The organism is Sorangium sp. So ce887 (genome assembly GCF_051521455.1).
Taxonomy (GTDB): domain Bacteria; phylum Myxococcota_A; class Polyangia; order Polyangiales; family Polyangiaceae; genus Sorangium.
In genome coordinates, this window is record NZ_CP150354.1 from 4610749 (window position 1) to 4726091 (window position 115343).

Annotated in this window: 80 protein-coding genes and 1 pseudogene (2 of these 81 only partly in view); 36 read left to right on the forward strand and 45 right to left on the reverse strand. The window is 71.5% G+C overall.

The features are described from left to right. The 3 genes from WMF36_RS17140 to WMF36_RS17150 form a co-directional block, all read left to right on the forward strand. Window positions 1-300: the 3' portion of a (2Fe-2S)-binding protein gene (locus WMF36_RS17140; RefSeq protein ID WP_437580677.1), read on the forward strand. Its footprint begins 162 nt before the window's first position; 300 of the gene's 462 nt are visible here — the last part of the coding sequence; the start codon falls outside the window, past its left edge; it ends in the stop codon at window positions 298-300. Next, window positions 297-2429, forward strand: coding sequence for a molybdopterin cofactor-binding domain-containing protein (locus tag WMF36_RS17145; RefSeq protein ID WP_437580678.1), 2133 nt, complete (start codon window positions 297-299; stop codon window positions 2427-2429). Before WMF36_RS17140 ends, WMF36_RS17145 begins: the two co-directional genes overlap by 4 nt. A gap of 210 nt (window positions 2430-2639) precedes the next feature. Next, window positions 2640-3020: a hypothetical protein gene (locus tag WMF36_RS17150; protein WP_437580679.1), complete on the forward strand. Its 381-nt coding sequence runs from the start codon at window positions 2640-2642 to the stop codon at window positions 3018-3020. A 23-nt stretch (window positions 3021-3043) separates the two neighbouring features. On the opposite strand, the gene WMF36_RS17155 is transcribed toward WMF36_RS17150, so the two are convergent. Beyond that, window positions 3044-4030: a GlxA family transcriptional regulator gene (locus WMF36_RS17155; protein WP_437580680.1), complete on the reverse strand. Its 987-nt coding sequence runs from the start codon at window positions 4028-4030 to the stop codon at window positions 3044-3046. A gap of 189 nt (window positions 4031-4219) precedes the next feature. Here WMF36_RS17155 and WMF36_RS17160 point away from each other — a divergent pair, with 189 nt between their 5' ends. The 5 genes from WMF36_RS17160 to WMF36_RS17180 all read left to right on the forward strand — a co-directional run bounded on the left by WMF36_RS17160 (window position 4220) and on the right by WMF36_RS17180 (window position 13377). After that, entirely contained in the window at window positions 4220-4855 is a 636-nt protein-coding gene (locus WMF36_RS17160; protein WP_437580681.1) for an HD domain-containing protein, read from the forward strand. Between the two features lie 246 nt (window positions 4856-5101). Then, a complete protein-coding gene (locus WMF36_RS17165) occupies window positions 5102-6757 on the forward strand; it encodes a TIGR02677 family protein (protein WP_437580682.1) in 1656 nt (551 codons plus the stop codon). After that, window positions 6754-7965 carry a TIGR02678 family protein gene (locus WMF36_RS17170; RefSeq protein WP_437580683.1) on the forward strand — a complete coding sequence of 404 codons (1212 nt, stop codon included), beginning with the start codon at window positions 6754-6756 and terminating at the stop codon, window positions 7963-7965. Before WMF36_RS17165 ends, WMF36_RS17170 begins: the two co-directional genes overlap by 4 nt. Further along, on the forward strand, window positions 7962-12119 hold the full coding sequence (locus WMF36_RS17175) for a TIGR02680 family protein (protein ID WP_437580684.1): 4158 nt from the start codon (window positions 7962-7964) through the stop codon (window positions 12117-12119). Before WMF36_RS17170 ends, WMF36_RS17175 begins: the two co-directional genes overlap by 4 nt. Before the next feature lie 16 nt (window positions 12120-12135). Then, window positions 12136-13377, forward strand: a complete 1242-nt coding sequence (locus tag WMF36_RS17180; protein WP_437580685.1) for a TIGR02679 family protein — start codon at window positions 12136-12138, stop codon at window positions 13375-13377. A gap of 72 nt (window positions 13378-13449) precedes the next feature. Here WMF36_RS17180 and WMF36_RS17185 read toward each other — a convergent pair whose 3' ends face one another. Beyond that, on the reverse strand, window positions 13450-14796 hold the full coding sequence (locus tag WMF36_RS17185; RefSeq protein ID WP_437580686.1) for a hypothetical protein: 1347 nt from the start codon (window positions 14794-14796) through the stop codon (window positions 13450-13452). A gap of 48 nt (window positions 14797-14844) precedes the next feature. Next, window positions 14845-15882, reverse strand: coding sequence for a hypothetical protein (locus WMF36_RS17190; RefSeq protein WP_437580687.1), 1038 nt, complete (start codon window positions 15880-15882; stop codon window positions 14845-14847). A 618-nt stretch (window positions 15883-16500) separates the two neighbouring features. Here WMF36_RS17190 and WMF36_RS17195 point away from each other — a divergent pair. Then, complete coding sequence (locus WMF36_RS17195; protein WP_437580688.1) at window positions 16501-16737, forward strand: DUF2399 domain-containing protein; 237 nt, start codon at window positions 16501-16503, stop codon at window positions 16735-16737. A 61-nt stretch (window positions 16738-16798) separates the two neighbouring features. Here WMF36_RS17195 and WMF36_RS17200 read toward each other — a convergent pair whose 3' ends face one another. Next, on the reverse strand, window positions 16799-17332 hold the full coding sequence (locus tag WMF36_RS17200; RefSeq protein ID WP_437580689.1) for a hypothetical protein: 534 nt from the start codon (window positions 17330-17332) through the stop codon (window positions 16799-16801). Between the two features lie 589 nt (window positions 17333-17921). Here WMF36_RS17200 and WMF36_RS17205 point away from each other — a divergent pair. Continuing rightward, window positions 17922-18191 (forward strand): hypothetical protein, encoded by a 270-nt coding sequence (locus WMF36_RS17205; RefSeq protein ID WP_437580690.1) that lies wholly within the window; start codon window positions 17922-17924, stop codon window positions 18189-18191. Window positions 18192-18560: 369 nt separating this feature from the next. Here the strand turns inward: WMF36_RS17205 and WMF36_RS17210 are convergent, their stop codons facing one another. The 10 genes from WMF36_RS17210 to WMF36_RS17255 form a co-directional block, all read right to left on the reverse strand. After that, window positions 18561-18695: a hypothetical protein gene (locus tag WMF36_RS17210; protein ID WP_437580691.1), complete on the reverse strand. Its 135-nt coding sequence runs from the start codon at window positions 18693-18695 to the stop codon at window positions 18561-18563. A 139-nt stretch (window positions 18696-18834) separates the two neighbouring features. Further along, window positions 18835-20448 carry a GMC family oxidoreductase gene (locus WMF36_RS17215; protein ID WP_437580692.1) on the reverse strand — a complete coding sequence of 538 codons (1614 nt, stop codon included), beginning with the start codon at window positions 20446-20448 and terminating at the stop codon, window positions 18835-18837. A 40-nt stretch (window positions 20449-20488) separates the two neighbouring features. After that, window positions 20489-21022, reverse strand: coding sequence for a sugar dehydrogenase complex small subunit (locus WMF36_RS17220; protein WP_437580693.1), 534 nt, complete (start codon window positions 21020-21022; stop codon window positions 20489-20491). Window positions 21023-21345: 323 nt separating this feature from the next. After that, entirely contained in the window at window positions 21346-23124 is a 1779-nt protein-coding gene (locus WMF36_RS17225) for a right-handed parallel beta-helix repeat-containing protein (RefSeq protein WP_437580694.1), read from the reverse strand. A gap of 821 nt (window positions 23125-23945) precedes the next feature. After that, a complete protein-coding gene (locus WMF36_RS17230) occupies window positions 23946-24668 on the reverse strand; it encodes a hypothetical protein (protein WP_437580695.1) in 723 nt (240 codons plus the stop codon). A gap of 7 nt (window positions 24669-24675) precedes the next feature. Then, the gene (locus WMF36_RS17235) at window positions 24676-25758 is read right to left on the reverse strand and encodes a hypothetical protein (protein ID WP_437580696.1); all 1083 of its coding nucleotides are present in this window, start codon (window positions 25756-25758) and stop codon (window positions 24676-24678) included. 108 nt (window positions 25759-25866) lie between these two features. Further along, window positions 25867-27195, reverse strand: a complete 1329-nt coding sequence (locus WMF36_RS17240; RefSeq protein ID WP_437580697.1) for a hypothetical protein — start codon at window positions 27193-27195, stop codon at window positions 25867-25869. After that, window positions 27195-29978, reverse strand: a complete 2784-nt coding sequence (locus WMF36_RS17245) for a TonB-dependent receptor domain-containing protein (RefSeq protein WP_437580698.1) — start codon at window positions 29976-29978, stop codon at window positions 27195-27197. The genes WMF36_RS17240 and WMF36_RS17245 overlap by 1 nt, the downstream gene beginning before the upstream one ends. 137 nt (window positions 29979-30115) lie before the next feature. Further along, window positions 30116-30799, reverse strand: a complete 684-nt coding sequence (locus WMF36_RS17250; RefSeq protein ID WP_437580699.1) for a potassium channel family protein — start codon at window positions 30797-30799, stop codon at window positions 30116-30118. Between the two features lie 124 nt (window positions 30800-30923). Next, window positions 30924-32504, reverse strand: a complete 1581-nt coding sequence (locus tag WMF36_RS17255) for a CotH kinase family protein (protein ID WP_437580700.1) — start codon at window positions 32502-32504, stop codon at window positions 30924-30926. Between the two features lie 260 nt (window positions 32505-32764). Between WMF36_RS17255 and WMF36_RS17260 the strand changes: the two genes are divergently transcribed. Continuing rightward, the gene (locus tag WMF36_RS17260) at window positions 32765-34048 is read left to right on the forward strand and encodes a hypothetical protein (protein ID WP_437580701.1); all 1284 of its coding nucleotides are present in this window, start codon (window positions 32765-32767) and stop codon (window positions 34046-34048) included. An 87-nt stretch (window positions 34049-34135) separates the two neighbouring features. Here WMF36_RS17260 and WMF36_RS17265 read toward each other — a convergent pair whose 3' ends face one another. Further along, window positions 34136-34660, reverse strand: a complete 525-nt coding sequence (locus WMF36_RS17265) for a GNAT family N-acetyltransferase (RefSeq protein WP_437580702.1) — start codon at window positions 34658-34660, stop codon at window positions 34136-34138. A 452-nt stretch (window positions 34661-35112) separates the two neighbouring features. After that, a complete protein-coding gene (locus WMF36_RS17270; RefSeq protein ID WP_437580703.1) occupies window positions 35113-35889 on the reverse strand; it encodes a hypothetical protein in 777 nt (258 codons plus the stop codon). A gap of 276 nt (window positions 35890-36165) precedes the next feature. On the opposite strand from WMF36_RS17270, the gene WMF36_RS17275 reads away from it, so the two are divergent. The 3 genes from WMF36_RS17275 (at window position 36166) to WMF36_RS17285 (ending at window position 38198) form a co-directional block, all read left to right on the forward strand. Beyond that, window positions 36166-36549: a hypothetical protein gene (locus WMF36_RS17275; protein WP_437580704.1), complete on the forward strand. Its 384-nt coding sequence runs from the start codon at window positions 36166-36168 to the stop codon at window positions 36547-36549. 71 nt (window positions 36550-36620) lie between these two features. Next, window positions 36621-36947, forward strand: a complete 327-nt coding sequence (locus WMF36_RS17280; RefSeq protein WP_437580705.1) for a DUF6968 family protein — start codon at window positions 36621-36623, stop codon at window positions 36945-36947. A 354-nt stretch (window positions 36948-37301) separates the two neighbouring features. After that, window positions 37302-38198, forward strand: coding sequence for a hypothetical protein (locus WMF36_RS17285; protein WP_437580706.1), 897 nt, complete (start codon window positions 37302-37304; stop codon window positions 38196-38198). A gap of 37 nt (window positions 38199-38235) precedes the next feature. Here the strand turns inward: WMF36_RS17285 and WMF36_RS17290 are convergent, their stop codons facing one another. The 3 genes from WMF36_RS17290 to WMF36_RS17300 form a co-directional block, all read right to left on the reverse strand. Further along, complete coding sequence (locus tag WMF36_RS17290) at window positions 38236-40071, reverse strand: TrkH family potassium uptake protein (RefSeq protein WP_437580707.1); 1836 nt, start codon at window positions 40069-40071, stop codon at window positions 38236-38238. Between the two features lie 214 nt (window positions 40072-40285). Beyond that, window positions 40286-42121 carry a TrkH family potassium uptake protein gene (locus tag WMF36_RS17295; RefSeq protein ID WP_437580708.1) on the reverse strand — a complete coding sequence of 612 codons (1836 nt, stop codon included), beginning with the start codon at window positions 42119-42121 and terminating at the stop codon, window positions 40286-40288. A gap of 193 nt (window positions 42122-42314) precedes the next feature. Next, window positions 42315-43790, reverse strand: a complete 1476-nt coding sequence (locus WMF36_RS17300; RefSeq protein WP_437580709.1) for an ATP-binding protein — start codon at window positions 43788-43790, stop codon at window positions 42315-42317. Between the two features lie 199 nt (window positions 43791-43989). Between WMF36_RS17300 and WMF36_RS17305 the strand changes: the two genes are divergently transcribed. Genes WMF36_RS17305 through WMF36_RS17315 form a run of 3 tightly spaced genes read left to right on the forward strand, consistent with a single transcriptional unit; the run spans window position 43990 to window position 46674 of the window. Continuing rightward, complete coding sequence (locus WMF36_RS17305) at window positions 43990-45321, forward strand: NfeD family protein (RefSeq protein ID WP_437580710.1); 1332 nt, start codon at window positions 43990-43992, stop codon at window positions 45319-45321. 7 nt (window positions 45322-45328) lie between these two features. Then, on the forward strand, window positions 45329-46321 hold the full coding sequence (gene floA, locus WMF36_RS17310; protein WP_437581927.1) for a flotillin-like protein FloA: 993 nt from the start codon (window positions 45329-45331) through the stop codon (window positions 46319-46321). Further along, window positions 46318-46674 (forward strand): hypothetical protein, encoded by a 357-nt coding sequence (locus tag WMF36_RS17315; protein ID WP_437580711.1) that lies wholly within the window; start codon window positions 46318-46320, stop codon window positions 46672-46674. The genes floA and WMF36_RS17315 overlap by 4 nt, the downstream gene beginning before the upstream one ends. 348 nt (window positions 46675-47022) lie before the next feature. Here WMF36_RS17315 and WMF36_RS17320 read toward each other — a convergent pair whose 3' ends face one another. From WMF36_RS17320 to WMF36_RS17335, 4 genes are all read right to left on the reverse strand, one after another. Continuing rightward, window positions 47023-47895: an HPF/RaiA family ribosome-associated protein gene (locus WMF36_RS17320; RefSeq protein ID WP_437580712.1), complete on the reverse strand. Its 873-nt coding sequence runs from the start codon at window positions 47893-47895 to the stop codon at window positions 47023-47025. Window positions 47896-48173: 278 nt separating this feature from the next. Further along, entirely contained in the window at window positions 48174-49547 is a 1374-nt protein-coding gene (locus tag WMF36_RS17325) for a sigma-54-dependent transcriptional regulator (RefSeq protein WP_437580713.1), read from the reverse strand. Next, entirely contained in the window at window positions 49544-51106 is a 1563-nt protein-coding gene (locus WMF36_RS17330; RefSeq protein ID WP_437580714.1) for an ATP-binding protein, read from the reverse strand. Before WMF36_RS17330 ends, WMF36_RS17325 begins: the two co-directional genes overlap by 4 nt. A gap of 37 nt (window positions 51107-51143) precedes the next feature. Further along, window positions 51144-51488, reverse strand: a complete 345-nt coding sequence (locus WMF36_RS17335) for a hypothetical protein (protein ID WP_437580715.1) — start codon at window positions 51486-51488, stop codon at window positions 51144-51146. A 193-nt stretch (window positions 51489-51681) separates the two neighbouring features. Here WMF36_RS17335 and gspC point away from each other — a divergent pair, with 193 nt between their 5' ends. Next, the gene (gene gspC, locus WMF36_RS17340; protein ID WP_437580716.1) at window positions 51682-52632 is read left to right on the forward strand and encodes a type II secretion system protein GspC; all 951 of its coding nucleotides are present in this window, start codon (window positions 51682-51684) and stop codon (window positions 52630-52632) included. A gap of 299 nt (window positions 52633-52931) precedes the next feature. Next, the gene (locus tag WMF36_RS17345) at window positions 52932-55145 is read left to right on the forward strand and encodes a bifunctional alpha,alpha-trehalose-phosphate synthase (UDP-forming)/trehalose-phosphatase (RefSeq protein ID WP_437580717.1); all 2214 of its coding nucleotides are present in this window, start codon (window positions 52932-52934) and stop codon (window positions 55143-55145) included. Window positions 55146-55163: 18 nt separating this feature from the next. Here WMF36_RS17345 and nhaA read toward each other — a convergent pair whose 3' ends face one another. Next, window positions 55164-56504 carry a Na+/H+ antiporter NhaA gene (gene nhaA, locus WMF36_RS17350; RefSeq protein WP_437580718.1) on the reverse strand — a complete coding sequence of 447 codons (1341 nt, stop codon included), beginning with the start codon at window positions 56502-56504 and terminating at the stop codon, window positions 55164-55166. Window positions 56505-56839: 335 nt separating this feature from the next. On the opposite strand from nhaA, the gene WMF36_RS17355 reads away from it, so the two are divergent. Continuing rightward, a complete protein-coding gene (locus tag WMF36_RS17355; RefSeq protein WP_437580719.1) occupies window positions 56840-57862 on the forward strand; it encodes a phosphotransferase family protein in 1023 nt (340 codons plus the stop codon). On the opposite strand, the gene WMF36_RS17360 is transcribed toward WMF36_RS17355, so the two are convergent. Beyond that, window positions 57831-58478, reverse strand: coding sequence for a histidine phosphatase family protein (locus WMF36_RS17360; protein ID WP_437580720.1), 648 nt, complete (start codon window positions 58476-58478; stop codon window positions 57831-57833). The two genes, WMF36_RS17355 and WMF36_RS17360, sit on opposite strands and share 32 nt — an antisense overlap. 235 nt (window positions 58479-58713) lie before the next feature. Continuing rightward, on the reverse strand, window positions 58714-59616 hold the full coding sequence (locus WMF36_RS17365) for a LysR family transcriptional regulator (protein ID WP_437580721.1): 903 nt from the start codon (window positions 59614-59616) through the stop codon (window positions 58714-58716). A 180-nt stretch (window positions 59617-59796) separates the two neighbouring features. Between WMF36_RS17365 and WMF36_RS17370 the strand changes: the two genes are divergently transcribed. From WMF36_RS17370 to WMF36_RS17390, 5 genes are all read left to right on the forward strand, one after another. Continuing rightward, window positions 59797-60342 (forward strand): hypothetical protein, encoded by a 546-nt coding sequence (locus WMF36_RS17370; protein WP_437580722.1) that lies wholly within the window; start codon window positions 59797-59799, stop codon window positions 60340-60342. Further along, complete coding sequence (locus tag WMF36_RS17375; protein WP_437580723.1) at window positions 60339-61793, forward strand: MFS transporter; 1455 nt, start codon at window positions 60339-60341, stop codon at window positions 61791-61793. The genes WMF36_RS17370 and WMF36_RS17375 overlap by 4 nt, the downstream gene beginning before the upstream one ends. A gap of 483 nt (window positions 61794-62276) precedes the next feature. Then, window positions 62277-63971, forward strand: coding sequence for a serine/threonine-protein kinase (locus tag WMF36_RS17380; protein WP_437580724.1), 1695 nt, complete (start codon window positions 62277-62279; stop codon window positions 63969-63971). A 2-nt stretch (window positions 63972-63973) separates the two neighbouring features. Next, window positions 63974-66721 (forward strand): FG-GAP repeat domain-containing protein, encoded by a 2748-nt coding sequence (locus tag WMF36_RS17385; RefSeq protein WP_437580725.1) that lies wholly within the window; start codon window positions 63974-63976, stop codon window positions 66719-66721. Further along, entirely contained in the window at window positions 66718-68013 is a 1296-nt protein-coding gene (locus WMF36_RS17390) for a PEGA domain-containing protein (protein WP_437580726.1), read from the forward strand. The genes WMF36_RS17385 and WMF36_RS17390 overlap by 4 nt, the downstream gene beginning before the upstream one ends. Window positions 68014-68063: 50 nt before the next feature. Here WMF36_RS17390 and WMF36_RS17395 read toward each other — a convergent pair whose 3' ends face one another. Beyond that, window positions 68064-69917 carry a twin-arginine translocation pathway signal protein gene (locus WMF36_RS17395; protein WP_437580727.1) on the reverse strand — a complete coding sequence of 618 codons (1854 nt, stop codon included), beginning with the start codon at window positions 69915-69917 and terminating at the stop codon, window positions 68064-68066. Between the two features lie 321 nt (window positions 69918-70238). Here WMF36_RS17395 and WMF36_RS17400 point away from each other — a divergent pair, with 321 nt between their 5' ends. Beyond that, entirely contained in the window at window positions 70239-70748 is a 510-nt protein-coding gene (locus WMF36_RS17400; protein WP_437580728.1) for a GNAT family N-acetyltransferase, read from the forward strand. A 70-nt stretch (window positions 70749-70818) separates the two neighbouring features. Here the strand turns inward: WMF36_RS17400 and WMF36_RS17405 are convergent, their stop codons facing one another. Both WMF36_RS17405 and norR read right to left on the reverse strand, forming a co-directional pair. Further along, window positions 70819-72132, reverse strand: a complete 1314-nt coding sequence (locus WMF36_RS17405; RefSeq protein WP_437580729.1) for a PQQ-dependent sugar dehydrogenase — start codon at window positions 72130-72132, stop codon at window positions 70819-70821. Window positions 72133-72338: 206 nt separating this feature from the next. Beyond that, window positions 72339-73895, reverse strand: coding sequence for a nitric oxide reductase transcriptional regulator NorR (norR, locus tag WMF36_RS17410; RefSeq protein ID WP_437580730.1), 1557 nt, complete (start codon window positions 73893-73895; stop codon window positions 72339-72341). 206 nt (window positions 73896-74101) lie between these two features. Between norR and WMF36_RS17415 the strand changes: the two genes are divergently transcribed. Further along, on the forward strand, window positions 74102-76420 hold the full coding sequence (locus tag WMF36_RS17415) for a nitric-oxide reductase large subunit (protein WP_437580731.1): 2319 nt from the start codon (window positions 74102-74104) through the stop codon (window positions 76418-76420). A gap of 109 nt (window positions 76421-76529) precedes the next feature. Here the strand turns inward: WMF36_RS17415 and WMF36_RS17420 are convergent, their stop codons facing one another. Beyond that, the gene (locus WMF36_RS17420) at window positions 76530-77726 is read right to left on the reverse strand and encodes a hypothetical protein (RefSeq protein ID WP_437580732.1); all 1197 of its coding nucleotides are present in this window, start codon (window positions 77724-77726) and stop codon (window positions 76530-76532) included. An 885-nt stretch (window positions 77727-78611) separates the two neighbouring features. Further along, window positions 78612-79439 (reverse strand): glycoside hydrolase family 11 protein, encoded by an 828-nt coding sequence (locus WMF36_RS17425; protein ID WP_437580733.1) that lies wholly within the window; start codon window positions 79437-79439, stop codon window positions 78612-78614. Between the two features lie 612 nt (window positions 79440-80051). Here WMF36_RS17425 and WMF36_RS17430 point away from each other — a divergent pair. Next, a pseudogene (locus WMF36_RS17430) lies at window positions 80052-80204 on the forward strand (glucuronyl esterase domain-containing protein); the annotation flags it as partial. Between the two features lie 12 nt (window positions 80205-80216). Here WMF36_RS17430 and WMF36_RS17435 read toward each other — a convergent pair. Further along, window positions 80217-82745 carry a catalase gene (locus tag WMF36_RS17435; protein WP_437580734.1) on the reverse strand — a complete coding sequence of 843 codons (2529 nt, stop codon included), beginning with the start codon at window positions 82743-82745 and terminating at the stop codon, window positions 80217-80219. 196 nt (window positions 82746-82941) lie between these two features. Beyond that, complete coding sequence (locus WMF36_RS17440; protein WP_437580735.1) at window positions 82942-83880, reverse strand: hypothetical protein; 939 nt, start codon at window positions 83878-83880, stop codon at window positions 82942-82944. A 561-nt stretch (window positions 83881-84441) separates the two neighbouring features. On the opposite strand from WMF36_RS17440, the gene WMF36_RS17445 reads away from it, so the two are divergent. Beyond that, window positions 84442-85680 carry a YncE family protein gene (locus WMF36_RS17445; protein WP_437580736.1) on the forward strand — a complete coding sequence of 413 codons (1239 nt, stop codon included), beginning with the start codon at window positions 84442-84444 and terminating at the stop codon, window positions 85678-85680. A 20-nt stretch (window positions 85681-85700) separates the two neighbouring features. On the opposite strand, the gene WMF36_RS17450 is transcribed toward WMF36_RS17445, so the two are convergent. The 5 genes from WMF36_RS17450 to WMF36_RS17470 form a co-directional block, all read right to left on the reverse strand. Further along, complete coding sequence (locus WMF36_RS17450) at window positions 85701-88613, reverse strand: biotin/lipoyl-containing protein (protein WP_437580737.1); 2913 nt, start codon at window positions 88611-88613, stop codon at window positions 85701-85703. Between the two features lie 2 nt (window positions 88614-88615). Next, window positions 88616-90349: an acyl-CoA carboxylase subunit beta gene (locus tag WMF36_RS17455; protein WP_437580738.1), complete on the reverse strand. Its 1734-nt coding sequence runs from the start codon at window positions 90347-90349 to the stop codon at window positions 88616-88618. Window positions 90350-90473: 124 nt separating this feature from the next. Continuing rightward, window positions 90474-92384 (reverse strand): GNAT family N-acetyltransferase, encoded by a 1911-nt coding sequence (locus tag WMF36_RS17460; RefSeq protein ID WP_437580739.1) that lies wholly within the window; start codon window positions 92382-92384, stop codon window positions 90474-90476. Window positions 92385-92485: 101 nt separating this feature from the next. Then, on the reverse strand, window positions 92486-92896 hold the full coding sequence (locus tag WMF36_RS17465; RefSeq protein WP_437580740.1) for a CBS domain-containing protein: 411 nt from the start codon (window positions 92894-92896) through the stop codon (window positions 92486-92488). Between the two features lie 370 nt (window positions 92897-93266). Then, entirely contained in the window at window positions 93267-94277 is a 1011-nt protein-coding gene (locus tag WMF36_RS17470) for a LysR family transcriptional regulator (RefSeq protein WP_437580741.1), read from the reverse strand. A gap of 89 nt (window positions 94278-94366) precedes the next feature. Here WMF36_RS17470 and WMF36_RS17475 point away from each other — a divergent pair, with 89 nt between their 5' ends. Next, entirely contained in the window at window positions 94367-95599 is a 1233-nt protein-coding gene (locus WMF36_RS17475; protein WP_437580742.1) for an FAD-dependent oxidoreductase, read from the forward strand. 145 nt (window positions 95600-95744) lie between these two features. On the opposite strand, the gene WMF36_RS17480 is transcribed toward WMF36_RS17475, so the two are convergent. After that, complete coding sequence (locus WMF36_RS17480) at window positions 95745-96164, reverse strand: outer membrane protein assembly factor BamB family protein (RefSeq protein WP_437580743.1); 420 nt, start codon at window positions 96162-96164, stop codon at window positions 95745-95747. A 299-nt stretch (window positions 96165-96463) separates the two neighbouring features. Here WMF36_RS17480 and WMF36_RS17485 point away from each other — a divergent pair, with 299 nt between their 5' ends. Genes WMF36_RS17485 through WMF36_RS17500 form a run of 4 tightly spaced genes read left to right on the forward strand, consistent with a single transcriptional unit; the run spans window position 96464 to window position 100345 of the window. Beyond that, window positions 96464-96679, forward strand: a complete 216-nt coding sequence (locus WMF36_RS17485; RefSeq protein WP_437580744.1) for a hypothetical protein — start codon at window positions 96464-96466, stop codon at window positions 96677-96679. Beyond that, window positions 96676-98115, forward strand: coding sequence for a LysM peptidoglycan-binding domain-containing protein (locus tag WMF36_RS17490; protein WP_437580745.1), 1440 nt, complete (start codon window positions 96676-96678; stop codon window positions 98113-98115). Before WMF36_RS17485 ends, WMF36_RS17490 begins: the two co-directional genes overlap by 4 nt. Continuing rightward, window positions 98115-99485, forward strand: coding sequence for a hypothetical protein (locus WMF36_RS17495; protein WP_437580746.1), 1371 nt, complete (start codon window positions 98115-98117; stop codon window positions 99483-99485). Before WMF36_RS17490 ends, WMF36_RS17495 begins: the two co-directional genes overlap by 1 nt. After that, window positions 99482-100345, forward strand: a complete 864-nt coding sequence (locus tag WMF36_RS17500; RefSeq protein WP_437580747.1) for a hypothetical protein — start codon at window positions 99482-99484, stop codon at window positions 100343-100345. Before WMF36_RS17495 ends, WMF36_RS17500 begins: the two co-directional genes overlap by 4 nt. A 197-nt stretch (window positions 100346-100542) precedes the next feature. On the opposite strand, the gene WMF36_RS17505 is transcribed toward WMF36_RS17500, so the two are convergent. Continuing rightward, entirely contained in the window at window positions 100543-101334 is a 792-nt protein-coding gene (locus tag WMF36_RS17505; protein WP_437580748.1) for a CBS domain-containing protein, read from the reverse strand. A 387-nt stretch (window positions 101335-101721) separates the two neighbouring features. On the opposite strand from WMF36_RS17505, the gene WMF36_RS17510 reads away from it, so the two are divergent. Both WMF36_RS17510 and WMF36_RS17515 read left to right on the forward strand, forming a co-directional pair. Beyond that, the gene (locus WMF36_RS17510; RefSeq protein WP_437580749.1) at window positions 101722-102396 is read left to right on the forward strand and encodes a universal stress protein; all 675 of its coding nucleotides are present in this window, start codon (window positions 101722-101724) and stop codon (window positions 102394-102396) included. 204 nt (window positions 102397-102600) lie between these two features. Beyond that, a complete protein-coding gene (locus WMF36_RS17515; RefSeq protein WP_437580750.1) occupies window positions 102601-103998 on the forward strand; it encodes a sialate O-acetylesterase in 1398 nt (465 codons plus the stop codon). Window positions 103999-104085: 87 nt separating this feature from the next. Here WMF36_RS17515 and WMF36_RS17520 read toward each other — a convergent pair whose 3' ends face one another. From WMF36_RS17520 to WMF36_RS17540, 5 genes are all read right to left on the reverse strand, one after another. Further along, the gene (locus tag WMF36_RS17520; RefSeq protein ID WP_437580751.1) at window positions 104086-104385 is read right to left on the reverse strand and encodes a hypothetical protein; all 300 of its coding nucleotides are present in this window, start codon (window positions 104383-104385) and stop codon (window positions 104086-104088) included. Beyond that, complete coding sequence (locus WMF36_RS17525; RefSeq protein ID WP_437580752.1) at window positions 104382-104855, reverse strand: hypothetical protein; 474 nt, start codon at window positions 104853-104855, stop codon at window positions 104382-104384. The genes WMF36_RS17520 and WMF36_RS17525 overlap by 4 nt, the downstream gene beginning before the upstream one ends. Window positions 104856-105187: 332 nt before the next feature. Further along, window positions 105188-105622, reverse strand: a complete 435-nt coding sequence (locus tag WMF36_RS17530; RefSeq protein ID WP_437580753.1) for a hypothetical protein — start codon at window positions 105620-105622, stop codon at window positions 105188-105190. Between the two features lie 6 nt (window positions 105623-105628). After that, the gene (locus WMF36_RS17535) at window positions 105629-112852 is read right to left on the reverse strand and encodes a SpvB/TcaC N-terminal domain-containing protein (protein ID WP_437580754.1); all 7224 of its coding nucleotides are present in this window, start codon (window positions 112850-112852) and stop codon (window positions 105629-105631) included. Between the two features lie 2 nt (window positions 112853-112854). Further along, on the reverse strand, window positions 112855-115343 hold the 3' portion of the coding sequence (locus WMF36_RS17540; protein ID WP_437580755.1) for a neuraminidase-like domain-containing protein. The gene runs 6499 nt beyond the window's last position; only the last 2489 of its 8988 coding nucleotides appear in the window; its start codon lies beyond the right edge, outside the window; the stop codon is at window positions 112855-112857.

Genomic DNA, 115343 nt, shown 5'->3' on the forward strand with positions numbered 1-115343 from the left:
CGCTCCTGCGTCCTGCCGGCCTCGAGCGTCGGAGCGCGCAAGGTGACGACGATTGAGGGCCTCTCGGCCGATGGATCGCACCCGGTGCAACGCGCCTGGGCCGAGGTCGATGTCGTCCAGTGCGGGTACTGCCAGTCCGGTCAGATCATGACCGCGGCGAGCTTGCTCGAGAACAAGCCTGATCCGAGCGACTCCGACATCGACGCTGCCCTGTCAGGGAACGTGTGCCGGTGCGGGACATACATGCGCGTACGCGAGGCGATTCACCTCGCGTCGCGGCTCAAGCGAGGTGGCAAGTGACTGTCTCTCGACGCGGCTTCCTGCAGGTGGCCGCGGGCTCGGCGGCGGGGCTCGTCCTCAGCTTCTACGTTCCCGCGGGGGCCCGAGCCGCGATGGCGGCGCCGCCGCCCAGCTCGCCGCCGAACGCGTTCGTGCGCATCGGGACGGACGAGTCGGTGACCGTGATGCTGGCGCACTCCGAGATGGGCCAGGGTATCTGGACCGGGCTCGCGATGTTGATCGCCGAGGAGCTCGAGTGCGACTGGTCGAAGGTGCGGTCGGAGCACGCGCCCGTCGCGCCGGTCTACGCCCATCCGGTGACGCAAATCCAGATGACCGGGGGATCGATGACCACCCTCGGCGAGTTCGAGCGGTACCGCACCGTCGGAGCGATGGCGAGAGACATGCTGGTGCGCGCAGCCGCCGCCCGATGGAAGGTCTCGCCGGCGGCGTGCAAGACCGCCAAGGGTGTGGTCACCCAAGGGAAAGACCAGCTGACGTACGGTCAGCTCGCCGCGGACGCGATGAAGCTGGCGCCGGCGGCCACGGTGAAGCTGAAGGAGCCCAGGGACTGGAAGCTGATCGGCACCCCGGTGCGCCGCCTCGATACACCCGAGAAGATCACCGGCAAGGCGCAGTTCGGGATCGACGTGAGCTTCCCCGGGCTGCGCACGGCCGTCGTGCTCCGCCCGCCGGCCTTCGGCTCCAAGCTCGTGAAATTCGACGCTACGGCGGCCCTCAAGGTGCCCGGCGTCGAGCAGGTCGTCCCCGCCGCGAACGGTGTCGCCGTCATCGCCGCGCACTTCTGGGCCGCCAAGCTCGGACGCGATGCTCTCCACGCCGAGTGGACGCAGCCCGACGGCGGTGGCGTGGACAGCGCCAAGCTGCTCGCCGAGTATCGCGCGAAGGCAAAGACGCGTGGCGCCATCGCGACCGATGTCGGCGATGTCGACGCCGCGCTGGCCGCCGCGAAGTCACGGCTCGAAATGGAGTACGACGTGCCGTTCCTCGCGCACGCGCCGATGGAGCCGCTCAACTGCGCGGTCAAGATCGACGGCGATCGCTGCGAGATCTGGACGGGCACGCAGCTCCCGGCCATCGACCAGCAGGTCGCGGCGAAGATCCTCGGCACGGCGGCCGACAAGATCGCCATCCACACGCCGTTCCTCGGCGGTGCCTTCGGGCGGCGCGGCAGCGCCACGTCGGACTTCGTTTCGGAGGCCGTGATCGTCGCGAAGGCCGCCGGTGTGCCGGTGAAGGTCGTGTGGACGCGCGAGGACGACGTGCGCGGCGGCTATTACCGCCCCGCCTATGTCCATCGGGTCCAGGTCGGCGTCGGCGCGCGCGGAACGCCGGTCGCGTGGGATCACGTGATCGTGGGCCAGTCGGTCGTCGCCGGCACCCTGTTCGAGCCGTTCGTCGTCAGGAACGGCATCGATACCACCTCGGTCGAAGGGGTCGCCGAATCGCCGTACCTCGAGGAGATCCCCGGGCGCCGCGTGTCGTTGCACTCGCCGACGACGCCGATCCCCGTGCTGTCGTGGCGCTCGGTCGGCCACACGCACACCGCCTTCGTGATGGAGAGCGTGATCGACGAGCTCGCTCATGCGGCCGGACAGGATCCGCTCGCGTACCGCCTCGCGCTGCTCAAGGGCAAGCCGCGACACGCCAAGGCGCTGAAGGTCGCCGCCGAGAGGGCCGGCTGGGGCACCGCTCTCGCGGAGGGACACGCGCGCGGGGTCGCCGTGCACGAGTCGTTCGGCAGCATCATCGCCGAGGTCGCCGAGGTCTCGATCGAGCGGGGGCGCATCCGGGTCCACGCGGTCACCTGCAGCGTCGACTGCGGCATGGCGGTGAACCCGCTCGCTGTCGAGGCGCAGATCCAGGGGAGCATCGCTTTCGGCCTCGGCGCTGCGCTGCACGGCAAGCTCACCATCACAGGCGGGATCGTCCAGGAGAGCAACTTCCACGACTACCAGGTGCTCCGGATGTTCGAGATGCCGCGCATCGCCGTCCATATCATCCCGAGCGACGCCAGGATGGGCGGCATCGGGGAGCCGGCCACCGCGGTGATCGCGCCCGCCGTGGCGAACGCGGTGTTCGCATTGACCAAGCAGCGGCTGCGCTCGCTCCCGTTCCGCCTCGCCTGAGGACCGACCATGATCCGATCCTGCCTACCTCTCGCATTTCTCCTCGCCGGTTGCGGTGGACAGACCGCCGCGGTCTCGTCTCCCCCGGCCAGCCGTGAAACCGGCCTTGCGGCGTTCGAGGTCGTGCGCAGCGTCTTTCAGCATCCTCGCTGTCAAAACTGCCACCCAGCAGGCGACGCGCCGCTGCAGGGCGACCAGGGTCTTCCTCACATGCAGCTCGTGCTGCGCGGTCCCACGGGGCACGGCATGCCCGGCGCCGGGTGCACGACGTGCCACGGGCCGGCGAACCCGCCCGGCAGCTACGGCGCGCGCGTGCCGCCCGGCGTGTCGAACGGCTGGCACATGCCGCCGCCCGACATGCCGATGGTGTTCGTCGGCGTCGCGCCGGGCGCGCTGTGCGAGCAGATCAAGGATCCGGCGCGCAACGGCGGCAAGGACATGGCGGCGCTGCGCGTCCACCTCGACGATCCCCTCGTGCTCTGGGGCTGGACCCCTGGCTTTGGCCGCGCGCCCATCTCGACGCCACGCGCCGAATTCATCACCGCATGGGAGACCTGGGCCAGCACCGGGGCGCCCTGCCCTGAGGGTTGATCCGCACATCGAAGGGGCCGCGTTCACTCCACAGTCTGCGGGGCCTTCTCGGCGAAGCGCTCTCGGTACTCGGCGGGCGTCACCCCGAGCCGCCGAGAGAACGCCCGCCACAGCGTGCTCGCATCGCCAAGCCCCGTTCGGGCGGCGACCTCCTTGAGAGAGAGGGCGGTGCCCTCGAGCAGCCTCCGCGCCTCTTCGACGCGGTGGCGGCGCACGAGCTCGGCGGGCGACTCGCCGAGCTCGGCCCGACACCACCTTGCCAGCGACCGAGGGCTCATGCCGGCAGCCCGCGCGACGCGCTCGACCGGCAGGGGCTCGTCGATGTGCTCGAGCACGAAGCTCGAGAGATCGCGCAGCCGCGCCGGCTCGCTCTCCTGCCGGCGGAGCATCGGGCTGAACTGCGCCTGGTGGCCTGAGCGACGCAAGAACAACACAAGGTTCTTCGCGACCGCCATCGCGACGCGGTGGCCGTGGTCCTCCTCGACGAGCGCCAGGGTCAGGTCGATGCCGGTGGTGATACCCGCCGACGTCCACAGGCGCCCATCGCGCACGAAGATGCCCTCGTCGACGACCCGCGCGCCCGGAAAGCGCGCGCGCAGATCATCGAGAAAGCGCCAGTGCGTCGTGACCCGCCGCCCCTCCAAGAGCCCGGCCTCGCCGAGCACGAACGCCCCCGTGCAGATCGAGACGATCGTCGGCACCCGGCCGTGATGGCGGCGCAGCCACCGCACGAGCCGCGCCTCCGAGGGCGGCAGGGGCAAGAAGGGCGAGCCGCCGGCGACGAAGGTCACCTCGGGGTACCCGCCCGCGCGCAGCGAGCGGGCGCCGCCCACGACGAGCCCGTGCCGCGTCCGAACCTCGCCGCCGAGGGACGTCACGAGATCGAGCGCGTAGGCCCGCCACCCGAGCACCTCGTTCGCGTGCCCGAGCACCTCCCAGGGGCCGGTCAGATCGAGCAGCTCGGAGTCGGGGAAGACGAAGAACCAGACCGACCGGGACGCGCGCGCCATGGATCGAGTGTATCCGCCGTGGCCGAAATCGCAATTATATTGTCCTTTCGGACAGACGCCACGTTGGGTAACAACTGGCGAGGCGCCGGCGGTGCGGCCGCGGGCCGTCCGTGCGGCGGGCGCCGCGCCGCACTTCACAGTGCCTTCATGACGTCCCGATCCAGGCCCAAGCAACCCCGGGAGGACCCAATGAATGCGATCAAACTACCCGAGATACCGGACAGCGCCCTTTGCGTCGAGGCGACCGAGCACGCCAGGGCCGTCAGCGCCCCGTTCCTCTTCAACCATGTAGCGCGCACGTACGTCTTCGGCGAGGCGCTGGGGCAGCACAGGGGCCTGTCGTACGACCGCGAGCTGCTCTATCTGGCGTGCGTGTTTCATGACCTGGGCCTCATCGACTCGGCCCCCGTCGAGACGCGCTTCGAGGTCGAGGGGGCCGACGCGGCCAGGACCTTCCTGGCCGCGCGCGGGGTCGGCGCGCACGAGCAGGAGGTCGTCTGGGACGCGATCGCCCTGCACACCACCGTGGTGATACCCCAGCGCAAGCGCCCCGAGATCGCCCTTTGCCAGATGGGCGCGGCCATCGACGTCGGCTACGCGCCCCGGGCGCTCCTGCCGGAACGGCTCGTCGAGGAGGCGCTGGAGCGCTACCCGCGGCTCGGCTTCAAGGAGGCGATGACCTCGGCGTTCTGCGGGCTGCTCCGCCGAAACGAGGCGGCCGCGGCCGCCTCGCCGATCGTGGCCGACGTCGGCGAGCGCAGGCTCGACGGGTTTCGACGCGTCCACTTCTGCGACGTCATCGCGAGCGCGGCGTTCGACGAGTAGCGCCATGGGGCCGCCCTCACTCCACCAGAGCTCGCTCCAGGCGGGGAACCACGACAACGACGCAGGTTGATCGACAGGATGAGAGATGAGAGAGAATTTTCCCGAGCTCACCGCAATGCACGGCCCGCGCGATTTTGTGGAGCTCGCGCCGCGACCCTCGGTTGACGTTGATGTCTCGGCGGTATTAGGTAGCGCTGGCGCCATGGCTGGAGAGCGACAGCCCCGTGGCGTCAGCGTGCAGGAGTCATGGAAGCGTTTCCGTCGAGACTTCCAGTTTTTACCTACCTGACGGTCGAGAACGCGGCGCTCTATCGCGCCATCATGCGTTCGTTCGTCGAGGCGCGAGAGCGCTTCGTGCTGCACCTCAGGCCGGCCGATGTCCTCCGCGCGGTGCGCGAGAACGGCCTCGACGCGACCGCCGTCGACGCGGCGCTCCAGCAGCTCTGCGCGTGGGGAGACCTGCAGTCCCACCTGGACACCGCGGATGTCGCGACCGTCGAGGAGTTCTACCGACCGCGCTTTCTTTACCAGCTCACGCCGCAGGGAGAGGCCGTGGAGCGCGCGGTGAGCGTCTATGTCGAGGCGCTCGCCCAGCGCGGCGAGCTCCAGGCCGCGGCGCTCGGCGACATCCGCACGCTGCTGGAGAGCGTCGCGCAGATGCTCTCCCGGCCGGAGCTCGACGACAGCGCGGTCCACCTCGCGCTCTCGGCGCTCCGCGCGCGCTTCGACGAGCTCACCTCGCAGGCGCAGGCGTTCATGGGCAGCCTCCAGCGCAGCATCGACCTGCACGGGGCCGGCGTGGCGAGCTTCCTCGCCTACAAACAGCGCCTCATCGACTACCTCGAGCGCTTCGTCGGCCAGCTCGTCATCGCGACCGCGGACATCGCGGAGCTGCTCGGCCACGTCGACGCGGCCGCGGCGCGGCGGCTCGCGGAGAGCGCCGGCCGCCGCGAGATCGCCGACGCGCTCGATGGCGAGGAGGCCGACCTCCGGGCCGCGGCCGCGCGGTGGGAGGCGCGGATCGAGGGGCTGCGCGGGTGGTTCATCGGCCGCCCGGGGGTGCCGTCGCAGGCGGAAGAGCTCAGGGCCCGCGCCCGCGCCGCGATCCCGGCCCTGCTCGCCGCGATCGCGAGCCTGCACGACCGCCGCTTCACCCGCAGCGACCGGGCAGCGGATCTCCGTACCCTCGCCCGCTGGTTCGCCGAGGCCCCGACCGACGAGGACGCCCACCGGCTCTGGCGCGCCGCGTTCGGCCTCGCCTCGGCCCGGCACCTCTTCGTCGACCCGGAGGCGCTCGCCGAGCGCGAAGCGGCGCCGGTCCCTGCCAGCCGCTCCTGGCTCGACGCGCCGCCGCTCCGCATCTCACCGCGCCTCCGCGCCACCGGCCGGCACGCGCGGCCCGGGCGGCCGAACGACGTCATCGACCGCTCCCGCGAGAAGGCGCTCCTCCTCGCGCACGAGGACGAGGAGGAGCGCGCCCTCGCCGAGGCGCGCGCCCGGCTCGCCACGGGCCGGCCGGCGCGCCTGTCGGAGCTCGGCGAGCTCACGCCGCTGGCCTTCGACATGCTCCTCGACTGGCTGGGCGAGGCGCTCGCCGCGGGCGGCGGCGAGACCACCTCGAGCGACGGATCGATCGCCATCTCGCTCGTCCCCACGAACGACGGCCGGGTCGCGACCGTCGAGACGCCGGCGGGCACCTTCCGCGGGCCGGATCACCTGCTCACGCTGCGCGCGCTCGCGCCGGAAGAGACGGCCCCCGGCCGGCATCGCACGCGCGCCCCCGAAGAGGTGGCCCCGGCCCGGCATCGCGCCACCGCCCCCGACGAGGCGCTCCCGGCCCGGCATCGCGCGACGGCACCCCCGGGGCCGGCGCCCGCTCGGGCGGCGGCGGAGCGCTCATGACACACGCCCTCGAGGCGCAGCAGCAGCACGAGCAGCAGAAGGCGCTGCGGGCCCTCCTGCGCCACCCCCTCTTGCCGGCGGCCGGCGCGCACGCCGCGTCGTTCCTGCTCGTGCGACGCCACGCCACGGCGCTCCGCGCCTGGCTCGCCCGCTACCCTCGCTGGTCGCTGCTCGTCGAGCCCGAGCAGGCGCGCCTGCGCAAGACCCCGGCCGACCTCGCCGACGGCACGCGCCCGGCGCTCGATCCGCACCACGGCACCCCGTTCACCCGGCGCCGGTACGTGCTGCTTTGCCTCGCCCTGCTCGCGCTGGAGGGCGAAGATCGCCAGACCACGCTCGGGCGGCTCGCCGGGCGCATGGAGGACTACTTCGCCGGCGACCCGGCGCTCGCCCGCGCCGGCGCCTTCGAGCTCGCGGCGCAGGACCAGCGGCGCGATCTCGTCCACGTCGTCCGCTTCCTCCTCTCGCTGCGCGTGCTCACGCGCGTCGCCGGCGAGGAGCAGGGCTTCATCGCCGATCAGCAGCGGGACGTGCTCTACAACGTGAGCCGGCCGGCCGTCGCCGCCATGCTGAACGTGCGCCGCGGCCCGTCGACGCTGGAGACGACCGGCGCGGCGGACCTTGCCGCGCGCCTCGCGGGCGTTGTCGAGGAGCTCGCCCCGGAGACGGACGACGCCCGCAACCAGGCGCTGCGCGCCCGGCTCTTCCGGAGGCTGCTCGACGATCCGGTCGTCTACTACGAGGATCTCGGCCCCGAGGAGCGCGCGTACCTCACGACCCAGCGGCCGTTCATCGTCGCCGAGATCGAGCGGGCGACGGGGCTCGTCGCCGAGGCGCGGCGCGAGGGGCTGGCGATGGTCGATCCGGACGAGGAGCTCAGCGATCTCGCGATGCCGGAGGAGGGCACCGAGGGGCACCTGACGCTGCTCGTCGCCGAGTGGCTCGCCGGCCGCGCGCGCGACGGGCAGCTCGTCGGCCGGGCCGCGGTCGAGCAGCGCGTGGCGGAGCTCATCGCCGAGCACCGCGGGCGCTGGAGGAAGGCCGTGGTCGGCGCGGGCGCCGAGGTCGAGCTCACCGACAGGACGCTCGCGCGGCTCGCCGCGCTCCGCCTCCTGCGCTGGACGCCCTCGGGGATCACGCCGCAGCCGGCGATCGCCCGGTACGCGGTCGCCGCGCCGCGCACAACCACGCCGAGGAGGATGCCGTGACCCTGCCTTCCCCCGTGACCCGACGCTGGCAGCCGCTCCGCAGCGGGCTGCTCAACCTCTACCGCTACGACAGCGAGGAGTTCCTCTTCGAAGGCGGCCGGCTGCTCCTCCGCGGCAACAACGGCAGCGGCAAGTCGCGCGTGCTCGCGCTGCAGCTCCCGTTCCTGCTCGACGGCGAGGTGAGCCCGCACCGCCTGGAGCCGGACGCCGACCCGGCCAAGCGGGTCGAGTGGAACCTGCTCCTCGGCCGCCACGAGGAGCGGCGCGGCTACACCTGGATCGAGCTCGGCCGGCGCGACGACGACGGGGCCGAGCACTACCTGACGCTCGGCTGCGGGCTGCACGCGATCGAGGGCCGGGGGCTCGCCGGCAAGTGGCTGTTCGTCACCTCGAAGCGCGTCGGGCGCGACCTGTTCCTGCAGAGCGCCGGGGCCGCGATCGGGAGGGAGCGGCTCGAGGCGGAGCTCGGCGAGAGCGGCGAGGTGTTCACGAGCGCCGCGGCCTACCGCGCCGCGGTCGATCGCCGGCTCTTCCAGCTGGGCGACCGGTACGGCGCGCTGCTCGACCTCCTGATCCAGCTGCGGCAGCCGCAGCTGTCGCGCAAGCTCGACGAGGCGCAGCTCTCCAGGGCGCTCTCGAGCGCGCTGCCGCCGGTCCCGCCCGCGGTCGTGGCCGACCTGGCCGAGTCGTTCAGGAGCCTCGAGGCGGATCGCGCGGCGCTCGAGGGCTTCGCCGCGGCGAGCGCGGCGGCGTCGGCGTTCCTCGACGAGTACCGCCGCTACGTGAAGGTCGCGGCGCGGCGGCGCGCGGCGGGGGTGCGGAGCGCGCACGCCGCGTACGAGGCCGCGATGCGGGAGCTGCGGGCCGCGGAGGCGGGGCTCGACGAGGCGAGGGCAGCCGGGGAGCAGGCGGCCGCGGCCGAGCAGGAGGCCGAGCTCGCGGCGCGCGGCGCGGCGCGCGAGGTCGAGACCCTGAGCCGGCGGCCCGAGATGGACCAGGCGCGCGCGCTCGATGAGGCGCGCCGGGCCGCGGAGGCCGCCGCGGCCGACGCGGCGGAGGCGGAGCGCGAGCGTCGCCGCGCCGTCGAGCAGGCGGAGCGGCGCGCGCGTGAGCGCGAGGAGGCCGATGCGAGCGCGCACGCCGAGCGCGACGCGCTCGCGGCGACAGTCGCCGCCGCGGGCGGCGCCGCCTCGGAGGTCGGCCTGCCCCCGCCGGCGCTGCCCGGGGGCTGGGACGCCGACCTGGAGCGCGCGCTCCCGGGCGCGCGGGCGCGCTTCGACGCGGCCGTGGCCGAGCGCCGCCGGGGCGTCGCGCACGTGCGCAGGCTCGAGGGCGACGTCGCGGCGGCGCGCGCCGCGCGGGAGCGCGCGGAGGCGGCGCTGGAGGGCGCGGCCGCGCGGCTCGAGCGCGCGCGGGAGCGGGCGGCCGCGGCGCTCTCGCAGCGGGAAGCGGAGGCCGACGCGCTCGTCGATGCGTGGCGCGCGTGGGCGCGCGGGCTCTCGGAGCTGCCGATCGGGGGCGCGGACGTCGAGGCGGTGGCCGGCGCGCTCGCGGCGTGGACGGAGCACGGCGACGGCGAGAGCCCCGCGGCGCAGGCGGCGCAACGCGCGCTCGCCGACGCCCAGGGGCGGCTCGCCGCGGCGCGGGCCGAGGTAGGCCGCGCCCTCGCGGCGGCGGAGGAGGCGCGGCGCGCGCTGGAGGACGAGCGGGACGCGCTCCTCCGCGGCGCGCACCGCGCCCCGCAGCCGCCGCCCTCTCGCGCGCCGGGCGCCCGCGAGGGGCGCCCGGGGGCGCCGCTGTTCCAGCTCTGCGACTTCGATCCCGGGCTCGACGCGGCCGGCCGGGCAGGCCTGGAGGCGGCGCTCGAGGCGGCGGGGCTGCTCGACGCCTGGGTGACGCCGGACGGTCAGCTCCTGGCCGAGGGGGTGCTCGACACGGCGCTCTCGGCCGCCGGGTCGCCGGCGCTCCCGCCGGAGCAGCAGCTCGGCCGCTGGCTGCGCGTGTCGCCGGGCGAGGGCGCGGGCGCGGACGGCGCGGGCGCGGAGGGCGCGCTCGCCGCGCCCCCGGTGCCGGAGGAGGTGGTGCGGGCCGTGCTCGCGCGCATCGGCGCGGGCCGCGGGGCGGGCCGGGTCTGGGTCGACGTCTCGGGCCGCTTCGCGCTCGGCCCGCTGCACGGCGCCTGGGCCAAGGCCGAGGCGGAGCACATCGGCCACGCGTCGCGCGCGGCGGCGCGGCGGCGGCGGCTCGCGGCGATCGAGGCGGCGCTCCGCGACGCGGCGCAGGCGATCGAGGCGGCGCTGGCCGCGCGGGCCGAGCTCGATCGCCGCGGGCGCGTCGCCCGCGAGGAGGCGGCCGGCGCGCCGCCTTCCGCGCCGGTGCGGCGCGCGCTGGCCGCGGAGCAGGCCGCGGAGGCGGCCGTGATCGACGCGCGCGCCGCGCTCGCGGCGGAGGAGGAGCGCGCTCTCTCGCGGCGGCAGCGCGAGGCGTACGCGCTCGCGGAGCGGGACCAGGCCGCGGCGGACCTGCGGCTCTCGGCGTGGGTCGGGGCGCTCGACCGGCACGATGCGGCGCTCGAGGCGCTGGTCCACGCCGCGGCGGCGCTGTGGCCGACGGCGCGCGCCGCCGCGGCGGCGCTCCGCCGGGCGCGAGAGGCCGAGGCGGAGGCGCAGCTCGCCGCGGAGCGCGCCGTCGAGCGCGCCGAGGCGCGGCGGCGGGCGGCGTCCCGCCTCCATGAAGCCGAGGTGCACCGGGACACGCTGCAGCGGACGACGGGGGCGCTCGTCGACGAGATCCTGCGCCAGCTCGCCGGGGCGCGAGAGCGGCGCGAGGCGCGCGAGGCGGAGCACCGCGCGGCGCAGCGGGCGCACGGCGATGCGCGGGTGGCGGAGGCCCGCGCGCAGGCGAGGATCGAGCCGCTCCGCGAGGGGCTCGATCGCGCGACGCACGAGCGGGCGGGGCAGATCGATGCGCTCGCGGTGATGGCGCGGGCGCGGCTCCTGTCGGTGCTGGGTCTCCCCGACGTCGATCCCGGGGCGGAGGGGGCCGCCGGGTGGTCGCCGACGCGGGCGGTGGAGGTGGCGCGGCGGATCGAGGCGTCGAGCGGCGACGTCGAGCACGACGACAGGGCGTGGGAGCGGCTGCAGCGGGGCATCTTCCGGCACGTCGATGCGCTGCGGGACGCGCTCTTGCCGCACGGCTACGGGCCGCAGACGACGAGCGAGGACGGGCTCATCGCGGTGACGGTGCCGTTCCAGGACCGGACGTGGGCCGTGCACGATCTCCAGGCGATGCTGGCCGACGAGGTGGCGCATCGCCGGACGGTGCTCGACGCCCGCGAGCGGGAGGTGCTGGAGAACCACCTCATCGGGGAGGTGGCGAGCCACCTGCACGATCTCTTGCACCGGTGCGAGCAGATGGTGCGCGACATGAACCAGGAGCTCGCCGCGCGGCCGACGAGCACGGGGATGCGGCTACGCTTCTCGTGGACGCCGCTCGCGGACGGCCCGCCCGCGCTCCTCGAGGCCCGGCAGCGGCTGATGCGGGCGGGCGGCACCTGGTCGCCCGGCGATCGCGAGCTGCTCGCGCGGTTCCTGAAGGAGCGCATCGAGGAGGTGCGCGCGCGCGGCGAGGCGGCGAGCTGGCAGGAGCAGCTGGCGACGGCGCTCGACTACCGCGGGTGGCATGCGTTCGCGGTGGAGCGCCACCAGGACGGCGTGTGGAAGCGCCTCAACAGGCGCACGTACGGGACCGGCTCGGGCGGCGAGAAGGCGCTGGCGCTGACGATCCCGCAGTTCGCGGCGGCGGCCGCGCACTACCGCAGCGCGCACCCGCACGCCCCGCGGCTCATCCTGCTGGACGAGGCGTTCGTGGGCATCGATCCCGACATGCGGGCGAAGTGCATGGGGCTGCTCGCGGCGTTCGACCTGGATTTCGTGATGACGAGCGAGCGCGAGTGGGGGTGCTACGCGACGCTGCCAGGGCTGGCGATCCATCAGCTCACGGTGAGGCCTGGCATCGACGCGGTCGGGGTGACGCGGTGGGTGTGGAACGGGCGGGAGCGGGTGCGCGCGGACGGGGCGGCGGCGCCGGCGGAGCGGGCGGAGCCGTTGCCCGCGGGCGCGGTGGGGCCGCTGTTCGGCGACGGGGCGGCGTGAGCGGCGGCGAGCTCTCGTGAGCGGCGACCGGCTGCGGGCGGTGCTCGGCGCGCGGGAGCTCGGGTGGATCGTGGAGAAGGCGCGGCGGCGGCTTTCGCGCGGGGAGCCGGTGCAGGGCGCGGTCGTGCAGCGCCGCGACCCGACGGCGGCGGAGCGCGCCGCTGTCGAGCGCCTGTTCGGCCGGGGGATCCAGGGTGCGGCGCTGCGGGTCTCGCTGGACGAGCTGGGGCAGCTCCTGCGCGGGGCCGAGCTCTGCGACGGCGTGGAGGCGGCGGTGGTGGCGCTGACGGGTCCCGTGCGGGATCTCCGCGCCGAGGCGGCCCGGGCCGAGGCGGGCTGGCAGGCCGTCTTCGAGCAGGCGGCGGCGTCGGGCGATGGCCGGCCTGAGGTCGGCGCGTGGCTCGACGAGCTGCGCGCGACCGGCCTCGTGCGGCGGCTCTCGGGCGGGGATGTCGAGGGGGCGCGGCGTCTGCTCGGGCAGGCGGTGGAGGTCGTACGCCGCCTTCCGGCGGAGGGCGTCCCGTTGGCAGAGCTCGCGGCGGCGGTGACGGGGGACAGCCATGCGCTCGACGCGGGCGCGCCGCTGGGGGCGCTCGTGGTCCGGTTCGCGGCGACGGTCTCCGGGGTGGCGGGCTGGGAGCGCGCGGCGGAGCGGCGGGAGGCGTGGGACGGGGCGGGCGTGCTGCTGGACGAGCTCAGCGCCCCGGTGCTGGTGCTCAACCTGGGTGCGGCGCCGGACAGCCTGGCCGGGCGGGTGCTTTCGCTGCATGCGGCGGCCGGGGAGCCGTGCCGGCTGTCGGTCCGGCAGCTCCGGCGGGCGCCGCCGCGGTTCGAGGTGTCGGGGCGCGAGGTGTTCGTCTGCGAGAACCCTGCGGTCCTGGCGGCGGCGGCCGACCGCCTCGGGCCGCGCGGGGCGCCGCTCGTCTGCGTGGAGGGGCAGGTCCGGACCGCGGGGCGGCTCCTTCTGGAGCGGCTCCGCGGCGCCGGGGCGACGCTGCGGTACCACGGCGATTTCGACTGGGGCGGGCTTCGTATCGGGAACGTGGTGCTCGGGAGGCACGGCGCCCTGCCGTGGCGGTACGGCGCGGCGGACTACCGCGCGGCGCCGAAGGGGGCGGAGCTGGCCGGGGCGCCGGTGGCTGCGGTCTGGGACGACGAGCTCAGCGCGGCGATGCGCGAGGAGCGGCGCGCGGTGCACGAGGAGGGCGTGGTGGAGGCGCTGCTCGAGGATCTGCGGCGGGGCGAGGGGGTGAGCTGAGAAGGGATCGCGTCGCCTCGGCTGCCCGCGCTGTCACCGTGTTCTTCGCGAGATCTTCGCGTATTCACCCGGCTACGGCGCCGGCGTGCGCGGCGGCGAGCCGTCGAGATCCGCCATCTTCCCCTCTCGTTCCAGGCGCCAGATGTCCTCGTCGGTGACGAACTCCTGCGCGAGGAGCTCCCGCGCCCGCTTGATCTTGGCGAGGAGGACCGGCTCCGTGACCGGGGTGCTCGACCCCTTGGTCGGCACGGGCGGCGGCTTCATCAGCGAGAACGTCCCGCGCGCCGCGTGCCCCTCCGCCGTCTCCCCCTCGAGAAAGTACGTGATCGTGAAGACGTCCGGTTCGTCGACCGCGTCGAGCCTTACCTCCACATCGACTCCCTGCCCCGGTGGGATCTCGACCAGCCCGAGCGAGACCTCCTCGGGCGGTGAGCTGTCCGAAGCCTTCGCGTAGTGCCGCACCGCCGTGACCGTATCGATCCGCACCGGCGCGTCGCGGTGATGCCAGAGGCGGAAGGCCTGCCGGACCACGCCGTCGCCGTCTTGCTCGGGAAAGCGGCGCGTCGGCGTCGCCACGAGGGTCACGATCCCCCGCTCGGCGAGGTTCTGAAAGACCATGTTCGGGATCTGGAGCAGAGCGCGGCCGGTGAGCTTCTCCCCCGCTTCGCCCCGGACCTCCACCCGGAGCAGAAACTCGGAGACGAGCGCGGTTTGCCGGCGGCGCTCGTAGCTGTGGGTCACGAACGGAGCCCTTGTCTCCTCCGAATCGCCGTCGTCGAACACCCAGGCATAGCTCGCGGGCTTGAACGGCCTTGCGTGGGGGTCGTCCTTGACCCCGACGTCCACGATCCGCGCCGTGAGCTCGACCTCATCGGCGGTGTTGGGCAGGAGCTTGTGGGTGATGGCGACGATCCGCTCCGGCTTGCAGTCGTTGACCTTGTATCTCGGAACCTCGATCTGACTCATTACGTTGTTTCGCCCGAACACCGAGATCGTGGGCATCGCGTACGATCCGTCCAGATCGGGCCAGATGCGGAGCGGCACCCGCGATCCCGTGTGCCTGCCAATGACGGTGTGGAGGTATTCATCTGTCCCGTTCGTGGTATGGGAGCGCACGGCGATGAGGTTCTCCTCGCCGGCGCACACTTCCGGCTTCTCGACCTCGACCTCGTCGATGAGGGGGGCCGGATCCTCCGCGGACGCCTTCGTGCTCGCCGCGGTGGCGCTCGCCGCGGTGACGCTCGCCGCGCGTTTTGCGCTCGGCGGGGCCTCGGGCGCGCTCGCCCTCGGCGCCGCCTGAAGGGGCTCGGGGGCCGTGGGAGCGCGGAGGCACCAGATCAAGAGCCCCAGCGCGGCGGCGAGCGCCGCCACACCGGCCCATCGCGTCTTTGACCGATGCGCGCCGATCTTGGTCGTCATGGCCTGAGCTCCTCGCGTCCTTGTGCTCGAACGCTCGTCAAACGCTCGTCAGTACCAGCACCCGTAGACGTTGCCGCCGGAGTTCCACTGGACGTTGTGGTTCATATCGGCGGACCAGACGGTCGCGCCGGGTTGCGTCCCCCAGGCGTGCCCGCTCCAGCCGCCGATGAGGTCGGGGCTGATGGACACGGCGACGGTCTTCGGGTCGTCGCGGACGCCTCTCCACAAGCTGCTGCTGCTGGTGTCGCACGCGTGCGAGGCCATGCAGTTTGCGACCTGATCGGCGGCCTTTCCGCAGACGTCCGCGAAGCAGGCGATCGAGGTGCCGAGCGAGCCCCAGAACCCCAGGCTGTCCTCGCAGTCGCCCCTCACCCCGGCGTGAAGGGCGTTGGCCGCGTTGGCGAGCTTGGTGTGGCTGTACGTGTACGGGGGGATGGCGCCCCGGCCGTCGGCATGGTGCGCGTAGGCCAGGAACGAGGAGCAGACCATGCCGTTGTTCCACGCCGGGCCGCCGGTCGGGGTGCCCTCGGTGGTGCGGTACTGGTAGAACGAGTACCGCACCCGGCCGCCGCGAATGCTCAGTCGAGTGAACTCGGCTGCTTCGTCGATGATCGAGGGAGCGGCGTAGTAAGGCACATCCCACCAGATGGTGTTGCCGATCGACGCGGCCTTCACGGGATCGCCGACCTGATAGGTCAGCGCGGTCGAGCCGCTCGCGCCGCTCCCGTAGAGGAAGCGGTAGATCCCGCCCTGGTTGACCTGCTCGAGCCCAGGATAGCCCTCGAGCAGGTCGCTGGGCCTGACGGGCGCGCTGCACACCGCAGGCCAGGCGTTCTCTCTCGGCTGCTTCATCGTGGCGTGCGTCACCCACTTTCCGGGGCCATGCGACAGCATCGAGTGCGTCCGGACCTCGCCGACGGCGTGAAGGACGTCCCCGATGGGCCCGGAGCCGGCGCTGAACACGGCCGCGCCGTTCGGCGCATTCCAGCCGGCGCTGGAGTACCCGCACGCCTGCTCGGCGGCGGCAGCGGCGGAGGCGAGGCACGACGATACGACGATGAGCGGCAGGACGATCGCTGGGTTCACGGGCGCACCTCCGAGCGACAGCATGGCTGTCGGGATACGAGGCAGTGACGCGGGCGCGTGGAGCGTCCCGGGCTCTGACGGACGAACGTCGCGAGCGGCCCGATGCGGCGGGCGTGCTCGCTCGAGATACGGAAGGATTCCTCGCCCGCTCTCCCCAAGCTCGGGCCGCTCGCGACGTTCGTCCGTCAGAGCCTGGGGTTCGCGGGGTCGAACCGACGGACGCCCCGAGGGGGCGGCGCACGCGCGGCCCCCTCATCGCAGGATAATAGTGTGGTCTCAAGAAACAATGGGCAAGCGGAAAATGGAGGTGAGATTGCCTCTTGCGACCGTGATCAAACGTGCTGCATGGTCAGGTCCCGCTGACGCGCAGGACGGATTGGCGAGACCCTGGAGCACCTCGGCCAGGCGCAGCTCGAGCTTCAAACGCGAGAGCTCCCTTGCGCGGGTCGTCCGCGAGCTTGTCCGAAGGTTCCTTTCGACGGAGGGAGAGCGCCATCCTGCCATCCCATGAGATTGGGCGCCCGACAGCACCTCACGGCAGCCGACCTCGTGATACCCACCCTCCTGCCGCGAGCTCGAGCCCCCAGGCGGGGATCTTGAGGGTGCGCGCCGCTGGGGGTGGGCTTTCGTATCGGGAACGTGGTGCTCGGGAGGCACGGCGCCCTGCCGTGGCGGTACGGCGCGGCGGACTACCGCGCGGCGCCGAAGGGGGCGGAGCTGGCCGGGGCGCCGGTGGCCGCGGTCTGGGACGACGAGCTCAGCGCGGCGATGCGCGAGGAGCGGCGCGCGGTGCACGAGGAGGGCGTGGTGGAGGCGCTGCTCGAGGATCTGCGGCGGGGCGAGGGGGTGGGCTGAGAAGGGCGCGTGCGTTCCTTGCGTTCCGCGCCCTGTCGGCCCGCGTCACGGGCAGGACAGCTCAGCCGCCGAGGGCATCGCTCCCGGCCGCGTCGACCTCGCTGAGCGCCGCAGGCGCCGCCGGGGCCGCCGGCTCCTCGACGGCGGTCTCGCTTGGCCCGGCGCCGGCGTACCGCTTGCCGGCGCGCTCCGACGCCTTCAGCACGGGGCCGCGGATCGTCTCGATGGCCTCGGCCGGCGCATCGGAGAGGTCCAGGTTGGAGAGCACCGCGGCGACGACCCGCAACCATTTGTTGCGCGCCGAGAGGAGGGTCGCGTTCGGCACGGACGCGGTCTTCTCCTTGGTGGGGCGCACTGCGAGCACGGTCTCATGCGCCTCGACCACCCTGGGGTGCAGACCGGCGATCTCCGGGACCGAGAGGAACAGCCGCTTCCGTTGCGCGTTCTCGACCCAGGGAGCCAGCAGCGCGACCATCTCTTCGATCATCAGGTGCTTCTTCGCCGGGCCCTTGGGCGTATCCACCAGCGTCCATGTGGACTGGGCTGGCGGCAGTAGTCGCGTTCTTCCGGGAAGTCTGGTCGTGATGGTGACCACTGGACCCATTTGGAGATTTGAGGCAAAGTCGAGATGAACAGGCTATTTTTGTTCTGTGCTTCGGTCTCACGGCGTGCAATTACGATGTGGGTGAGTGCTATGTCCGGGGTGAGGGAAACGAAGGCGTCGGCGGCAGCATCATCATCTCACCGACAGGAGGGGTTGGAGGCTTCGGGTGGTATGTGCCACTGGAGCCGCAAGATCACACGGGTTTCGATGCGGATCCGTGCTCGCAAACCGTAGAATGCACGGTCACGTGGAAGGCGGGGTCGGCTGTTTGCAGTAACCAGGGCGCGTCGGATAGCTGCACAACGCGGTACCAGGGCGAGCACGCGAGTTTGGACGAAGCCAGGGATCGATGTGAGGAAGCCTCTGGGGTTCGCAACGGCTCCGGTGCGCAGTCGTGCGACTCATGTCGGTGGGCGGCAGGCTCAAGCTCGTCCGACTGCAAAGAGGCATGCAAGGAAAAGTGCGATCAACTCTGGGAGCGGTGCTACGACGACTGCCCAAAGGGGGACAGGAACTGTCGGAGCCAATGCACCGAAGAACTTGGGCGATGCCTCAAAGACTGCGACAGGAGGTGCAAGTGATGATCGAACTAGTCTTCAAGGTGACCGGAGAGGACGGCGAGCCGCGCGACATCGTGGTTCGCATCCACGAGCCGACCAGAAACCCACCGGAGAAGAAATGGCCTTGGGTTATCCCTGTGGAAGTCGACGGGCGCAATTACAATGTATCTGGGGAAGATCCTCTCGACGCGATCGAGAGCGGAGCTCGGCACGCGGCGATTCTGTTGCGCGAGATCCATGGCGATGCGCTCGAGCCGCCCCTTGAGCCGCGAATGAAGGAGGGCCAATGAGCGACTTGCGGACGCGCCGAGTCTACCCATCGCCGGAACCGAGGCGTACTCGGCTTCAGCTCCCGGGGTGTTGCTCGAAGACGGACGGCTCGCTCGGCTGTGAGGGGTAGCGTTACACCGGGCCGGCCAGCGCGTCTGACCGAGGGCACAGGGGCCGCTGGTTCTTGGGGCGGCATCGACGGACGCTCCGCCGGCTGCTCGTCCTCCCGCCCGCCTCGGCCGTCACGTCGGCAGCGAGCAAGCGAGCGCTCCAGGCCCTTGGCCGTCGCAGTGTCTCGGGCCCTTCGCCGGGTGAGCGTGGGTCGCTGGGGATAGCGGGGAACTGGCGGCCTACCTACTCGCCGTCGGCCATCTGCGCCATGACGGCGATCAGGCGTAGGCGATGTCCCGGGGCCAGCGGCTCTCGATCGACGAGGCCGGCCGGTAGCCGCGCGCCTTGAGATAGCGCTCGATGTCGTCGGGCGAGATGCGATCCAGGGGCTGTCGCAGGCGATGATGTTGCAAGGCTCGGAAGGCGCCGCCCCGCAGACTGCCGCACCTGCCGCACCTGCTGCACCTGCCGCAAGAGGAGGCATCACCGAGTCCGGTGTAGCCAGCATGCGCGTCGCGAGCCGGACGGGGCCCGGATCGCGACGCCCCGAAGTCAGCGCCCGAGCGCGGTCGCGATGGAATGCGCGGCGCGCAGCGCGAGGGCGGCGATGGTGAGCGTGGGGTTCACGGCGCCGCCGGTGGGGAAGACGCCGCTGCCAAGCAGGTAGAGGTTGTCGTGGTCGTGCGCGCGCAGGTTCGGGTCGACCACCGAGGCGCTCGGGTCGGCGCCCATCCGGTAGGTGCCCATGACGTGCCCGGCGCCCTCGTGCTCGAGCCGGTGCTCGCGGAACGTGGCCCCGAGCGCGTCGAAGATCCGGTCGTGGACCGCGCGCGCGGCCGTCATGCCGTCGCGGGTATAGGGGTCGACCCGGTAATGAAGGCGCGGCCGCGGCAACCCGAGCGCGTCGCGCTGATCGAAGGCAGGCGTGACGCGGTTGTCGGGATCGGGGAGCTGCTCCATCAAGCTGGACACGCAGAGCTGCCGGGTGCAATGCCACGCGAGCTCGGCAGCGAGCTGCTTGCCCCGTAGACCCTTGCGCACGAGATCGGCCGCGGCGACCCCCGGCCCGCCGATCGGCCACTGCCACCCGCTGTTGCCGAGCTCCACCCGGAACGCGGCGCGCACCCCCCGAGAGGCGCTGTTCCGCGTGGCGTCGATCCCCGCCGTCGAGAGCGGTCCGCGGGGCTGCCCGAGCGCTTCCCCGGCGAGCGCCCAGCTCAGCTGGATGGGGTGATCCATGAGGTTGCGCCCCACCTGGCCGCTCCGGTTCGCGACCCCGTCCGGCAGCGCGTCGGTCCGGGACATCAGGAGCAGCTTGGGCGTCTCGATCCCGTGCGCCGCCACGATATAGACCTTGCCCGAGGCCTCGTGCTCGGTGCCGTCCGGGCGCTTGAACAGGACACGGGACACGCGTCCGTCAGGGCCGACGCCGACGGCGGTGGCGATGGCCTCTTCCACGATCCGCACGCCGGCCAGCTCGGCCTTCTTCACGTGCACCGAGGCGTCATAGCGGGCCACGATCGGGCAGATCGGGATGCAGGAGTTGTTGCCGCAGCACGCGGGCCGGCCGTCGTACGCGGCGCTGTTGCGCGCCTGCGCCGTGGCGGTCACCCGATAGCCGAGGGCCGAGATCCTGTCGGCGATGCGCAGATCCGAGTAGCTGTGGGGGATGGGCGACATCGGGTAAGGCGTGCTGCGCGGCGAGCCGAGGCTGTCGTCGCCGGCCACGCCCATCTCGATCTCGCTCTCGACGTACCAGGGTTCGAGCGCGTCGTACGCGATGGGCCAGTCGACGCCGACTCCATGAAGGGTCTTCATCCGGAGATCGTCGGGCAGGAAGCGGAGGGCGGTCCCGAGCCAGTGCCAGGTCGTCCCGCCGACGACGCGGAGGTACGTGCTCTTGAAGAGATCCGGGCCCTCCTGCACGTAGTACCCGCCGGGAGCGCTCTCGTTCGGCGCAGGCGCGGCCACGGAGCGCGGAAAGGGGACCTCCAGCGTCTTGACCACGGCGCTCCGGAACGCGCTGACGGCCTTGTCGCGGTCGACCCGCGGCCCCGACTCCAGCACAAGCACCCTGGCGCCCGCCTTCGCGAGCCGGTAGCCGGCCAGCGTCCCCGCGATGCCCGCGCCCACGATGACCACATCCGCTTGCAGCCTGTCCCCCATACCGAGCTCCTTCCGGGCGGCGGCCGCGCGCCCCGCCGCCTCATCCCGCGGGCGGCTCTCCCCAGAACCCCATCGCCCCGCCGCAGGTGCCCGGCGCGCTGGCGTAAGGGAGCGATCTCCACGCGAGCGAGCCCTCGTAGGTCGCCAGCGCGCGCCCGTCGGCCGCGTCGTACTCGCCCGTGTACCAGAACAGGAGGATCTCGTCCGCGAGCGCCCGCAGGCGCCCGTCGGCGAAGACGCCCCGCGCGGTCAGGTCATCGAGGGTGCACGCCGGAGCGTCGCCGACGAGCCCCGCCCTGGCATAGAGGTCCTCGAGCGCCGCAGCCTGCTCCGGACGTGCGAGGAGGCAGTCGAGGTAGATCTGCGCGTGGTCCCGGACGAGGTCATCCACCCCGGTGAGCAGCGTGGACAGGGCGAGGAACCGGTCGAGCGGCGTGGCGGCCCGGCCGCGGATCACGTGCCCCGCGAGACCGGCGGCGGCGGCGAGCAGCGCGGAGGTGAAGAGGGCGAAACGGCGCCGGCCCATGCGGACGATGGCGCGTGAGAGGGCGGTCGAGGTGCCGGGCCTTGCCATCTTTCTCTGGAGGATCCGCCCCGGATTGAACTGCTGGATGCCGCTGTTGCCACGGGGGAGGCTCGTGGCTCAGGCCATGATGACATGAGGGACGAGGTGCCCAACGTCAATCACGATCTCCCATGGTCCACAAGGTCGCTCCCCATCCATCCGCTACCTGACCCTCTCTGCGTGACCGTCTCTGCCTGACCACTCCACGTCCGTCGCGGTCGCTCACTCGGGTCGCTCATCACCATCAAGCTCGCCATCGGCCGCACGGAGACGTGGATCTCCGATCAAACCGGATACAGCTCAAGCGGTCAAGCGCGCAATCCGACCGCTCCTCAATAAGGGCAACTCAGCACTTCCGGCGCGCTCGTGCCATAGGTGCTCACGCCCGAGATGACGTTGTCTTCCGGATGAAAGAGCACCTGGGCGCCAGCCGGTCCCGACAACCAGCATTGCTGCTGGATCGAACGCGATTGCCTCCCGCGCGAGAGCTCGCACCGAGCCACCGTACCGCCGCGGATCGTGACGTCGCTGGCCTCGATCCTGATACCGGGATAGGAACCTGATGTGTGGCGTAGAATATTGTTGAAGACGAGCGGAGCCTCCAGGGTCACATCGCCTATCCGGACCGAGCTCGCGGGCAGCGTCGTCCGCGAGGTCAGGAGCACGCCGTAGTACCCGTTTCCCCAGGACCAGATGTCCCGGAGCGTGACGCCGGTGCCCGCCTCTACGTGCACGCCGTGGGTCCCGTTGTAAGCGGACATGACCCTCTTGATCCGGATCCCCGTCGGACGGTCCTCCTCGATGCCGCTCGCCAGCATGACGCCGGCGCCGCCGTTGTGGTGAAAGTAGCTGTCCTGGACCAGCACGTTCTCCGCCACCGCGCTCGGGATCTCGGCGCTTCGGCGGGGCAGGGTGGAGATCCACAGGCCGTGTCCGCCATTGTCCGTCCTGGAGCCGTTGCCGGGATGGATCATGTTGTGATGAACCTCGCAGTTGCGCACGGTCACGTTCGCGGTGACAATTTTGATCGCGGTGGCGCCGAGCGGGCCGTCGATGTTCTTGATCTCGCAGTTCTCCACGAGGATGGGCGGCGTGTCGTGGTACCCGGCGATGGAGGACAGATAGATGCCGCCCTTCGGTACGCCGTCCACGATCACGTTCCGGATGACACCCCCGGTGCCCCAGGTGAAGCCGATGCCGTCCAGGTTGCGTGGCTTGCAGGAAGGCAGCTGGGGCGCGAGGGGCGAGTACCGCATGATGACGTTCTCCACCCTGCACTCCGAGCAGGTGTTCAGCTGGATGCCGCTGTTGGCTATCTTGCGTGGTCCCTCCGTGAGCGCGATCTGCAGGTTGCGGATCCGGAGCCCCCGGACCGCCTCGACAACGGTCCCGTCCCGCCTGATGACCCTGGTGACCTGGATCGCCCCGGGGTACTGCTCCGGATTGCAGGGAATCGCCACAAGGGTCGCGGTCCCGGGATCGCCTGGGTCGGCGTCGGGAGACAGCTCCGGCCCCTCCAGGGTCAGCGCGTCGTAGTGAGGCCGCAGGGGAGTGCGCAGCACGTAACGCCCCGCAGGAAAAGCCACGGTGCGCCTGCGGGCACTCAGCGACGCCGCGCATTCGATGGCCCTCGCGATGCCCGGACTGTCGTCGACGCTCGTGCTGTGGTCGACGGAGGCGTCGGCGGAGAACGGCCATTCCGCCGGCCTCGCCAGGTAGGGAAGGACGTCGACCACGCCGTCCGGGTCAACGGATCCTGGCAGGCAGCAGCGCGCCCCCAGGCAAGTATTCAAGTCCTCGTGCAGCGTCCTGGTCCCCAAGCAGACGCCGCTGGCGGGGCAGAAAGGCCCCGTGCAGAGCGGAGATTCCGTGGCGTAATCAGGGCAGGCGAGCCCCGTCGCCTCGTCTGTCACGAAAGGCGGTTCGGCGTCGGGCGCATCAAGACTGCAGAAACTCGCGGACCCGGCGCTCTCTACCGCAGAAGAGTGATGTCCCCATTCAGCAGCAGCGTGGCCGGAGCCGTCCGAGACCGGGGTGGCTCCGGCCCGAGCGGAGACGAGCGCGAACAAGGCTCCGATCAAGGTCTTCACAAACCGCTGGTCCAACAACACAAATGCCTCCGTTCTCGAACGAGGGTCGAGTCGTCACTGGTCAGGTGCAATGATCGAGCGCAGAAGTCGAGCAGGGCACTGCTTTGCTAGTGAAAGAGTCACCCCCTCCGGGCGGCCGCGACGCGAGCACACAGACGTTCCGCTCGCCGCGTCCGGTCTGAGCGATTTTCCTGAGCGGCGCGCCGCGCGCGGCGCGGCGGCCCGTCCTGGCGAGAGCGGAGCGGGCAAGCCAAAGACAGTAATACTGGGAGCTACTGTGAGATGTCTTACTGTCGCCGGAGAGCGAGGCTGTCCGTGGCAGTTACGTTCGAGAGCGATATGCCCATTGCGTGGGACGCGCCGGATGCGCCGTCGCGCATGCCCGCGTGCATCTGGCCGCGTTGCGTCCTCTTGCTGTGGCGCAGAACGTCACGCCGCGTCTGCGATATGCCACGTGGCTTGTCACGCTCAACGCCTCCGCGCAAGCGCCGAGACGCCGCGACCGAGCGCGCCACGGCGGCCCGCCCTGCGAAGGCGATGGGGTGACGAGCCGACGGCGGCCGAGCGAATTTCGTGAAGGACGGGCGCGCGCGGCGGCCTCCGGCCGAGAGGACAGGACACCGCGTGAGCCGTTGTCGTCGATCACCGCGCCACGTCGCGAAATGCCGAGTTGTAGCGATCCTCTCCGTCCGCGTCGGGGATCGCTGTTGACGAGCGGCTCAGCGACGGTGCCGAGAGGCAGGTAAACGGGCGTGGCGTCGGCACGGTTCGCGGTCCTTTCGTGGCTCACTGCGGGGGCCCCGAGCTTGACCCACGTTTGCGGGCTCGTGGACCAGACCTCCTCAGCTCGCCCCGCAAGCGATCATCAGCTGACAGAAGGCGACGAACATCATCGCGCCGATCGTGAAGCAGCCGAATCGCCAGCCCTTGCCGCTAGCGCCTGCTCCCGCTACCAGGGGGCCCGCCGCGCCCGGAAGCTCCGGGGACTTTTTTTTTACGGTCGGCACCCTCTTCCACCGCGCGGGCAGGGCCTCGCCGTCGAGCAGCGCCACCGGAGGCGTGCGCTTGACGATCGCCAGCGCGCTCGCCGCGCGGCTCTCCTGATGGCTCCGCTTCCAGGCGCGGATCGCCGCCTCGGGGAGCCCGAACACCTCGCCGGAGCCGTACGTCCCCGCGAGCCCGGCGAGCACGCGAAGGTGCCAGTCGGCGGGCACCGCCCCGGGCAACGACTCGACCGCTTCGGGGGGGACCGGGGGGAACCAGACCGCGAAGTGCTGGACCTGCCGTCCGGTCCAGTCCTTCCGCGCCGGATCGAGGAACCGCGCCGCCACGTACGGATAGGCGCGCGGCTCCTCCGGCCCGCGCCCGTCGATCTCGAGCAGGCCATAGCGGAGCTCTCCGGCGCCCGCGTCGGCGTCGCCGATCATGGCCTCGAGCGTCGTGAGCCAGGCGGGGAGCGCCGGGATCTCGGGAACGCAGATGAGCTCGTAATCCCAGTGCTCGCCGCGCGTCCTCCAGAGGAGGCGCGATGTCTCGACGAGGGGCAGCGGCGCGCGCACGAGCATGACGACCCTACTGGTTCTGGTGGTAGGCGCGGGCTCCCTCGTCGTCGCGCAGGGCCGCGACCATGGCGGTCAGGACCGCCGTGAAGGTGTCGCCCTTCCGGATCGCGTCCTCGCGCACCTTCTTGAGCCGGTCGAGCCGGGTGGTCGCGAAGTCCTTGATCGAGATGAACCGCAGGATCTTGCTCACGATCTGGTATCGCTTCGGCAGGAAGTCGTCGAGGGAGTCGACGAACTGCACGAGATCGCGCAGGCCCTGGAAGAACGTCTCTCCCGTCGACTTCTCCTTTCTCGCGGCCTGCGCCTCCCGGACCGCGCCCTCGACGGTGCTCACAAGGATCGCGGGGGCGAGGGTGCGCACGCCGAGCGAGGTCCCCGGGTCGACCTGCGCGCCGGCCGGGGCGGCGACCGACGAGAGCAGCATGAAGCGGTGTCCGAACGCGTGCTCGGCGCGGAGCACCGAGCAGAGCTTCGCGAGCTGATCGTCGGCGTCCCGGCAGACCTCGCGCTCGAAGTCCCTCGCGGCGTAGTCCGGCGGGAAGAGATCGGCCTTGCTGAGGGCGAGGATCCACTCCCGCGGGAAGCTCACCTCCTTGCCCGTGGCGGCGCTCGCCCGGCGCAGCCGGTCGCACTCGTCGGCGAAGTGCTCGAAGAGCCACCGGATGTACCCGGTGCCCTCGCTCCGGTACTTCGCGCCGTCCGCGAGGAGGATGCCCACCTGGCTCATGCCGAGCCGGAGCAGGCCCTGGCGCATCGCCTCGCGCTCGTCGGCGTCGACCGGCTCGTCCTCCCACCAGCGCCCGGGGTAGTCGTACCAGTGAATGCGGAGCGCCGGATCGGGCAGGTCCCTCGGGAAGAAATCGAACTCGTACTCGTCGAAGCGCGTGCTGCCGTCCGGGAACCTGCCGTCTTCGAGGCGGTAAAAGCGCCCGAGGAGCTGGTTGCCCTGCGCCTTGTTGACCGCCTGGATCTTGTACGCGTGCTCCTGCTGGAACGAGGGCTGGGTCTGCGCCCGGTAGAAGGCCGCCAGGAGGACCGTCTTGCCGGCGCCGGAGGCGCCGAACAGGGCGACGTGCAGATCGAGGGGCGGCATACCGGGATGCGATACGGGAGCGCGCGCCTCGGCACAAGCGCCGGCGCGCGCGGCCTCGCCCCGGAGCCAGGGCAGCGCTCGCCCGAGCGCCGCCGCGGCCCCGGCGCGCTACTCCACCCGCACCTCCCGCCGCGTCACGCTCGCGCCGCCCCGCGTGTCGTGGATCACCGCCCACAGCGACACGCGTCCCGGCTCCGAGGGCGGCGTCCACGTGGTCCCATGGCCCGTGCGGGGGCCCGTCACCGTGTCGCTCACGAGGCGCCGCGCCCCGTCGAACCCGCCCCCGTCCGTGTAGTAGTCGACCCAGATCGCCTCGCGCGCCGGCGGTCCGCCGAGCGCCGCGGCCTCCACGTCCTCCTCGGCGGCGTCGGACGGCACGATCGCGTCGATCTCGTAGGTCGTGCAGTCGTCGGCTTCCGGCGTTGCCGGGCCGCAGCCCTGGACCTGCGCTTCCGGTTGAACGCACCGTTTCACGACGGGCAGGCCGCCCTCGACAGGCTCGACCTCCTGGTCGTCCAGCTTCAGCGTGAAGCCGTCGATTCGCGGGTTCGTGTTCGGTCGCTCGTCCTCGAAGACATACACTTGCGTGTAGCCCACGACGAAGCTGTCCGGACCGAGCACCTTCCCGTCCTCATCGACGCACTCCAGTGGAATCCCCGCGTCTGCCAGCGCCGCGGACGGGTCAGCGCCTGCCAGCGCCGCGGACAGGGCCGGGGACAGCCGCGTCTTGCCGGCGCACACGGCGAACAGCACATAGGCCGACGAATACGTCGTCCCGTTCTCGGTGTGCGCTACGTCCTTGCGCTCGAGGATCTCCTTGGGCAGCGTCCAGGTAAAGGAGACCGCATCGGGCTCGCCGCTCCTCTCCGGGTCGATCTCCTGTCGATCGAAGGGAGCGGTCTGCTCCTCCTCCCCATCGTCGCTGCCGTTGCCGGCACCGCCGCTGCCGCCGCCGCCGTCGTTGCTGCGGCCGCCGCTGCCGCCGCCGCCGTCGTTGCTGCGGCCGCCGCTGCCGCCGCCGCCGTCGTTGCTGCGGCCGCCGCCGCCGTCGTTGCTGCCGCCGCTGCCGCCGCTACCGCCTCCTCCGTGCCCCGGTGGCGCGATCCCCGCCATGATATACGTGCTCGCCCACTGCGGGAGGCATCCGAGGTGCGCATCCAGCCCGACAGGTGGGTTCACGCAGCCCCCGATCCACGTGACCTCGACCTTCCGCGGCGCGCCCTCGGTCGCGCTCGGCGGGTCGGCGTACGTCATCTGGAACGTCACGGGCTCGCCCGGCGCCGTGTACGGCTTGTCCGCCGTCACGGCCAGGATGCGGAGCCCCTCCACCTCCGACGACGGCGCCAGGTTGCTCCCTGCGCAGCAGGGGATGCCAAGGGCCAGCGTCGAGAGCGCGGCGAGCAGCGTGCGACGAGCGGGCAGTAAGGTCCGTTTCATCAGAAGTCTCCTCGCAGCCCGAGCGTCGGCAGGAAGGGGAGCCCCGTCACGTACTCCCGCTTCGTGAAGTTGAAGTTGTAGCTGATGCCCTCGGCGGCCTGGAAGTTGTAGACGTTCTGCACGTCGAGGTAGAGCCCGAGCTGCCACGTCTTGAATTTCCACGTCTTGTCGGCGCGGATGTCCAGCTGATGGAACACCGGCATCCTCTCGCTGTAATCGCCCCCGAGCGGGATGGGCGAGTACTTGGCCGAGGACGCGTGGTAGATCGCGTTCACCCGGTTCGGATCGCACCCCTTCTGCTCCGGATCGCAGACGTAGGGTGTCTGCAGGTTGCCCGACACGACCCGGAAGCGCGCGCCGACCTCCCAGCCGCGGCCGAGCCGCAGGCTCCCGAGCACGGTCAGCACGTGCGTCTGGTCCCACGGCGCGAGGTACTCCTCTTTGCCTGGGCCGTCCGTGCGCACCGACCGTGAGAGGGTGTAGGCCGCCCAGCCAAAGAAGCGCTCGTCCGGCTTGTACTTCAAGAGCACCTCGCCGCCCACGGCGTATCCGGTGCCGTCGTTGGCATATCCCTCCTTCTCCGGCGACATGACGACCAGCCGATCGAGCTGCTTGTAGAACCCGTCCACCGTCACGTCGATCTGCGGCGTGATCTCCTGCTCCACGCCGAGGCCGTAGTGGATGGCGCGGTTCGACTTGAGCTCCGGGTTGCCGAACGGCTCGATGCTCTCGTTGAACTGGGGCGCCTGGTAGTAGAGGCCCACGCCCCCCTTGGCCGTCGTCCGCGGGAAGCCGCTCCGGATGTCGTAGCGCGCGTTGACCCTCGGGCTCACGTCGAGCGTTTGCGTGTCGAGCGCATAGTCGACCCGCACCCCGGGGACGATCCGCCCGCGCGGCGAGGGGACGATCTCGAACTCGGCGTAGGCGGCCGGCCGGGAGTACGCGCCGTCGAACGACTGGTCCTGCACAGGGAGGGTCGAGAACGGCTGGTTCGACGGGTGACCGGCAGGCTGCCCCCCCGTAGGCGCGTGGAGGTTGACCGTGGCGATGCCGCCCGAGAGGTCGGTCCCGACGTTCATCGTGAGGTACCTGGCGAACCGGTGCGAGAGCTCCAGCCGCAGATCGAGCGAGGTCGTGGTGACGTTGAAGGAGAGGGGAGCGACCTCGAAGTCGGCGACGTCCCTGCCGAGGGCCAACGACCAGAGGATCCGATCCCGGGTCCCCAGGCGGTTCTCGTAGCTGAGCTGGAAGCGCTGGAAGGCGGTGTGCAGCCCGAAGTCGCCCGTCAGCGCCGGCTCGTCCTCCGGCGGCTTGTCCAGGGTGATCTTGAAGGCGTCGTCCGATCCGTAGACGCTCGCGCGCACGCGCTCGCTCGCGGAGGGGCGCCCCTCGACGACGAGCTGGTAGTCGTAGTAGACCGGCGCCTGGGTCACGCTGGAGCCCGCCTCCTTGAGCACGGGCCCGAGCCACGCGTCGACCCAGCTCCGCCGGCCTGCCGCGATGAACGTCCAGTCCTTGAGGTACGGGACGGGCCCCTCGAGGAGCACGCGCCCGTCGATGAGATCGAGCTGGACCACGCCGTGGTACTTGCCGTCCTGCTTCGGCGAGCGGAGCCCGACGTCGACGATACCGCCCATGGCGCGGCCGTACACGGCGCTGAAATTGCCCGGGTAGAAGTCGATCTTCTCGAGCATCTCGGTCGGGACGACCGAGGAGAGGCCGCCGAAGTGGTAGATGATCGGCACCGGGGTGCGGTCGATGAACGTGAGCGTGTCCTGGGGCGCGGACCCGCGCACGATGAGCAGCCCGAACCCGCTGCGCGCGACGCCGGGCAGGCTCTGCAGCGAGCGCAGCGCGTCGCCGCCGGTCCCCGGGATGCGGTCGATCTCGCGGCGCTCGATCGTCCTCCGGGTCACCTCGCGCGGCGGGCGCTCCCCCTGCACGGTCACCTCGATGCCCGGCGCCTTGCCATCCTTGGGCGCCGCGAGCGAGATGCGGTAGCGCACCTCGATCGCCTCGCCCGCCGCGATGTCCTCGTCGGCCGTGAACGGCTCGAACCCCGCGGCGGCGACCTCGACGCGGTACTTGCCGGGAGGGAGGTTCTTGAAGAGGAACTTGCCGCGCTGGTCGGTCTTCACGTCCTCGCGGCCGCCGTCGGGCCGGAGGAGGCTGACCGCGATGTCCGGGAGCGCCTCGCCGGTGCTCGCGGACAGGACGGTCCCGACCACCGTCTCGACGTCGGCGGGCGGCGCCGGCGCCGCCGCGTCGGCGGGCTTGGGGGTGAGCGTGAAGCCGTACCGGTAGAGGATGCGGGAGGGCGCCGGCGTGCCGTCCGGGCGCCGCGCCGGCTCGAACACGAGGCCGGGCGCCGCGGCGAGCGCGGCCTCGTCGAAGCCGTGTCCCCCCGGCGTCGTGACCTCGGCCTTGGTGACGCGCCCGGTCCGGTCGATGTCGAGCTTGAGGATGACGCTCCCCTCGACGCCGGCTTGCTGGGCCTCCACGGGATACGCCGGCGGGGCGTACGTGATCAGCTTCGGCGCGCTGATGGCGATGGGCGGCGCCGGCTGGGCCGTGCCGGGCTGCGGGACGACGACCGCGCCGGCTCCGCCGCGAGGAACGGACGCGGCGCCCGGGTCCCCCTCGGAGGGCGGAGGCTCGGGCGGAGGCTCGGGCGGAGGCGCGCCGGCGGGCTGCGCGAGCGCTGTGCTGCCGGTCATCACGACCGCGAGCAGCAGCGCTTCGGAGACGAGGAGGTGCATCGCAGAGGACGCTGTGGAAGCCATGCGGCTCGCCCTCTCGCATGGCGACGCCCAGGCGAGAAGACGCATAAGGCAGCCGGGACCGTGCTTCCGGGATCGGGCGCCGCGCGCGTCCGCGGATGGCGCGCTCTCCGGCTGCGCGCCGGCTGCACGCGGCCTGCTCAGCCGCCGACCTCGGCCACGAACCGGCTCACGTCGTCGCTGTCGCCCACGAGCAGCAGCGTGTCGCCGTCCTGGATCACGTAGTCCGGTGTGGGTGCCTCGAGCCGCGGCTTGTCGCCGGGCCGCTTGTTGCTGTGCGGCCGCACGCCGAGCACGTTGATCCGGTACCGCTGGCGGATCTTCGCGTCGGCGAGCGTCTGTCCGACGAGCGGCCCGTGGGCATTCCAGGGGACCACGCGGTAGTGGCTCGCGAGATCGAGGAGGTCCTGGGCGAGCGGCATGGTGATGTCCGCGCCGACGCGGCGACCCATCTCGGTCTCGATCTGGATGACGCGGGTCGCGCCGACGGCGCGCAGGATGTCGGCCTGGCGATCGGTGGCGGCGCGCGCGATGATCTCGCGCACGCCCATCCGGACGAGCGAGGCCACGCAGAGCACGGACGGCTCGAAGTGCTCGCCGAAGGTCACGATCGCGGTCTCCGCGTACTGCGCGCCGATCCCCTCGAGCACCTTGTGGACCGTGGCGTCGCCGACGAACGCGGCCGAGGTCTTGTCCTTCACGGCGTCGACGGCCTCGGGGTTGTTGTCGACCGCGATCACCTCGGCCCGGTTCTTCCACAGGGTCTCGACGACCGACGTGCCGAACCGGCCGAGCCCGATGACAAGGACGCTCTTCGATTTCATGGTCTCCGGTCGCGCGCCGCTCCCTCGCGGCGGCGCCGCGAAGGTCGCACGGATGCGCGGCCAGCGCCACGGGTCGGCGCCGCGGCGCGGGCGCCGCGGGCCGCGCCGCGCGGGGGGCCGTCGCTCAGTAGAGCCCGTCCTGGTGCTGCCACCGCTCCGAGATCCACGCCCTCAGGTACGCGATCTCCTCCTCGTACGTCGTGAAGTCGCTGCGCCCGCTCCAGCCCTCGTAGCTGCGGTACGCCTCGCCCCACCGCGCCTCGTCCCGTCGCGCGCTCGCGTCGATGCGCTCCACGTAGCCGTCCACGATCGCCTGGATCGCGGCGTCGTCGAGCGCGCCGTGCAGGACCTGCCCGTAGCGGGCGCGCAGCGGGTCGCCGATCGAGGGCTCCTCCAGGAGGCGCTGGAAGAGGAGGTTCACGCTCGTGTACTCGACGCGCTCGGAGGCCGACTCGCGCACGGTCTCCCACGACTGGCCGAAGCTCGCGTTGAAGTCCCACGGCGCGTAGCGGAAGACGCCGCCTGCGACCGGATCGCGGTAGTGGTAGCTGTTCTTTCCGGCCGAGTCGTTGGCCACGATGAAGGTGGCGAAGATCCACCAATTCTCGTAGTCGCGCAGATCGATCCGCGACCCGATCTCGGAGGCGAACGTGGCCTCGTCGGACTCGGCCACGAAGCTCACGAGATCTTCCAGGTCCGCGAACGCCTCCGGCTCGCCCTCGGCCGGCGCCCCTTCTTTCTTCTCGAAGCCGTCGTGCAGCGTCTCCTTCGGCTCGCCTGCCGCGTTCTCCAGCGCGAAGTTCGCGGCGTGGCTGACCGCTTTGTAGAGGTTGCCGTCCTGCGAGTATCCGTGATCCTCCATCAGATAGCCGTCGACGTGATCCGAGACGGTGTAGAGCCCCGCGTACTCCCCGTCGAGGTAGAGGACTGCGCTGTAGGTCTTGATCTGGATGTGCTCCGGATCGAGCCGGTTCCAGAGGTCGTAGGCGAGGCGCTGCCGGACATAGGAGTTGTCGTCGAACGTGCTGATGAGCACGACCTTGCGACGATCGGTGAAGCCGCCCGCCTCGCCCGGCTCGCTGAACTTGTCGTTCTTGGGGAATTTGAGGGTGTAGCTCCGCTTCGGGTACGAGAGCGAGCTCTCGCCGCGGAGCTCTGCTTCGGCGGCGTACGTACGGCCGCGGTAGATCACCGTGGCCGGGGCGTACTCCTTCGCCTCGGGGACCGGCGAGAGGAAGAGCACCGGCAGGCCGTGCTCCTCGGGGTAGCGGGCCGGATCGACGACGGGCACGTTCGACGGATCGGCCCAGTTGTCGGCGACGCCGATCTTGACGCGCCCGACCTCGGACGTCTGCGCGACGCGGATCTCGATGTCGTAGACCGCGGCCTGATCGAGCCCGGGTGAGAACGTCACCTCGCGCGCGACAGGGTCGTAGGCGGCGCCCTCGGGGAGCGGGTCGAGCGCGAACGCCTCGCCGGGGAGGGTAAGGCCGCTCGCGCACGCCACGGGAAACGTGACGGTCTCTCCCTCGAGGAGCCAGTGCGGCCCGCCGCCCGACGGCTCGCAGCGCGGATCCCCGGTGCTGGACGCCCCACCCGTCGTGGCGCCCGCCGGAGCGGACGACTCGCCGGAGCAGCCGGATGCGTGCAGCGATCCGAGGATCAGGGCCGCCGTCAGCGGCAGGAACTGGTGAAAATTTCGCATGACAGCATCTTACGCGATCGCGTGCGGCGGCGTGTGGGTAGCCGCTGCGGGGCGCGGCTCCCCGGGGGCTGTTGCGGCTTCCCCGGGGCTGTTGCGGCAGCACGGGACGGCCGAGGCCGCCGGTGCCGGGGTGAAGGATGGCCCTGCCCTTGACGCGCCGTCGCCCGCCTGTTAAACGTTTGTTTGAAACGGCTGATTGATAGAGGGCTGCCGGAGAGATGCGGCTCCTGAACTAGCCGAGAGGACAGAGGAGGTGTGCGATGACGTGGTGCAGAGCCGTGCGCAGAGCACGGAGCGCGGCGGTGTTCGTCTTTGGGGTGGTGGGGGCGGCCGGGTGTGGCGATGACGGGGTGACTCCCTCTTCGCCGGCTCCGGAGGTGACGTGGTATCGGGACATTCAGCCCCTCGTGGAGCGCTCGTGTGCTTCCTGCCACGATGGCGCGGGCGTCGGCGGGGTGGCGCTGACGGACGTGGAGACGGCGCAGCGGCTGGCCGCGCTCATGGCCCTTCGGGTGGGCGCTGGGGACATGCCGCCGCCGGTGCTGGACCCGAGCTGCCGCAGCTATGAAGGCGCGGAGCGGATGAGCCTCACCGCCGAGGAGCGCCTTCGTTTCGACGCATGGGCGCGCGACGGCGCTCCGCTCGGCGATCCTTCCGATGCGCCGCCGCCGCAGCGCGCGACGGACGCCATCGCGTCTCCCGACGCCACGCTCGAGATGCCCGAGGCGCACGAGGTGACGCTCGACGACGACGGCAACGAGTATTTCTGCGTGGTCCTCGACAACCCCTTCACGGCGCCGGCCTGGATCACGGCGTTCGAGGCGGCGGTCGGCGATCCCGCGGTGGTGCACCACATGGCCGTGTACCGGGATCTCGGGGGCGACGCGGGCATCGGATACGGTGTTGCGCCGGGGACGCGTGCGTTTCCGTGTCGCGATCCGGTCATCGAGCTCGACTGGCAGCTCCTCCACAGCTGGGCGCCCGGCGTCGGGGTGACGCGGCTGCCGGAGGGCGCCGGCGTCCGCGTCGAGCCCGGCGAGCAGCTCGTCCTGCAGATGCATTATTTCGGTCGCAGGGGCACGAGCAGCCTCGACAAGTCGGGATATCGCTTGCAGCTCTCGAGCGAGCCGCCCCGCGCCGAGGTCTACATGGATGTGTTCGGCCCGGTGCCTTTCACGATCCCCGCCGGCGCCGGGGCGCACACCGAGCGGAGCAGCACGCCGAACGAGGGTCCGCCGCAGCTCGTGTACGGCCTCTTGCCGCACATGCACCTGCTCGGCCGCTCTTACCGCGCCTGGGTCGAGCGCGACGGCGGCGCGGACGAGTGCGCGGCGCGCGGCGAGTTCGAGTTCCACCACCAGGCGCTCTACATGTTCGACGAGCCGCTCCGCTGGGGGACGGGAGATCGCTTCGTCGCCGAGTGCACCTGGGACAACACGGCGGAGAGCGACGGGCAGTTCCAGCTCCCGCCGCAGGACGTGCCCTGGGGGGAGGGGACGAATCAGGAGATGTGCTTCATGGTCGCGTATCTGTCGAAGGAGTGATCTCCTGGAGTCCTGGTGACGCTCCCCACGCGTCCGGCGGCCATCGCGCGCTGCGAGGCGCACGGCGTCGGCGCGTGTCGCCTGCCGTCATGTCGCGCCGAGGTCGAGCCGCATGGCGCAGCGCTGCGCCGGGTCGAGGCCTTGATGCGCCTCTTTCTTCAAGATCTCCACGAGCCGTGAGGACATCTCGGCCGGCGACAGCTCGCGAAAGCCCATGGCGGCATAGAACGGCCCGTTCCAGGGGACGGTCCGGAACGTGGTCAGGGTGAGCGCCTGGAGCTCCGCGGTGCGCGCCCACGCGATCACATGGCCGAGCAAGCGCCGACCGAGCCCCTGGCCCTGGCGGTCGAGGGCGACGTCGAACTCGCGAATGTGGAGCTCGCCGCCGATCGCCTCGGCGCCCAGGAACGCGATGGCGTTGCCGGCGCCGTCGTCGACCACCCAGAGTGTCCCTGCCCGGAGCGCATCTCGCCAGCCCTCCGCCGGCGTCACGCTCGACAGGGTGTCGAAGTCGAGGTCCGTCCCCCGGAACGCCTCGCTGGCCGAGCGTTCGATCTCGGGGAGGCGAGGCAGATCGGACTCGATGGCTTGTCGCACGAACGTGGATGTCATGGGATGTCGGTGGCTGAACAGTCTGGGGAATCCCCTCATTTTGTGCCCGTTTACAGCGGGAAATTGAACAGGGAGGCGGGGAGGCGGGGAGTTTTTCTGAGATTTTACTCCCCGTCTCCCCGCCTCCCTGTGAATTTTCCGAAAAAATTTGAGGGGATTCCTCAGCTGAACAGTAGCCTGATTGGCCTGCCTGGGATACCTCCCGAAAGCCAGCTGGCCAACATCGCATGCGGTCTTCCGCACATCCGCCGAGCATGACCTGCACCTGCACATCCGCCGGGACACCTCGGTTGTTTCTGACCGACGTACCCGACGACCGCGTGCTCCTGCACGTTTGAGCCGTACGCGATGCGGTATAGCGGTCGTTCAGCGGCGACCTTCCGCGCTCAAGCTGACAGGCGGGCAGCAGGCCGCGCCCGTACCCCGTGCGGCTCTTCGGCGATCGCCCCGCGTCAGACCCCCGTCGCCAGCACGGTGACGGGGGTGGCCGGGAAGACGCGCTTGCGAGCGCCATCGAAGCGCACGCGGATGACGTTGCCCGGCGAGAGCTTCCGGAGAGACTCCTCGCCCACGAAGAGGGTCTCCTGGTCGACGAAGGCCGGACGGCCGTCGTCGGGGACGACCTCGAAGAGGACCACGACGAGGAAGCCATTTTGCTTCACGAACTCCCGCACCACCGAGCAACGGAGGACGCGCCCGCGGCCGAGGGAGCCGAACGATGCGACAAGGGTGGAGGCGAGGTGACGCAGGAACCGCGCGAGCTGTAGAATCGCGAACAGGCCCCCCGCCGCGACGGGCGCCAGGTACGCCGGCGACTCGACTGCCTGTGTCGCGGCCCAGGCGGCGAGCCCGGCGCCCCCGAAGACGAAGACCGCGTGGAGGAAGACGCCGAAGCCGTTGATCGGCAAGTGACGGACGAGCGTCCAGTAGGCCGAGAGGAACACGCTCTCCACGGCCTGTTCGGCTTCGTCTCTGGGCACGGACGCTGCCCGCGCATAGTGGGCAATGGCCTCGTCGCGCTTGCCGTCGACGAGCAGCTGCTTGACGCGCTCGATGTCGTCTTTCGAGACGCTCTGGGCCCTCATTTGCGCGACGGCGGCGCCGGTGGCGGGCCGCTCGACGAAGAGACTCGTGTTGCAGAAGATGCAGATGACGTTGCGCCGCCCCGGCTCGACGGAGAGCGGCGCCCCGCAGTTGGGGCAAGAGGTCATCGAGAGCAGAAGGCTCATGAGCGGGCAAGCCTACCTCAGACCTCGCCCGGGCTCGAGCGTGGCGCGCGCGGCGGGACGGCGCCGCCCTGCGTCCAGCATCGCCGACCCCGGCGAGCGCCGGCGTGACACGTGCGCCTCGTCGAAGGACTCGTGGACGTCGCCTGCAGGCGCACATCCGCCGAGCACGACCTGCACCTGTACCGCACGTGCGATGGTGGCATGGACATAATTGTAGCATAGATTCCCGTTGACGCCGTCCTCCGGTAGGAGAACGCTCCGGAACCGGGGCAGGACATGGGGCACGGGCTGAGGACGAAAGCGCGCGCGCTCGTGTTGTGCGGCTGCGCCTGTGCGCTCGTCATGGTTCCGGCGTCGGCAAAGGCCTTCGAGGTCAGCGGTGGCGTCAGCGTGGGTGGGATCCAGATCGGGACCGTCCCCAGGCTGGCCGTGAGTCCTCTCGTCGGCTTGCTCTGGCGCCACGAGAGAGAGCTCCTGCTCGAGGTCCACAACATGTTCAGTGTCGTTCCAGGGGCACGCGTGGGCGCCTGTGAACGAACGGCCGATTGGGTGTACGCAATTCAGGATGCCACGAGATTCATCGCTGGGATGGTGGCGGACAAGATCGAGCTTGCGGGCGGAGGAACGCTCGAGCCGCCCATTCATCCCCCGGAAGGGTGAACCTCGACCACGTGGCGCCTCGTCGCGATCAAAGGGCTGCTGCAGGCCTCAAGAGGTGCAAGGACTGACCCATGGACACGTACACGGATCCCAGAATGCTGATGCGCACGCTCCAGATGACCCTGGCCGGATCGGGCGACGTTCACGACATCATCGTTCGTATCGGGTTCCCAGAGCGCGATCCCGTTTCGGGCGGGGACTTCCGGGTGCTGATTGAAATCGAAGGGTTCGATGAACCGTACTCTCGACATTTTCATGGTGTCGACGAGCTCCAGGCGTTCCTTGCGGGATGCTGGATCGTGCCGCAAGTCCTGACTGCTCTTGTCCCAGCCGGCGCCAGGTTGACATGGCTCGGGGAGGACGACCTCGGGTTCGGGACTTCTTCGGCGACCCCATAAAGCCCGCCTGCCTCGCGCCGGTGTCCACCGCGGCTTGGCGTGCTCGCTGCCGGTGTGCGGTGATCTCGGCGGACAAGCCGGTCTGGCGCCGCTCCCGTACCCTCCCATTGGCCGCACCCGCTATCCGGTGGCCCAGCCTACGTCGACCCTGCCCCAAATCCCCCGCCAAGTGCCCTCTTGTGAAGGCCTGTGCCTGATGTCGGGGCGCACGGCGGTCACTTGGCGTGACGAGCCCGGGGAGCCGCCCGGAATTTAGGAATGAGAGGCGGCTGCACCGGCCCCTGCGGGACCCACCGCACGCGCCGGCAACGCCGCAGAAACCAGCATGCCTGTACCTACCCGAGAGACGGCCCCATGCCCTCAGTCACCCATGAAGCCCTGGTTGAGCTGTTCAAGAACCGGCCGACGCTGGCCGCCGAGATGCTGCAGGACGCGCTCGGCCAGCCGGTCCCGGCCTTCACCGAGGCGCGCGTCGAGTCCTCCGATCTCACCGAGATCGTGCCTTCGGATCGTCGGGCGGATGTCATCGTCGTGCTGCTGGTCGGCGACCAGCGGCGGCCCGCGATGGCGATCGTCGTCGAGGTCCAGCTCGGCGTGGACCCGGACAAGTCGTACGTCTGGCCGGTGTACGTCGTCCAGACGAGGGCGCGGCACCGCTGCCCGACCCGGCTGCTCGTCGTGACGATCGAAGCGGCGATGGCGCGATGGTGCTCGCAGCCGATCGACACGGGCCACCCCGGCTTGACGCTGACGCCGCTGGTGCTCGGGCCCGAGGGCGTCCCGGTCGTCACCGACGCCGAGCAGGCGAAGGCGGCGCCCGAGGTGGCCGTGCTCTCGGCGATGGCGCACGGGCAGAGCGCGGCGGCGGAGGCGATCGGCGTGGCCTTCCTGGCGGCGGCAGCCGGGCTCGATGAGGAGCGCCGCGCCCTGTACGGAGACCTGGTGCTATCCTCGCTGAACGCAGCGGCGAGGCGGATATTGGAGGCGATGATGAAAAGTGGATACGAGTTTCAGAGTGAATTCGCGCGCAGCTATGTAGCCAAGGGCGTGGAGAAGGGGCGGCAGCAAGGGATCCTCGAAGCCAAGGCGCACGACGTGCTCGCCTTCCTCGAGGCCCGCGGCCTCGAGGTCCCCGCCGACGTCCGGGAGCGCGTCCTCGCGAGCACCGACATCGCCGAGCTGGACCGCTGGATCCGCCGCGCCGCCGTCGTCAGCGACGCCAGGGGGCTCCTCGCCACGACCGGCTCCTGAGCACTCGCCCCCGGCTCCCGCTCGCCTCGTCCCCCGCTCACCCGATCCCCACGCGCTCCTCCGGCAGCCGGTAGCTCCGCGCCCTCGCCTGGTTCGCCAGCGCCAGCGCCAGGGTCAGCGGCCCGATGCGGCCGATGAACATCGCCAGCGTGATGACCAGCTTCCCCGGCGCGCTCAGCGACGGCGTGATGTTCGCCGACAGCCCGACGGTGGCGAACGCGCTGACCGTCTCCAGGGCGAGGCCCATCGGGCTGTGCGGCTCCAGGGCGAGCATCACGAGCAAGAACCCCGAGACGAGCACCACCATCAGGAACGCGACCCCCAGGGCGCGGCGCACCGTGGCCGCCGGCAGCGTCCGCCCGAGGAGGTGCGGCGCCTCATCGCCGCGCAGCTCGGCGCGCAGCGTCGCGAACAGCGTGGCGACCGTCGTGACCTTGACCCCGCCCGCGGTCGACCCCGGCGCCCCGCCGATGAACATCAGCATGCAGACGAGCATCAACGTCGCCGGGCCCATGAGCCCGTAATCCACCGTGTTGAAGCCCGCCGTCCGCGTCATCGCCGACTGGAAGAAGCTCGCCAGCACCTTCACCGGCCACGACAGGCCGCCCATCGACCGGCGCCACTCGAGCATCAGAAAGCCCGCGGTCCCAACAACGAGCAGCACCGCCGTCGTGAGCAGCACGACCCGGCTGTGCAACGACAGCCGCGGCGGGCGCTCGCCGCGGAGCCGCAGCCTCGCCCGGCGCAGGAGCTCCTCGTGCACCGGGAAGCCGAGCCCCCCGAGGATCACGAGCGCCGCCACCACGCCGGAGACCGCGGGCGAGCCGACCAGCGGGACGAGCCCCCCGCCGAACAGGGAGAAGCCCGCGTTGCAGAACGCGCTGACCGCGTGGAAGACCGCCGCCCAGAGGTGATCGCCGGCGCCCGAGAGGGGCGCGCCGGCGACAGGCCCGGAGACTATCTCGTGGTGGGGCAGGAAGCTGAACAGCAAGGCGAGCGCGCCCACCGCCTCGATGCCGAGCGTGAACAGGACGATCGCGGCGACGTTGCGGCGGAGCTGCGCGAACGAGTCGGCGTCGATCATCTCGGCCATCACCGCCGCGTCGCGGAGCCTGAGCCGCCTGCCGGCCACGATGGCGAAGAAGGTCGACAGGACCATGATCCCGAGCCCGCCGATCTGGACCAGGAGGAGCAGGACCGCCTGGCCGAACGGCGTGTACGTCTCGGCGACGTTGTGCACCGCGAGCCCGGTCACGCAGACCGCGCTCGCGGACATGAACAGGCCGTCGATGAACGAGGCGTCCGCGATGTCCCGGAGCGACTGCGGCAAGGTGAGCAGGAAGCTGCCGAGCAGCGTGGCGACCCCGAACGACACCGCCATGAGCCGGGCCGGGTGCTCCGCGGCCGTGGCCAGGAGCCGCTCGAGCGGCCGGCGCCCCAGCAAGCCCACGAGGGCCACGAAGAACGCGAGCACCGTGTACGAGCGGTAGAGCACGATGCCCCGTTGCCCCGGGTCCTCGGCCGCATGCCCGAGCAAGAGGAGCCACTTCTCGCCGATGCACGCGAGCAGCAGGATGATCGCGAGCAGGAACAGGGCGAGCCGGGGCCTCCTGGCCTCGGCCCGGGCGCCGGGGCGCGCCTTGCGCAGGCGCTCCAGCGCGATCACGGCCGCGAACCACGCCGGCACGAGCAGCGTCTCCACCGCGGTCAGCGCGGTCGAGACCCGCGGTGTGATCGCCAGGGCGAGGTCGAATCCGAGGAGGATGACGCTGCCGACCAGCAGGGGGGCCGACCGCATCCACGCGGCGCGCCTCCGGAGCCTGACGGTGACGGCGAGGACGCCGGCGACCGCCGGCGCGGGCTGCGCGAGCATCGAGGTGACCGTCAGCTGCGACGGGGCAGGGGCGCCGGACGGAGCAGCGCGCGGCGCACCCGGCCGCGATGACGGGCTCGGCGATGGATCCACGCTCGGCATTCACGCCGCCGCGACGGACGGTGTCAAGCCGCCCTCCCGAGCGGTGCTCGCGGCTGTCCGGTCGTGGCTCTATCTGGACATGAAGATGGGAAGGCAGGACGGCTCCCCCCGCTCACCCGATCCCCACGCGCTCCTCCGGCAGCCGGAAGCTCCGCGTCCTCGCGTGGTCCACCAGCGCCAGCGCCAGGGTCAGCGGCCCGATGCGCCCGATGAACATCGCCAGCGCGATGACCAGCTTCCCCGGCGCGCTCAGCGACGGCGTGACGTTGGCCGACAGCCCGGCCGTGGCGAACGCGCTGACCGCCTCCAGCGCGACGCCCATCGGGTTGTGCGGCTCCAGGGCGAGCAGGACCAGCAGGAACCCCGAGACGAGCAGCACGCTGAGGAACGCGACCCCCAGGGCGCGGCGCACGGTGGTCGCCGGCAGGGTCCGCCCGAGGAGGTGCGGCACCTCGTCGCCGCGCAGCTCGGCGCGCAGCGTCGCGAACAGCGTGGCGAACGTCGTGAGCTTGATCCCGCCCCCGGTCGACCCCGGCGCCCCGCCGATGAACATCAGGATGCAGGTGAGCATCCAGGTCGCCGGGCCCATGAGGCTGAAATCCACCGTGTTGAGGCCCCCCGACCGCGTCATCGCCGACTGGAAGAAGCTCGCCAGCACCTTCACGGGCCACGACAGATCGGCCATCGACCGGCGCCACTCGAGCAGCAGAAAGCCCGCGGCCCCGACCACGAGCAGCACCGCCGTCGTGAGCAGCACGACCCGGCTGTGCAACGACAGCCGCGCCGACCGCTCGCCGCGGAGCCGCAGCCGGAGCTGGGTCAGGAGCTCATCGTGCACCGGAAAGCCCAGGCTGCCGAGGATCACCAGCGCCGCCACCACGCCGGAGACCGCGGGCGAGCCGACCAGCGGGACGAGCCCCCCGCCGAACAGGGAGAAGCCCGCGTTGCAGAACGCGCTGACCGAGTGGAAGACGGCCGCCCAGAGGTGATCGCCGGCGCCCGAGAGGGGCTCGCCCGGGACCGGCCCGGAGGCGATCTGGTGATAGGGCAGGAAGCTGAACAGCAAGGCGAGCGCGCCCATCGCCTCGATACAGAGCGTGAACAGGACGATCGCGGCGACGTTGCGGCGGAGCCGGGAGAACGAGTCGGCGTCGATCATCTCGGCCATCACCGCCGCGTCGCGGAGCCTGAGCCGCCTGCCGGCCACGATGGCGAAGAAGGTCGACAGGACCATGATCCCGAGCCCGCCGATCTGGACCAGGAGGAGCAGGACCGCCTGGCCGAACGGCGTGTACGTCTCGGCGACGTTGTGCACCGCGAGCCCGGTCACGCAGACCGCGCTCGCGGACATGAACAGGCCGTCGATGAACGAGGCGTCCGCGATGTCCCGGAGCGACTGCGGCAAGGTGAGCAGGAAGCTGCCGAGCAGCGTGGCGACCCCGAACGACACCGCCATGAGCCGGGCCGGGTGCTCCGCGGCCGTGGCCAGGAGCCGCTCGAGCGGCCGGCGCCCCAGCAAGCCCACGAGGGCCACGAAGAACGCGAGCACCGTGTACGAGCGGTAGAGCACGATGCCCCGTTGCCCCGGGTCCTCGGCCGCATGCCCGAGCAAGAGGAGCCACTTCTCGCCGATGCACGCGAGCAGCAGGATGATCGCGAGCAGGAACAGGGCGAGCCGGGGCCTCCTGGCCTCGGCCCGGGCGCCGGGGCGCGCCCTTCGCGCGCGGTCGAGCGCGATCACGGCCGCGAGCCACGCCGGCACGAGCAGCGTCTCCACCGCGGTCACCGCGGCCGAGACCCGCGGCGTGATCGCCAGGGCGAGGTCGAACCCGAGGAGGACGGTGCTGCCGGCCAGCAGGGGGGCCGACCGCATCCACGCGGCGCGCCTCCGGAGCCTGACGGTGGCGGCGAGGACGCCGGCGACCACCGGCGCGGGCTGCGCGAGCATCGAGGTGACCGTCAGCTGCGACGGGGCAGGGGCGCCGGACGGAGCAGCGCGCGGCGCACCCGGCCGCGACGACGGGCTCGGCGATGGATCCACGCTCGGCATTCACGCTGCCGCGACGGGCGGTGTCAAGCCACCGTCCCCGCCGAGCCGAGCCGTCGCCCTCGGCGACTGCGGCGGAAGGCGGCACGCCCCGTCAGGACGCGCACGGCAGCTCGACCCGGAACACCGAGCCGGCGCCGGGCTCGCTCTCGACGCGGAGGCGACCGCCGTGCGCCTCGACGATGCGCTTCGCCACGGCGAGCCCGAGGCCCGTCCCCGGGATCGCGCCGGCTGACGCCTTGAGGCGCCGGAACGGCTCGAAGAGGTGCCCCAGATCGGTCGGATGGATCCCGACCCCCCGATCGCGAACCGCGATCTCGGCGCCGTCCTTGCCCCGGTGGACCGTCACGTCGACCTGGCCGCCGGCGGGAGAGTACTTGAGCGCGTTCGACAGGAGGTTGTTCAGCACCTGCTCGATCCGGGTCGCATCGCAGCGGACGAGCACCGGCGCCTCGGGGAGCGAGAGCTCGATCGGGTGCTCCGGCGAGACCGGGCGATAGAGCTCCACCGCCTCCTGCGCGAGCTCGCGCAGATCGCGCTCCTCGACCCGAAGGTCGAGCTTGCACGCCTCGATCTGCGAGGCGTCGAGGAGGTCCCCGACCATGCGCTCGAGGCGATCGACCTGCCGCCCGACGAGCGCCATGGTCTGGCGGACGCGCGGATCCGGCGGGGGACCGTCGAGGTTGAGGAAGCTCACGGACATCTTGAGCGCCGAGAGAGGGTTCCTGAGATCGTGCGCCACGCCGCCGAGGAACGCGAACTGCGCCTCGCGCTGGCGCTCCAGCGACTCCGCCGTGCTGTTGAAGGCCCGCGCGATGTCGCCGAGCTCGCGCGGCCCGACGACCGGCGCGCGCGTGGCGCGGTCCCCCGCGCCGTAGCGGCCGATGGCCTCCTGGATCGCGACGATCGGGCCGTAGACGAGCCGGCGCGCGCTGAGGAGGACCAGGGCCGCGCCGGCGATGAAGAAGGTGGCGGCCGCGACGCCGGTGGTGGTCGCGCGCCGGTCGAGGCGCGCGACGAACGCCTGCGATGCGCGGGCCTGATCGAGGTTGATCTCGACCAGACGGTCGAGCGCCCCGAACGCGTCCTCGAAGGCGAGCTCGTCTACGGCCGGCGCCAGCGTGGCCGGCGAGGCGGCCGCGCCGCCGGCGTCGGCGGGCCGGCGCCGGGTGAGGTACGCGTCGACGCGCCGCTCCGCGTCCTCGAGCATGCTGCCCTCTTCCGGGCTGCTCACGTGGCGGTGAGCCTCGGCGAGGCCGTTCCTCAGCGCGTGCTCCCGCTCCGCGAAGGTGGAGATCGCTCCGCCGCTGCCCACCCGGGCGTCGCGGCCGATCTGATGCGCATCGAGGAAGAGATCGACTTGCAGCCTCTCTGCCAGGCGGACGCTCTCGACCGCGTCTCCGAGGATCACGGTGGCCTCTTGCATGGTCGTCGAGGCGACCATGAGCGCGGCGGCGACGGCGACCGCGGTCCCGGTGAGGACGAATGTCGCGGCCCCGAGGAGGGTGCTCAGGCTCACCTGCCTGGGGCGGCGGAGCTCGGGCTGGCGCCGCGTCGCTGCTGATTCCATGACCTCGATTGGTCCGGTTTCGCGCTCGAGGCAACTCGGGCGCGCCATCGCGGCCCGAACGGCGCGGCCGTCCGCGCTCGCCCGCGTGAGCGGCGCGCTTCCGTCGAGGCGATCCCCGCCCTAGATCTCCGGCCGGGGGTGACGCGTGTCGCTGATCGGAGAGCGTCTGTGCGCGCGGCTTCTGCGCTGGATTCCGCATGTGCTCGCGCTCGTCGCCGCGCTCCTCGCGTCGCCGGCGCGCGCCGCGGCCGCGCCGGGGGTCCACGTCGCGCCGATCGAGGGCGAGATCGACGCCGGGGTGTCGGCCTTCGTGAAGCGGGCGATCGCCGGGGCCGAGGCGGCAGGGGCGAGCGCGCTGATCCTGCCGACGAACACGCTCGGCGGGCGCGTCGACGCGGCGATCGTCATCCGGGACGCCCTGCTCGCGACCCCGCTCCGCACCGTCGTCTTCGTCGACCCGCGGGCGATCTCGGCGGGCGCGCTCATCGCGCTCGCGGCGGAGGAGATCGTCATGGCCGACGGCGCGACCCTGGGCGCCGCGGCGCCGGTGCGCGCCGGGGCGGAGGGGATGGAGCCCGCCGGGGAGAAGGCGACCTCGTACGTCAGGAAGGAGTTCCGCTCGACCGCCGAGCGCCGCGGGCGACCCCCGGAGCTCGCCGAGGCGATGGTGGACGAGGACGTCGTCGTCGAGGGGGTCGTGGGGCCGGGGAAGCTGCTCACGCTCACGACCGCCGAGGCGCTCTCGCTCGGCGTCGCGGATGCCCAGGCCGACGACATCGACGCCGTGCTCGCCCGGCTCGGCCTGGAGGGCGCCGAGATCCGCGCCGTGTCGCCGAGCTGGGCAGAGCGCGCGCTCCGGTTCCTGACGATGCCCGCCGTGAGCTCGCTCCTCCTGAGCCTCGGGATGATGGGCGTGCTCCTCGAGCTGCGCACGCCGGGGTTCGGCGTCCCGGGGCTCGTGGGCGTCGCGTGCCTCGTGCTGTTCTTCTGGGCGCAGTGGCTGCTGGCCCTGGTCGGCTGGGAGGAGATCGCGCTCGCCGCGGCCGGCGTGCTGCTCATCGGCCTCGAGGTCTTCGTGATCCCCGGCTTCGGGATCGCCGGCGTCCTCGGCGCGATCGCGCTGCTCGCCGGCCTGAGCATGAGCCTGGTCGGCACCGGCGTGACGCTCGAGCGCGCCCTCGAGGCCGTCGCCCAGGTCGCGCTCTCCATCGCGCTCGCGCTGGCCGGCGCGCTCGTCGCGCTGCGTTTCCTGCCGCGGCTCCCGTTCGGGCGGCGGCTGGTCCTGGAGACGAGCCTCGGCGCCGACGTCGCCGCCGGCCAGGAGCCCCCGGCGAGCCGGCCGCGCCCGGGCGAGCGCGGCATCGCCGCCTCGACGCTCCGGCCGGCCGGGATCGCGCGCATCGGCGGGGCGCGGGTCGATGTGGTGTCCGAGGCCGAGTACATCGCGGCTGGAGAGGCGGTCGAGGTGATCCGCGTCGAAGGCAACCGCGTCGTCGTGCGCCGGATCGCGGCGGAAGGGGAAGGGGGGTGACGAGATGATGGGGATCGATCTGGGCCTGTTGGGGCTCGTCGTGCTGCTGTTCGCGGCGCTGTTCATCGGGCTCTACATGATCCCGATCCCGCTCTGGATCGCGGCCTGGGCATCGGGCGCGTACGTCGGGCTGCTCACGCTCATCGGGATGCGCTTCCGGCGCGTCCCGCCGGGCACGGTGGTCACGGCGCGCATCAGCGCGGTCAAGGCGGGGCTCGCTATCTCGGTCAACGACCTCGAGGCGCACTTCCTCGCCGGCGGCGACGTGGTGCGCGTGGTCAACGCCCTCATCTCGGCGGACAAGGCGAACATCCCGATGCCGTTCAAGCGCGCGGCGGCCATCGACCTGGCCGGCCGCGACGTGCTCGAGGCGGTGAAGATGTCCGTGATCCCGAAGGTCATCGAGACCGCCCGCATCGCGGCGGTCGCCAAGGACGGGATCCAGCTCATCGCGGTCTCCCGCGTGACGGTGCGGACCAACATCGATCGGCTCGTGGGCGGGGCCGGGGAGCAGACCATCATCGCCCGGGTCGGCGAGGGGATGGTGAGCACCATCGGCTCGGCGTCCAGCCACAAGGAGGTGCTCGAGAACCCCGATCACATCTCGAAGAACATCCTCTCGCGGGGGCTCGACGCGGGGACGGCCTACGAGATCCTCTCCATCGACATCGCGGACGTCGACGTCGGCGCCAACATCGGCGCCAAGCTGCAGATCGACCAGGCCAACGCGGACAAGCAGATCGCCCAGGCCAAGGCGGAGGAGCGGCGCGCGATGGCGGTCGCGCTGGAGCAGGAGATGCGGGCGCGGGTCGTCGAGGCCGAGGCCGAGGTGCCGCGCGCCATGGCCGACGCGTTCCGCCGGGGCAACCTCGGCATCATGGATTATTACCGGATGAAGAACGTCCAGGCGGACACCGACATGCGCGGCGCCATCGCCTCGGACGTGACCAGCGCCGACGGGACCCCGGAGGCGCTGCAGCCGCGGGGCGGGCACCCGTGAGCCTGGCCGATCTGCTGCTGATCGGGCTCTTCCTGCTCTTCGCGCTGGTGTCATGGCTCGGCGCGGCGCGCGGTCAGCGGCGCGAGCGGCGTCAGGATGGCGAGGCGACCCCGCGCGCGCCGCTCGACAGGGAACCGGCGGTCCGGCCCGGGCGCGCCGCGCCGCGGTCCGCCGGGCCTCTGCTCTCGGGGCCGATCGGGGCGTCGCCGGCGGGCGGCTCTGTCGTGGGCGCGGGGCGCGCCGCCGTGCGCCGCCGCGCGCCGCTGGCGAGCGCGCTGCGCCACCGGGGCAGCCTGCGCAGGACCGTTGCGCTGATGGAGGTCCTGGACCGCAGGGTGGATCGCGACGGTTGAACGGACATGCGGGCGGGGTGTGGGCCTCCCTCCGGCGCGTCGGGTGGTAGCGCTAGAGCGACAAACGGGTTGAAACCCCGAAAAAAAGCAGAAATTTCACAGGGAGGCGAGGAGGCGGGGAGGGAGAGACGGCGAGAGGGAGAGATTCTTTTTTTTCTTCCTCCCCGCCTCCCCGCCTCCCTGTGAAAATTCTCCGGGTTTCAACGTAATTGGTGTTCTAGTACTACAGCCGCACGTCGCGGAATCTCCGCGGATTTCGATGAGCGGGCGGACGATCGTGACGCTTGGCTCCTCCGCACACGGATGGAGCCCAGCTCGTTCGGTGCTCACCGACGTGCGGCTGTAGTACTAGGCGCCCGCTGCGGCCTTCGCTGCCCGGGTCTTCGGAGCGCGCGCCACGCGCGTCTGCCGTTGTCGCAGGTTGTTGTCCTGCTTCTGCCGGTTTTCGCTCTTGCGCGTCGACTTGCGCGAGGGGCGGCTTTGGGCGGAGTCCTCGAGGGTGGCGGACGCGCGCGAGGTGTTCAGCTTCGTGTTGCGCGCGGCCGTCGAGCTGCCGCCCGCGCGCCGGTCGGTGGCGCTGAAGCCGGGTTGCGCCGTGTCGACCGTGGCGTCGCGCCGCTCCTTGTCGGGCCGCTCGGCCGCGCGCGCGAGGTTGTCCGCGTGGCGACCGACGCGCCGGCCGATCAGGCTGCCGTCCTCGGGCAGGGGCAGCGGCCGGCGCTTGGGCCGCCGGCCCCCGGCCGCACCGCCGGCGGCGGCGCGATCCCTGCGCGCGGCCGGCGGCGAGGCGCTCCGCCCCGCGCCGCGCAGCGCTTGGGCTGCCGGCCGCGAGCGGCCGATGGCGCGGCGGACGGCGCGCTCGGCGACGTGGCTCGCTCGATCGATCGCCTCGCGGAGCACCGCCGCGACTTCCTGGGCGACGACGCTCTCGAGTCCGCTCAGCACCACCTTGATGCGACACGCCGTATCCACGCCGCCCCGCGGCCCGTTCACGTCCTCCAGACGCACGCTGACGCGCTCGATGTGCGTGGCGAACTTGCCCAACCTGCGGCCGAGGCGCTCCCGCACGTACTCGCGCACGTCGGGGCCGATGTCGATGCCCGTGGTGCGCACCGCGAGCGGCGTGCGCTCGGCCGGTGTCCGGCCGCTCACCCGCTTGACCGGGCGGGCCACCTCGCTTGCGAACGCAGCGCGCCGCGATGGCTTCTGAATCTTGCTCATCCTTTTTCCCCTTGTTCGTTGGTCCACGCGAAGCGCGGCTCGTGCGGCAGTTCGGTACACAGGGGCAATTCACCCCTGCGTGCTGCGAGGCGCAGCCCCCTCGGTCGCCCTCGATCCACACGATCGAGCATGCGCGTCGTCAGCCCACCTCGGATCCTGCGACGACCCAGCAGGACTCATTCCATCTCGCCATCTCGTTTTTCTCGGGAGCACCTGACGAGAGCAGGAGAGTACCTGTCGATGCTCGCGGCGCGTCGGCGGCGCGGGCGGGAGAGCGCTCACGCCCCCTCGTCGCTGTCGCTCCCCCCGCCGAACCAGCGCTGCAGCGTCCGCCGGTCGACACCCAGGAGCGCCGCCGCCCGCTGCTTCTTGCCGCCCACGCGCCGCAGGACGATCTGCGCATACTCGCGCTGGAGCTCGTCGAGCGTCATCAACCGATCCGCCGCGACCTCCAGGAAATCCGGCGCGCCGCGCCGGGCGCGCACGCCCTCGGGGAGGTCGTCCGGGGAGATCCGACCGCCGTCGCAGAGCGCCGCCGCCCGCTCGATCGCGTTCTCCAGCTCGCGGACGTTGCCGGGCCAGTCGTGCGCGAGCAGGCGCTTCACCGCCGCGCCCGAGAACCCCGCGATCGGCTTGCCCGCGTGCGCGGCCGCGCGGGCAAGGAAGTGCTCGGCCAGCAGCAGGATGTCGTCCGTCCGGTGCCGGAGCGGCGGGATCGCGATCTCGATCACCGCGAGCCGGTAGAAGAGGTCCTCGCGAAAGGCCCGCTCGGCGACCGCCGCGCGCAGATCGCGGTTCGTCGCCGCGATGACGCGCACGTCGACCGGCTCCGACGACACCGAGCCGACCGGGCGGACCTCGCGCTCCTGGAGCGCGCGCAGGAGCTTCGCCTGGAGCGGCAGCGCCAGCTCGCTCACCTCGTCGAGGAACAGCGTCCCGCCGTCCGCCTCCTGGAACATCCCGGGCCGATCGCTGCGCGCGTCCGTGTACGCGCCCTTGCGCACCCCGAAGAGCTCCGCCTCGATGAGCGTCTCCGGGATCGCCGCGCAGTTGACCGCCACGAACTTCCGCGCGCGGCGCCGGCTCTCGCCGTGGAGCGCGCGCGCCACGAGCTCCTTGCCGCTCCCGCTCGGGCCGCTCACGAGCACCGTCGCCGGGTTGTCGGCCACGCGCCGCACGAGCGTGATCACCTCCTCGATCGCCCTGCTGCGCCCGACCATCCCCGCGATCGAGAACCGCTGCGCCACCTCCGTGCGCAGCTCGGTCAGCTCGACCGTCATCGCCCGCTGCCCGAGCGCCCGCTCCATCCGGAGCGCCATGTCCGCGGGCTGGAACGGCTTCGGCAGGTAGTCGAACGCGCCGGCGCGCATCGCGCGGACCGCCGTGTCGATCGAGCCGAACGCCGTCATGGCGATGATCGCCGCCCGCGGGTCGAAGCGCGCGATCTGCTCGATGAGCTCGATCCCGTCCATCTCGGGCATGCGCACGTCGGTCACGACGAGATCGAACTCGCGCTCCTCGAGCAGCGGCAGCGCGAGCAGCGGCGCGGTCAGCGTCGTCGGCTCGTGGCCCATGTCGCGGGCGATGTCGGCCACGAGCTTCACCATCTCGAGCTCGTCGTCGACGACGAGCACCCTGGCGCGCGCGCTCACGCCCGGGTCTCCGCGCCCACGCCGCCCACGCCGCCCACGCCGCCCACGCCGCCCACGCCGCCCACGCCGCGCGCGATGAGCGGCGCGGCGGCGCTGCGCGGCAGGGTGACGCGGAAGCAGGCGCCGCCGCGGCCCGTGTGGACGAGCTCGACCGAGCCGCCCGCCTCGCGCACCACCCCCTCGACGATCGCCAGGCCGAGCCCGGTGCCGCCGCGATCGCCCCGCGACGTGAAGAACGCCTCGAAGATGTGCTCGGCGACGCCGGGAGGGACGCCCGGGCCGCGATCCTCGACCTCGAACGACGCCTTGCGGCCGTCGGTCTGCGCGAGGCGCACCGCGATCTCGCCGCCGTGGGGCTGCGCCTGCGCCGCGTTCAGGCAGAGGTTGAACAGCACCTGGAACAGGTGATCCGCGTCGAGCACCACGTGGACCTGTGCCTCGTCGTGCTCGATCCGGGTCGTGATCCCGCGCTGCCGGCACTCCGGCCCGAGGAACGCGAGCACCTCGCGCGCGACCTGGGCCACGTCGCTGCCGCGGCCGAGGAGCCGGGGAGGACGGGCGATGGAGAGCAGCCGCGCCACAACGCGGGAGATGCGCTCGGACTGCGTGGCGATCGTCTCCAGCTCGCCGCGGGTCGCCTCGGGCCAGCCCGGCTGATCGGCGAGGCGGCGCGCGCGCGCCAGGATGACGTTGAGGGGGGAGCCGATCTCGTGGCCGATCGAGGCGACCACCTGACCGACGGCCGACAGCGCGTGCGCCTGCTGCAGCTTGCGCTCGACGGCGGCCCGGGCGGCCTGCTCCTGCTCCAGGTGGGCGCGCGCCTCGGCGAGCGAGGCGGTCATCGCGTTGAACGCCCGCGCGAGCCGCCGGAGCTCCTCGGCGCCCCCCTCGGGCACCGTCACCCCGAGCTCCCCGCGCGCCACCCGCTCGACGCCGGCCACGATGGCGCCGGCCGGCCGCCCCACCGTCGCCCGGCTCGCGAACGCGGCGATCAGCGCCGTCGCGGCGAGGAGCGCGGCGCCGGCGAGCGCCAGCCCGCGGTTCGAGCTGCGCGCGAACGCGTCCAGGTAGCGGAGCTCCCGGACGACCACGGCGACGACCGACAGCCCGCGCTGCGAGAACGTGACGGTGCGCACGAGCGCCGTCGCCCCGCCGAGCGTCTGCTCCACCTCGATCTCGGCGCCCGTCGCGAGCGCCCTCCGCGCGAGCGCCGCGAGCGCCGCCGCCTCGCCGGCGATCGGATCCGTCACCAGGATCGGGCCCCCGGCCGCGTCGAACGCCGCGATCCCGAGGATGCGGTCGGCCTGCGCGAGCCGCTCGATCCGGTGCTTGAGCAGCTCGACCTGGCCGCGCTCCACGGCCCCGCCGATCGCCGCCTCGACGAGGCTCGCGTGGTGGCGCAGCTCGGCGGCCGCCTGGCTGCGGAGGAACTGGTGCCGGCTCGTGTGGATCGCCGCCCCGTAGAGCGTCACGGCCAGGACGATCGGCACGAGGAGCATGAGCCAGAGCTGGAGCGTCAGCCCCATCGTGCTCCGCCCCTCTTGGCTTCGCGCGTTCATGCGATCCATTGTCCCAGATGCGACACCATGTCGCACCTCATCGGGCCTCGCAGGTGCCGTCGCGGCAGAGCTGGTCGGATCGGCAGTCGCGCGCGTCCCGGCACCGGAGCACGCATCGCCCGTCGGCGCACTCGTTCCCGGCGCCGCAGATCGAGCTCGAGAGGCACTCGACGCACGTGGAGCTGATGCAATACACGAGATCGTCGTCGCGGCCCCGGCACTCGGCATCGCTGGAACAGGGCATGTTCTGCGGCTCGGGAGCGCAGCCCGCGGCGCTCGCGGCCAGAAGACCGGCGGTGGCGGCGAGCGCGGCGAACGTGGCGAGCGTGGCGAGGAAGGCGATGGGGCGGGGGATCCGTGAGGAGCCTGTCCTTTTCGTCATGCGTTACCTGGCAGCAACTCCCAAGCCACCTGGGCACGGATGCTGCTCCACCACGGGCAGGCTGCGCTCGCGCGAGGGCCGCTGCGCGCAAGGAACGCCCGCGCGGGCTCCCGCGATCCATCCAACTCCATGGCTGCTGGCGGATCGCGGGGTGCACCGGCGCTCGCGTGGACACTCGATCTGGAAGGCGACGGTGATCCCGGAACTCCTCATCAAGCGAACTTTCCCGGTGCTCCTCGGCGGCATGATCATGACGGCTGCGTACCAGCAGGCTTCCGGGATCTCGCACCTCGTGGAGGAAGCGTTGCTCTCCGGGTTGCCCGGAGCTCGGTCGCAGCCGCCACCGCCGCCGCCGCGGCCCGTCCTGGATGCCGGCGATCACACGACCAGCGCGGTGGCCATCCTCGCGCGGAACCCGTTCGACTCGAGGACGGGGCCCCTCACGCCGAGGCCTCCGGGAGCCGAGGAGGACGGAGACGCCGTCACCTACGGAGATCCGCTGCTGGATCCGATCTGCGAGGACGCGCGCGTCCTCTTGATCGCCGCCTCGGAGGATCCCTCCTGGTCCTTCGCCACGATCGCGTCCGGGCGAGGGGAGCCGCTCCTCCGCCGGGCGGGCGATCCGGTCGAGGGCCGCTCCGTCCTCGCGATCGGCTGGGATCGCGTGTGGCTCGCCGAGCCGGGGGCGCGCTGTCAGGTCCGCATCGGCGACAACCGGCGCGCGCCTGCGCCCCGCGCTGCGCCGAAGCCGTCGCAACCGCCGAAGCCGCCGAAGCGCGGCGCGCTCCCGGCCGAGATCGCGTCGAAGATCCGGAAGGTCAGCGACACCGAGTTCATCGTCGACCGGACGGCGATCGATCTTGTCCTGGAGAAGCAGGGCGAGCTCATGCGCTCCGCGCGGATCGCCCCCGTCCGGGAGGGAGAGCGGGTGATCGGCGTTCGCCTCACGCGCGTCACGGCCGGCTCGCTGCTGCCCGCGGTCGGCCTGCGCAAAGGGGACACGATCCGGTCGATCAACGGCTTTGATCTGACCGACCCGCAGAGCGCGCTCCAGGCCTATGCCCGGCTGCGCTCGGCGAACAACCTCGCGATCGCCGTCCAGCGGGGCGGCAAGGACATGACGATCGACCTGCGGATCCAGTGAGCCTGCGCCCCAGGTCCACGGCTCGATCGTAGGGCGACGCACCTCATGCGATCCGCCTGCTCGCCGTGCCGGATCAGCTTGCGCGACGCCGCGCGATATGTTTTGAGTTCAAAGTAATCGTTCGGCCTCGCCCGCGGTGATCCCGGGTGAGCGTCGCGCACCATCTGTGTCCGACGGCTCGCGGCGGGGCGCCTTGCTGCGCGCGGCTCGTCCCTGCACCAGCGCGCGGAGCGCCCGGTGGAGGGGTCGATCCCGCGCCCGGCGAGCGGCGCATCGTCACCACCGAGGAGGGGAGTTCCATGTCCCGACTGCTCATCGTCTCCAACCGTCTCCCGATCAGCGTGCGCGTCGACCACGGCGCGCTCTGCCTCACGCGCTCCTCGGGCGGCCTCGCCGCCGCCATGCGCGGCCCACACGAGCGCCACTGCGCGCTCTGGATCGGCTGGCCGGGCAGCGTGGCGAGCCTCACCCCGGAGCAGCGCGACGACGCCGACGCGGCGCTCGCCGGGATGCGCGCCGTGCCCGTGCACCTCGGCGCCGCCGAGCAGCACCGCTTCTACGACGGCTTCTCGAACGGCGTCCTCTGGCCCCTGTTCCACTACCTGCTCGACAAGGTGAACCTGGACGCGGAGCTCGACTGGGGGGCCTACCAGCGCGTCAACGAGCACTTCGCCGACGTCGTCGCCGCGCAGTACAGGCCGGGCGACGCGATCTGGGTGCACGACTACCAGCTCATGCTCCTCCCGGCGCTCCTCCGGCGGCGCCTCCCCGGGGCGCGGATCGGCTTCTTCCTCCACGTCCCGTTCCCGTCCGCCGAGGTCTTCCGCATCCTCCCGTGGCGGGAGCAGATCCTGAGAGGCTTGCTCGGCGTCGACCTGCTCGGCTTCCACACGGCCGGCTACCGCAGGAACTTCGCGGCGTCGGCGGCGCACGTGCTCGGCGTCGAGCCGGGCGAGGCGGCGATCGAGCATGACGGGCGCACGGTCGCGCTCGGGGTCCACCCCATCAGCATCGACGCCGCCGAGATCGAGCGGCTCGCGGGCCACCCCGGCGTCCGGGAGGAGGCGGCGCGCATCCGCGCCGAGGCGCGCGGCCGCAAGATCGTGCTCGGGATCGACCGCCTCGACTACACGAAGGGGATCCCGCGCCGCCTGCTCGCCATCGAGCGGCTCCTCGAGCGCGAGCCCGAGCTGCGCGAGCAGGTCCGCTTCATCCAGCTCGCCGTGCCCACGCGGGAGATGGCCGGCGCGTACGCCGACTTCCGGCGGGTCGTGCACGAGCTGGTCGGCCGCATCAACGGCCAGCACGGTACGACGTGCGCCACGCCGATCCACTACATGCACCGCTCGCTGCCGTTCGAGCAGGTGGTCGCCCTCTACCTCGCCGCCGACGTCATGCTGGTGACCCCGCTCCGCGACGGCATGAACCTCGTCGCGAAGGAGTACGCCGCCGCGCGGATCGACGACGACGGGGCGCTGATCCTGAGCGAGTTCGCGGGGGCCTCGGCCGAGCTCGCGGAGGCGATCTCCGTCAACCCGTACGACATCGGCTCGGTCGCGGCCGCCGTGAAGCAAGCGATCGCCATGCCGCCCGCCGAGCAGCGGGTCCGGATGGCGGCGCTGCGCCGCCGCGTGGCCACGCACGACGTCCACGCCTGGGCGCAGTCGTTCCTCGAGGACCTCGACCGCGCGGCGGCGCCGGAGCCCGCGGGGGCCGCCGTGGCGTCGCGCCGGGGGATGCCCGAGAGCGTCGTCGAGAGCGTCCGCCTCGCGCCGGAGCGCGTGTGGATCCTCGACTACGACGGCACGCTGGTCCCGTTCGCGTCGGTGCCCGACCTCGCCGCGCCCGACGAGGAGCTCCTCGCGCTGCTCAGGGCGCTGTCCGAGCGCGACCGCGTGCATGTCGTGAGCGGCCGCCGGCGCGCCGACATCGAGCGCTGGTTCGGCGCGCTGCCGCTCCACCTGCACGCCGAGCACGGCTTCTGGTCGCGGCCCAAGGCGAGCGACGACTGGGTCGCGCTCGAGTCGGACGCCGCCGCGTGGAAGGGCGAGGTGCGGGCGCTCCTGGAGGACGTCACCCGGCGCACCCCGGGCAGCTTCATCGAGGAGAAGACCGTGACCCTGGCGTGGCACTACCGCACGGCCGAGCCCGAGCTCGCGGGCGAGCACGTGCGCGAGCTGCGCGCGCGCCTCGAGGCGCGCATCCCCATGGACACGCTGGAGCTCCTCGCCGGCGCGAAGGTGGTCGAGGTCCGGCCGCGCGGCGTCCACAAGGGCAGGGTGGTGCCGCTCATCCTCGACGATGTCCCCGCGCGGGCGGCGGTGATCGCGATCGGCGACGACCGCACGGACGAGGACATCTTCGCGGCGCTCCCATCGTCCGCGTGCACCATCCACGTCGGCAACCAGAGCAGCCGCGCCGCCTACCGGCTGCCCGACGCGGGCGCGGTGCGGCGCCTCCTGCGCGCAGTCCACGCGGGCCACGCGGGGCTCGACGCCGGATACGACGCCTGATTCATGGCGTGGGCGCGGTCACTTCTCCGTCGACGCCTCGGCCTCCGAGAGCGTCAGCGCCGCGCCGGGCGCCGGGGCCTCCGACAGCGCGAGCCTGCCGACGAGGAGGCCCACCACGGCCGCCACGGCCGAGGCGAGCAGGACGCCGAGCTTCGCCGCGGCGAGCTTCGCGGGGTCGCCGAACGCGAGGCCCGCGATGAAGATCGCCATCGTGAAGCCGATGCCCCCGACGCAGCCCACGACCGCGATCCCGCGCCAGCCGACGCCGCGCGGCAGGGCGCAGACGCCGAGCCGGACCATCGCGAAGCTCGCGAGGAAGATGCCGATCGGCTTGCCGACGACCAGGCCGAGCATGACCCCGAGCAGGATCGTCCCCGAGCCCGCGTGAGCCAGCGAGGAGCCGTCGATGCGGACGCCGGCGTTGGCGAAGGCGAACAGCGGCATGATGCCGTAGGCGACCCACGGGTGGAGCGCCGCCTGGAGCCGGACCACGGGCGGCAGCGCCTCGAGCTGGGCCTGCCGGATCTGCCCGAGGGGCTGCAAGAGCTCATCCGCGCGGTGGTCGTCGCGCTGGGTGAGCGCGTCGACCCGGTCCACCGCGTCGCGGGCCGCGGACAGGAACCCGTGGCTGCCGAACCAGGAGCGCGCCGGCGTCAGCAGTCCGACGGCGACGCCGGCGATCGTCGGGTGGACGCCGGCGCGGAGCATGCCCCACCAGAGGACGCCGCCGGGGACCACGTAGGCGGCCGGCGACCGGACGCCGAAGCGCTGGAGCAGCAGCACCGAGGCGGCCCCGCCGCCCGCGATGAGCAGCCCGCTCCACGCGACGCCCGACGAGTAGAACAGCGCGATGACGATGATGGCGCCGATGTCGTCGATGATCGCGAGCGCGAGCAGGAGCACGCGCAGGGCAGGGGGCACGCGCTTGCCCAGCAGCGCCAGCACGCCGACCGCGAACGCGATGTCGGTCGCCGTGGGGACGCCCCAGCCGTGCCGCGAGGCCGGCGATGCGTTGAGCGACAGGTAGACGAGCGCGGGCGCGATCATGCCGCCGAGCGCCGCCGCGACCGGCAGCGCCGCGCGCTTGAGGTCCGAGAGCTCCCCCTCGTGGATCTCGCGCCGGATCTCCAGGCCGACGACGAAGAAGAAGATCGTCATCAGCCCTTCGTTGATCCAGAAGTGGAGGGGCTGCGTGAACACCAGCGAGCCGGCGCCGATCGTGATCGGGATGTGCCAGAGGTGCTCGTAGGCGTCGCCCCACGGCGAGTTCGCCCAGGCGAGGGCGATGACGGACGCGATCAGCAGGACGATCCCGCTGGCCGCCTCGACGTGCATGAAGCGATCGATCGGGCCGAGCATGCGCTCGGCGATGCGGCGGGCGGGGGCCCAGGTTCCGGGGGCAAGCTGCTCAGACGGGGATCGGCTCAAAGGACCGCCAGGGCGCGAGCGACGTCGCGCGAGGGGGGGAAGGCGGCCCGACCGTCCCGTGAAGACCTGTCGCGGCGCTCCGCCGCCGCGACACCCGCACGGGAGATTACTCATCCATACAACCGAAGCCAGCGCGAACGGCTCGCCGGGCCACGTGCGCTGCTCCGGCTCGGCCGGGTGCGTCGCTCCGGCGCGTGGACCGGATTCGAGGCGCAGTGTGGATCGCGAGCTGGCCTCGGCGCATCGTCGGGTCCGGGAGGCGACGGATGACACGAGATGCCCTGGATCGCGCCGCGGTGACGGCCTTCCTCGTCGCGCGGCACGGCGATGCCGTGTGCGGCGCGTCCATCGAGATACGCCCGCTCCAGGGCGGGCTCTGCTCGGAGGTCGCGCTGGTCACCGCGCGGCTGCGCGGCGGCGCCGGGTCGCGCCGGGTCGCGGTCGTCGCCAAGCTCGTGCACGGCGTGGCCGTGCGCGAGGCGGCCGTCTACCGGCGGCTCTCGAGGTCCGTCGCGCGGCGCTTCTCGCCCGAGCTGCTCGGCGCGCAGCGGCTCGGGCGCGGGCGCTGGCTGCTCTACCTCGAGCGGATCGAGCCGGCGCACGCCTGGCCCTGGACCGACAGCGGGCACACGGCCCGGGTGCTCGACCGCCTGGCGCGCCTCCACGGGGAGACGGCGCCGGGCGCCCCGCTGCCGGCGTGGGACTACGAGGCCGAGAACCTGGCCGTGGCGCGGGGCACGCTCTCGCTGGCCGAGCGCCTGCCCCGCGGCGAGGTCCCCGCGCTCGCCCGGGCGCTGCCCGCGCTGCGGAGGGTCGTGGCGGCGCTGCCCGCGATGCGCCGCCAGCTCCTCGCGTTCCAGCCGCTCGGCCGCGCCGTGATCCACGGCGACGTGCACCCGGGCAACGTCATGGTTCGCCGGCGCGACGGCGTCGCGGAGCCGGTGCTGCTCGACTGGGCGCGCGCGCGGATCGGCTCGCCGCTCGAGGACGTGAGCTCGTGGCTCCAGGCCCTCGGCTACTGGGAGCCCGAGGCGCGGCGCCGCCACGATACGTTGCTCGCCGGCTACCTTTCGGCGCGCGGCCTCGCCCCCGCGCTGACCCGGCCGCTGCGCGACGCCTACTGGTTCGCGGCCGCGTCCAACGCGCTCGCCGGCGCGCTCGGGTACCACCTCGCGACGGCGAGCGGGGCGAGCGATCCCGGCGCAACGCCGAGCGCGCGCGCGGCCGCCGCCCGGAACGCGGCGGACTGGCTGCGCGTCATCCGCCGGGCCGACGCGTGCTGGAGCTGACGTGCTCGCGGTCGTCGAAGCGCAGGAGGGCGCCGCGCTCGCCCTGCCACGAGAGCGACGTGAGGCTGGCGTTGCCCGGCCGGAACGGCTCCCACCGCGCGGGAGGGACGCCGCGCAGCGCCCCGACGATCTGGCCGATGACGCCCGCGTGCGTGACCACGAGCACGCGCTGCCCCGGGTGCGCCGCGGCGATCGCGCCGATCGCCGCGAGGCAGCGCGCGCGAAACTCGCGGTAGCTCTCCCCGCCGGGCCAGCGAAAGTCATCGTCGTCCTGGCGCAGGTTGGCCTCCCAGAGCGCGGCGTGGCGCGCCTTGACCTCCTCGATCGGCGCGCCGTCCACCTCGCCGCAGCAGATCTCGCGCAGGCCCTCGTGCGGGCGGACCGGGCCCCACGCGCCCGCCGCGATCCGCGCCGTCTCGAGCGCGCGGCTCAGCGGGCTGGCATACACGGCGTCGAACGCCGGGCGTCCGGCGAGGCGGCGGCCGAGCGCCGCGGCCTCCTCCCGCCCTCGCGCGTCGAGCGGCGTATCGGTCCACCCGCTCATCGGCGTCCCGGGACCACCGCGGTTGCCGGCGGTGCGACCGTGGCGCACGAGGATCAGGAGGCAGGGCTGCATGGCTCGAGGGGGAGCAGGGGCGCTCGGCCTGGAGGCTAGCGTGAGCCGCGGCCCGATCGAGCGCCGCGCGCGACGGGCTCATCCCGGCGCCGCGGCCGCTCGACCGGCGCGCTCGAGCCCACGCGCGCTCCCGTCCCGCTCGCTGCGCTGTTCATCGCGCTGTGGCGGTGTTCCGCTCAGCCCCAACAGCGGTCTTCAGCGCGATGGAGAGCCCCGGCTCGCGGCCAAACGGACTCTAACCAGCGCTCTCCGACGCGCAGACCGTGCGAAGGCATGCTCGCAACCAGCGGTGTGCCGGATCGGCGTCCATTCGGGGGTGCCACAGCATGGACACGGTGAACCCGATCGCAGGCACTGGAAGGCGGAAGCTGAACATCCCATCGCGCAGACTTGCTGTATGGCGATCTGGAACCGTGGCCACCAGATCGGAAGCCCGCGCCAGCGACAGCGCGGGTGAAAAGCCACCGACGATGGCTCCGACCTTCCGGATGAGGCCGGGGGGCAGGAACGGCCGCTCGACGGCGCCGTTTTCATGGCCGCTGCGCGAGACGATGACGTGGTGCGCCTGGGCATAGGCTTTGGCGGTCAACTTGCCGTCGCTCAGAGGATGCCCGGCTCGCGCGACACCGACCAGCCGATCATGGAACAAGGCTTGGCTGCGCACCTCCGGACCAAGGGACGCTTCAATGACGCCGGTCTCCAGATCGACCCGACCGTCGCGGAGGGGCGTGCTGTCCTTGTCAGGCTTCTGAAGGAAATGGAGGCGCACCCCCGGGGCCTCCTCGCCGACTCGTGCCAGGAGGTCAGGGCCGAAGTTTTCCACGAAGCCATCGCTGGTCCGCAGCGTGAAGGTCCGGGCGAGCCCGGTCAGGTCAATCACTTGATCCGGGCGCAAGACGGCCTCAGCGTCCTCGACGAGCTGGTGAACCCGCTCGCGCAAGGCCAGCGCTCGAGGCGTCAGAACCAGGCCGCGGCCCGCCCTGACGAGGAGCGGATCACCGGTCGTCTCTCGCAGGCGAGCCAATGCGCGGCTCATCGCCGAGGGGCTGAGCCGCAACCGTTGAGCGGCGCGCGCCACGCTTCCTTCTGCCAGGAGCACGTCGAGCGTGATGAGCAGGTTCAGATCGGGGGACGACATGCCCCGAAGATAGCATGAACCTTGAACTTGACTGGTGACAGCGGCAAGATCGCGGGAGAGCCGAAATAATCGTCGCTGGTCACATGGCGTCCAGCGCACGGACAACATGCACACGCTGCGCGTTCCGGCATGTCACGCGGCCCTCTACTCTTCCGAGACGCTTCAACGAAGGGAACGACGATGGCCAACAGCGCTCTGCAGACATTCATCGACGGCACGAACGCGGCCTGGGGGCCGCTGACGAGCGAGCTGGTCGCCGAGTGCCGCCAACACCTGGAGACTCTTCTCGAGGCTTCGCCGTCAGAGGCGTGGCTCGCGGCGCTTCACCGGAACGCGCCCACAAATGAGGAGCTGTATCGCGACCCCACCCATGGGTTCGTGCTCTTCGCGCACACCGAACACGCCGGGCTTTACCGGCCACCCCACGACCACGGCAGAGGGTGGGTGATCTATGCGATGCAGCAGGGCGAAATCGAGATGGGGACCTACGCGCGCGTGGAGGACCCGGACGGCCAGGTCCGGCTGGTGAAGAGGGACTCGACCCTGGTGCGGGCCGGCCAGGTCCAGGTGTACCTCCCCGGCGACATTCACGACACGCGGTGCATGACGAGCTCGGCCCTGCTCTTCCGCTTCACGGAACGAGACCTGAGGGTTGAGGACCGGCAAGAGCGCCGGGTCACCCGATATGTCGAACGCAACGGCGTCTGGACCACGGCGGCAGCATGACGAGTCTTCTGGCCGAAGGGCGGGCCGCGACGGCCTCCCTGGACCGATCCACGCCGCAGCAGGCCCACGCCGACGCCGGGCTGCCATCGCCGCGACGCGCCTTCGCGATCGCCGCTGTGTTGAGCGCCATGAGCCTGGTGGTGCTCGACGCGGGCATGGCCAACGTCGCCTTGCCGACGATGGCCCGCGCGTTGGGTGCCACGCCGTCCCTGGCGGTCCTCGTCATCACCGCGTACCAGACCGCGCTCGTCATGGCGCTCCTGCCCTGCGCAGCCCTCGGCGAACGGCTCGGCTATCGCCGGGTGTTTGTCTGGGGTGTCGCTCTATTCACGGCGGCGTCCGCGCTGTGCGCCCTGTCGCCCTCGCTGCCTTGGCTCGTCGCCGCCCGGTTCGTCCAAGGCCTTGGCGGCGCCGCCGTGATGGCGCTGGGGGTCGCCCTCTTACGGTTGTCCGTTCCTCCGGAGCAGCTCGGCGCCGCCATCGGCTGGAACGCGCTGACGGTCGCGCTCTCGTCGGCCGCAAGCCCCGCAATCGGCGCCCTGATCCTGGCGGGGATGGGCTGGCCTTGGCTCTTCCTGGTGAACCTCCCCGTGGGCGCGACGGCGCTGCTGGCCGCGCGCGCGCTTCCGCCGGTCGCCGGAACGGCGCAGCGGATCGACGGGCGCAGCGTGGCGCTGAACGGCGTCGCCTTTGCGCTGCTTGTCATCGGAGCGGAGCTCTTGCCGACACGGCCGCTCGCGGCCGGCCTGCTGCTCGCGATGGCGGCGATCGCCCTGATGGGGCTGGTTCGTCGGGAGATGCCGAAGGCCGCCCCGATGATCCCGCTCGACCTGCTGCGCGGCAGATCGTTCCGGATCTCGGTGATCGCTTCGGTGTGCTGTTTCACGGGCCAAACGGCGGGCCTGGTGGCGCTGCCCTTCTACCTACAACACCAGCTTGGGCAGACGCCGCTCGTGGCCGGGATCTATATGACGCCCTGGCCGCTGACCGTCGCTGCGACAGCTGTCGTCGCCGGTCGCCTCGCGGACCGCATACCGACGGCGTGGCTCTGTGCTGTCGGCGGCGCCTGCCTCGGCCTCGGCCTGGCGGCGACCGCCGTGTGGCCGCTGCAGGGCGACCCTCGGCTGCTCATCGCGTTCGCCATCGTCTGCGGCCTGGGGTTCGGCCTCTTTCAGGTGCCGAACAACCGCAACATGTTCCTCTCCGCGCCACCGGAACGGAGCGGCGCGGCTGGCGGCATGCAAGGCACCGCTCGTCTGACCGGTCAGACGGCAGGGGCGGTTCTCATGACCCTGCTCTTCACCACCACCTCCCTCGACGTAGCGCCTCGGGTCGGACTTGGGATCGGAGCCGTATTGGCCCTGACCGCCGGCATCGTGAGCGCTGCGCGAGGTCCGGCACGGGGAGCGTCCGTTGCGGACTTGCGGCCGCGGTCACAGGGCTATGGATGACCCAGTTTTACCCTCGCATCGAAACCGACAGCCCTCTTCTCCGCGGGTTGGGTCATCAACGTTGCAGTGGCCGAATGGGCCATCGCCAGGCAGCCGGGGAGCCCGAAGAGCCTCCAGCCGGACCAGGGGCTCCATCGAGCGCCGGGCTAGCACATCGTTCCCGAAATTCGTCCCTGGATCGGCGCTGTGCCAGCCCGGCGACGATCTGGGCTGGCCGGGCTCGTCAACGGAGCGAGCTCGTCGCGGGACAGCGTCGCCACAGAGCGAGCTACTTATTGAAGGCTCCGATCAGCGTGCGCGTACCGTGGCGTTCGTACTCGCTGTGCGGCTCAGCTTCCCCTCGGGTCTCGAGCTTCAGGGCCCTCGCCACGCGCTGCGAGGCATTGCATGCTCGAGCTGCGGATCATCGCGACAGCCCGGGCTGGTGCATCACGGATCCAGGGACGAACTTCGGGAACGATGTACTAGACTGGGCGACGGTCGATGGCCACCTGCTCCGCGTGCCGCTCGGTCTATCCCGATGATGTGGCGACCTGCCCGGAGCACGGCGGCGCGCTGCTGCCCGACGAGGCCTTCTCCGAGGAGGACGCCGAGCTCCAGCCGGGCGCGATGATCGGCGAGTACCGCGTCGAGCGGCTGCTCGGCGCGGGGACGTTCGGCGACGTCTATGCGGGAGAGCACCCGCTCATCGGCAAGCGGGTCGCGATCAAGGTGCTGAACCGGCGGTTCGCGTCCGACCCGACCGTCGTCTCGCGCTTCATCGGCGAGGCGCGCGCGGTGAACCGCATCCGGCACCGCAACATCATCGACATCTTCTCCTTCGGCGTCGTCGACGGGCGGCACTACTTCGTCATGGAGCTGCTCGACGGGCTCACGCTCGGCGCGCTGATCCGGCGCGAGGGGCGCCTGTCGCCGTCCCGCGCCGTCCCCCTCCTCGAGGGCATCGCCGACGCGCTCGACGCCGCGCACGCGGCGGGGATCACGCACCGCGATCTGAAGCCCGAGAACGTCTTCGTGGCGACCGAGAAGGGCGATCGCTGGTTCCCCAAGCTGCTCGATTTCGGCGTGGCGAAGCTCGCGGGCGACGCGCTCGCCCACAGGACGGCCACGGGCGTCGCGGTCGGGACGCCCGCGTACATGTCGCCCGAGCAGGTCCGCGGCAAGGGCGTGGACCCTCGCTCGGACATCTACGCGCTCGGCGTGATCGCCCACGAGATGCTCACGGGAGCGCTGCTCTTCGAGGCCGACTCGATGATGGATGTGATGATGATGCACCTCCTCAACGAGCCGCCGCGGGCGTCGAGCGTCCGCGCGGACCTCCCGCCCGAGCTCGACGCCCCGGTGCTGGCGATGCTGGCGAAGCGCGCCCAGGATCGCCCGCCGTCGGCGGGCGCGGCGGTCCAGGCGTTCGTCGAGCAGGTGCGCAGGCTCGGCGTCGAGGGGCTCGACGGCGCGGGCGCGGCGCGGCCCGGGAGCAGCGAGCGCGCCGTGTCCATCGGGCCGCGGCACATCAGCGCCGACGCGGCGACCGCGGTCGTCGGCGCCGTCGATCCCGGGAGCGGCGGCGCCTCCGGCACGCTGCGCAGCCCTGGAGCGAGCGGGGCCGCGGCGGCCGGGGCTACGCAGCCCATGCTGCCGGCGGCGCCGCGCGATGCGGAGCCGGCGCCGGGCACGGTGGCGGCCGCGGAGATCGGCCGGACCGTGGCGCTCGCCCCGCTCGCCGGGCCCGTCCGGGCGCCGAGGGCCGGGGCCCGCGGCGCCGGGGTGCTCGCGCTGCTGCTCCTGGGCGGCGCGGTGGCCGTGGCGCTGGCGTGGCCGCGCGCCGGCGGCGACGCTGCCGTGCCCCCGGCCGCCGCGCCTGCGGCCGCCACGGCGGCGCCCGGCGCGGCCGGCATGGCGCCCGGTGCGGCCGGCACGGCGTCCGGCGCGGCCGGTACGCCCCCCAGCGCGGCCAGCACGGCGCCCGGCGCGGCCGGCACGCCCCCCGGCCCGGCCGGGGCGAGCGCCGCGTCCTCCGGCCCCCGGACGGCCGCGGGCGGGCAAGCGCTGTCTGCGCCGTCCGCCGGCAAGGCCGGCGCGGCGTCGGCTGCGGGCCCGGGCGCACCGTCGAGCCGCCCGCGGAAGCATCACGCCGACCTGGAGAAACCCGCGTTCGACAGCCTCGTCGGAGCGCCCTGACCATGAAGCGAACGCACGGACTCTCGATCGCGCTGGCGATCGCGGTGGCGGGTTGCGCGAACCTCTCGCTCCTCGAGGAGGACGTCTGCGGCAATCGCGTCGTCGAGGAGCCGGACGAGGCCTGCGACGGGCAGGAAGGCTGCGGTGCGCCCGGGAGCGCGCACCAGTGCCGCTATCTCTGCGGGGACGCCGAGGGGCTCGTGTGCCCCGGCGGCTCCGGGTGCGGCGCGGACGGCGTCTGCCGGCGCCCCCGGGGCGACTTCGAGGAGCTCGCGGCGCGCAGCACGGTCACCGCGATGGATCTCTCGACCGGCGACATCGACGCGGACGGCTGCGACGAGCTCGTGCACACGACGCTCGAAGGCACCACGATCACGGCGCTCCCGAGCCAGGCGCCCGGGCTGTGCGCGCAGGCGGAGCAGGCGCTGCCGATCTCCCGGGCAGCATCCGGCGACGAGACGTCCCCCGCGCCGCTGCTGCGCGACCTGACGAGCGACGGCCAGCTGGAGCTCATCGTCGCCGGGCGTGGCGACGTGGTCGTCGCCGAGGAGGGCGCGGCGAACGGCCTCTTCGTGTTCTCCGCCTCCGAGAGCGCGGCCCTCTCGCCCACGCTCTACTCGACCACGCGCCTCGACAGCGACGCCGCGCGCCTCCTGTCGGCGCGGCTGCGCGGCCGCGACGCCGCGCTGATCTTCCTCGGCGCATCCGCCGCGGCGGGCGGCACGGGCGGCGGCGGCATGGACGGCGGCACGGGCGGCCAGCCGCCGTCGAGCGGCGGCCCTGGCCGCATCGCGGTGATGTCGAACCCGAGCGCGAAGCCGCAGACGCTCGACGGCGACACGGTGGCCCCCGGCGACATCGTCGGGGTGGTCGCCGCCGATCTGTACGAGGGCTCCGCGGACAGCGGCCCCTGCGACGAGGCGGTCGTCGCGAAGCGGGGCGACGACCGGATCCGCATCTATGCCGTGTGCGGCCCCGGCGGCTCCCAGGCGCTCGCGGCCCTGCCCGAGGTGCAGCTCGGCGGCGGCGCGAAGATCCGCGACGTCAACGCCTCGCTCGCCGTGCACGACCAGAACGGCGACGGCCACCTCGACCTCGTCGTGAACGCGGTCAACGACGGTCGCGGCGAGATCCACGTCGCGTACGGCGTGACCGGCGGGGGCTTCCACTCGACGCCGAGCCCGCCGTCCTCGGGTCCGCCCGACCAGCGCACGGGCGCGCTGTCGCTCGGGGACGCGGCGCTCGAGGCCGCGCTCGCCGACCTGAACCGGATCTTCATCGCCGGCGATTTCGATCGAGCCCGCCCCGGTCCCGAGCTCGTGCCGCTGGACTGCCCTCCCGGCGCGCCGTTCCAGTCTCCGATCTGCCGCCCGATCGGCGGGGAGTGCGAGGCGGTCGCCGCCGACGTGAACGCCGACGGCCACCTCGATGTGGTCGCGACCGAGGCGCAGCTCCCCGACATCACGATCCACACCGGCGCATCGGACGGCACCTTCTACCCGCAGCGCCTTCCGACGCAGTGCCCGCCGCACTACCTTGCCGTCGGCGATCTCGACGGCGACCGGGTGAACGACATCGCCTACTTCGATCAGCAGGCGCGGCCGTCGTCCCCGCGGCCCTCGACCCGGCTCGACATCGCCTACGGCAACGCCTTCGCCGCGCCTTCCGCGCCGGCCGGCCACGGCCGCCTCGATCTGGCCAGCGGCCTCGCCGCGGGCCGGGTCCTCGACGAGGCCACGGGCGTCCAGCTCTTCGCCTTGCGCGGTCTCCCGCCCCCCCGCGGCGCGGCGGTGGCGTCCGGCTCCGGGCTCGCGCTCATCGAGGGCGGCCGCGATCGCCTCGTCCGCGCGCCGTTCTACTTCCCGGCGCCTCCTGGCGCGCCGCCCGATCCCGACGCGCCTCCTGGCCCCGGCGCATCGACCTCCATCCTGCCGGTGCGCCTCCTCGCGGTCGCGGGTGGCCTGCTCGCGGCGCAGGACGGCGACCCGGTGCAGAGCCTCGCCGCGATCACGGAGCTCACGGGCGAGGGCGCGCCGGATGGCACGCAGCTCTGGCTGATCACCGTGTCGCCGGAGGGGGACAACCTGCGCGCGGAGGCGTCCGGCCGGCCCGGCGAGGGGGCGCCGCCGTGCGACCCGTGCGTGCTCGCGGCGATCGACACCGACGGTGACCGCCGGGAAGAGCTCGTGTGGCTCGGCGGCGGCGAGCTCGCGGTCTACGAGGAGGACGCCGGCAAGCTGGTAGAGCGAGCCCGGCAGGAGACGATGTACCGGTTCGCGGCGATCGCGACGGGCGTGAACCCGTCGAAGTACGTGCCGCGCCCGCTCGTCGCGGATCTGGACGGCGACGGGCAACAGGATCTCCTCGCTCGCGCGGAAAGTGGCGAGCTCGTCGCCCTCTGGGGCCGCGCCGGCGGCGGCTTCGACGAGACGGTGCTCGTCGCGCCGGACCCTTGCGACGGCGTCGACGTCTGCGCGGGCCTCGCCGTGGCGCTGCTCAACGCCGACGCCGACGTCGCGCTCGAGGTGGCCGTGGCCGGGCCCGGGCGGCTCGAGCTCCACGATCTCGACGCCGGCGCCCGGGCCCTGCGCCGCCTCGAGACCGCCTTTCCCGGCCCCCCGCCGGAGGCCGGCAGCGATTTCGTCGCGCTCGGCGCGGCCGATTTCGACGGCGATGGCGTCGACGATCTCGCCGTGGCGATGAGCTCCGCCTTCCTGAAGGTGTTCCGCGGCAGGCCGGTGCTGCCATGAGGGCGACGGCGCGCCCCTCCGGCCTCCTGCTCCTCTGGGCGTCGTCGACCCTCGCCGCGGCCCTCGTGGCGCCCGGCGCGGCGCTGGCGGACGCGCCCCCCACGCCCGCGCAGGCGGCCCACGCGGAGAGCTTCTTCAACGCCGGCGCGCAGGCGTACGAGGCGGGCCAGTACCAGGTCGCCGCGGAGGCGTTCCTGGAGGCGCACGAGCTCGTGCCGAGCCCGTCGCTCCTGTTCTCGGCGGCGCAGGCCTTCCGGCGGCAGGTCCTCACGCAGCCGTCGCCGGACGCGCTGCGCCGCGCGATCGCCCTCTACCGCGAGTACCTGCGCCTCGATCCGAAGGCGGTGCGCCGCGAGGAGGCGGTCGCTGCCCTGGCGTCGCTCGTCCCCCTGGAGGCACGCCTCCCCGGCGAGGACCCAGCGGCGGCGGCCGACGGCGGCACGACCGCGGCCGACGGCGCGCAGCGCGGCGCCGCGGCGGCGGTGACCCCGGCGGCGGGCGGCACGCGGCTCCTGCTGTCATCGCCGGTCGAGGGCGCCCGCGTATCGGTGGATGGCCAGCCGTTCGTCCCGGCGCCGCTCGTGGCGCCGGTCGCCCCCGGCGCGCACCGCGTGCGGGTGCAGGCGGCGGGGCATCACGAGGAGGAGCTCACGGTCATCGCGGTCGCCGGCGAGCTGATGCCGCGGCACGTCGTGCTGCGGCCGAAGCCGGCGCAGCTGCACGTGACCGGCACGGGCGGCGCGCGGGTCGCCGTCGACGGCCAGGTGCGGGCGACGGTGCCCACGACCGCGGCGATCGCGGTCGAGCCTGGCGTTCATGTCGTCGAGGTCTCGCTGCCCGGGCACGAGCTTTACCGGCGGGAGCTCCGGGTCGCGCACGAGCAGGCGGTCCGGCTCGACGCCGATCTCCGGATGACGTCCCAGCGCCTCGCGGCGTGGACGGTGCTCGGCGCCGGCGCCGCGGGCGCGGCCGCGACTGGCGTGCTCGCGGGCCTCGCCCTCGTGCGTCAGGGCGAGGCGGTCGACTTGCGAGACAGGAAGGACGCGACCTCGCTCACGCCGTCCGAGCGGGATCGCTACAACGCCGCGGTCGACGCGCGAGACGGTCTGGGTGCGGCGGCAGCGGTCGCCGGCGGGGTGTCGTTCCTGGCCATTGCCGTCGGTTTCCGGCTCTTCGTCTTCGACGAGCCGAAGGCCGCCGCGGCGCCGGCCGCGCCGCCACCGAAGGCCCCCGGGGTGGAGGCGGATTTCACGGTGGGGTTGCTCGGCGCCGGGGTGAGGGGGCGGTTCTAGAGAGCGGTATCCGACGGAGCCTGGGTCTCTCGATGGCTAGCGTCATCGACTCACACCGTGATCCGCGTGCCGTCGAACCTGGTGAACGTGAAGCCCTCGAACGGCTCGAGGAAGGTGCGGCGCTCGTCCCGGAGCAGGCTGATGGCCACCTGCTCGCCGAGCGCCAGCGACGCTGCAGCGTCGGTGCGCCAGTGGATGCCCGCCCAGTTGCGGCCGAAGGCGTAGTTGGTCGCCAGCTTGTTCAGCTCGCCGCCCACGGTCAGGGGCGGCCCGCTGTAGGGGACGAGCCGGGTCGGATCGGCCGGATCGGGGACGAACGGGTCCTCGATCACGTGGTCTTCGTCGAAGAACGCCTTGAGGAGCGTCGCATTGACGCCCGCGATGGCGGCGGCGCCGCCCGGGTAGGATCCGTGGAGCGGCGCGCCCTCCGGGAAGGCCTGCGGCAGCAGGTAGCTGCCGAACGCGTCGTACGTCAGCTCGGCCGCCTGCGACTCCAGGATTTCGCGGTGCAGCGGGTAATCGCGCGCGCCGTTCGCGAGGCGGTGGTGGACCAGCCCGCCGAAGGCCTCGGGGCGGACGCTGCGGTGCACGAACCACTTCTGCCAGTACGCGGCGCGGATCGCGCGCGACGTGCCGAAGGGGAGCAGGCTTTGCAGATAGGCGAGCGCGAAGGTCGCCGCCGCGGAGGCCTGCGTCTCCGACGTGAGATAAGGGTTCGTGGGGCTCAGCGGGGCCCCGATGCCCCCCGCGACGCGCGGGCTCGCGCTGCGCGCTGCGCCGAGGAGCAGCGCCGCGCCCCAGAAGAGCGCTCCGCCGCTGTGCACGAACTCCGCCAGATCGCGCCCTGTCGAGATGTAGCGGCGGACCGGGTCGTACGCGATGGTCCGGGTGGGCGCGATCCCGTTCTGCACCGCGAGCCACTCGTCGTGGTCGGTCTGGAAGTCGTTGCCGGGCAGCGCGGTGCGGATCGCGCCCCCGATCAGCTGCGGGCCATAGGGGATGTCTCGCAGGAGGAACTGCGAGATATAAGGCCCGTCGAGCACGCCGTGAGGGACCACGTGCCGGGCCGTCCTGCCCGAGCGGTCCCGGGGATCGGCGTAGGTGACGCTGCCGCGGAACACCGTCTCCAGCGTCACGCGGCCGCCGGCGCGGGGGCCCGTGTAGCCGGAGAGCCGGTCGATCTCGTCGATCGCGTCCGCGACATCGCTGCTGTCCGCGTAGCTCTCGAACGGCACGTCGCGCAGCAGCGCCTTCCAGTAGACCTCGACCGCCTCAGCGGCCTTCTGGGCGCTCGCCAGCGCGGGGGCCGGGGGCACGCCGATCTGGGCCGGGGTGGTGCCGATCAAGCTGACGGCAAGCGTGCCGATCGGATTGACCAGCTTGCGCGTCCCGCCGAGCGGGATGGCCTCGAAATCGTCCCACTCGCGCGACGCGTGGGCCCTCGCCGCGACGCGGTACGCCTCCAGGTCGACCTCGCCCCGCCTGTCGTGCGGCAGGCCGCGGGTGTCGGTCCCGATCTTGTTCGGATAGCGCGCCTCGTCGCCGTTGTTCGGGTGCGGCGCGATCGGCTCCTCGAAGCTGTCGACCGCGGCCTCGAAGCGGACGCGCAGGGCGCGCAGGCGGAGCTCGTGGTCGAGCGGCGCGGCGTGCGGGTCGCGGCGCAGCGACTCGATGCCGCTGAGCAGATCGTCGGCGCCCCGGCCGCGCGCCGCCCTGGCGACGCCTGGATCCGCGGCGAGGACGCCTCCGACGGCGAGCGAGCCTGCCACGCCGATGAAGGCGCGCCGGCCTGTCGCCTTTTCGGCCCCCGGTCGCTTCGCGGCGGCCTCGGAGCTCGCGGGCCCCGGGGCGTCAGGCGAGGAAGCGGCGCGCCGGCTATCGCTGTCGTGAGAATCGATGGTCATGGCGTTCAACTCCGTCGTTGTGTGGACCTTGGCGTCCGCCCGGCCGCGGCGTCCGCGGCCGGGCACCCGTGAGACTCGGCCCGTGAGCTCAGGCGGCGGCGTCCCGTCCTGGAAGCGGAGAGGGTGACAACGAGCTTCCGACGACGCGCGCGGCTCGATCGCTGACGAGGCCGAGATGAGGAGAGGCAGCGGGCTCTCTCCGCTGCATCCGTTTTATAGGATGAAACGTCTAATATAACGGACGGACGCGGGCAAGGACTTTGTTTCGCAGCGCACCGGCAGCACTTCTGTCGTACGGGGCCCGGTGGTATCGGGCGACGGGTGCGACCGAAAGGCGATGCGCAGGCGGGCTCCGTGATGGCGGACGGGATCGTCCGCGCAGCGCAGGTCAGGGACCTCCAGGGGGTCCTGGAGCTCTATCGCGACCTCCACCCCGAGGACGACTCGTTCCCTCCCGAGCTCGAGCTGTCGGCGCTCTGGGCGCGCATGCTCGAGCAGCCTGGGCTTCGCCTCTTCGTGCTGGAGCGCGGGGCGGCCCTCGTGGCCAGCTGTTCGCTGATCGTCGTTCCCAACCTCACGCGCGGGGGCCGGCCGTATGCGCTGGTCGAGAACGTGGTGACCCATCGTGAGCACCGGCGGAGGGGGTTCGGGTCGCGCGTGGTGCGCCATGCGCTGGCGGAGGCCTGGGAGGCGGGCTGTTACAAGGCCATGCTGCTGACGGGCTCGCGGCGGCCCGAGGTGCACCGCTTCTACGATGCGTGCGGCTTCCGCGCAGGTGAGAAGACCGGCTTCGTGGCGCGCCCCGAATCGAGCGTCAGGAGCGCTGTCTGACTGGCAAGCGACGGCGGCGCGGCGCCGCCGATTCTATTCTGGACGAGCTCGACCGCATTGGTTCGTGGTCTCACTTGCCGTAGGCCACCCGCCACACGGTGTTGCTCTGGTCGTCGGTCACCAGCAGCGCGCCGTCCCTGGCCACCGCGACGCCGACCGGACGACCCCATACGTCGCCGGTGCTCGTGACGAAGCCGGTCATGAAGTCCTCGTAATAGCCGGCCGCCTTGCCGTCCTTGACCGGGATGCGGATCACCTTGTAGCCGGTGCGCCGCGAGCGATTCCACGAGCCGTGCTCCGCGGCGAAGATGTGGCCCTGGTAATCGGCCGGGAACTGCTGGCCCGTGTAGAAGCAGAGGTCGAGGGACGCCGAGTGCGACTGGATCAGCACGTCCGGCACGATGACCTTGTCCCTCAGCTCGGGGCGCTTGCCCTCGTGGCGCGGATCCTGGTTCGGGCCGAGGTAGTACCAGGGCCAGCCGTAGAAGCCGCCCTCTTGCACGCGCGTCACGTAATCGGGGACCAGGTTGTCGCCCAGCTCGTCGCGCTCGTTCACGCTGGTCCAGAGCGCGCCCGTCGCCGGCTCGATGGCCAGACCGACCGGGTTGCGGATGCCGGACGCATGGAGCGTCTCGTTCTTGCCGTCGGGGGTGAAGGCCAGGATGCAGGCGCGCCGGATCTCGTCCTCGTCGTCGTCGACGTTGGAGCGGGATCCCACCGACACGAACATTCGCTGGCTGTCCTTGCTGAAGGCGATATCGCGGGTCCAGTGGCCCCCGCCGCCCACCGCTTCCTTGCCCGAGGGGATGTTGGTGACCAGCGCCTCGGCCGGGCCGCTGGCCTTTGTGTCGCCCGCCTTGTAAGGGAACCGCACAACGCTGTCGGTGTTCGCGATGTACACGTGCGTCGGCGCATCGGTGCCGGCCGGATAGAAGGCGATGCCGAAGGGGCGATTGAGATCCTCGGCAAAGGCGCTGCGGACGTCGGCCTTGCCATCGCCGTCCGTGTCCCGGAGCACCGTCACCCGGTCCGCCTTGCTCTCGGCCACGAACACGTCGCCGTTCGGCGCCACCTGCACGACGCGGGGCTCCTCCAGACCCGTCGCGAGCTCGGTAACGGTGAATCCCGACGGGACTTTGGGGAACACACCGGCTGGACGATCTGCCTTGCTTGGCCTGTTGACCACCGACTCCTCCTCGTTGGGCGGGGGGAGATCGGCGACGGTGATCTTGCGCTTCACGCCCGGCGCGTCCGTGGTCCAGTCGCCCAGCGCGTCGGCGCCGGTGAGGATCCTGTCGGTGGGCGCTGGCTGCGGTGTGACCTCGGCGCGCTTGGGCGAGCACGAGGCCAGCGCGCCCGCGCCGATCAGGAGCACCTGAGCCACCCCACGCCGGGCCCACCGGCGGTCTGATCTTCGGTTGTCCATGGACTCTGGTTGCCATTCGGCTCCTCCTCTGTCCACCGCTCCCTCGAACCGATGAGCCCGCCCATCATCTCGCCTTGCATGAACGCTGTTCCGTCAACGCCTCACCCGGGCGTCCCCGGGAACTCGGCTCCTTCCACCGCGGGGGTCCCCGCGGCAGGCGCGCCTCACCGCAGCCCGAGCCGCTTCGCGAGGTGGTGCAGGTTGCTGCGGTGCATCCCGAGCGATCTCGCCGCGGCGGCCCAGTTGCCGTCGTGCTGCGCCACGGCCTCCTGGATGAGGTCGCGCTGGTAGGCGTCGACCCGCTCGTGCAGCGTCGCCCCCGCCGCGGGCGGCGCCTCGCCGCCGTCGCCCTCCGCGGCCTGCGCCTGCGGCGGCGCCGCGGCGGCGAAGCTCCCGCCGAGGTGCGCCGGCTCCAGCACCACCGGCGCCCCGCGCGGCACGCCCCGCGACGCCTGCAGCACCATCCGGAACAGCGTGTTCTCCAGCTCGCGCACGTTGCCCGGCCACGGGCCGCCCGTGAGCAGCTCGCGCGCCGCCTGCGTGAGCCGCACCGGGCCCACGCCGAGCCGCGCGCGCGCCGCGTCGCAGAAATGGCCCGCGAGCAGCGGGATATCGCTCCTCCGCTCGCGCAGCGGCGGCACCGCCACGCGATAGACGTTGAGCCGGTGGAACAGGTCCGCCCGGAAGCGCCCCTCGGCCACCTCCTTCTCGATATCGCGGTTCGTGGCCGCCACGATGCGGACATCGACGCGCAGCGACCGATCCGCGCCCACCCGCTGCACCTCGCCCTCCTGCAGCGCCCGCAGCAGCTTCGGCTGGATCGACGGCGGCAGCTCGCCGATCTCGTCGAGGAACAGCGTCCCCCCGTCGGCCACCTCGAGCTTGCCGGGCCGGTTCTGCTCCGCCCCGGTGAAGGCGCCGCGCACGTGCCCGAACAGCTCGCTCTCGGCCACCGACTCGGGCAGCGCCGCGCAGTTCACGTGCAGCAGCGGCTCGCCCCGCCGCCTCGACGCCGCGTGGACCGCCCGCGCCACGAGCTCCTTGCCCACGCCGGTCTCGCCCGTGATCAGCACCGTGAGATCCGACGGCCCCACGAGCGCGATCTCGTCCCGCAGCTTCTGCATCGCCGGGCTCGTCCCGAGCAGGCCGGCCCCCCGCTCCCGCTCCGCGGCTTGCCGGAGATCCTCCGCCACAAGGCCGAGCCGCTCGGCGCTGTGCTCGAGCGCGTCGATGAGCTGGCTCGTGCGCACCGCCGCCCCGGCCAGCGCGCCCAGCCAGGAGAGCGTTCCCGCGTCCACCCCGTCGAAGGCGCGCGGATCGAGCGCGTCGGCCGTCAAGAGCCCGATCAGCGCGCCCTCCACCCGCAGCGGGCAGCCGAGGCATGCGTGGACGTGCGCGAGCGCGGTCGCGTCCGACGCGAGCAGCCCGTCGAACGGATCCGGAAGATCGGTGTCCGGCGGGAAGCGCACCGGCGCCTCGGCATGGCAGAGGAGGTCGAGCCGCGGGTGCGCCCTGGCGCAAAACGTGCGCCCCAGCGCCTCCGGCGTGAGCCCGTGCGCCGCGAGCGGCACCAGCACGCCGTCGTCGTACCGCATCAGGCACGCCGCGTCGCACGGCACCACGTGCCGCACCGCCTCGAGCAGGCGCCGGTAACGATCCTCGGCCGCCAGCGACGTCGTGAGATCCAGCGCCACCGACAGCAACGCCTTCAGGCTCGGCATGTTGTGGATGATACAACATCGTTGTGAATTATACAACGTCAACGTGTTGCTAAAAGCGCAACATTGGCCGCCTGGATGCACGAGACGAAGGGCCGCAGCCGAGCGGCACGCCGCCTGCTTCAGGGCCCGGCATCACGACCGGAGCCCCCGAGCCGCGCCGCGGAGGCGCGGGCGCGCGCCTGGCTCACGCGAACAACGAGGTCGATATGCATAGCCTACGACGACTCTGGCTGGCGCTCGCCGCCGTCATCACCGCTGGATTCTTGATCCTCGGCTTCATGGGCCGGGAGGTGTACCGAAAGGCCCCGCCGATCCCCGAGATCGTGCAGACCTCGACAGGCAGGGTGCTGCTCACGAAGGATGATATCCTCGATGGGCAGCTGGTCTATCAGAGCATCGGCGGCCAGCAGGTCGGCAGCGTCTGGGGGCACGGCGCTTACCAGGCGCCGGACTGGTCGGCCGACTGGCTCCATCGCGAGGCCGAGGCGCTGCTGTCAATCTGGAGCCAGCGAGAGCACGGCGCGCCGTTCGCGGCGCTGCCCGACGAGGTTCAGGCCGCGCTCAAGGCGCGGCTCCAGAAGACGATGCGCCACAACGGGGTCGACCCGGCGACCGGGGTGCTCACGATCTCGGACGATCGCGCCCGGGCGATCGAGGAGACGGCGGCGCACTACCGCGCGCTGTTCGGCGACGAGCCGGCCCTCACGGGCCTGCGCGAGAGCTACGCGCTGCACACCGGCGCGGTCCCCGACGCGGGGCGGCGCGACAAGCTGACGGCGTTCTTCTTCTGGACCGCGTGGTCCTGCGCCGCGGAGCGCCCCGGCACCGGCGCCAGCTACACGAACAACTGGCCTCACGAGCCGCTCATCGGCAACGTCCCCACGACCGCCAACGTCATCTGGTCGGTCGTGAGCATCGTCCTGCTGCTCGCCGGGATCGGCGCCCTCGTCTGGTATCACGCGTTCCGCCGCAGCGAGGAGCCGGCCGCCCCCGCGCCGGAGCGCGATCCGCTGGGCGGGTGGGAGCTCACCCCGTCGATGCGCGCCGTCGGCAAGTACTGCGTCGTCGTGGTCGCCCTGCTCGTGCTCCAGGTCGCGCTCGGCGCGCTGACCGCGCACTACACGGTCGAGGGACACGAGGTCTTCGGCCTGCCTGTCGCCGACTACCTCCCGTATGCGGTGACGCGCACCTGGCACGTCCAGCTCGGCGTCTTCTGGATCGCGACGGCCTTCCTCGCGTCGGGGCTCTTCCTCGCGCCGGCCGTGGGCGGGCGCGAGCCGAGGGGGCAGCGGCTCGGCGTCAACGTCCTCTTCGGGGCGCTCGTCTTCGTCGTCTTCGGCTCGCTCGCCGGAGAGTGGCTGGCGGTCAAGCAGCACTTCGCCCTCGAGATGTCCTTCTGGTTCGGCCACCAGGGGTACGAGTACGTCGACCTCGGCCGCGCCTTCCAGATCGCCCTCTTCGGCGGCCTCATCCTCTGGCTCTTCCTGATGCTGCGCGCGCTCTGGCCCGCCCTCGCGCGGCGCGACATGAGCCGGCACATCGTGATGCTCTTCACCGGCGCGACCGTGGCGATCGGGCTGTTCTACGGCGTGGGCCTGTTCTACGGCGCGAAGACCCACCTCTCGGTCATGGAGTACTGGCGCTGGTGGGTCGTGCACCTCTGGGTCGAGGGGTTCATGGAGGTCTTCGCCACCGCCGCGATCGCCTTCCTGTTCACGCGGTTCGGCCTCGTGCGGCCCGACAGCGCGGCGCGCGCCGCGATCCTGTCCACCTGCATCTTCCTCATCTCGGGCATCCCCGGCACCTTCCACCACCTCTACTTCAGCGGCACGCCGGTCTCGGTGATGGCCGTCGGCGCGAGCTTCAGCGCCCTGGAGGTCGTGCCGCTCGTCCTCGTGGGGATGGAGGCGCACGAGACGTGGCAGATGCAGCACCGGAGCGCGTGGATGCAGGCCTATCGCTGGCCCATCCAGTTCTTCGTCGCGGTCGCGTTCTGGAACTTCGTGGGAGCTGGCGTGTTCGGATTCCTCATCAACCCGCCGCTCGCCCTCTATTACATGCAGGGCCTGAACACGACGCCCGTGCACGCGCACGCCGCCCTCTTCGGCGTCTACGGGCTGCTCTCGCTCGGCCTCGTGCTCGTGATGCTCCGCCGCCTGCGCCCTGACGCGGTGTGGAACGACGCGCGGCTCCGGCTGGCGTTCTGGGGGATGAACGGCGGGCTCGCGCTCATGATCGCCCTGAGCCTCCTGCCGATCGGGCTCGCGCAGGCGTGGGCCAGCGTCGACCGCGGCCTGTGGTATGCGCGGAGCGCCGACTTCCTCCAGCAGCCGGTGATCGAGGCGCTGCGCTGGATGCGGCTCGTCGGAGACACCCTGTTCATCGTCGGCGTCATGGCCTTCGTGGGGTTCGTCGCCGGGCTCTGGACCCGGCGGCCGGCGGGGGCCGCCTCGGCGCGGCCCGCGGCGGCCGGCGAGGCGGCGCCGATGGCCGCTCCGGCGGCGAGCCGCGCGCCGGCGAGCTGAGCCCCCCTCATCCGTCGCCGGCGCCCGTCTCGCAGCTGCGCGAGATGCCACCCACGGGCCGCTCCGAGCAGGGGCGAGCGGGCCGTGGGTGAGGCGGATCGGGGCGAGTCTACCGCTCCGTCGGCGCGGGCGCGCCGTCTTGGATCCACTTGCGGAGGGTCGCCAGCTCCGCGCTCGTCAGGGTCGGCTTGCCGTCCGCGGACTGGGGCATGACGCCCGTGAGGCAGCTGGCGCCGCCGGAGGGCCTGCATCCGGCATTTGCAGCCGTCCCTGCGGCCTTGAGGTAGAGCCAGCTCTGGTCCGGGTTTCCCGGCACCACGAGCCTGAACTGCCCGCCGGACTTGGATGCCTGATTGACGAGGCCCGCGACGATGTCCGCCGAGCTGACGTCGCCGCCGAGCGACAGGCCTGCTTGTGGGCCGGTCGATTGCGCGCCGTGGCAACCGCTGCACTTGTTGACGTCGCTCTCGAGGATCGGACGGACCGTGGTGTGGAACACGCCGGACTCCGTGGGGAGGGGATCGACCGGATCCGGCTTCAGCTCAGGGTTGATGACCTGAGCGATCGCGTCCATCTCGTAGCACTGGGCCGCTACCGCGTCCTTCAGCTTCTGGTCGGTGGGTGACATGCCCTTGGCGACACGGTACTTCTCCCAGACGTTGTCGATCCAGCCGTGCAGCTTCCAGAACATGTAGTTGTCGATGTTCGTGAACTGGTTGCCGAGGCCGTGGTCGGCGTTGTTGCTGCGTACCCATTTGAAATGGAGATCCCCATGCAGGCCGCTGGCCGACACACTTGCGCCGGGGATGGCTTGACCGGCGAAGCACTGGAGCCACATACCGAACGCGCCTTCGTCCGGGAAGCGGCTCAGGTTCTCCGGCTTGTCGATCTCGTCGGCGATCTTCGCGTTGGCGAGCGTCGTGGCGCTCCAGGGCCTGAAGTCCGCTCTCCACTGCTGGGGCAGCTCCTCCGCCGTCGTGGGGAACTTCTTGAAACCCTCGAACTGCTCGGAGTGCTTCGGCCAGAGCTGCTTCAACGACTGGATCATGTGCCGATGCATGGCGAGGAACTGGAAGCCATCGCCCGTCGTCTTGCACTCCTGGTCCGACGGAACCGGGACCGACGAGTTGCAGATATCGACCCTGCTCATCCCACCGCCGAACCCGCCGCCGCCGCAGCGCCGGATGCTGTGCCACTCGAAATGGGCGGCTTGCCATTCGTTCTGCTCCATCCAGGCGATGACATCCGGCTGAACGGTGAGATCGATCTGGCCGTTCTTGCTGAACTCCGCCGCCCCGTCACTCATCGTCGCGTCGCTGGGGTGGGGATCGAAACCGACCAGGCAATGATCCGTCGAGTGTGCGCCGCCCGCTCCGCTCGAGCCCCCGCTGCCGGCGGCATCTCCGGTGGACGAGGAGGCCGAGGTCCCGGTGGAGTTGGAGGTGGACGCGTCGCCGCCGCTGGCGACCGAAGAAGGTGTGCCGCTCGCTCCCCCTGCTCCCTGGGTGCCCGCGCCTCCGGCTCCAGCGGTGCCCCCGGGGTCGGGATCTTCGCCGCTACAGGCTCCCAGCAGGAGGGCTGTAACGCATGAGAGCAAACCGATCGTGCGCTGCGATATCTTGCCGAATGACACGGTGGACAGGCCTGCCTGATCGTTGATTCGCATGGTGCTCCTAGTCACCGCTGGATGCCGGGTGCATGCTCCCGCGCAGCCGCTGGGCGAGACGCCGGACGGGGCCTCGGCCAACAGCTGGTTGCATTGCAGAGCACGAGGCTTCCGGGCGGGTAAGCGGGTGTAAAATTCGTTACGAAGAGATCGTCGCCGTCTCTTGGATGAGCCGAGGAGAAAGGAAGAGCAAAGCCATTCGAGCATGTCAATGGCGAATCGCCACGCTCACCTCGGGTGACAGAAGTTTCCTTGTGCGATCCGCCTCCCTCGTAAAAAGGTGACGCTGTATCCACAACCTATCCATGTATCGAGAGGGCCGCCTTCACTCCACAGCCCGCGGGTCGCCGGTGCCGCCGGTCATGCCGCCGCCCGGCACAAGCCGCCTGACACCGTGACCCGCCACCTGAGATGCCGGGAGAGCGCCGTTCAACTGTCCTGGGCGCCGTGAATTCAGCGCCCTCCCGGCCCGTGAGCGTTCACATCTCGTGGTCGCTGGGCGAGACGATGCTCAAGGCCCAGCGCTCATTCAATCGAGACCTTCACATCAGCGCTACCGCTGCTTTGATATCCTTCCACGACCAGCGAGACCTCATAGAATTTCCCCAGGGTCAGTCCCTGGCGCCCCCATGCGTCGAAGTGGTTGGCGACGGTGATGGTTCCGCTCGTGCGCTTCTCCTTCCGGACGCTCCAGAACTGATAGAACGTCGCGGTGCCTTCGATGGAAGGCTGGTTGACTCGCTGGGTCTTGTAGATGTCGTAGGTGCCTCCGTCGCTCTCGACGGTGCCCACGAGCCCTTCTCCACCCGGGGGACGCCAGTTGCCCCAGCTATCGATGATGTAATACTCGATGAGCGGGCTCGTCGTCCACCCATAGACACCCAGGTAGGAGTTGCCGTTCGGCCGATAGTCGGCCTCGTACGTGACGATATGGTCCTTGCCGCCCGGCCTCACGCCTTTGCGGCCCAACAAGTTGTTGATGTTGCTCCACTCCACGCTGAAGCCATCAGCCGTGTTGGTCAGGCACCCGTCCCCTCGGTCCTTCCAGTACTCATAGGTGAGTCCGCAATGGGTGCCGATGTCATCGCTGCAGACCTTCTTGTCGGCCTCCGTGCACGCGACAGGTGTGCCGCTGGTCGTGCTTGAGCTCGCGGGTCCGTCCGAGCCCCCGGTCCCGCCCGCGCCCCCGGTCCCGCCCGCGCCCCCGGTCCCGCTCGTCGTCGATCCGCTCGTCGTCGATCCGCTCGTCGTCGATCCGCTTGTTGTCGTGGCGCCCGTGGTCGCGGCGCCCGTGGTCACGCTGGTCGACCCGCCCGAGCTCGCCGCACCGCCGGTGCCGCTACTCGTGCTCACGCCACCGGTGGTCGCGCCGCTCGTCCCAGCCGAGCTGCTGCCACCCGACCCGGGATCCCCAGACGAATCGTCCGATCCCGCGCAACCGGCCGCAGCGAACCCGAAGACAAGAGCGTAAATTTGTAGTGAAGCTAGACGCACGTTTCCTCCTTGGCTAGGTAACTAGATTCCCGGCAACCGACTTTTTGATCACGGATGGGACCAGCTTTCGATGACCATGCGACCCGGAGGGGCGTTTCAGTTGCCGGTCCAGGGCCAGCCGAGGGTCGATCTCCGCCCGCCCCCTCGAACGCATCTGTGGCCGACAGCACATTGATCCGCTCGTCGTCCCCCTCGTTCCTGCGAAATCCCCTCTGCCAGCGGGCGCAGCGCCCCCCCGGAATTCCGCCCGCGCGACCGGCGCCGCTCACCCGAGCAGGCCGAGCGCTGCGAGCCGCGGCACGCCGGCGCGCACGGTCGCCTCGACCCGCTCGACGTCCGGGATCCGCCTGCCCCCTGGAAAATTGAAGCTGTATCAACAGCCGATCCATGCATCGATGAGGCCGCCTCCACTGCACAGCCTGCGGGGCTCGAACCCCACGTGCCTCGGCGCATTGAAGGTAGAAGTAGAAATTGTCAGTCTCCGGGAAACCGGCTCAGTCGCTGAGCTCCGCCTGGAGCGAAGCGCAGGGGTGGTTTGGGACTGTTTTTGGCGACTATAGAAGCAACGTGAATGTCATCCCGGCAGACACGCACTCGATGGTCGCCATGTACGCGCCGCGCGGATTGCTCGTCCCGTCAGACGGCCGGCGGCTCGGTCTGGCGTTGCCACGCGCGGTGCATGGCGATCGCCTTGATAAACGCCGGGGCCGCGTCGGCCACCGCGTCGTCGGGCGTGGCGAGCAGGCCCGGGTCGGCGCCCGCGCCGGTCGCGGCGGCCCTCACGCCCGCGGCCGCGGCGAGAGGCGCGGCCGACGTCGGCACGAGCAGGGGCTTGCAGTGGCGGTACTGGAGCTGGACGAACTCGACAGCGAGCCCGTCGCGCGCCAGCGCCGCCGCGCCCGCGCCGGGCGGCAGCACCGCCGCGTCGAAGAGGACGCTCGGGGCGGCCTCGATCGTGACCTCGACCGGCAGGTCGTCGCCCTCGGCGGTGCGCACCACGCCGAGGCGCGCGCCGACGTAGCGGGGCACCGCGCCGGCGAGCAGCAATGCGTCGTAGAGGGCGCCCAACGCCGCGCTGCTCACGCCGTCGGCGACGAGGAGCGCGACGCGGCGGCCGAGGATGCGGCCGTCGCCGGGCCGGGCGAACAGCGACAGGGCCGGCGACACAGCGACCTCGGGGTCCTTGACGGGCGGCGCCACCATCGAGAGCGGCTCGGGGAGCGGCATGCCGAGGTCGGCCGCGACGCGCGCGGCCAGCCCCTCGTCGACGTTCCGCAGCATCCGGACCATGCGCTCGCGGACGGCCTGCGTCTGCACGCGCGTCAGCTCGAAGCGGAAGGCGCGCGCGATGTGGTCGCGCTCGACGGGCGTCTGGCTCGCCCAGAAGAGACGCGCCTGCGTGTAGTGGTCGGCGAACTTCTCGGGCTTCGCGCGCAGCTTGCTCGGCTCGGTCGTGGCCTGCTGCGCCAGCAGCCGCTCGGCGACCGAGGCGAAGCCGCGCGCGCCGGCCTGGAAGGGGCAGCCGCCGGCGAGCGAGTTGGGCTCGTAGCTCACGCGGCCGCGGGGGATCGCCTGGCGGTGGAACCCGTCGCGCTGGTTGTTGTGCACCTCGGCGATCGGCGCGTTGATCGGGATCTCGTGGAAGTTCGGCCCGCCGAGGCGCGAGAGCTGCGTGTCGAGGTACGAGAAGTTGCGCCCCTGCAGCAGGGGGTCGTTCGTGAAGTCGATGCCGGGGACGACGTGCTGCGTGCAGAACGCGACCTGCTCGGTCTCGGCGAAGAAGTTATCGGGGTTGCGGTTCAAGACGAGCCGGCCGACCGTGCGCAGGGGCGCGAGCTCCTCCGGGACGATCTTTGTCGCGTCGAGCACGTCGAAGCTCCACCGCTCGGCCTCGGCCTCGGTGAACGTCTGGATCTGCAAGAGGTACTCGGGGAACGCGCCGCCCTCGATGGCCTCCCAGAGGTCGCGGCGGTGGAAGTCGGGATCGGCGCCCGAGATCTTCACCGCCTCGTCCCAGTCGAGCGAGTGCGTGCCGAGCACGGGAGTCCAGTGGAACTTCACGAGCGTCGCCTCGCCGGCCGCGTTGACGAGCCGGAAGGTGTGCACGCCGAAGCCCTGCATCGTGCGGTAGCTGCGCGGGATCGCCCGGTCGCTCATCTGCCACAGGACCATGTGCATCGACTCGGGCATGAGCGAGATGAAGTCCCAGAAGGTGTCGTGCGCGCTCGAGGCCTGCGGCATCTGGTGGTGCGGCTCGGGCTTGACGGCGTGCACCACGTCGGGGAACTTCATCGCGTCCTGGATGAAGAAGACAGGGATGTTGTTGCCGACAAGGTCCCAGTTGCCTTCGTCGGTGTAGAACTTCACGGCGAAGCCGCGCACGTCGCGCACCGTGTCGGCGCTGCCGCGCTCGCCCGCCACGGTCGAGAAGCGCACGAAGACCGGCGTCCGCTTGCTGACCTTCGCGAAGGGCGCGGCCTTGGTGAGCGAGGTGATGTCTTCTGTGCACTCGAAGTAGCCGTGCGCGCCCGAGCCACGCGCGTGCACGACGCGCTCGGGGATGCGCTCGTGGTCGAAGTGCGTGATCTTCTCGCGCAGGATGAAGTCTTCGAGCAGCGTCGGGCCGCGCAGCCCCGCGCGCAGCGAGTTCTGGTTGTCCCCGACGGGGACGCCCTGGTTCGTCGTCAGCGCCCGGCCGAGCGAGTCGACCCGGTGCTTCTGCAGCGGCCCCTGGTTCGGGTTCGCGCCCGGCGCCGCCTTGGCGCCATTCTTCTCGGACTCGTTGCTCTCGGTGATCGTGCTCGCGGTCGCGTCGAGGTTCTCGGGCTTCGCCGTGGCACCTTGCGGCGGCTGTGGCAATTTGCCGCGTAGCGCGTACTCGGCGGGTTTGTTCACGTTCTCGGGGATCGCGGCGACGAGCGCCTCGGTGGCGTCGACCTTCGCGTCGAGGCGGTCGGCGGCCGCGACGTTGCGCACTCCGGCGTCGTCGCTGCTCGTCCCGCTGCCGAGCGCGGTCGCCGCGCGCTCGAGGAGGCTGCGCTTCGGCCGCGCCGCCCGCGGCTTCGCCGACGGGCCGCCCATCGATTGCTTGGCGCTGCCCGCGCCCTTCTCGCGCGGTGCCGGCTCTTTGGACGATGATTTCGCGGGGTCTTTGGGATCGGTCATGCGATGGCCTCCGGGGGGGGGAGCCGGGGCTTTCAGCAAGGAGCACACCAACGCTCGTGCTTCAGGCGGGCGCCCCGGCGACCGACGCGCGGCCGGGTCCGTTGCGGCGCCTCGCGGTGTTGTCCCCCAGCAGACGAGCTTGCCGCCCTGCCGGAGCGCGCACGACCATCGCGGAAGGGGTAGGGGAGGGCGCGCGTCAGCCGCCCGACGCGATCCAGCAGCCGTTCGCCTGCCCTCCCCACGCGCCCGAAAGGTGGAACTTGTCGGGTGGATAAGCGCTCCCCGGGGGACGCCCCGCGACGGTGATGCGGCGTTCGTGGTCATAACAATACGAGCCGCTCATGTAGAGATAGCGGTCCTTGCCGCCATGGATCGTCGTATTGAGAGTGGCCTGCGTCCCACTCACGGTTTGCCAGCTTCCGTCGACGCGTCTTTCCATCCTCACCGTCAGGTCGTCGTCGCCGTCGCCTTGGCTGACGAAGCAGGCTCCCGCGACGATGCGCGAATATTTGCCCAGATAGCCGCTCGCTGTCCAGCTCGGCGACGACGTGGTCATGTTCGAGAGTTGCTCGGAATCGTCCACGCCGCCGAAGGAGAGCGCCTGAGTGTCGAAGTAGCTCTGCCATGAGGCCGCTGCGCAGTTCCCGGCGGTGACCACCGGCCCCGCGCTGTAGACCACGGAAAGCATCTGGTGGCCTCCGGTGATCGAGGCATGCTGCTCGAGGAGCCGCGGCGAGACGTCTGCCGAGGCGTCGGCGCTCAGCAGATATTCGACCGGCGTGATCTCGGTCCCGTCTTCGTGGACGAGCGGCAAGAGCCTGTCGTCCTCGGGCGACGAGACCACCAGGACGCCGATCTGGGGCACCGCGCTGCGCGGATCCTCGTCGATCAGCGATACGGTCCCGACGCGTGGCACCACGAATCGATTCAGCACCTTGCCTTCGACCCTCTCGATGTCTCGAGCGGGCTGGTCGCCGGCGCCCTCCTCGGGGTTTTTCTGCCTGAAATCATGCGAGGCCTGGCTCGCCGACGCCTCCTCCGAAGCTCCCCCCGTATCGCCCGTCTCGACCGCGCAGCCCGCTGCGAGCAGCGTAGCTGCGATGAGACCACCCAGAATGCGTCTGTCGTAGAACATGCTTGTCTCCGTCTCTGGTTGTGTACCCTGCGCATTCAGATCATTGCATTGACCGTGCCTGCGCGCCTACCCCGCGGATCGCCCGGGTTTCAGCCCATCAGGGACGAGCAACGTGGTACAGCGTCGTGGCGCTGTTATGCAGTCGTGACGCCGTGGTGTCATGCCCGTGTGACAGGAGCCCGCCTGCGGTGCATGTCGGAGGCGCCGTGTGGAGGGGGCTGCGCCAACCTGCGGCTCGACGTCGTGATGCCGCTGTCCTCGGGGCCCCGATCCGGAGATGACAGCGCGCACCTCGCCGCGGCGCGCGCGGGCGCACCGGCCGCTCCGGGGAGGGGTTCTGGCCCTGACCGTGTAAAAATCTACAGTGTGGGCTCGGCGTGCCTCGAGAGCGAGCTCGGCGCCGACGTCGTCGGGGCGAGGGTCGTACGGAGCGGCCGTCGGCCGGGCGCCTCCTGGAGCCCACGGGCGGGCTGATCTGTGGTACGGCGAGCCCCGTCCTGTGCGGGCGGCTGCTACGATGCGGCGTGCACGGGCTGGCGGCGCTCGTCTTCGAGGTCATCCATGGTCATTGCGCGATTCCTGGGTTGTGCGCTCGCCGCGGCGACGCTGGCGAGCTGTAGCGACCCCGATCCCATCATTGAAACTCGCCACGGTGCTTACGAGGGCGACGCCTATCCGAACCGGCGTCCGGAGATCGTGATTCCGGACGGCGGAATGGGCGTGGTGACCGATAGCCTCTCCGATACGATCTCCCTCATCGCGCTCGAGACCGGGGAGCGGTTCGGCGTCCGCCCCGTGGGCCGCGAGCCCGTGACGATCGATGGGCCTCACCGCGTGGCCGTGGACGCCGCGGGCGGCGCGCTCTACATCGCGCTGTCGTACCCTGCCATTGCCGGATCGAGCGGCCCCCATGCGGTGCACGGCGGGAGCACGGTGGCCGGCTATGTCCAGAAGCTCGCGCTCGACGACCTGCGCGTCCTCGGGCAGGTGCGCGTCGAGGCCAACCCGGGCGACATCGTGATCTCGGAGGACGGCGGGCGCGTGGTCGTCTCTCATTTCGATCTCAAGCGCGCGCTCGACAACCCGGAGGACCCCGAGGCGGCGCGCTCGTCGCTCGCGGTCCTGGATCCCGACGCGGACTGGCCTCATGGCGCCGCCGCGCCGACGCTCATCCCGGTCTGCAAGGCCGCGAACGGGATCGCCCTCTCGCGGCCGGACGGCGCCCGGGCCTACGTCGCCTGTTATGGCGACGACGCCCTCGCGATCGTCGACCTGACGGACCCGGACGCCGAGATGAAACTCATCCCTGTCGGGCCGCCGCTGCCGTCGGACTCCCACTCGTCGTCCTACGGGCCCTACGCCGCCGTCATGTCGCCCGATCAGAAGACCATCGCCGTGAGCAACACGGACAGCAGGGACGTGCGCTTCTTCGATGTCGCGTCAGGGACGTTCGACGAATCCAGGACGATCCTCACGATCGGCGCGCCCTATGTCAGCGCGTGGACCCCGGACGGGAGCGCCATCTACGTGCCGACGCAGGTGCCCGACACGATCGTGCGGATCGGCATGACCCAGGACGACAGCAACGCTGTCATCCGGAACATCAGCGGGGAATGCTTTAGGCCGCACCTCGCGGAGCTCGACGAGGAGCACGGGCTCTTCATCGTCTGCGAGGGCGACCAGACCGTGACGCCGGGCAAGGTGCTCCGGCTCGATCCCGAGACGCTGGAGACGCGCAGCGAGGCCGAGGTGGGCCTCTTTCCCGACGCGTTCGCGCGCGTCGCGGCGGGGGCGCGATAAGGAACGTCGCGGTTCCTCCCTCAGAACCCCTGCGGGTCGAAGACGGCGTCCACATACCGCATCGTCTGCTCGCGCCGGCGGCGCTTGCGATCCCCCGCGTCCTCCTCCACGTGCGCCTCATCCGGCCTCACGCGGAAGAGCGGCTGTCCCTTCTGCACGATCGTCCCCTCGCCGCCGTCGATGAGCACCTCCTCGATCGTGCCGGAGAACGGCGCGAGCACCTTGTTGAACATCTTCATGACCTCGAGGACGTAGAGCGGATCGCCGGCGTCGAAATGGCTCCCCTTCGTCACGAAGGCGGGCCGATCCGGCGCCTCCTGCGCGTAGAACATGCCGCCGGTGACCGCGACGATCTCGTTCGCCCGCATCGCGGGCGGCGGCGCGAGGACCTTGCGCATCCGGGCCGAGAGCTCGCTGTCGAGCAGGCGCTCGGGGAGGGCGACCGTCCCGTCCTCCCGCACGTGGAGCTCGAAGAAGCGCGTAGCCTCTCCCGCGAGGACCAGCGCGTCGAGGAGCTCCAGCCCTGCCTGGAAGCCGAGGTGGGAGCCGCGGACCCTCCGCCAGAGCTCGCCGTCATGGCCGGGAGGCGCGGTGTCCTGGGACAGGACCTCTCGCAGCACAGGCCACGACGGCGCGCTGCCCGCCTGGCCCATTCGCTCGCCGAGGCGGCGATAAAAGCCGAGCGCGCGCGCGAGGAGCTCCTGGTCGTGATCCCAGATCGCGTGGGCCGCGGGGGCGTGCGGCTGCGGCGCCATGTTGAGCAGCCAGTACGTGTCCGCGAGCACCTCGACCGGGTTCTTGAGCCAGCGCACCCGCCCCGACCGGACCTCGAACGCCCCCATGTTCCGGCTGAGCCACGCCGACAGGAGGTGCGGCTCCGCGCAGATCCGCTCCACGGGGCGGCGCACAAGCGTGTCCTTGAGCGCAAAGACCTTCCTGAGCGCCCCGTCCGCGCCATCGGGGGCGCCGGACAGCGCCGCCAGCCGGCGCGCGTGACGGGCGCCGAGCTCGGCCCACATCGCGTCGAAATCGAGGCCCCCGAGCTCCACCGAGAGCAGGCCGACCTGCGTGAGGTACGGGACCACGAAGCGCGTCGTCGGCTTCGCCCACACGCTCCGCGCGAGGAACCAGTGCACGAGCCCGTAATGAAACAGGAGGTTCGTGTGCAGATCGCTGCCGCGCAGCGTGGTCGTGCGCAGGATCTCGCAGAGCCGCAGATAGGCCTCCTCGCGGGAGCCGCCGTAGGTCACGAGGAGCGCGATGTTGCTGTCATACGCGCCGGCGAGCCGGTAATGCATGAACACCCCCGTGTCGGGGTTCTTCGCGCAGATGCCCTGATCGTCGCGGATCTCGTGCGGGTGCGGGTCGCTCCAGGAGACGATGACGCCGCCCGCGTGCGGCTCCAGCGCGTCGTTCGTGGCGTTGAGGCGCGCCTCCACCGCGGACCCCTCCCGCCGCGCGCGGATCGGCCGGGGCAGCCGCTCCCCGTGGCGCGCGAGGAGGACCATGCACTCGATGAGCGAGGTCACCTCGAACGCGTCGGCCGGATCGTCCGGGCTCTCGAAGCGGAGAGCATAACAGAGCTCCGACACCCGGTGCTCGACCTGGATCCGGGTGTTGACCTCCATGAAATAGTGATGATCGCCCTCGACGATGCACTCGAATGTCGAGGCCGAGTTCAGCCCCACCGCCCGCCCGAACCGCTCCGCCTCGGCCTCCATCCCGGCGAGCGAGGTGAGCTCGCGCTCGAGCGACGCCGCGCCGCGCGGGTCGCCCGCCGCGCGCGCCCGCTCGATCGCCTCGCGGAGCCCCTCCTGCGTGATCGCCACCTCGAGCAGCTTCTGCTCGTGCATCTGCAGCGAGCAATCGCGCCCGCCCAGCGCGACGCACCACGCGCCGTTGCCGATCAGCTGGATCTCGTTGTGCCGTGTCTCCTCGATGTTGAGCTCGAGCAGGATGTTCTTGTTGTCGCCGACGCCCGCGGCCTTCACCTCGGCGAGGACCTCCCGCGCCAGCGCGGGGACCTCGGCCGCCCGCGCGCGCGCCGCGGCCTCGGGCTCCGCCGCGCCGGGCGCGATGCCGGCGAGCAGCCGCTGCCCCTTGCCGCCGCCGCCGCCGATCGCCTTGAGCCGGATCCGCCGCCCCGGGTGGCGGGCGAGGAGCTCGGCCGCGCCCCGCTCGAGCTCCGCGCAGAGCTCGTCGGTCGTGTAGAGATCCACGCGCCGCGCGTACGCCGCCGCGAGCAGCGCGTCCGCGGCCTCGGCGAGCGGGACCTCCCCGGCGAGCCGCGCCGCGAGCGACGGCCCGCCCAGCCCGCGCTCGGCCGCGGCCGCGCGCAGCGCCGCGTGATCCGGCCACTTGCGGAGCACGATCCGCCGGGTCGCGTCGTCGATGCCGGGCGTCACGCTGACCGCGGTCGCGAGCGCCGTGCGCTTCGCCTCGTCCTTGAGCCCGGCGGCGCGCTGGACCGACGAGCGAGGGCCGATGAACACGAGCCCCGCCTCCTCGAGGGTGCGCACGAACTCCTCGTCTTCGGCCATGAAGCCGTAGCCCGCGAACACGTGCGTGTAGCCGCCCTCCCGGGCGATCGCGACGATCTCGTGCATCAGCTTGACGCGCTCGTCCTTCGTCGCGCCGGTATAGTCCTTCACCCGGTGCACGTGCGCGGGGTGGATGCAGCGCAGCTCGGGCGCCAGCGCGTGCGTGTAGACGATCGAGTCCTTCTCCGACAGGAGGATGCCGTAACGCTCGATCCCCATCTGGGCGAAGACATCCATCGCCTCTTTCCGGATCGGACCCCGGCCGACGATCAGCGGCCGCACGTCCTCGGCGGCGAAGGAGCGCACCCACGCCGAGCTCGATCGCCCGAGCCTGCGGTCGCGCACCACCATCGGATTGCGGTCGTAACCGCGCTTGCTCACGAAACCATCCATGGTCAATGAAACTCCCGCTGAACGCCGGCGAACGGCCCTGGCTGGTAATGGCGGAGCAGGAACTCCAGGTTCTCTCCGATCACCGAGCGGAGCTCGCGCGGCATCACCAGCCGCGAGATGGAGCCCAGGCTGAGCCCCTCGCGCGGGTTCATGAGCTCCCGCTCGTACCGCGCGCTGAACTCGGCCTCTCTCGCCTTGAGCCACGCCGCGGCCTCCTCGCGGGCCTCGGCCTTCGCCTTCGCCTCGTCCATGTCGCGGCCGAGCCGCTCCTTGACGCCGGCCTTCTCCCTGGCGCTCGCCTGCGCGCGCACCTTGCGGAGCTCGTCCTTGTAGACGAACTCCTTGCCGGCCGGCCCCATCACCGCGACGCGCGTCGTGGGGAGCGCGAGGACGACATCCGCGCCGGTCGCGTAGTTGTTGAACGAGGCATAGGCGCCGCCGAACGCGTTGCGCACGAGCAGCAGGATGCGCGGGGTGCGCACGTCGATGATCGCGTCGAGCATCGCCCGGCCGGCCTGCACGATGCCCATCGCCTCCTGCTCCCTGCCCGGCAGGAACCCGGTGGTGTCCTCCATGAAGAGGAGAGGGATATTGTAGAGGTTGCAGAAGCGGATGAAGCGCGCGTTCTTGTAAGCGGCCGCCACGTCGATCTGCCCCGACGCGACCGCGCTGTTGTTCGCCACGAAGCCGACGACGCGCCCGCCGATCCGCCCGAACGCCGTGATCGTGTTGCGCGCGCGCTGCGGCTGCACCTCGAAATAGTCGCCGTGATCGCAGATGCGCTGGATGATGATGCTGATATCGAGCGGCGTATTGTAGCCTGTCGGCGACGAGATCGTCCTGCGGAGCAGCGTATCGATCTCGGTCGTCTCCCGGTCGAGCGGATCGCTCGTCCGCTGGAAGGGTGGGCTCTCGCGGTTGTTGCTCGGCAGGTAGCCGAGCAGGCGGACGGTGGTGCGCAGCGCGCCGACCTCGTCGGGCACCGTGAGATCGGCCACGCCCGAGGCGCCGTGGACCCGGGGGCCGCCGAGGTCGTCGGGCGAGACCACCTCGCCGAGGACCGATTTGACGACCGCCGCCCCGGTCAGGCCGAAGAACGTCCCGCCCGGCTGGATGACGAAGCTGCCCTGCCGCGGCAGGTAGGAGCCGCCGCCCGCGTTGAACCCGAACATGCACATGATGCTCGGCACCACGCCGCTGATCTTGCGCAGCGCCGCGAACGCCTCGGCGTAGCCGTCGAGCCCGCCGACGCCCGCGGGGACGTAGGCGCCGGCGCTGTCGTTGAGGCCGACGAGCGGGATCCCCCGCTCTCCCGCGAGCTGGAACAGCCGGGCGAGCTTGCGGCCGTTCGTCGCGTCCATCGACCCGGCGCGGACCGTGAAATCGTGGCCGTAGAGCGCGATGTCGCGGGTGCCGATGCGCAGGATCGCCGTGACGAGCGAGGCGCCGTCCAGGTTCGGCCCCCAGTTCTCGAAGATGACGCGCGGCGGCTCGGGGGTCAGCACGCGGATGCGCTCCCAGATCGTCATCCGGCCTTTGCTGTGCTGCCGGATGATGTTCTCCGGGCCCGCGGACACATAGGGGCGCCGGCGGAGCTCCTCGGCCTCCCGCAGCGCGGCGTCGTACGCCGAGGCGGGCGCGGCCGCTTCGCCGGAGCGCTCGTCGAGCGGATCGTCGAGCGAGGGCACGACGGCGGCGGGCTTTGTGGCTAGTTCGTTGCGATCAAGGGGACTCATGGACAGGACAGGCACTGTACCATGGCGCGATCGCCGGGCGCACCTCGCGCGCCCGGCGGAGGCGCGGGCCGGCGCCCGCCCCCCTCCACCCGGCGCGCGGCGCCCGCCGCTCGGACTCCGCGCGTCATGCGTGGCCGGGCCCGGCGCTGCTCGGGCCGGCCGCCGGCTCGCGGGCGGCGAGCGGGTCGAAGCGCGCGGTGATGTGGTAAACGCCGGCCTGGAGATCGAGGTTGAGGCTCAGGCCGCTCTTCTCGATCACCCGCATCATCGCCTTGTTGGTGAGCAGGACGTTGGCCTCGAACCCCGAGACCCCCCGGGCTCTCGCGATCTCCGCCGCGCGCCGCATGAGCAGGGTGCCGACCCCCTTGCCCTGCCATTCATCGCGGACCACGAAGGCGATGTCGGCCAGGTTGTTCTTTGGATCGACGTCGTAGCGGGCCATCCCGACGACGTTCTCGTTCTCCGGGCCGGCGCAGGCCACGATGGCCATGCTCTGATCATAATCGAGGTTCACGAGCTGCTGCATCTCCTCGTGAGGGTGCTCCCGCTTGTGGCTCATGAAGCGACGACAGACGCTCTCGTCCGAGAGGCGGTAGAAGAGGTCCTGGAGCGCGGCCTCGTCGGAGAGCCTGACCGGCCGGCAGAGCAGCGCCTCGCCGGACGGGAGGCTCGCCGCGCGGGCCTCCTGAAAGGGGTAGTCCGCGCGCGAGATGACCTGATCGCTGAACACGTAGCGGCGCTGCTTGGCCGCGGCGAGGAGGTCGGCGCGGTGATCGGGGTGGGCGATCTCGATGAGCGCGAGCGCGCGCTGCCGGATGTTCCGGCCCCAGAGATCGGCGACCCCGTGCTCCGTCACCACGTAGTGCACGTCCCCGCGGCTCGTCACGATGCCCGCGCCCTGCTCGAACGCCGGCTGGATCCGGCTGATCGTGCCGTCCTTCGCGGTGGACCGGAGCGCGATGATCGGCTTGCCGCCGCGGCTCCGCGCGGCGCCCCGGATGAAGTCGACCTGGCCGCCGATGCCGGAGAAGAAGCGGCCCATCAGCGTGTCGGCGGCGACCTGGCCCGTCAGGTCGACGGCGAGGGCCGCGTTGATGGCGATCATCCTGTCGTTCCGGGCGATGGTCAGCGGATCGTTGGTGAAGGCGGAGCCGCGCATCTCGAGGACGGGGTTGTCGTGGGCCCAGGCGTAGAGGGCGCGGCTCCCGAGCAGGAACGAGGTCACGAGCTTCCCCGGCAGGAGGGTCTTTCTGCGGTTCGTGATCACGCCGCGCAGGACGAGATCCATCACGCCGTCGGAGAGCATCTCGGTGTGGACGCCGAGGTCGCTCCTGCCCTCGAGGGCGGCGAGCGCGGCGTTCGGGATCTTGCCGATGCCCATCTGGAGCGTCGCGCCGTCGGGCACGAGCGTCGCCACGTGACGCCCGATGGCGCGGTCGATCTCGTCGAGTGGCTCGGTGGCGCGCTCGGGGAGCTCGCGATCGACCGGGACGAGGTGGGTTATCCGGTCCACGTGCAAGAACGAGTCTCCGTGGGTGCGTGGCATCCGCGGGTTGACCTCGGCGAGGACCAGATCTGCCGAGTCGACGGCGGCGCGGACGATATCGACGGAGACGCCGAGGCTGACGAAGCCGTGGGCGTCCGGGGGGCTCACCTGGATGAGGGCCACGTCGATGCGCACCCGGCGCGACAGGAACAGGCTCGGGATCTCGGAGAGGAAGACCGGCATGAAGTCGGCGCGCCCCTCGTGGACCGCCTCGCGGACGTTCTGGCCGATGAAGAACGCCGTGTGACGGAACCGCCGCTCGAGGCCGGGACGGACATACGGCGCAGGGCCTTCGGTCATCAGGTGGACGATCTCGTTGTCGGCGAGGTGGTCGCCGGACTGGACCATGGCGTTCACGAGATCGCCCGGCTCCGCGGCGCCCGAGCCCACGAGGATGCGCCGCCCGCGCGGGATGGCGCGGATGGCCTCCTCGGCCGTCTTGATCTTGCCGGCGAAGCGCGTTTGCCAGTCGGTGACCGTCTGCTGCATCGGATGCCTTCTTGGGGGGCTCGTGGTGGGTGGAGGGACGGTCGTTGCCGGCGTCCGAACGGGCGATGACCGGCTGTCGCTTCGCGCTGGCCGGGCCGCGGTCAGGCGATCTCTTTCTCGGCGAGCAAGGCGGCCAGGACGGCCAGGGCGTCGGTCGTCGTGAACACGCCGACGACGTGTGCGCCGTCCAGCACCACCGCCGAGCCGTACTTGCGCTCGGCCATCTCGCGGACCACCTCGGAGAGCCGCGCGTCCGGCGCGACGGCGTAGGGGCACGGCGACATCGCCTCGCTCACGAGGAGATCATCGCCCTGCTGGTCCTTGAGCGTCTCGATCCAGTAGATGTCCCGCTCCGAGATCATGCCGACCAGCCGGCCGCCGCGCAGCACCGGCAGGTGCCGGATGCGATGCCCGCGCATGAGCGTGCGGGCGAGGCCGACCTTCTGATCGGCGCCGATCGAGTGCGGGCTCCTGGTCATGCAGTCCTGGATGCGAAGCGTGGAAGAGCTCATGGGGCCTCCGCCGGGGCTGGGCTTGCGTGATGGTCCGTGCCCCTGACTCGTGAATCACGTGATTCATGGATTCAGGGATTCAGTGTTTGGTGCTTGGTGGGTTTGCAAGATGCGGACCACTGGGTGGAGCTCGGCGCTCACGGCACCGTCGTCAACGCGGCTGAGCGCGTTGCTCCGACGCGTTGCCCGAGCCGGTGCACGGCCTGCGCCGCGCTGGACGTGCGAGCCCCCGCTGTCCCCCGAGCGCGCGCCCGCAGCGGCTGCGCGCGGGCGCAAGCCGTTCGCCGGGCCGCATCGGCCGGAATGGATTCCACGTCTTCGCGCGCTGTCGAGAGGGGTTCGAGGTGGGGATTCCCATGGAGGACGGAGGTCAACTCCCGCCTTTCCGCCCTCCGGCTCGCGCCGAGGGCGCGGCCCGCTTCTTCGCCCTGCGCCTGCTCTCCGTCGCGTGGCCGCGCGCGCGCGGGCCGTCGCGCAGGGCGGCGATGACGAGCTCGCGGAAGCAGCGGGCGCCCTCGTCGAGGTGCGTCCGCTCGTGCCAGACGAGCTGCATGCGGAAGACCATCGCGGGCATCGGCGGCTCGACGATGGCGAGCGGCGCGATCCGCGCGAGCGCCTCGGCCATGCGGCGCGGCATGCCGGCGACGAGATCGGTGCTCGCGGCGACGACCGCCGCGGCGGAGAAGGTAGGGACCGTGACGGCGATCTGGCGGTGCAGCCCGTGGGCCGCGAGCAGCTCCTGGGCGGCCCGGTTGCCGATGCCGCCGCGCCCGAGCGCGAGGTGGATGTCGACGTGGCGCAACGAGTTGAAGAGCTCGCGCGTCAGCCGGCGGCGGGCGCACGGGTGAGCGCGGTGGACAACGAACACGCTGTCCTGCTCGTAGAGGTCCGCGGCGTGGTGGCCGGGCGGGAGCGGGTGGGCGGGCGCGAGCGCCGCGTCGATGTCGCCGCCGGCGAGCCCGCCGGCCGCCTCGAGGTGGTCGACGCTCACGACGCGGAGGTTCGCGCGCGGCATCTCCGCCGCGAACGACCGCGCGATCGCCGGCAAGCTGCAGATCTGGTCGACGTCGGAGCACGCGAGCGCGAACGCGCGCGCGGTCGCCTTCGGGTCGAACGACCGCTCCCCCTCGAGCGCCCCGGCGATCTCCCCGAACGCCGCCCGGAGCCGCGGCGCGATCTCCTGCGCGCGGGGCGTCGGAGCGAGGCCGCGCCCGCTCCGCACGACGAGCGGATCTCCGAGCTCGGCGCGCAGCCGCGCGAGCGAGTTGCTCACCGCGGACGGCGTGACGTGGAGCCGCCGCGCCGCCCGCGCCGCGCTTCGCTCCTCGAGCACCGCGTGCAGGACGAGCAGCAGATTGAGGTCGATCGCCGATAAATTCACGGGTGGTGATGATTACCATCACGGATCATCACTGGCAATGAGTGCCAGTCGCCCCCATGCTGGCCCGGACATCGAGAGGAGGTTTCGGGATGACACAGCGAGGTGTGCGGCGTGCGATCCTCGTCGGCGGGGGCATCGCGGGCCCGGTGCTCGGCATGTTCCTGCGGCGGCTCGGCGTGGAGGTGACGATCTTCGAGGCGCGCGAGGCGCCTCTGGAGCGCGAGGGGGCGTTCCTGGGCATCGCGCCGAACGGGATGAACGTGCTCGCCGATCTGGGCATGGCGGCCGCGGTGCAGGCGCGGGGCGCGCCCTGCGCGGGGATCCGGTTCGAGAACGCGCGCGGCCGGCGCATCGGCGTGATCGATCAGCGCGAGGCGGCGCGGCGGTTCGGGGCCGGGCTCGTGATGATCCGGCGCGGCGCGCTGCGCGCGGAGCTCGCGGAGGAGGCGGTCCGGCGCGGCGTCGAGATCCGGTACGGCATGCGGCTCACCGACATCGACCGGTCGGATCCGCGCGAGGTCGTGGCGCGCTTCGGCGAGGGCGGTGAGGCGGGCGAGGCGCGCGGCGACGTGCTCATCGGGTGCGACGGGTTCCGCTCGCGCACGCGGGCGAGCGCGCTGCCCGAGGCGCCGGCGCCGGACTACACAGGGCTCCTCGACTTCGGCGGGTTCGCGCGCTGCCCCGGCGCGCCGCTCTCGCCCGGATGGAACGTGATGGTGTTCGGCCGGCGCGCGTTCTTCGGCGCGTTCGCGGCGCCGGGGGGCGAGATCTGGTGGTTCCACAACAGCGGGGAGCCCGACCCGGGGAGCGCCGCCTCGCCGGGGCCGCTGCGCGAGCGCATCCTTGCGCTGCACCAGGGCGATCCGGGCTGGATCTCCGACGTGGTGCGCGCGACCCCGGAGGTGCTCGGTCCGTGGCCCTTGCACGACATCCTCACGATGCCGCGCTGGCACGCCGGCCGGGTCTGCCTCATCGGGGACGCGGCGCATGCGGCGACCCCGCACGCCGGCCAGGGCGCGTCGCTGGCCATGGAGGACGGCATGCTCCTCGCGATGTGCCTCCGGGACGAGGCCGAGCCGGAGCAGGCGTTCGCGACCTTCGAGCGCCTTCGGCGGCCGCGCGTCGAGGCGATCGTCCGCCAGGCGCGGCGGCACGGCAGCCGCAAGGCCGTCGCCGGCCCGGTGGCGGAGTGGTTCCGCGACCGGGCGCTGCCGCTGTTCCTGCGGATCGGCGCCGCCGCGCAGGCGCGCGTGCACGCGTACCGGATCGACTGGGAGGCGCGGGCCGAGGTGCGCGGGGGCGGGGAGGGGACTCGCGGATGAGCCATCGCTCATCTCCCATTGACGTGGCGGCGCATCTCCTTCGGAGCGCTCGGAGGTGCGCTCTACGGGAATCGACATCGATGTGAAGCGTGGCCTCCTGGCCGACCTGGGCGAGCCTCGCCGGACCTCGACGCCTCGGTGCGCGTCAGTCCTTGTCGTCGGCCTGGGCGACGTTGCCCGGCACGCCCAGGGCGACCGCGGCCATCCCTTTGCCCTTGAACCGGTTGTGCCAGAGGCTCTGGCCGGTGAGCGAGAAACACTCGATCTCGCCCTGCTTGGCGAGGAAGAGCCGGTCTCCCTCCAGGAGGAGCGTGGCGCGGCCCTGCGTGGCGGTCTCCGCCTGCCAGAGCAGCTCGCCCGTCGGGTAGCGCAGGCAGGCGATGCTGCTGAAGGTCGCCGCGTAGATCGCCGCAGGCGTGATCAGGAGCGCGGTGGACGAATACCCGGCGCCGCCCTGCTTGTGCTCCCAGAGCACGCGCCCGGTGACCGGGTCGACGCCGAAGATCTGATCCAGGAACGCCGCCACCAGCACCGGCGCCGCCGCGATTGTCCGGTATTCGCTCATCCGTTGCCTCTCTTCCTGATTGCGCCCAGCGAGCAGCTATCAGCAGGGGGGAAGCGCGGCAAGCTGCGGGCACGCGCGCGGTCGCGAGCCGTGCGCACGACGGACGATGCGCGCTCGCATGGGCTCCCGGCGCACAGCTGAGGGCGGGGCGAGCTCCACGGAAGAGGCTCCTCGCTGCGCTCCTCCGGCGCGGCGGTCGTCCATCGGCGCACCTCGGAGAGCGCCGGGGGCGGCTCCGCGCGCGGAGGATCGACATTTCGCCCGCGTTCGCTCTACTCTCCTCCGCCGCCCGGGCTTCGATGAAAGACACCGCACCGACGCAAGACCAGGCCCTCTGCTTTTATCGAGCCGCGCTCTCGACGGCGCGGCTGATCGACCGGGAGAACGAGCACCGGGTGCTCGACACCGACGCCGACGCGGCGTGGCGAGCGTACGGGGGCGACTTGCAGCAGGTGCTCAACCTCCTGGCGGTGGACTTCGGCTGGAGGTTGGTCATCTGGTTGCTCCCGACATGACGCACCCCTGGCTCAGGAGATGGCCGATCTCGGACTTCGGCCAGCGAATCTACCTCGTGCGCGCGCATCACGCGCCCGACGATCCATCCAGGGACCATCTCGAGCCCGTCCCGCCCCTGTTTGCCTCGTCCGCCATCGATGCTCGGCGGAATGAGGACCTCCAGGTCCTCCAGGAGATCTACTGCGAGCTTACCCTCGGCGGCCGGTCGAGCCCGCACCACCAGGACCATCGAGAGATTCGCGATCGGATCACCGCGCGGGTACGTCAGGCGCTGGAGCACGGAGAGCTCGTCGCGCTCCGCGAGATCCACGCCGCGGCGTCCGCCGCGCCCCGCGGCCCGGAAGCCCGCGCGCCGCATGATGCAACGGCAAGGTCACGGCCGGCCCGATCTCCCGGGGCGGCGACCGAGCTGTCGTTCTACGAGGTCGTCCTGCTGGACGAGCTGGAGACCCCGATCGCCGGCGTGAGCCTGCGGGTGAGCACGCCTGCAGGAGAGGTCGTGCGCCGAACGGACGGAAGCGGGCGCGTGCGCGTCGACGGCGTGCCGGCGGGCTGGGGGAGCGCCGCCATCGCCAGCGCCGGTGAACTCGCCAGGGCGCTCGCCGGCCGGGAGCGGGGCCCGCGCCGGACCACGCCGTTGCCCGAGAGGGACGCGTGGCACGTGCGCGTCCCGAGCCGCTGCGGGGACGCCGTGAGCCTGCCGGATGCCGAGCCCCAGACGCTCCTGCTCGTGACGCGCACCGACCTCGTTCATATTGCCCAGGCATCCCCGTGGCGCGCGCTGTCCCTGGTCGATCGGGCGGGGCCATGGCAGCTCACCCTCGCCGGGGAGCGCGCGATGCTCGCGCTCCACTCCGGTGCGATAGGCGCTCAGGCCGTCGTCCAGGGAATGGTACCGGAGCCCTCGCCAACTCCGCCGCCGCCGATCCCCCCGCCTCCGATCGATGCCGGGCTATGGATCGCGCCCAACGTGCTCGTCGTCCAGAGCGGCGACACGCTGGTGCGGATCGCGGCCCGCTACCTCGGAGACGGCGCCCGCTGGAGGGAGATCTGGGCGCTCAACCAGGAGCGCTACGGAGGGCGGTCGCCCGACGTGATCTTCCCCGGCGACACGCTCGTGATGCCGGCCGAGGCGATCCCGGAGTGGGTCGCGCTGCCGGCCAGCCCTGCGCCCCCGCCCGACGCGCCGGCGCCCGCCGCGCCGGCTCCGCCCGAGTGGCTCCGCGCGGCGGTCGACGCGCTCCACGAGGCGCTGTTCCAAAAGCGCCTGGATCCGGTATGGCGCTTCCTCGAGAGCATTCCGCTCGACCTGCCCGCGCCGAGCCTCGATGCGCCGCCCCCGTTCGTCGAGGAGCTCGTCTACCGATCGACGATGGTCGAGCTGGCCCTCGAGGGGAAGGTGGATCCCGTGTTCCAGGAGGCGGAGCAGGTCTGATGCTGAAGCTCAGGGTCACCTGGCCGAACGCGGGGCACGCGCTCCTGCCCGAGGCGGGGGCCGACGTGCGCCTCGAGGCCGGCGGGGCGCCGTTGCCGCTCGCGTCCATGTCCCCGGGCGTGCGCGAGTTCGACATCCCCGACGGGACGGCGCGGGTCGTCTTGAAGGCCACGTTCACGGCCTCGTTCGGCGCCGTCGGGCGCGTGGGCGCGATGAGCCATCCCGTGCTCCAGGTGGAGCAGCCCTACGACGTGGCCGCGGGGGGAACGATGCTGGAGGCGGCGAGCCTCCCCGCCTATGTCAAGAGCCACCCGCTCGTGGACACGAAGGTGATGGCCAACGTGAACGGCGCCGCGCTGACGCAGATCCGGACGGAGTTCGTGAACATCACGCCGTTCTGGATGGCGTACGCCGCCTCCGCGTCCGAGTACGTCGCCGAGCACCAGCCGGGCGATCCCGAGCTCATCGCCCTCGGATACACCGGCGGAAAGCCGCTCATCTGGTTTGCGACCGTCCCCGCCGCCTGCGCCGCGCCGCCTGCGCCCGGGGTCGGCTGCCTCGTGTTCTTCCGGCCTCAGAGCTACGCTTATGCTCGCGTCGACGAGGCCCACCACGAGATGTTCGGGCTCAACCGCTATCTGCTCAAGCCCGTCGATGATCCACACGCGGACGTCTGGCGGCGCGACGTGTTCCGCCCCGACCCCAGCGACGGCAACAGGCCCTATGTGTGGCTGCGCGCTGGCTTCGAGGACGCGCTCTCCCGGAGCCAGAAGCCCGTGGTCATCCTTCACCCCTGGCCGAGCGGCTCCGACTTCGGCGGCGCGACGGGCGCGTCGCTTCCCGCCCTCGCCGGCGGCGCGCTCCGCCTGCTCTGGGCTGAGCAGCGCCTCGGAAAGAACCGCGGCGCAATCCAGCTCGGCCGCCTCGGCATCGCGGGCTACAGCGCCGGCGGTCTGTCCATGTGGGCCGCCCTCGCCGGCAACCGGCAGCGCGTCTCGGAGGTGTACGCGTTCGACGCGCGGGGCACGCCCTCCAGCGCGGGCGCCGCGATCCAGTGGTTCAACTCGCGGAGCGACACGGTGCTGCGGATGACCGGGGGTTATCAGCTCGCGGCAAACGAGGGGATCCGGATCAGCATCGAGAAGCTCGCAGGTGGCCCTGCATCGCGTGTCACCGCGACGCCGCCCGACAAGAAGGCCTATGAGGCCGGCAGCAACCCGCTCTGGGATCACGTGATCTCCGCCTACCCACAGCTGCGCGAGAGAGCCGACTGCTGGCATCAGTTCGCGGTCTTCGGCGGCTATGTCGCCGTCCCCGGTCCCTTCGCCCTGACCTTTCTGCAACAGTTCTTGCAGGACTCCCTGTTTTGAAGCGCGCCATCGTCCCGCTCGTCGTCGCTGCGCTCGCGGCAGCCCTGGCAGTCGGTCATCTGGGCTGTCATCGAGAGCGCCTGCCCCAGGGCGATGCGTCGACGGGGGTGCTCACCTCGTCGGCGAGCGCGGTGAGCGCGCCTGCGTCGCCAGCCTTGCCCACCGGAGCCGCCTCCGCGGGCGACGCGGGTCTGCCCGATCTGGATGCTGCGCCCCTCGGCACCACCGGGGCTCCGCCATCGGGATCGCCGCTGTCGAGCGCCGAGGCCGCGTCGGGGTCGCCCGCTCCCGGGATGTCCGCCGGCCCGAGCGCGCCGGCTGGCAAGCCGTTCGACCAGGATGCCTGGCTCGCCGCCCGCGGCGTCACCTGGCGCCCCGACGCCTCGTGCTTGTCGACCCTCGCCACGGTACCGCCTCAGCGCCTCAACGTGTGCTCGTGCCACGGGGCGCTCAGCCTGCCGGAGGTCGAGCTGATGGTCTGCTCGCGCGGACGCGAGCAGGAATCCACGGCGGTGCCCTTCGTGACGCACACGGTGCTCCACGCAGCGCGAGGCGGCGCGCTCCGGGCCGTGCTCGACGTGCCCACCGGCGCGATGCTCGACGACTGCGCGCCGGACACCCCGATCCCCTGCTCCGTCGCGCTCGACCTCCGCGTCGAGGGGGACGCGGTCCGATTCGAGGAGCCGGCTGGGACGACCCCCGCGTGCGACCACCCGTCGATCGCCACGAACAAGCCCCTCCCGGTCGCCTCCGGCTGGAACAGCGCCTCCTGGCAGGGCGCGCGTGCCACCTACCGGCGTATCTGCAACACCCGCGGCCGGTACGTCTGGCAGCGCGGCGCGCTCCGCCGCGCGCCGTGATGGGGTGAGGTCGACCGGTCGCGGCGGGCTCGCCCGATCCTGTCATCCGAGGGGGTGGCCGGATTTGAACATGAAGGCGGGAAGGCGGGAAGAAAAGATCAATGATATTCCTGCCTTCCCGCCTTCATGGGATTCGCTCCGGGGCAAATTAGGCCACCCCCCGGCGGACGGCCGCCCTCCAACCCCTCGCGCTCCCCTCAGACCCGCGTGCGCGCCGGCGGGATCAGGTATCCGCAGCTCCGCCCGAACCACCGCAGCACGTCGAGCGACGACAGGATGCCGACCACCCTGCCGTCGTCCGAGACGACCGGCAGCCGGTGCACGCCCTCGTAGGCCATCAGCGACGCCGCCTGACGGATGCTCGCGCTCTCGTGCAGCTGCACCACCACGGGGGTCATCACGTCGCGCGCGGTGACCTTGACGGGCTCGTACACGTGGAAGCCCTGCGCGAGCTCGATGTCGAGCGGGGCGACCTCATCGAGGTGCATGGTCGCCCGCTCCGACTCCTCGGTGTCGCCGCGCTCCTGCGCTGTCCGGAGGAGGTCGGCCCGTGACACCATGCCGACCGGCTTGCCGTCGGCATCCACGACCGGCATCCCGCTGATCTCGTGGCGGACGAGCAGGGCCGTGATCTCGTCGACGGTGACCTCCGGCCGGACGCAGAGGACGTCCCGGGTCATGATGCCGGCGAGCGGCGCCGCCGGATTCACGTGGTCGCTCACGCCGGCCAGCGGATCCGCGCTCTTCACCTCCGAGGTCCACTGGCCGGTATCGCAAACGACGGACGTCCTGCGCGACGGCGCGTCGAAGTGCAGCGCGTGGAAGCGAGTGCACGACTCGCACTCCGGCACGGTGGCCGAGCGCTCCTTCAACGGACAGTAGACGGTCGCGACGACCGAGTCCTCGCCGTCGTCTCCAACGATGCGCGTGCTGCGGAGCGCGTGGCGCGGGATGGGGTGCTCTCCGTTGATCGGTCCAAGGGTCGTCATCGTCATCTCTCCGCTCGCCTCCGCGACCTTCGCTCGAGGCGCTCCCTCGGATGAGCACCGCCCGTGCCACGCCCGAGATCCCCCGGAACGCCGAGGCGGCCCTGAAATGCCGCGGCCGCATCCGCGCCGCCGCGCGCCGTTTGCGCCGCGACGAACGGCATGCACGCCCTGCGTCCCGCTCGCGAGGGAGCCCGCGCCCACCGCGCGCCAGGGCCCGCTTTCCGACGTCCGGAACGCGTGGCACGGAGCGTGCGAGTACGTTGAATACGTCGAATATGTCGAGTACGTCGCGTGCGTCGAATACGTCCGTGCAGCGTGCCCGGCGGAGTGCCGGGCAGAGCGGAGCCATCCGCCCGGGTGGCTGGCAACGAGGGTGAGGAGGATGTCATGTCGAGCGTGAGCGCAACAGGTCGGTTCATTGTCGTCGTCGGAGTCGATTTCTCGGATCTGAGCAACCGTGCGCTCGACCAGGCGCTCGAGTCCGCCTGCTGCCGCGAGAACGCGGAGGTGCATGCGGTCCACGTCGAGCCCGAGAGCTGGGTCGGCATCGGGCTCTCGAGGGTGCCCGTGGCGGCCACCACGCCCGAGGCGGCGCTCCATCAGCTCCAGCTGCGCGCGACCGAGCGCGTCGGCGCCATGGGCGGCAAGCTCGACGGCAGGCGGTTGAAGCGCGTCGTCGTTCACTTCCGGCGCGGCGATGCGGCCGGGAACATCGCTCAGCTCGCCGCCGACCTCGACGCCGATCTCGTGGTCGTCGGCTCGCACGGCCACCGCGGGCTCGAACGGCTGCTCCTCGGCTCGGTCGCCGAGCGCGTCGCCCGGCTCGCGCGCTGCCCGGTGTGGATCATGCGGCCCAAGGATCACGCGACCGCCGGCCGGGTGCCCGAGATCGAGCCGCCCTGCCCGGAGTGCGTGAAGCGCCGGGAGGAGACCGGCGGCGCCGAGCTCTGGTGCGCGCGCCACTCGGAGCACCATGTCCGGCCGCACCGCTACTCGTACGCGACAAACGGAGTCTACGCGGCGTCGAGCGCTGCCTATCAGGCGACGCCGGAAGGGATGTGACCGTGAGGCGAGCTCGGCGGGACTGCGCACCTGCCAGGCAGCGCCTGACCTCCCTGTGCATGCGCCGGGAACGGGAAAACGACGCATTCATCGTCGAGAATCGCCGTCTCTGCTCTCCCTCGTCGACCCGTCCTCCCGCGGCGCGCGGCGGCGCCCCCCCCCGGCGTGTTGACGTTGCGCGGTGCGCGGAGGATATAGCGTGTCATGAAGCGGTCTTGCATCGTCCTTGCGGCCGGCGTGATGTCCCTCTCCGCGTCGGCCATGGCGCAGCCGGTGAAGGTGTTCGTCCTCGCGGGCCAGTCCAACATGGTCGGGTTCGGCGTGGGCGCCGCTCTTCCGGCCGAGATCCAGAGCCAGCCCGACATCTGGTACGACCACCACAACCCCGACGCGCGCACGGGGGGGCCGTACGCCGCGGCGACGAGCGCCGACTGGGGGCCGCTCGAGCCGAAGGGCGAGGCGCGACGCTACGGGCCCGAGATCACGTTCGGCCGCGCGATGGCGGCGGCGTACCCCGAGCACCGGATCGCGATCGTGAAGATGGCGCAGGGGGGCACGAACCTCGTCGACCACTGGGGGCGCGGGCTCGCGCCGGATCCGGAGGTGCTCTACAAATCCCAGCTCTACCATGCGCTCCTCGGCAAGCTCGACTCCGCGACATATGCCGGCGATCGCGCCCTCCGCTACCCCGACGAGCCGACGCGGCTCGACAACGCCCTGGCGCGGCTCGAGTCGGAGGGGCACGACGTCGAGATCGCCGCGCTCCTCTGGATGCAGGGCGAGAACGAGGCGGGGTGGTCGGCCGCGTTCCGCTACGGCGACGCGCTGCGCGCCTTCATCGCGGCGGTCCGCGCGGATCTCGGCGTCCCCGAGCTCCCCGTCGTGCTCGGCCGGATCAGCGACAACCTTTACCCCGCGAACGGCGGGCCCATCGCCGCCGGCAAGGAGGCGAACATCGACGCCGTGCGCGCGGCGCAGGTGACCGTGGCCGAGGAGGACCCTCGGGTCGCGTGGGTCGACACGGACGACTTCACCCCGCGGCCGCCCAGCGATGCGTGGCATTTCGACTCCGCCGCGTACCAGCTCCTCGGCCAGCGCTTCGCCGAGGCGTACCTCGCGCTGGCCGCCGAGGCGGGCTCGTCGAGCGCCTCGTCGGCGAGCAGCGCCGGGAGCGGGGGCGCGGGGGGAGGGGGGGCCACGGTCGGATCGAGCGGGAGCACGGCGGCCACAGGCAGCGCCGGGAGCGCCGGGAGCGCCGGAAGCGCCGGAAGCACAGGTGCGGGAGCAGGAGGTGCGGGAGGAGGGAGCGCCACGGCCGGATCGAGCGGGAGCACGGCGGCGGCGAGCAGCGCCGGGAGCACCGGAAGCGCAGGTGCGGGAGGAGGGGGCGCGACGGTCGGATCGAGCGGGAGCACGGCGGCCACGGGCAGCGCCGGGAGCGCGGCTGGATCGAGCGGGGCCGCGCCCGGGGGCGCCGGCGGGAGCAGCGGCTGCAGCTGCGGGACGGCAGGGGGCCCGGGTCACGGGCCGACGGCGGCAGCGCTCGCGCTGATCGCGCTCGCCGGCCTGCGCCGCCGCCGGGGCGGCCGCGAGCTCGGTTGAGTCGGAGGCTCATCGCCTCCGGGAAAGGGCCGCAGAGGCCCGTCGTCCTGTCGGACGGGCCGTCTGCGGGCGCTCACCGTCGCTGACTCACTCCGGCGGCCAGCACGTGCCTTCCCAGCACTCATAGCCGGTGCGGCAGTCGCCGTGCGCCGCGCACTCGGCAAAGCAGGCTCCGTTCGTGAGGCAGACGCCGCCGCCAACGCAGCCCTCGCCGGTCGTCGGGGCGCACGAGCTCACGCAGTAGCCGCCAGGAAAGCCATCGCCCTCGGTCAGGCAGTAGAGGCCGGCGCAGTCGTCGCTGTCGACGGTGCAAGCGTCACCGTCGGCGCCCTCGCCTGCCGGCGCGGTGCAGCGACCCGAGTCCTCATTGCACGTGGCGCCTGTCACCAGGCACTGAGCGTCGCTTGTGCAGTCCGGCTCGCAGAGGTTGTCCCTGCACGTATAGCCCGTGCGGCACTCAGCCGAGGTCGCGCACAGCATGTCGCAGAAGCCGCCGTCGCCCGCCGGGATTCGACGTACTTCATCACCACCGCCTTCTGGTAGGCGATCGGCCGCATCCGCGCGATGAGGTGCGGACTAAACGGGTCCTTCCGCCACGCCGCGATCTGCGCGACGAGATCGAGCTTCTCCGGCTCGTCGTCCTGGCTCGTCAGGAGCGCGCCCATCAGCCTGGCCATCCGGCCCTGCTGCGAGCCCGGCAGCTCCCGAAGCTCGTCCTCGATCGAGGCGAGATCCTTGTTCTCGCGGAACGGCCGCACGTTCCAGAAGCGCACGGGCGGCGGGGCCGGATCGCCCGTGGTCGAGTCGAACATGAAGTGAAACCAGCGCTGCGCCTCCGCGTGCCGGCCGCTCTGCATCAGCCGCAGGGCGATCAGCAGCGGCGCGTGGAAGAACAGCTCCCAGTTGTAGAGTGAGTACGCGCCCAGAAGTGGTTAGCATGGAGAGCTCCCGGCGAGGCTTTGCTTATCTGACGCGCCGCGTCCCATTGGGCTCGTTCAATGGCGACCTCAGAAAACGTGGATACGCTCACCCGGTGGTCCGGATCGCGCTGGGTTCAGGTTATTTACTCGACGTGGACGGCTGGCGCGAGTGTCGGGCTGGCGCGACCGGCGGCACTACCGCCTTCCCTTCTGGTGCCTCGTGGGTAAGAGGTGGAGAACAGCAAGCTGGCCTCATTCAGACTTTGCCATCAGTCATCAGGAGGGCCAACGTAGGTGGCTCGACCCTGCGGCGGCAGTTCACTCGCCCACCCTATGGATTTGAGCGCCAAAGTGGCGAGATGCCTTACTCGTGCCCACTCAATACTGTTGTACAGAGCATCGTCTGTCCACATTTCGGCGTGCTCTGGGCCGCTCATCTTCTCAAGCTGCTTGTCCACTGCATCAATCGCCTCTCTCTGCACAGAACTTAGCTCTTGCGCGAGTTGCGACGCTTCATCCTCCTCTTCCTCAGCTGTACCCGACGGTTCTACTTTCGAGACTGCCCTCAGCGCCTCCTCGAAGTCAATCGCCAGCTCGTCCGCAACGCAGACAAATTTGGGAAACAGTTGAATCTGCTTTCCAGCCGGAGCGGCGAGCGCCTGAATGCTCCATTTTAGACGCATCATGTTTTCGTTAGTGTTCACACACAATCACCTCCTATGAATTATCCTTGCATTTTCATTCGGTGTAGGAAGATACGTCTCCGGGTCTATAATCTTGATCGTCCCTTCGGTCGATGTAGAAATTTTGTAGTAAGCACCGCCGTGCCTTCCGCCGCCAGGATGAACCTGAATCTGATTGATGGATGGGTGCTCCGATATTTCCACGATCGTCGATGCTCGCGACCCACGAAGCGAGCCCCTGACGGTCGTCGAGTATCCGGCGGTCCCGAAGGCGTCGGCGATGTCTTGAGCTGTTCTCCCCCAGATCGCCGGCGGATCCTTGAGAAACGTCCTGATATTCATGCCGCCACTGGCAACGTGTGCAGCTTCCGCCCCGGACTGCACCCCTGGCTTGAGCAGGTTGATGCGTAAGCCCGTAACCCCCGCAACAGTCAGTAGAATGTTCCCGGCACCGGCCGTGGCCCTCCCAGCGGCCTCGGCTCGTTCCCTAGCACCGAGGCGAGGGTCGGAGGCCGCCGAGGCGTTCTGACCTGCGTTGAAGGCGGAGAACAACAGAAAGTGTGGGGCGACGAATGGGGCGACGGCGAGGGTTGCCAGAGCGACGGCCGCCTCCCCCGGAGTTTTCGGCATGGAGGGGAGGAGTTCACTCGCGACCCCCTGGAAGAAGCTCCCGACAAGCTCGCCCATCGCCGGAGCATTGGGCGCGGAACCTGCCGGAGGTTGGGTAGGCGTCGACGGAGCATCGGGCGGGGGACCTGCCGGAGGTTGAGTAGGTACCGACCGCTCAACGGTTGTGGTTCCGGTACGGACGACCTCCTTCGAGGCCGGTTTGGCAGTAAGCGGATCATCAGCGAAGGCCACAACTTGCCGGTCGTCGACTGACGGGTTGTAGCGCTCAATGTAGTTCTCGCTACGGTGCGCAATATCTCCCGTGCCGAAATGCGCGATGGTGTTCTCGTCGATCCGAACGATCTCGTTGCTCTGCCTCCCCGTCGGATCCGTTCTCCCAATGGGGTTGCCCCTTGTGTACGTGAATAACCCCGGCCCATCCACCAATCCCGCAGGATCTGCCGCCGTCCACCTCCCCAGCCACGGCGCGTAGTAGCGCGCCTCGTGGTAATACAGCCCCGTCTCCTCGTCCTTCTCCTTGCCCGTATAGCGGTACCGCCTCTGGCTCACCTCCGCCGCGCTGCTGGTCGACCAGTACGCCGTGGTCCCGTACGGATGGTACTCCTCGTAGCCGATCACCAGCCCCGCCCCGTCGACCTCCAGCGACGCCGACCCGAGGTGGTTGTCGAGCTGATACCTCACCCGCGGCGTCACCGTGAACGGCCCCGAGGTGTCGACCGTCTTCGTCTCCACCATCGCCACCCGCCGCGCGCCATCCATCACGTGCAGCGTCTGCCGCTCCAGCACCAGCCCAGACGCGCTGCGCCTGCGGTACACCTCGTAACCGCCGAGGTAGATGCGCTCGTCCACGAGCCCGTTGTGCTCCCAGACCTTGCGCACGCGCTGCCCCGCAGCGTCGTAGTCGTAATAGACATCGCCGCCGCCGCCGAGATCCGTGCTCCGCACCTGGTCGCTCTCGTCCCAGGTCAGCGCCGTGATGTGCGGCATCGCCGTCATGTTGCCGTGCGCGTCATGCGCATAGGTGCTGAACGGCCCGTGCTCCGGGTCCCCGGTCGTGCTCGTCAGCCGGTTATTCACCGTCTCCTCGTACGCATACCACCGCGTCCAGCTTCCCGTGCCCGCCTGGTGCACCATCCTCAGCAGGTTGCCCACCGCGTCGTAGACGTACTGCTCCGTATAGTTCCTCAGCGCCTGCGCGTTGTTCGGGTGCGGCAGCGACTGAATCGGCAGGTCGTTCTGGTCGCGCGGCGCGTCCGACAGCCCGCCCGCGTGCTCCCGCCCCGTCCCCTCGATCAGCCGGTAGACCGCGTCGTACACATACTGCGCGCTCGGCGATACCACATCGTTGTTGAAGAACACTGTCTGCTGCGCGCTGTCCCCGATCTCCACAATGTTCCCGACCGGGTCGTACACATACGTCAGGTTCTGCAGCACCACGCTGTCCGCGCTCCGCGTCGTCCTCAAGCGCGAGAGCCGGAACGTCAGCGAATCGTACGTGTACGCCGTGAAGGTGCCGTTGCCATAGTCGATCCGCTCGCGCTGCCCCTTCGCATCGTAATCGATGTCGTCCACGAACGTCGTCCACGTCACCGCGCCGCGAATCCGCGCCTCGACCCGCTCCAGCAGCCCCGCCTCGTTGTACGTCGGCTTGACCTCGCTCGCATCCGGCGCCGTCACGCTCGTCGGCCGGTTCAGCGCGTCGTACGCCGTCTGCGTTCCGAAGCTCTCCACCTCCAGCAGCGGGTCGGCCGCTGTCGCGATGGCGGCCACATCCGTCAGCCCCGCCAGCACCGACCAGTCGGCGTCCGCATGCACATCGCTGCGCAGCCGTCGCGACGCCTGCAGCACGTTGCCCTTGAAGTCGTACGCCTGGCTCGTCACCACACCCGCGCCATCATACACCTGGTACGGCCGACCGCGCAGGTTCAGCGCCGCCGCCTGCGGGTGGGCTTCGCCGTGGACGTAGCGTCTCACGAGCCGCTCGCTGCCTGAGCCCAGCTGCACGTGCTCGTGCGTCGGCCGGCGCACCCCATCGTACGACGAGCGGTAGACGAATCCCCGCCCGTTCCAGGCGCGCAGCCGCTGTCCCGTCGCGCCCGCCAGCATCCACCGCTCGCCGCTGTCGTTGCTCTTCTGGTAGAGCAGTTGTCCGCCCAGACCGAAGCGATGCTGCATCGCCTCGTTGCCGCGCGCGTCGGTGATCACGAGCGGCCGCCCCTCGATATCGAGCGTGGTCTGGGTGACGTACTCCCCCTCGGCCCCATTGTCCGCCACCGCGCGGAACCCCCGCCCCAGCGCGTCCAGGTGGCTCACCGCCGGCGTCCCCGCATGCTCGGCCGCAAGCTCCGCCGCGCGCCTCTCCGGGTCGCCCGCCGGCAGCGCCTGGCGCGCCGCGTACCACGCGCTCTCCAGCACCGTGTCGTTCGGATCCTGCGACGTCTGCTTCCACGCATCGAACACCACCCGCGAGAACGTGCCATTCGGCAGGTCGGTCCGAATGAGACGGCCGAGCGGATCGTACCGCAGGATCGGCGTGACCCCCCACTCCACGAGCTCCGCTTCGTCCTCGTACTCCTCCGTCGCGCTGAAGAACGGCTCGTACTGCTTGACCGGATTGCCCTTGTTGTCCAGCACCGTGCGCCCGGTGCCGACCCAGCGCGACGTCGCGTGCGAAAAGACCAGGTTGCCCTGCGCGTCGTGCACCAGCGCGCCGTTCACGTCGCGCTCGGGCGCGAGCCCCGGCTCCGCCCGCACCTTGCGCAGCACCTCGTTGCCCGAACCGTCCGAGTAGCTGTACGTGTCCAGCCAGCGCGGGTTGCCCGGTCCGTGCTGCTCGCGGGCGCGCGCGTGCATCACGTTCGGTTTGCCGGTGAGCTGGAATCGCTCCAGATCGTACGCGAACGTCGCCGTCGGATCCCCGAGCGGGTCGCCATCGCCGGCCCCCGGCTTGCCCATCACCGCCAGCAGCGTGACCCTCCCCAGCGCGTCGAAGCGCACCTCGCTCACGTTGCCGTTCGCATCCGTGAGCTGCCACGGAGCGAGGACGCGGTAGTCGGGGACGGCTTCCACGAGGTTGTTCAGCGGATCCGTCATCTCCGTCACGACCAGGCAATACGGGTCGTAGAGGACCTGCGACGCGTTGCCGAACGGATCGATGAACGTCGTCGGCAAGTAGAAGTGGGCCGCCGAGGGCACCGCGCGCCCCGAGGGCACCCAGTGGTCCGGATCGCCGGAGAGCTGGACATAGCCGCCCTCGGCGAGCATGGCATTCGTGACGCGGGTCCCGAACACGGACGTGAGCAGCGAGGGCGTCAGGACCTTCGCGAAGCTCTCGTGAGCGAGCGCTCTGCCCTCGACCTGACCAAACGGCAGCGGCCCAGCGAGGTCGTCGCGCCAGTACGTCGTGCGCGCCTGCTGCAAGAGGCGCTTCTGGAACGAGCCGTCGGGCGTGCCGTCGTAGGCGAGCTGGGTCGCGGCGCTGGCCGCGGCGAGCACCGCCTCGAAGGAGAGCACGCCCTCCTCGCCGAGCGGCAGGCCGTGCAACTCGTACGTCCGGCTCTCCAGGAGGACACCGATCCGGTGCGCGCCGCCCTCGCTCGGGACCAGGTGCGCCACCTCGCGCTCCGTCAGCACCGCCTTGCCCTGCACCTGCTCGGGGAATGCCGACCCTGCGGCCCTGCGCCGATACCCGATCTGCGCGGCCCGCTTGACGGCGCCGTGGTCGTCGACCTCCAGCGTGAGCGCGTGGCTGACGCGCGGATCGCTCGCGTTGCGCTCGTAGTGGTACTCCAGCGCCTCGCGCGCATGGGTGAAGAACACGGCGTGCGCATCGCCCACGGCGGGCTGGAGCCGCTGGATCGAATAGCTGTGCTCGGCGACGAGGTACGGGTGGGGCTCCTCCGCCGAGCCGTCGATGGCATAGACCTCCTCGCGCAGGAGGCGCCCCTTGAGCGCCCGGCACGCCTCGCGCATCTCGATGGCGGCGAGGCCCACGGGGAGCAGGGTGTCGGCCAGGCGGGCCGCGCCTGCATCGCCGGCGTAATACTCGCTCTCGTACTGCGACGAGAGCGCTCCTCGTTCAACCCAGGCGCCGGTATGATACCACGACTTCCTGCGCACCGGCGGCAGGTGCAGCTCGGGATCGGCGTTGGCCGGGGGCGGCGTGAAGCCTGCGCCGCTGAAGGCCGAGAACGACTCGGTGTCGAGCTGCTCGACCATGCCGAAGCCGCGCATTTCCCGCTCCGCACCGTCGTAGTCGCCATGGTGGTACGCGTAGGTGGTGACGAAGCGGCGCCGCGAGACCGCATCGTACACCTCGACGCGCTCCATGACATGGACCACGAACGGGAGCCTCGTCACCCACGGTCGGCCAGCCGCCCGGTCGGCCAGGTAGAACCTCGTCGACGGCGCATACGCGAGCCGCGTCTCGAGCCCGAGGTTGTTCTTCACCGAGGTCAAGAGATACGGCTTCTTGCTGCCGAGCAGGTCGATGTACCGCAGCGGCGCCCGCGCCGAGCCTGGCAGCAGGCTCGACCCCACGAGGCACCCCGTCCCGGTGCCGAGCAGGTCGAGCGCGACGACCGAGGAGAGCTCACCAGGGTCCACCAACAGCGGGACCTGAGCCGGGGCTGCCAGCGCATTGCCCGCCTCGTTCCCGTAGATGCGCACCCCCTCTCGGTGCAGGTACAGGATATCGACCGTCCCCGACCCGTCGACGTCCGCGAGCCGGATCCGGCGCGGGTCGAACTGGTCGGGATGGTCGAACCAGGGCGCCCTCGCCATCTCCACCTTCGCCCCGAACCGGCCGTACCCGAGGTTCGGCCAGTAGCAGACACTGCCGTTCCGGACGCGGACCAGGTCGGTGAGCCCATCGCCGCTCATGTCGGCGAGGAACATCGTCTGCGTGCGGTCGGCGAAGACCAGCGCCGGTCCCTTCTCCCCGTCGCGCGGGCCCTGCAGCGTGATGGGCCTGTCGAATCCACCCTTCGCCAGCGATGGATACCAGACCAGCACCTCGCCTTGCGCGAGGAGGATATCCTCGTGCCCGTCGCCGTTCAGGTCGATGAGCTGCAGATCGGGATCTGCCCAGTCGAGCACCGGCTGCGCCGCGAACTGCCGGAACGGGGCCCAGGTGTCTCCGTCGGCACGCTCGAAGTAGCCCGCCACCGGCCGCTCGAGGAAGACCATCTCCTTCCGGCCGTCGCCGTCGAGGTCCATCACCTGCAGACCGCCGCGGCTCAGCGACGGCCGGGTAGGCAAGGGGAGCGCCGGTCCGAGCGAGCCGCCGCCCAGGTTGCGCTTGTAGAAGAGCGCCTCGTTCCTGCGCACGAGCAGCCCGGGGAGCGCCTCGCCGTCAAGGTCGACCCATTGATGCGCGCCCTCGAGCGCACCGGCGATGTCGGCTGCGCTGGCCCTGTCCAGCTCCTTCACCTCGGTCTGGAGCTCCGGCAGCGAGTAACCGAGCTCGAGCGGCGGATACGACGACTTCGTGTACGCGAGCGTCTCTGCGTCACGGAGATACCCCGCGTGCGTTACCGACGCGAGCCGGGTGAGCACCGGGCTGTCCTCGTACGCGAGATCCGTCGCTCTCACCAGGCAAGGCGCGGGCCCGAGCTCGGCCATCCGGTGGAACATCAGCACACGCCGGCACAGCCGGTAGGTGCGGATCTCGAAGCCGGCGCGGTAGGTGGAGAACGCGTCCTGCCGGCACGGCCAGGCATTCACGTCCTCGACGGTCGGCGCCGCCGTGTCGTGCTCGCCGTAATCGAAGACCACCTCGAAGAGCATCGATGAAGCGTCGCCCGGGGCCACGTTTCCATAGCGGATCCGCTTGAGGTAGCGGTTCGCGATCGCCGAGAGCCCCGCGTGCCGGTGCGCCTCGTGCGGCCCGGCGCGCGTCACGCCCGCGAGGTCCTCGGCCTTGTACTCGTAGGCGATCACGTTGCCACGGTCGTCGCGCGTCTCCTCCAGGAGCCATGAGAAGACGCGCCACGGCGCCTCCGGATCGGCGATCCGCGCGCCCTCCGAGCGCCCGTAGACGCTCGTGAGGTTGTCGCGGGTCGTCACCCTCCAGTGCATCGCGCCGGTGGTCCGGTGCCGGCGGCGCTCGATGCGCGCGAACTCCCCATCGACGCGCGGCCGGTAGCGCTCCACGACCTCGTCGCCGTCGTCATGACGTTGGCGCGTGCCGTCGTCGCTCAGCGCCGGCACCAGGTCCTCGGCACCGGAGAGCACGAACACGTCCGACTCCTGCGCATCCTCGTAGCGCGGCAGCCCTTTCTCGGTCCTGCGGGTGATCTGCGGCACGGACAGCCGCCACCCGACGCCGAAGGGGCCGTTTCCAGCGCCCGAGTCGTACACGAGCGACAGCTCCGGATGAAACCCGGCGCGGCCTGGGCTCGTGGCGATCGGCACCTGGACCGTGCCGGCGCCCGTCGCGGCACTGACGGCGAATTTCTCGCCGATGCCCCGGATCGCGCCGCCCCCCTTCGGGAGGGATGGGGCGGGCGGCGCCACGGCCTTCAGCGCGTGCGCGCTGGCCTCCTGCGCGCCTGAGCTGGTGGGCGCAGCAGCTGCGCCGGGCTTTGCCTGCGGATCGCGCTCGGGATCTCGATGGCTCATGGTCACTCGCTCCCTGAAGCTGTCGTGTAGTGGACGATCAGCACGATGTCGTCGATCTCGGCGGCAGGCGCCGCCGGAGCGGCGCCCTGCGCCGACAGCATCCAGGTCCCTGTCCTCGCGCCACCACAAGACTTCTCGCTGCGGACCAGACCCGTGCTGCCCAACGGAAGCTCGAGATCGATGACCTGGAGGCCCCCGGGGGAAGGCTGCAGGTGCATAGCGAACGAGAGCGTCTTCCCGGGCTTGAGCTTCACATAGACCTCGACCCGCTCGATCTTGAGCTCCCTGTTCCGGAGCTGGAACGGGAATCGCTCGGGGCCCAGGGCGAGCTCCAGGGTGTGATCCCCGGCCTCGTCCAGGAAGCCCTGCCAGCCGACGGAGAACTCCTGGCGCAGGCTGAACATCCGTGCGAGCGGCGTGACCGCCACGCTCTCGAGCCACTCGTTGCGCGCGGCGCGCGCCGCGCTGCGCAGCGGGACGCCCCCGTCGCGGGCCGTGTAGCGCAGGTGAATGACCACGTCGGAGAGGGTGTCGATGTCGAACGCCTGATCCTCGTGCGGTATCTCCAGGCGCCACGTGGAGTCGGCGCCGGCGCCCTCGAAGGGCAGGTAGCGCTCGTCGCGGAAGTTGAGCTCGAACATCCCGCTGTCGTTGTCCGCGTGGCTGGTCGCGATCGACTGGACCGGCGTGAACCCCTGCGCGACGTGGGTCTCCGGCTGAAGCGCATAATCGCCCGTCGCGTCCGGGTTGAAGCGCACCCTGCTCGACTCGAGCCTCAGCGTGCAATTGACCGCCGTGTACGGCCCGGTCACGCACGGCAAGGTGAGGCTGACGCTCTTGATGCGACGCATGTAGTGGCCCGGGTAGTCCATGTCGAACAGCGCCTCCGGGAGCGTGACGACGCACGAGCCGGTCGACTTCAGGGTCATGAGCGCGACCGGATCGTGCAGGAGCAGCGACGCGTGCTTCGTGAGCTCTAGCTCGCGCCGGTCGTGCTCCAGGTACGCGAGCTCCAGGCGCCTGAGGTCGAGGCTCAGGCGGTCACCGGCCAGCAAGCCCTGGCGCAGGTTGTCCCAGTGGCCGAGCTGGATGTACGACGACGAGCTCACGCCGCGCTCGAAGCGGAACGCCCTCTCGGCGCGCCTGGCCGTGTCGTAGGCGAGCTGGAACGCCTGCCTGTACACCGCGGCGACCTGCCCGGCCATCCAGTCGTAGAGCTCGTCGCGCGTGAATTTGTCGCGCAGGTAGGCCTGCGTCTCGCGGGCCTGCTCGATCTGGAGGTCGTGCGCCTCGAGCTCCTTCTCGCTCAGCGCCACGCGCAGCTCGGCGGCGGCGATCTGCCGGTCGATCTGCGCGAGCTCGCGGGCCGAGAGATCCTCCTGCAGCTTCCAGTCGTCCCAGCGCCGCTTGTAGCCGCCCATCGTGGCGCTCATCGTGGCCGCCTCGCGCAGGAGCGCGACGGCGACGGACGCGACCTTGGCGCCGGCCTCCGCCGACGCGCCCAGCTTGCTGCCGTCCAGCGTCGTGGAGAGGGCGACGGGGCTGGACATGCCGGCCGTGCCCGCCGTCATCGTGGGCAGCACATGCGCGGCGGCCGCGCCGGCCATCACCAGCTCGGTGATGGCCTGCGCCATCGTGGCCGTGCCGCTCAACAACAGGTGACCGCCCTCCCACGTGTTCAGGTACTCCACGTCGCGGTAAAACGCGTGGCGGCGGCTGACCACCTCGCGCCCCGCGCCCAGCGCCGCGAGCGACTCGCGCGCCTCGGTCACCTGGGTCTCCTTCACCTGCCGCAGGGTACCGAGCAGCTGCACCTCGTGCCCTGCGCGCAGCGCTGCGAGCGCCTCCGCGTCGCGCTTCTCGCGCGCGGCGAGCAGCGACGCTCCGAGGGACTTGACCTCCGTGCACAGGTCGTTCGCCCTCTGCAGCAGCACCTGGAAGCGGTGGTGCGGCGCCGGGGCGCTGATGTCGTTGATCACGGTCGTGATGTCCACCCCCGCCGCCGCCGCCTGCACGAGCAGCGCCGGATCGATGGGCGGCTCGAAGAGCGGCAGCTGCCGCACGACCCCCTCGATGCTCATGCAGTGGCGGATCTTGAACAGGCGATCGGCCACCGTGTCCCAGTAGCCGAGGAGCTTGTCGTTCGGCGGCACGCAGAAGTAGAGCGTGGTCGGCAGGACCATCGCCTCGACCTCGTCGCCCCCGGCGCCGACGATCGGCGTGACGAACGACTCGATCTCGACGAGCGCGTTCGAGAGCGCGTCGAGCAGCGGCTCGAGCTCGCGGTAGGTGCTGGGAGCGGTGCTCGCGCGCGGGGGGATCGTCCGCGGGCGCGGGCCGAGGATGTCGGCGGCGAGCACGTAGAGCTGCGTCGCCTCGTTGATCGACTCGATCGTGTCACGGCGGAAGAGCTGATCGGCCCACCGGATCAGGTTATCGATGTACTTCATCACGACCGTCTTCTGGTACGCGGCGAGCCGCATCCGGGCGA

What these genes read in the sequence shown, in the direction of transcription:
- WMF36_RS17445 (WP_437580736.1), top strand. Translation starts at nt 84,442, where the DNA reads ATGGTCATTGCGCGATTCCTGGGTTGTGCGCTCGCCGCGGCGACGCTG.
- WMF36_RS17165 (WP_437580682.1), top strand. Translation starts at nt 5,102, where the DNA reads ATGGAAGCGTTTCCGTCGAGACTTCCAGTTTTTACCTACCTGACGGTC.
- WMF36_RS17435 (WP_437580734.1), bottom strand. Translation starts at nt 82,745, where the DNA reads ATGACCGATCCCAAAGACCCCGCGAAATCATCGTCCAAAGAGCCGGCA.
- WMF36_RS17300 (WP_437580709.1), bottom strand. Translation starts at nt 43,790, where the DNA reads ATGGAATCAGCAGCGACGCGGCGCCAGCCCGAGCTCCGCCGCCCCAGG.
- WMF36_RS17375 (WP_437580723.1), top strand. Translation starts at nt 60,339, where the DNA reads ATGACGAGTCTTCTGGCCGAAGGGCGGGCCGCGACGGCCTCCCTGGAC.
- WMF36_RS17395 (WP_437580727.1), bottom strand. Translation starts at nt 69,917, where the DNA reads ATGACCATCGATTCTCACGACAGCGATAGCCGGCGCGCCGCTTCCTCG.
- WMF36_RS17260 (WP_437580701.1), top strand. Translation starts at nt 32,765, where the DNA reads ATGACGTGGTGCAGAGCCGTGCGCAGAGCACGGAGCGCGGCGGTGTTC.
- WMF36_RS17250 (WP_437580699.1), bottom strand. Translation starts at nt 30,799, where the DNA reads ATGAAATCGAAGAGCGTCCTTGTCATCGGGCTCGGCCGGTTCGGCACG.
- WMF36_RS17475 (WP_437580742.1), top strand. Translation starts at nt 94,367, where the DNA reads ATGACACAGCGAGGTGTGCGGCGTGCGATCCTCGTCGGCGGGGGCATC.
- WMF36_RS17465 (WP_437580740.1), bottom strand. Translation starts at nt 92,896, where the DNA reads ATGAGCTCTTCCACGCTTCGCATCCAGGACTGCATGACCAGGAGCCCG.
- WMF36_RS17460 (WP_437580739.1), bottom strand. Translation starts at nt 92,384, where the DNA reads ATGCAGCAGACGGTCACCGACTGGCAAACGCGCTTCGCCGGCAAGATC.
- WMF36_RS17255 (WP_437580700.1), bottom strand. Translation starts at nt 32,504, where the DNA reads ATGCGAAATTTTCACCAGTTCCTGCCGCTGACGGCGGCCCTGATCCTC.
- WMF36_RS17515 (WP_437580750.1), top strand. Translation starts at nt 102,601, where the DNA reads ATGAAGCGGTCTTGCATCGTCCTTGCGGCCGGCGTGATGTCCCTCTCC.
- WMF36_RS17230 (WP_437580695.1), bottom strand. Translation starts at nt 24,668, where the DNA reads ATGCTCGTGCGCGCGCCGCTGCCCCTCGTCGAGACATCGCGCCTCCTC.
- WMF36_RS17265 (WP_437580702.1), bottom strand. Translation starts at nt 34,660, where the DNA reads ATGACATCCACGTTCGTGCGACAAGCCATCGAGTCCGATCTGCCTCGC.
- WMF36_RS17245 (WP_437580698.1), bottom strand. Translation starts at nt 29,978, where the DNA reads ATGGCTTCCACAGCGTCCTCTGCGATGCACCTCCTCGTCTCCGAAGCG.
- WMF36_RS17390 (WP_437580726.1), top strand. Translation starts at nt 66,718, where the DNA reads ATGAGGGCGACGGCGCGCCCCTCCGGCCTCCTGCTCCTCTGGGCGTCG.
- WMF36_RS17270 (WP_437580703.1), bottom strand. Translation starts at nt 35,889, where the DNA reads ATGAGCCTTCTGCTCTCGATGACCTCTTGCCCCAACTGCGGGGCGCCG.
- nhaA (WP_437580718.1), bottom strand. Translation starts at nt 56,504, where the DNA reads ATGCTCGGCCCGATCGATCGCTTCATGCACGTCGAGGCGGCCAGCGGG.
- WMF36_RS17365 (WP_437580721.1), bottom strand. Translation starts at nt 59,616, where the DNA reads ATGTCGTCCCCCGATCTGAACCTGCTCATCACGCTCGACGTGCTCCTG.
- WMF36_RS17335 (WP_437580715.1), bottom strand. Translation starts at nt 51,488, where the DNA reads ATGACGAAAAGGACAGGCTCCTCACGGATCCCCCGCCCCATCGCCTTC.
- WMF36_RS17455 (WP_437580738.1), bottom strand. Translation starts at nt 90,349, where the DNA reads ATGAGTCCCCTTGATCGCAACGAACTAGCCACAAAGCCCGCCGCCGTC.
- WMF36_RS17160 (WP_437580681.1), top strand. Translation starts at nt 4,220, where the DNA reads ATGAATGCGATCAAACTACCCGAGATACCGGACAGCGCCCTTTGCGTC.
- WMF36_RS17205 (WP_437580690.1), top strand. Translation starts at nt 17,922, where the DNA reads ATGATCGAACTAGTCTTCAAGGTGACCGGAGAGGACGGCGAGCCGCGC.
- WMF36_RS17220 (WP_437580693.1), bottom strand. Translation starts at nt 21,022, where the DNA reads ATGGCAAGGCCCGGCACCTCGACCGCCCTCTCACGCGCCATCGTCCGC.
- WMF36_RS17510 (WP_437580749.1), top strand. Translation starts at nt 101,722, where the DNA reads ATGTCGAGCGTGAGCGCAACAGGTCGGTTCATTGTCGTCGTCGGAGTC.
- WMF36_RS17240 (WP_437580697.1), bottom strand. Translation starts at nt 27,195, where the DNA reads ATGAAACGGACCTTACTGCCCGCTCGTCGCACGCTGCTCGCCGCGCTC.
- WMF36_RS17505 (WP_437580748.1), bottom strand. Translation starts at nt 101,334, where the DNA reads ATGACGACCCTTGGACCGATCAACGGAGAGCACCCCATCCCGCGCCAC.
- WMF36_RS17450 (WP_437580737.1), bottom strand. Translation starts at nt 88,613, where the DNA reads ATGGATGGTTTCGTGAGCAAGCGCGGTTACGACCGCAATCCGATGGTG.
- WMF36_RS17440 (WP_437580735.1), bottom strand. Translation starts at nt 83,880, where the DNA reads ATGTTCTACGACAGACGCATTCTGGGTGGTCTCATCGCAGCTACGCTG.
- WMF36_RS17385 (WP_437580725.1), top strand. Translation starts at nt 63,974, where the DNA reads ATGAAGCGAACGCACGGACTCTCGATCGCGCTGGCGATCGCGGTGGCG.
- norR (WP_437580730.1), bottom strand. Translation starts at nt 73,895, where the DNA reads ATGCCGAGCCTGAAGGCGTTGCTGTCGGTGGCGCTGGATCTCACGACG.
- WMF36_RS17290 (WP_437580707.1), bottom strand. Translation starts at nt 40,071, where the DNA reads ATGCTCGCGCAGCCCGCGCCGGCGGTCGCCGGCGTCCTCGCCGTCACC.
- WMF36_RS17320 (WP_437580712.1), bottom strand. Translation starts at nt 47,895, where the DNA reads ATGAGCAAGATTCAGAAGCCATCGCGGCGCGCTGCGTTCGCAAGCGAG.
- WMF36_RS17495 (WP_437580746.1), top strand. Translation starts at nt 98,115, where the DNA reads ATGCTGAAGCTCAGGGTCACCTGGCCGAACGCGGGGCACGCGCTCCTG.
- WMF36_RS17355 (WP_437580719.1), top strand. Translation starts at nt 56,840, where the DNA reads ATGACACGAGATGCCCTGGATCGCGCCGCGGTGACGGCCTTCCTCGTC.
- WMF36_RS17295 (WP_437580708.1), bottom strand. Translation starts at nt 42,121, where the DNA reads ATGCTCGCGCAGCCCGCGCCGGTGGTCGCCGGCGTCCTCGCCGCCACC.
- WMF36_RS17420 (WP_437580732.1), bottom strand. Translation starts at nt 77,726, where the DNA reads ATGAGTGACGGGGCGGCGGAGTTCAGCAAGAACGGCCAGATCGATCTC.
- WMF36_RS17155 (WP_437580680.1), bottom strand. Translation starts at nt 4,030, where the DNA reads ATGGCGCGCGCGTCCCGGTCGGTCTGGTTCTTCGTCTTCCCCGACTCC.
- WMF36_RS17380 (WP_437580724.1), top strand. Translation starts at nt 62,277, where the DNA reads ATGGCCACCTGCTCCGCGTGCCGCTCGGTCTATCCCGATGATGTGGCG.
- WMF36_RS17215 (WP_437580692.1), bottom strand. Translation starts at nt 20,448, where the DNA reads ATGGGGGACAGGCTGCAAGCGGATGTGGTCATCGTGGGCGCGGGCATC.
- WMF36_RS17150 (WP_437580679.1), top strand. Translation starts at nt 2,640, where the DNA reads ATGCAGCTCGTGCTGCGCGGTCCCACGGGGCACGGCATGCCCGGCGCC.
- WMF36_RS17490 (WP_437580745.1), top strand. Translation starts at nt 96,676, where the DNA reads ATGACGCACCCCTGGCTCAGGAGATGGCCGATCTCGGACTTCGGCCAG.
- WMF36_RS17370 (WP_437580722.1), top strand. Translation starts at nt 59,797, where the DNA reads ATGGCCAACAGCGCTCTGCAGACATTCATCGACGGCACGAACGCGGCC.
- WMF36_RS17485 (WP_437580744.1), top strand. Translation starts at nt 96,464, where the DNA reads ATGAAAGACACCGCACCGACGCAAGACCAGGCCCTCTGCTTTTATCGA.
- WMF36_RS17285 (WP_437580706.1), top strand. Translation starts at nt 37,302, where the DNA reads ATGCCCTCAGTCACCCATGAAGCCCTGGTTGAGCTGTTCAAGAACCGG.
- WMF36_RS17345 (WP_437580717.1), top strand. Translation starts at nt 52,932, where the DNA reads ATGTCCCGACTGCTCATCGTCTCCAACCGTCTCCCGATCAGCGTGCGC.
- WMF36_RS17360 (WP_437580720.1), bottom strand. Translation starts at nt 58,478, where the DNA reads ATGCAGCCCTGCCTCCTGATCCTCGTGCGCCACGGTCGCACCGCCGGC.
- WMF36_RS17525 (WP_437580752.1), bottom strand. Translation starts at nt 104,855, where the DNA reads ATGCAGAGCGGCCGGCACGCGGAGGCGCAGCGCTGGTTTCACTTCATG.
- WMF36_RS17280 (WP_437580705.1), top strand. Translation starts at nt 36,621, where the DNA reads ATGGACACGTACACGGATCCCAGAATGCTGATGCGCACGCTCCAGATG.
- WMF36_RS17330 (WP_437580714.1), bottom strand. Translation starts at nt 51,106, where the DNA reads ATGAACGCGCGAAGCCAAGAGGGGCGGAGCACGATGGGGCTGACGCTC.
- WMF36_RS17275 (WP_437580704.1), top strand. Translation starts at nt 36,166, where the DNA reads ATGGGGCACGGGCTGAGGACGAAAGCGCGCGCGCTCGTGTTGTGCGGC.
- WMF36_RS17415 (WP_437580731.1), top strand. Translation starts at nt 74,102, where the DNA reads ATGCATAGCCTACGACGACTCTGGCTGGCGCTCGCCGCCGTCATCACC.
- WMF36_RS17170 (WP_437580683.1), top strand. Translation starts at nt 6,754, where the DNA reads ATGACACACGCCCTCGAGGCGCAGCAGCAGCACGAGCAGCAGAAGGCG.
- WMF36_RS17235 (WP_437580696.1), bottom strand. Translation starts at nt 25,758, where the DNA reads ATGCCGCCCCTCGATCTGCACGTCGCCCTGTTCGGCGCCTCCGGCGCC.
- WMF36_RS17185 (WP_437580686.1), bottom strand. Translation starts at nt 14,796, where the DNA reads ATGACGACCAAGATCGGCGCGCATCGGTCAAAGACGCGATGGGCCGGT.
- WMF36_RS17535 (WP_437580754.1), bottom strand. Translation starts at nt 112,852, where the DNA reads ATGAGCCATCGAGATCCCGAGCGCGATCCGCAGGCAAAGCCCGGCGCA.
- WMF36_RS17480 (WP_437580743.1), bottom strand. Translation starts at nt 96,164, where the DNA reads ATGAGCGAATACCGGACAATCGCGGCGGCGCCGGTGCTGGTGGCGGCG.
- floA (WP_437581927.1), top strand. Translation starts at nt 45,329, where the DNA reads ATGGGGATCGATCTGGGCCTGTTGGGGCTCGTCGTGCTGCTGTTCGCG.